The 115,343-nt window shown below is 54.2% G+C and carries 91 protein-coding genes, 1 tRNA gene and 1 pseudogene (2 of these 93 only partly in view); 33 read left to right on the forward strand and 60 right to left on the reverse strand.

The window, feature by feature from the left end; all coding sequences use genetic code 11:
* From ACG1VR_RS15345 to ACG1VR_RS15410, 14 genes are all read right to left on the reverse strand, one after another.
* Positions 1-356 carry the 5' portion of a hypothetical protein gene (locus ACG1VR_RS15345; RefSeq protein ID WP_395489240.1) on the reverse strand. It extends 496 nt beyond the left edge of the window, so 356 of the gene's 852 nt are visible here — the first part of the coding sequence; it begins with the start codon at positions 354-356; the stop codon falls past the left edge of the window.
* A 19-nt stretch (positions 357-375) separates the two neighbouring features.
* Positions 376-3,078 carry a glycoside hydrolase family protein gene (locus ACG1VR_RS15350; protein ID WP_395489241.1) on the reverse strand — a complete coding sequence of 901 codons (2,703 nt, stop codon included), beginning with the start codon at positions 3,076-3,078 and terminating at the stop codon, positions 376-378.
* A gap of 11 nt (positions 3,079-3,089) precedes the next feature.
* A complete protein-coding gene (locus ACG1VR_RS15355) occupies positions 3,090-3,461 on the reverse strand; it encodes a DUF2345 domain-containing protein (protein ID WP_395489242.1) in 372 nt (123 codons plus the stop codon).
* Entirely contained in the window at positions 3,448-3,672 is a 225-nt protein-coding gene (locus tag ACG1VR_RS15360; RefSeq protein ID WP_395489243.1) for a PAAR domain-containing protein, read from the reverse strand. The genes ACG1VR_RS15355 and ACG1VR_RS15360 overlap by 14 nt, the downstream gene beginning before the upstream one ends.
* A gap of 24 nt (positions 3,673-3,696) precedes the next feature.
* Positions 3,697-4,518 carry an XAC2610-related protein gene (locus ACG1VR_RS15365; RefSeq protein ID WP_395489244.1) on the reverse strand — a complete coding sequence of 274 codons (822 nt, stop codon included), beginning with the start codon at positions 4,516-4,518 and terminating at the stop codon, positions 3,697-3,699.
* Positions 4,519-4,523: 5 nt separating this feature from the next.
* Positions 4,524-5,972, reverse strand: a complete 1,449-nt coding sequence (locus ACG1VR_RS15370; RefSeq protein ID WP_395489245.1) for a glycoside hydrolase family 19 protein — start codon at positions 5,970-5,972, stop codon at positions 4,524-4,526.
* Positions 5,973-6,033: 61 nt separating this feature from the next.
* Positions 6,034-6,972, reverse strand: coding sequence for a hypothetical protein (locus ACG1VR_RS15375; RefSeq protein WP_395489246.1), 939 nt, complete (start codon positions 6,970-6,972; stop codon positions 6,034-6,036).
* Between the two features lies 1 nt (position 6,973).
* A complete protein-coding gene (locus tag ACG1VR_RS15380; RefSeq protein ID WP_395489247.1) occupies positions 6,974-9,271 on the reverse strand; it encodes a hypothetical protein in 2,298 nt (765 codons plus the stop codon).
* A gap of 11 nt (positions 9,272-9,282) precedes the next feature.
* Positions 9,283-11,637, reverse strand: a complete 2,355-nt coding sequence (locus tag ACG1VR_RS15385) for a type VI secretion system Vgr family protein (protein WP_395489248.1) — start codon at positions 11,635-11,637, stop codon at positions 9,283-9,285.
* Between the two features lie 35 nt (positions 11,638-11,672).
* Entirely contained in the window at positions 11,673-12,491 is an 819-nt protein-coding gene (locus ACG1VR_RS15390) for a lysozyme inhibitor LprI family protein (RefSeq protein ID WP_395489249.1), read from the reverse strand.
* A gap of 375 nt (positions 12,492-12,866) precedes the next feature.
* Positions 12,867-14,510, reverse strand: a complete 1,644-nt coding sequence (locus ACG1VR_RS15395) for an OmpA family protein (protein ID WP_395489250.1) — start codon at positions 14,508-14,510, stop codon at positions 12,867-12,869.
* Positions 14,510-15,238 carry a type VI secretion system protein TssL, short form gene (tssL, locus tag ACG1VR_RS15400; protein ID WP_395489251.1) on the reverse strand — a complete coding sequence of 243 codons (729 nt, stop codon included), beginning with the start codon at positions 15,236-15,238 and terminating at the stop codon, positions 14,510-14,512. The genes ACG1VR_RS15395 and tssL overlap by 1 nt, the downstream gene beginning before the upstream one ends.
* Positions 15,235-16,584: a type VI secretion system baseplate subunit TssK gene (gene tssK, locus ACG1VR_RS15405; protein ID WP_395489252.1), complete on the reverse strand. Its 1,350-nt coding sequence runs from the start codon at positions 16,582-16,584 to the stop codon at positions 15,235-15,237. The genes tssL and tssK overlap by 4 nt, the downstream gene beginning before the upstream one ends.
* Positions 16,585-16,602: 18 nt before the next feature.
* Entirely contained in the window at positions 16,603-16,782 is a 180-nt protein-coding gene (locus ACG1VR_RS15410) for a hypothetical protein (protein WP_395489253.1), read from the reverse strand.
* Between the two features lie 621 nt (positions 16,783-17,403).
* Between ACG1VR_RS15410 and ACG1VR_RS15415 the strand changes: the two are divergent.
* Positions 17,404-17,610: pseudogene (locus ACG1VR_RS15415) on the forward strand (hypothetical protein); the annotation flags it as partial.
* A 45-nt stretch (positions 17,611-17,655) separates the two neighbouring features.
* Here ACG1VR_RS15415 and ACG1VR_RS15420 read toward each other — a convergent pair.
* Positions 17,656-17,743 (reverse strand) — tRNA-Ser (locus tag ACG1VR_RS15420).
* Between the two features lie 158 nt (positions 17,744-17,901).
* Entirely contained in the window at positions 17,902-19,527 is a 1,626-nt protein-coding gene (locus ACG1VR_RS15425) for an ABC transporter substrate-binding protein (RefSeq protein ID WP_172567913.1), read from the reverse strand.
* A gap of 227 nt (positions 19,528-19,754) precedes the next feature.
* Here ACG1VR_RS15425 and yccA point away from each other — a divergent pair, with 227 nt between their 5' ends.
* Both yccA and tusE read left to right on the forward strand, forming a co-directional pair.
* Positions 19,755-20,414 (forward strand): FtsH protease modulator YccA, encoded by a 660-nt coding sequence (gene yccA, locus ACG1VR_RS15430; protein WP_016535682.1) that lies wholly within the window; start codon positions 19,755-19,757, stop codon positions 20,412-20,414.
* Between the two features lie 129 nt (positions 20,415-20,543).
* Entirely contained in the window at positions 20,544-20,873 is a 330-nt protein-coding gene (gene tusE / locus ACG1VR_RS15435; protein ID WP_279044869.1) for a sulfurtransferase TusE, read from the forward strand.
* Here tusE and yccX read toward each other — a convergent pair.
* The gene (gene yccX / locus ACG1VR_RS15440; RefSeq protein WP_395489254.1) at positions 20,870-21,166 is read right to left on the reverse strand and encodes an acylphosphatase; all 297 of its coding nucleotides are present in this window, start codon (positions 21,164-21,166) and stop codon (positions 20,870-20,872) included. The genes tusE and yccX overlap by 4 nt on opposite strands.
* Positions 21,167-21,272: 106 nt before the next feature.
* The gene (locus ACG1VR_RS15445; RefSeq protein ID WP_395489255.1) at positions 21,273-23,189 is read right to left on the reverse strand and encodes a M14 family metallopeptidase; all 1,917 of its coding nucleotides are present in this window, start codon (positions 23,187-23,189) and stop codon (positions 21,273-21,275) included.
* Between the two features lie 260 nt (positions 23,190-23,449).
* Between ACG1VR_RS15445 and rlmI the strand changes: the two genes are divergently transcribed.
* Both rlmI and hspQ read left to right on the forward strand, forming a co-directional pair.
* Positions 23,450-24,640, forward strand: a complete 1,191-nt coding sequence (gene rlmI, locus ACG1VR_RS15450; RefSeq protein ID WP_016535678.1) for a 23S rRNA (cytosine(1962)-C(5))-methyltransferase RlmI — start codon at positions 23,450-23,452, stop codon at positions 24,638-24,640.
* Positions 24,641-24,701: 61 nt separating this feature from the next.
* Positions 24,702-25,019, forward strand: a complete 318-nt coding sequence (hspQ, locus tag ACG1VR_RS15455; RefSeq protein WP_016535677.1) for a heat shock protein HspQ — start codon at positions 24,702-24,704, stop codon at positions 25,017-25,019.
* Positions 25,020-25,048: 29 nt separating this feature from the next.
* On the opposite strand, the gene ACG1VR_RS15460 is transcribed toward hspQ, so the two are convergent.
* The gene (locus ACG1VR_RS15460) at positions 25,049-25,462 is read right to left on the reverse strand and encodes a CoA-binding protein (protein WP_016535676.1); all 414 of its coding nucleotides are present in this window, start codon (positions 25,460-25,462) and stop codon (positions 25,049-25,051) included.
* A 169-nt stretch (positions 25,463-25,631) separates the two neighbouring features.
* Here ACG1VR_RS15460 and ACG1VR_RS15465 point away from each other — a divergent pair, with 169 nt between their 5' ends.
* Positions 25,632-26,288, forward strand: coding sequence for a DUF2057 family protein (locus tag ACG1VR_RS15465; protein ID WP_016535674.1), 657 nt, complete (start codon positions 25,632-25,634; stop codon positions 26,286-26,288).
* Positions 26,289-26,390: 102 nt separating this feature from the next.
* The gene (gene mgsA, locus ACG1VR_RS15470; RefSeq protein WP_016535673.1) at positions 26,391-26,849 is read left to right on the forward strand and encodes a methylglyoxal synthase; all 459 of its coding nucleotides are present in this window, start codon (positions 26,391-26,393) and stop codon (positions 26,847-26,849) included.
* On the opposite strand, the gene helD is transcribed toward mgsA, so the two are convergent.
* On the reverse strand, positions 26,850-28,904 hold the full coding sequence (helD, locus tag ACG1VR_RS15475; protein ID WP_172567917.1) for a DNA helicase IV: 2,055 nt from the start codon (positions 28,902-28,904) through the stop codon (positions 26,850-26,852). It lies immediately after the preceding gene.
* Between the two features lie 129 nt (positions 28,905-29,033).
* Here helD and ACG1VR_RS15480 point away from each other — a divergent pair, with 129 nt between their 5' ends.
* A complete protein-coding gene (locus ACG1VR_RS15480; RefSeq protein ID WP_016535671.1) occupies positions 29,034-29,480 on the forward strand; it encodes a YccF domain-containing protein in 447 nt (148 codons plus the stop codon).
* Between the two features lie 9 nt (positions 29,481-29,489).
* Entirely contained in the window at positions 29,490-31,631 is a 2,142-nt protein-coding gene (gene yccS / locus ACG1VR_RS15485; protein ID WP_016535670.1) for a YccS family putative transporter, read from the forward strand.
* Here yccS and ACG1VR_RS15490 read toward each other — a convergent pair.
* Entirely contained in the window at positions 31,616-32,245 is a 630-nt protein-coding gene (locus tag ACG1VR_RS15490) for a TfoX/Sxy family DNA transformation protein (protein ID WP_016535669.1), read from the reverse strand. The two genes, yccS and ACG1VR_RS15490, sit on opposite strands and share 16 nt — an antisense overlap.
* 217 nt (positions 32,246-32,462) lie before the next feature.
* Here ACG1VR_RS15490 and sulA point away from each other — a divergent pair, with 217 nt between their 5' ends.
* Both sulA and ompA read left to right on the forward strand, forming a co-directional pair.
* Positions 32,463-32,972: an SOS-induced cell division inhibitor SulA gene (gene sulA / locus ACG1VR_RS15495; RefSeq protein ID WP_039898053.1), complete on the forward strand. Its 510-nt coding sequence runs from the start codon at positions 32,463-32,465 to the stop codon at positions 32,970-32,972.
* A 357-nt stretch (positions 32,973-33,329) separates the two neighbouring features.
* A complete protein-coding gene (ompA, locus tag ACG1VR_RS15500; RefSeq protein WP_039898052.1) occupies positions 33,330-34,385 on the forward strand; it encodes a porin OmpA in 1,056 nt (351 codons plus the stop codon).
* Between the two features lie 90 nt (positions 34,386-34,475).
* Here the strand turns inward: ompA and matP are convergent, their stop codons facing one another.
* Positions 34,476-34,928 (reverse strand): macrodomain Ter protein MatP, encoded by a 453-nt coding sequence (gene matP / locus ACG1VR_RS15505; RefSeq protein ID WP_016535666.1) that lies wholly within the window; start codon positions 34,926-34,928, stop codon positions 34,476-34,478.
* Between the two features lie 176 nt (positions 34,929-35,104).
* On the opposite strand from matP, the gene ACG1VR_RS15510 reads away from it, so the two are divergent.
* The 5 genes from ACG1VR_RS15510 to ACG1VR_RS15530 all read left to right on the forward strand — a co-directional run bounded on the left by ACG1VR_RS15510 (position 35,105) and on the right by ACG1VR_RS15530 (position 41,687).
* Positions 35,105-36,859, forward strand: coding sequence for an AAA family ATPase (locus ACG1VR_RS15510; protein ID WP_395489256.1), 1,755 nt, complete (start codon positions 35,105-35,107; stop codon positions 36,857-36,859).
* 68 nt (positions 36,860-36,927) lie between these two features.
* Complete coding sequence (gene fabA, locus ACG1VR_RS15515) at positions 36,928-37,446, forward strand: bifunctional 3-hydroxydecanoyl-ACP dehydratase/trans-2-decenoyl-ACP isomerase (RefSeq protein WP_016535664.1); 519 nt, start codon at positions 36,928-36,930, stop codon at positions 37,444-37,446.
* A gap of 232 nt (positions 37,447-37,678) precedes the next feature.
* Positions 37,679-38,767: an ABC transporter substrate-binding protein gene (locus ACG1VR_RS15520; RefSeq protein ID WP_395489257.1), complete on the forward strand. Its 1,089-nt coding sequence runs from the start codon at positions 37,679-37,681 to the stop codon at positions 38,765-38,767.
* A gap of 87 nt (positions 38,768-38,854) precedes the next feature.
* Complete coding sequence (locus tag ACG1VR_RS15525) at positions 38,855-40,624, forward strand: ABC transporter permease (protein WP_395489258.1); 1,770 nt, start codon at positions 38,855-38,857, stop codon at positions 40,622-40,624.
* Complete coding sequence (locus ACG1VR_RS15530; protein WP_395489259.1) at positions 40,617-41,687, forward strand: ABC transporter ATP-binding protein; 1,071 nt, start codon at positions 40,617-40,619, stop codon at positions 41,685-41,687. The genes ACG1VR_RS15525 and ACG1VR_RS15530 overlap by 8 nt, the downstream gene beginning before the upstream one ends.
* A 69-nt stretch (positions 41,688-41,756) precedes the next feature.
* On the opposite strand, the gene rmf is transcribed toward ACG1VR_RS15530, so the two are convergent.
* The 6 genes from rmf to rlmKL all read right to left on the reverse strand — a co-directional run bounded on the left by rmf (position 41,757) and on the right by rlmKL (position 49,698).
* Complete coding sequence (gene rmf / locus ACG1VR_RS15535) at positions 41,757-41,924, reverse strand: ribosome modulation factor (protein WP_008461244.1); 168 nt, start codon at positions 41,922-41,924, stop codon at positions 41,757-41,759.
* A 259-nt stretch (positions 41,925-42,183) separates the two neighbouring features.
* Entirely contained in the window at positions 42,184-42,750 is a 567-nt protein-coding gene (gene pqiC / locus ACG1VR_RS15540) for a membrane integrity-associated transporter subunit PqiC (protein WP_016535659.1), read from the reverse strand.
* The gene (pqiB, locus tag ACG1VR_RS15545) at positions 42,747-44,387 is read right to left on the reverse strand and encodes an intermembrane transport protein PqiB (RefSeq protein ID WP_395489260.1); all 1,641 of its coding nucleotides are present in this window, start codon (positions 44,385-44,387) and stop codon (positions 42,747-42,749) included. Before pqiB ends, pqiC begins: the two co-directional genes overlap by 4 nt.
* Positions 44,377-45,645: a membrane integrity-associated transporter subunit PqiA gene (gene pqiA, locus ACG1VR_RS15550; protein ID WP_395489261.1), complete on the reverse strand. Its 1,269-nt coding sequence runs from the start codon at positions 45,643-45,645 to the stop codon at positions 44,377-44,379. The genes pqiB and pqiA overlap by 11 nt, the downstream gene beginning before the upstream one ends.
* 16 nt (positions 45,646-45,661) lie before the next feature.
* Complete coding sequence (locus ACG1VR_RS15555) at positions 45,662-47,569, reverse strand: ABC transporter ATP-binding protein (RefSeq protein WP_395489262.1); 1,908 nt, start codon at positions 47,567-47,569, stop codon at positions 45,662-45,664.
* Positions 47,570-47,574: 5 nt separating this feature from the next.
* Entirely contained in the window at positions 47,575-49,698 is a 2,124-nt protein-coding gene (gene rlmKL / locus ACG1VR_RS15560) for a bifunctional 23S rRNA (guanine(2069)-N(7))-methyltransferase RlmK/23S rRNA (guanine(2445)-N(2))-methyltransferase RlmL (protein ID WP_395489263.1), read from the reverse strand.
* A 103-nt stretch (positions 49,699-49,801) separates the two neighbouring features.
* Here rlmKL and ACG1VR_RS15565 point away from each other — a divergent pair, with 103 nt between their 5' ends.
* Positions 49,802-50,917 carry a YcbX family protein gene (locus ACG1VR_RS15565; RefSeq protein WP_395489264.1) on the forward strand — a complete coding sequence of 372 codons (1,116 nt, stop codon included), beginning with the start codon at positions 49,802-49,804 and terminating at the stop codon, positions 50,915-50,917.
* On the opposite strand, the gene zapC is transcribed toward ACG1VR_RS15565, so the two are convergent.
* The gene (gene zapC, locus ACG1VR_RS15570; protein WP_016535653.1) at positions 50,914-51,456 is read right to left on the reverse strand and encodes a cell division protein ZapC; all 543 of its coding nucleotides are present in this window, start codon (positions 51,454-51,456) and stop codon (positions 50,914-50,916) included. The genes ACG1VR_RS15565 and zapC overlap by 4 nt on opposite strands.
* Before the next feature lie 153 nt (positions 51,457-51,609).
* The gene (gene pyrD, locus ACG1VR_RS15575; protein WP_395489265.1) at positions 51,610-52,620 is read right to left on the reverse strand and encodes a quinone-dependent dihydroorotate dehydrogenase; all 1,011 of its coding nucleotides are present in this window, start codon (positions 52,618-52,620) and stop codon (positions 51,610-51,612) included.
* Positions 52,621-52,867: 247 nt separating this feature from the next.
* Between pyrD and ssuE the strand changes: the two genes are divergently transcribed.
* From ssuE to ssuB, 5 genes are read left to right on the forward strand one after another with little or no spacing between them, the layout of a single operon-like run.
* Entirely contained in the window at positions 52,868-53,443 is a 576-nt protein-coding gene (gene ssuE, locus ACG1VR_RS15580) for an NADPH-dependent FMN reductase (RefSeq protein ID WP_395489266.1), read from the forward strand.
* Positions 53,436-54,413 carry a sulfonate ABC transporter substrate-binding protein gene (locus tag ACG1VR_RS15585; RefSeq protein ID WP_395489267.1) on the forward strand — a complete coding sequence of 326 codons (978 nt, stop codon included), beginning with the start codon at positions 53,436-53,438 and terminating at the stop codon, positions 54,411-54,413. Before ssuE ends, ACG1VR_RS15585 begins: the two co-directional genes overlap by 8 nt.
* Entirely contained in the window at positions 54,410-55,555 is a 1,146-nt protein-coding gene (ssuD, locus tag ACG1VR_RS15590) for an FMNH2-dependent alkanesulfonate monooxygenase (protein ID WP_395489268.1), read from the forward strand. Before ACG1VR_RS15585 ends, ssuD begins: the two co-directional genes overlap by 4 nt.
* An 8-nt stretch (positions 55,556-55,563) precedes the next feature.
* Positions 55,564-56,355, forward strand: a complete 792-nt coding sequence (gene ssuC, locus ACG1VR_RS15595) for an aliphatic sulfonate ABC transporter permease SsuC (RefSeq protein WP_395489269.1) — start codon at positions 55,564-55,566, stop codon at positions 56,353-56,355.
* Positions 56,352-57,122 carry an aliphatic sulfonates ABC transporter ATP-binding protein gene (gene ssuB / locus ACG1VR_RS15600; RefSeq protein ID WP_395489270.1) on the forward strand — a complete coding sequence of 257 codons (771 nt, stop codon included), beginning with the start codon at positions 56,352-56,354 and terminating at the stop codon, positions 57,120-57,122. Before ssuC ends, ssuB begins: the two co-directional genes overlap by 4 nt.
* A 37-nt stretch (positions 57,123-57,159) precedes the next feature.
* Here ssuB and pepN read toward each other — a convergent pair whose 3' ends face one another.
* A complete protein-coding gene (gene pepN / locus ACG1VR_RS15605; RefSeq protein ID WP_016535645.1) occupies positions 57,160-59,772 on the reverse strand; it encodes an aminopeptidase N in 2,613 nt (870 codons plus the stop codon).
* A 379-nt stretch (positions 59,773-60,151) separates the two neighbouring features.
* On the opposite strand from pepN, the gene pncB reads away from it, so the two are divergent.
* From pncB to ACG1VR_RS15625, 4 genes are all read left to right on the forward strand, one after another.
* A complete protein-coding gene (gene pncB / locus ACG1VR_RS15610; RefSeq protein ID WP_395489271.1) occupies positions 60,152-61,354 on the forward strand; it encodes a nicotinate phosphoribosyltransferase in 1,203 nt (400 codons plus the stop codon).
* Positions 61,355-61,531: 177 nt separating this feature from the next.
* A complete protein-coding gene (gene asnS / locus ACG1VR_RS15615; protein ID WP_016535642.1) occupies positions 61,532-62,932 on the forward strand; it encodes an asparagine--tRNA ligase in 1,401 nt (466 codons plus the stop codon).
* 599 nt (positions 62,933-63,531) lie between these two features.
* The gene (locus tag ACG1VR_RS15620; protein WP_016535641.1) at positions 63,532-64,632 is read left to right on the forward strand and encodes a porin; all 1,101 of its coding nucleotides are present in this window, start codon (positions 63,532-63,534) and stop codon (positions 64,630-64,632) included.
* 185 nt (positions 64,633-64,817) lie between these two features.
* On the forward strand, positions 64,818-66,008 hold the full coding sequence (locus tag ACG1VR_RS15625) for an amino acid aminotransferase (RefSeq protein WP_039898046.1): 1,191 nt from the start codon (positions 64,818-64,820) through the stop codon (positions 66,006-66,008).
* Positions 66,009-66,067: 59 nt separating this feature from the next.
* Here ACG1VR_RS15625 and ACG1VR_RS15630 read toward each other — a convergent pair whose 3' ends face one another.
* The 7 genes from ACG1VR_RS15630 to cmoM all read right to left on the reverse strand — a co-directional run bounded on the left by ACG1VR_RS15630 (position 66,068) and on the right by cmoM (position 76,747).
* The gene (locus ACG1VR_RS15630) at positions 66,068-66,715 is read right to left on the reverse strand and encodes an MBL fold metallo-hydrolase (protein WP_016535638.1); all 648 of its coding nucleotides are present in this window, start codon (positions 66,713-66,715) and stop codon (positions 66,068-66,070) included.
* Positions 66,716-66,755: 40 nt separating this feature from the next.
* Positions 66,756-67,304 carry a YcbK family protein gene (locus tag ACG1VR_RS15635; RefSeq protein ID WP_016535637.1) on the reverse strand — a complete coding sequence of 183 codons (549 nt, stop codon included), beginning with the start codon at positions 67,302-67,304 and terminating at the stop codon, positions 66,756-66,758.
* A gap of 184 nt (positions 67,305-67,488) precedes the next feature.
* A complete protein-coding gene (ldtD, locus tag ACG1VR_RS15640) occupies positions 67,489-69,327 on the reverse strand; it encodes a L,D-transpeptidase (protein WP_395489272.1) in 1,839 nt (612 codons plus the stop codon).
* A gap of 160 nt (positions 69,328-69,487) precedes the next feature.
* Positions 69,488-73,951, reverse strand: a complete 4,464-nt coding sequence (gene mukB, locus ACG1VR_RS15645; protein ID WP_395489273.1) for a chromosome partition protein MukB — start codon at positions 73,949-73,951, stop codon at positions 69,488-69,490.
* Entirely contained in the window at positions 73,948-74,664 is a 717-nt protein-coding gene (mukE, locus tag ACG1VR_RS15650) for a chromosome partition protein MukE (RefSeq protein ID WP_039898045.1), read from the reverse strand. Before mukE ends, mukB begins: the two co-directional genes overlap by 4 nt.
* On the reverse strand, positions 74,645-75,967 hold the full coding sequence (gene mukF, locus ACG1VR_RS15655; protein ID WP_016535633.1) for a chromosome partition protein MukF: 1,323 nt from the start codon (positions 75,965-75,967) through the stop codon (positions 74,645-74,647). The genes mukE and mukF overlap by 20 nt, the downstream gene beginning before the upstream one ends.
* A 3-nt stretch (positions 75,968-75,970) precedes the next feature.
* Positions 75,971-76,747, reverse strand: a complete 777-nt coding sequence (gene cmoM, locus ACG1VR_RS15660) for a tRNA uridine 5-oxyacetic acid(34) methyltransferase CmoM (protein WP_016535632.1) — start codon at positions 76,745-76,747, stop codon at positions 75,971-75,973.
* A 132-nt stretch (positions 76,748-76,879) separates the two neighbouring features.
* On the opposite strand from cmoM, the gene elyC reads away from it, so the two are divergent.
* The gene (gene elyC / locus ACG1VR_RS15665) at positions 76,880-77,656 is read left to right on the forward strand and encodes an envelope biogenesis factor ElyC (RefSeq protein ID WP_395489274.1); all 777 of its coding nucleotides are present in this window, start codon (positions 76,880-76,882) and stop codon (positions 77,654-77,656) included.
* Here elyC and ACG1VR_RS15670 read toward each other — a convergent pair.
* The 12 genes from ACG1VR_RS15670 to serC form a co-directional block, all read right to left on the reverse strand.
* On the reverse strand, positions 77,636-78,529 hold the full coding sequence (locus ACG1VR_RS15670; RefSeq protein WP_016535630.1) for a YcbJ family phosphotransferase: 894 nt from the start codon (positions 78,527-78,529) through the stop codon (positions 77,636-77,638). The two genes, elyC and ACG1VR_RS15670, sit on opposite strands and share 21 nt — an antisense overlap.
* A 134-nt stretch (positions 78,530-78,663) precedes the next feature.
* Entirely contained in the window at positions 78,664-79,410 is a 747-nt protein-coding gene (kdsB, locus tag ACG1VR_RS15675; protein ID WP_395489275.1) for a 3-deoxy-manno-octulosonate cytidylyltransferase, read from the reverse strand.
* Positions 79,407-79,589, reverse strand: coding sequence for a protein YcaR (gene ycaR, locus ACG1VR_RS15680; protein ID WP_016535628.1), 183 nt, complete (start codon positions 79,587-79,589; stop codon positions 79,407-79,409). The genes kdsB and ycaR overlap by 4 nt, the downstream gene beginning before the upstream one ends.
* 48 nt (positions 79,590-79,637) lie before the next feature.
* The gene (locus ACG1VR_RS15685) at positions 79,638-80,870 is read right to left on the reverse strand and encodes a winged helix-turn-helix domain-containing protein (RefSeq protein WP_395489276.1); all 1,233 of its coding nucleotides are present in this window, start codon (positions 80,868-80,870) and stop codon (positions 79,638-79,640) included.
* Between the two features lie 43 nt (positions 80,871-80,913).
* Positions 80,914-81,897 carry a tetraacyldisaccharide 4'-kinase gene (gene lpxK / locus ACG1VR_RS15690; protein ID WP_395489277.1) on the reverse strand — a complete coding sequence of 328 codons (984 nt, stop codon included), beginning with the start codon at positions 81,895-81,897 and terminating at the stop codon, positions 80,914-80,916.
* Positions 81,894-83,642: a lipid A ABC transporter ATP-binding protein/permease MsbA gene (msbA, locus tag ACG1VR_RS15695; RefSeq protein ID WP_039898042.1), complete on the reverse strand. Its 1,749-nt coding sequence runs from the start codon at positions 83,640-83,642 to the stop codon at positions 81,894-81,896. The genes lpxK and msbA overlap by 4 nt, the downstream gene beginning before the upstream one ends.
* A gap of 37 nt (positions 83,643-83,679) precedes the next feature.
* Positions 83,680-85,947, reverse strand: coding sequence for a ComEC family protein (locus ACG1VR_RS15700; protein WP_395489278.1), 2,268 nt, complete (start codon positions 85,945-85,947; stop codon positions 83,680-83,682).
* Positions 85,948-86,148: 201 nt separating this feature from the next.
* Positions 86,149-86,433, reverse strand: a complete 285-nt coding sequence (gene ihfB / locus ACG1VR_RS15705) for an integration host factor subunit beta (RefSeq protein ID WP_172567938.1) — start codon at positions 86,431-86,433, stop codon at positions 86,149-86,151.
* A gap of 117 nt (positions 86,434-86,550) precedes the next feature.
* On the reverse strand, positions 86,551-88,224 hold the full coding sequence (rpsA, locus tag ACG1VR_RS15710; RefSeq protein ID WP_016535621.1) for a 30S ribosomal protein S1: 1,674 nt from the start codon (positions 88,222-88,224) through the stop codon (positions 86,551-86,553).
* 118 nt (positions 88,225-88,342) lie between these two features.
* On the reverse strand, positions 88,343-89,026 hold the full coding sequence (gene cmk / locus ACG1VR_RS15715; RefSeq protein WP_395489279.1) for a (d)CMP kinase: 684 nt from the start codon (positions 89,024-89,026) through the stop codon (positions 88,343-88,345).
* Between the two features lie 192 nt (positions 89,027-89,218).
* A complete protein-coding gene (gene aroA, locus ACG1VR_RS15720; RefSeq protein WP_172570299.1) occupies positions 89,219-90,502 on the reverse strand; it encodes a 3-phosphoshikimate 1-carboxyvinyltransferase in 1,284 nt (427 codons plus the stop codon).
* A 77-nt stretch (positions 90,503-90,579) separates the two neighbouring features.
* Positions 90,580-91,665, reverse strand: a complete 1,086-nt coding sequence (gene serC / locus ACG1VR_RS15725) for a 3-phosphoserine/phosphohydroxythreonine transaminase (RefSeq protein ID WP_016535618.1) — start codon at positions 91,663-91,665, stop codon at positions 90,580-90,582.
* A 307-nt stretch (positions 91,666-91,972) separates the two neighbouring features.
* Here serC and ycaO point away from each other — a divergent pair, with 307 nt between their 5' ends.
* The 4 genes from ycaO (at position 91,973) to pflA (ending at position 98,263) form a co-directional block, all read left to right on the forward strand.
* Positions 91,973-93,736 (forward strand): 30S ribosomal protein S12 methylthiotransferase accessory factor YcaO, encoded by a 1,764-nt coding sequence (ycaO, locus tag ACG1VR_RS15730; RefSeq protein WP_016535616.1) that lies wholly within the window; start codon positions 91,973-91,975, stop codon positions 93,734-93,736.
* A 401-nt stretch (positions 93,737-94,137) separates the two neighbouring features.
* Positions 94,138-94,995 (forward strand): formate transporter FocA, encoded by an 858-nt coding sequence (gene focA / locus ACG1VR_RS15735; RefSeq protein ID WP_039898041.1) that lies wholly within the window; start codon positions 94,138-94,140, stop codon positions 94,993-94,995.
* A gap of 51 nt (positions 94,996-95,046) precedes the next feature.
* A complete protein-coding gene (gene pflB / locus ACG1VR_RS15740) occupies positions 95,047-97,329 on the forward strand; it encodes a formate C-acetyltransferase (RefSeq protein ID WP_016535614.1) in 2,283 nt (760 codons plus the stop codon).
* Positions 97,330-97,522: 193 nt separating this feature from the next.
* Positions 97,523-98,263, forward strand: coding sequence for a pyruvate formate lyase 1-activating protein (gene pflA / locus ACG1VR_RS15745; protein WP_016535613.1), 741 nt, complete (start codon positions 97,523-97,525; stop codon positions 98,261-98,263).
* 31 nt (positions 98,264-98,294) lie between these two features.
* Here the strand turns inward: pflA and ACG1VR_RS15750 are convergent, their stop codons facing one another.
* From ACG1VR_RS15750 to lrp, 10 genes are all read right to left on the reverse strand, one after another.
* Positions 98,295-99,176 carry a LysR family transcriptional regulator gene (locus tag ACG1VR_RS15750; protein WP_172567942.1) on the reverse strand — a complete coding sequence of 294 codons (882 nt, stop codon included), beginning with the start codon at positions 99,174-99,176 and terminating at the stop codon, positions 98,295-98,297.
* A 95-nt stretch (positions 99,177-99,271) separates the two neighbouring features.
* Positions 99,272-100,420 (reverse strand): MFS transporter, encoded by a 1,149-nt coding sequence (locus tag ACG1VR_RS15755; RefSeq protein ID WP_172567943.1) that lies wholly within the window; start codon positions 100,418-100,420, stop codon positions 99,272-99,274.
* 296 nt (positions 100,421-100,716) lie between these two features.
* Positions 100,717-101,577, reverse strand: a complete 861-nt coding sequence (locus ACG1VR_RS15760) for a dimethyl sulfoxide reductase anchor subunit family protein (protein ID WP_395489280.1) — start codon at positions 101,575-101,577, stop codon at positions 100,717-100,719.
* A gap of 1 nt (position 101,578) precedes the next feature.
* Positions 101,579-102,196 (reverse strand): DMSO/selenate family reductase complex B subunit, encoded by a 618-nt coding sequence (locus ACG1VR_RS15765; RefSeq protein ID WP_016535609.1) that lies wholly within the window; start codon positions 102,194-102,196, stop codon positions 101,579-101,581.
* 10 nt (positions 102,197-102,206) lie between these two features.
* A complete protein-coding gene (dmsA, locus tag ACG1VR_RS15770) occupies positions 102,207-104,648 on the reverse strand; it encodes a dimethylsulfoxide reductase subunit A (protein WP_395489281.1) in 2,442 nt (813 codons plus the stop codon).
* 347 nt (positions 104,649-104,995) lie between these two features.
* The gene (gene serS / locus ACG1VR_RS15775) at positions 104,996-106,288 is read right to left on the reverse strand and encodes a serine--tRNA ligase (RefSeq protein ID WP_016535607.1); all 1,293 of its coding nucleotides are present in this window, start codon (positions 106,286-106,288) and stop codon (positions 104,996-104,998) included.
* Between the two features lie 94 nt (positions 106,289-106,382).
* Positions 106,383-107,726: a replication-associated recombination protein A gene (locus tag ACG1VR_RS15780; protein ID WP_039898039.1), complete on the reverse strand. Its 1,344-nt coding sequence runs from the start codon at positions 107,724-107,726 to the stop codon at positions 106,383-106,385.
* 8 nt (positions 107,727-107,734) lie between these two features.
* A complete protein-coding gene (gene lolA / locus ACG1VR_RS15785; protein WP_016535605.1) occupies positions 107,735-108,346 on the reverse strand; it encodes an outer membrane lipoprotein chaperone LolA in 612 nt (203 codons plus the stop codon).
* 176 nt (positions 108,347-108,522) lie between these two features.
* Entirely contained in the window at positions 108,523-112,257 is a 3,735-nt protein-coding gene (locus ACG1VR_RS15790; RefSeq protein WP_395489282.1) for a DNA translocase FtsK 4TM domain-containing protein, read from the reverse strand.
* Positions 112,258-112,379: 122 nt separating this feature from the next.
* Positions 112,380-112,874 (reverse strand): leucine-responsive transcriptional regulator Lrp, encoded by a 495-nt coding sequence (gene lrp, locus ACG1VR_RS15795; protein ID WP_000228469.1) that lies wholly within the window; start codon positions 112,872-112,874, stop codon positions 112,380-112,382.
* 492 nt (positions 112,875-113,366) lie between these two features.
* Between lrp and trxB the strand changes: the two genes are divergently transcribed.
* Complete coding sequence (trxB, locus tag ACG1VR_RS15800) at positions 113,367-114,335, forward strand: thioredoxin-disulfide reductase (RefSeq protein ID WP_016535603.1); 969 nt, start codon at positions 113,367-113,369, stop codon at positions 114,333-114,335.
* A gap of 113 nt (positions 114,336-114,448) precedes the next feature.
* Positions 114,449-115,343, forward strand: partial view of a cysteine/glutathione ABC transporter permease/ATP-binding protein CydD gene (gene cydD / locus ACG1VR_RS15805; RefSeq protein ID WP_172567946.1) — the 5' portion only. Its footprint extends 872 nt past the window's final position; only the first 895 of its 1,767 coding nucleotides appear in the window; it begins with the start codon at positions 114,449-114,451; its stop codon lies beyond the right edge, outside the window.

The raw sequence follows: 115,343 nt of genomic DNA on the forward strand, positions 1-115,343 counted from the left end.
TTTGGTAATGGTATATCACTACTTTTATATGCCTGCTTATACATATTGACGGTGTTTTTTGACAAGTAATATGAAAGCGGTGTCTTCTTTACTTCCACATAATCAGTTAGGCATATTTTTTTATTTTCCAGAAAATCACTCTCAATAGCCAGTTTATTATCATCAGTTTTTATGGTGACCTTTTCAAACTCCTCAGTAAGATGAGCAATAGAGTTTGAGTCATGGTGTCCAAAAACATCAATGTTTGATACTTTGTCATATACCCAAATGGAATTATTCAAACCATCCTGAGCGTATGACAATCCAGAAATACAAAAAAAAACAGACAACGCTAACATTAAAAAATGATTATTCATTTCAACCCCTTATTTTTAATCAGTGTGAAGAGTCATAAACGCCTTGTAAAAATAAAGAATGCTCTTTTTGTCGTCTTTTAACAAGACCAGAAACACCACCGTTTGTTATATCTAAAAACTCATCAGCCGCTCCTGCATAATCTGCCTGGTTGAGTTTATATATCAATAATGGAGCTTTTCTCATACTCCTCATGTTAAACAACAAACTAATCAAAGCATCAAATTCATATTGATACAGGTCACTACTCACAGAACTCTTCAGTTCACTAACAAATGTTGGGATTCTAGACTCAAATAAATCATCAGCTTCAGCAACTGTTATTCCAATTTTAAACTCATCAGAAAGGTCTATATCTTCGCATTTAGCTCGCGCGATTAAATGCCCGTACCCAATAGTGCAATACCCTTCAGAGTCGTTATAGGCTGTAGAACTGAAACTCTCCCATCCTTTAATGAAAGCCTTACCTTCATCGGATACATTCAATTCACTAATAGGTATTCTATCTCCTAATTGAGGCTGCCCTTCATCAAACGTACTCCGATACCCTTCACTCAATATTTCAATTGGATCTCGCAAATCACTACGGCGCTTAAATGGCAAAATCGATGTGTTATTTGGCGGAGGTGTACCGTTATTTCCAGGATAGTATTCAAAATGAAGCATATATACAGTCTGCCCTGGTATGATTCTTGGATGCTGACCTGTCGCAGCATTAATCATCAACCCTGTTTTTGCTAAAACAGCCCCTTGCTGCACCTGCTCACCATTACTAACCACAATGCTTGCATGGTCAACTTCGCCATACCTTATATAAAAGTGCCGACCGTCCGATGTTGTGTGTTCGACAGTTATTTGCCACGTCCCCATATAATATGGCGAAATATTTCTCACAACTCCGTTACTTATCGCAACAATTTCTGTCAGTGGTTCACTGTATAAATCGCGTGCTGCATGTTTTCTACTTCCACCAGACCTATTTCTACCAAAGATAGCCTGTGATGCGTTAGAATCAGATAAAGATGCTGCCCAGTAATATCGTTTCCAGCCCCCTTCAATATCGTTTTTGGGTTTCACTTTAAAGGGAAATATAATTTCCTTTTTCTTTGTCTGCGATATTGCATTCAAAAATACTATCGGATGCATATGCCAGACAGGCACACCGCTCCTGAATCCGTCCACCTTGCTCATCCATTCCATATCGTCAAACCACTGTCTGACATAGCTGATACACAGGGGATCCAGCTGTTTTAAAAATGTTCCCCAGCGGGGATGGCTGCTGCCACCAAACCATTCACTGTCGTGTTTGACCACCATTCTCGCCGCGATATCTCTGATATCCAGCTCTGCGTAATTAACCGCGTGACGCAGTTCTGCGCCGGAAAGGTCGCCGCTGTTATCGCTGTCCATTTTTCGCAGCAGGGCTTTGTAGTAGTCAGAGACCTGTTTTTCCCGGATACCGCGCTCAGGCCGTACCCACTCCGCCATTCTGGTGAACCCGTCTTTGATCCACCCTTCATGCAGGGATTTTGTCATATCGGAAGTCGGCGGCTCTTCAAATGTACTGAAACCCAGCTTTGTCAGGTCGTACTGGCAGATATCCGCGTCCACATCAGTACCACTTACCCAGGCCCCCTCCCCGATATCAAACCAGCGTTTACCGCCGCTGTCGGTGAACGGATGGCATTTGTCCTGCGGCATAATTTTGTGAATATCTTTCTTCACCTGCCCTTTGGTTTGGGTGAAGGTATCCCCGGAACGGGCATAAACAAAACTCTCCGGGTGGATATGAACGTATTTCGGGCCGCTCTTAACCTGTGCCTTATTGCTCAGAAAATCGATCATCCGGCTGTCGGTACTGAGTACTTCAATATGCACAAAAGCACTTTTTTCCACACCGTGGATGTCACAAGGGGCAATGTCTTCCGCCAGGTAACCCACCGCATCGCCTGCGGCAACCTCAAGTCTGGTTGCCGGTTTAACGACGGTATCAAATGTCCCCTGGGTAACGGCCTGCTGCATCCAGGCCGGCAGATGCGCCATCTGCTTACCCACGGATGCCAAAGATTGCGGGTCGAGCGACACCCAGAACGCGTTGCCGGTCATTTCGGATTTACTGTTCAGCACCCGGGCAAGCCCAAACGTCTGCGTCTGCCCCTTCAGGTCAAAGGTGATCTCACGCAACACAACGACGCTGTCGCCCGTTTTTAGTTTATTCTTCTCCGCGACCGGAGCCTTATCTCCGGCTTTTTCTTTGCCGGTGTATTCACGCTTATGCAGCCCGTCACCCTTCTCAGTAACCTGATACAGCTTGTGCTCTGGAAAAGCAGACAGCGGAGCAAGCCCGATATAGAGCGAGTAAAAGTCGAGGCTGTTGTCTTTTTTTTCCGGGTCAGGAGTACAGATGGATTTGACCAGCACAAAAGTACTGGAATATTGCAGCGGGTTGTTGATGTATGTGCTGGTCAGATAGTCCTGGTTGATGCGCCAGGCCACCACTTCGCCGCCTGCCATAAACTGAAGCGGTACCGCAGTGTCTGCCGTCTCGCTTGTCAGCACGGAACCCGGGGCGCTCTTACGGGTGATGTGGATCCCTCCGTGCCACATGTTATTTGTTCCGGCCAGCCATGAGCCGTGTGGCTCCTGTAAGAGCGGCTCCATCATGTCATCCACAGTAGCGTAATGCTCGCCATTCGCTTTTCGGGCAGGAAAACAGATTTTCATTCCGGTCATCCTTAACGTGAAGGGATATTACGTGTTTTGGGAGGCGTCACGCTGGCGTTTGTCTGGCTGAACCGAGGCGGCGTAATGTCCATGCTGCCCCCGGCCATCGGTGCGCGGTAATGCGGGGATTTCACCAGGTAATCACCCAGGGTTTCTTCCAGAATGCCGCCGTTGTCCAGTGTGATACTGGAGCCGCCGCCGTTGAGTCGCAGTTTAGGCGCACTGATGAGCAGCTCATCCTTGTTACTGCTGATGGTAAACAGCAACTCTGATGTCATCTCCATTGAGCTCGCCTCTGCGTGAACCTCAACATCCCCCTGACTGGCAATCAGCTTCGCCCCGGACTGATGGGCAAACAGCCCGACAGACTCACTGGCTGCCAAATCCACACTTGTAGCCGAGGAACGCCGCATAAACACCACAAGCCCGATAATTTGGGTTACCTTCGACGATAGTGGTATCGCCATGCTCCGGGCAGGAAACACGGTCACCTTTACGTGCCACACCGATATCGCCAAAGAACATAGTTGTTGAACAGGACAACACTGCTCCGCCGTGAGTAGTTTTATCGCCTGGTCGAATAATTCCTTGCATATACTTCCTTTATATTATTCTAAATCAAAAAGACTCAAACATTTCTTTTGAAACTTCATTACCATTTTCACCGTGACCTTTCTGATTTGAATAATCAAAAGACATATCGTTAACTTTAACTAGCTTGCCATTATTGAATGAATAAATGATTTTGCTATACCTTTCGCAACAATCATCCTTTGAGTCAAAAACTATATTTTCAGCAAATGGCTTGTATGTTAACGTTCCATTTATACCACTTAATTCTTTCTGTTCCACAAAGCCTTTATCAGTTGAAATATACACACTCTGACTTCCATTATTAGGTCTATGATCTGTCCGGACAATTACATCATAGAAACCATCACTATTAACATCTATGAAATCGACAGTTGGGGTGTCAATTGCATCCGATAATGATATATTTTCAACCTTACCTTCAATCTCTATCTTTAATTCGTAACCGCCACTCTCAGAATCAGATAGTTTCACATTATTCAACTGACCATCTTTAAATGAATCATGCTTTAAAAGATTTACAGGAAGGCATTGTTTATTACACCACTGGCCTGTATATCCATCAGTTGTAGGTTTGAGAGTCATCACCGCGGTACTATTGCCTACTATCTCATTCAATACAACCAAATCTGCCGAGGACACTCCCTTAAGGAAGATATTTTTTTTGAATTTATTATATATATAGACGCCAGAAATCGCCCCGCTAGCAGTGGTAAGGTTCATTGTGATATTGCTTTTCCCTATCGTGCCACTATATAAGGAGGTTACAGAATATTCAGCATTCACCGCCTCCGATGCATTACAAAAAAACGGAAACACACAAACAGACAGTAATAGTATTTTCTTCATTTCAATCACTCCAGACCAAATGCATTCTTAGCTATCGATAGTTTTGCCACTCGATCATCCATGTGGTTCGGTTCTTTAGCTTTGCCAGGATAATAAGGTTTCTTTTGTACAGCCCAGCCATTAACATAAACCGAGACCCAGTATATATCATCTTTATCAGCCGAACTATTTAACTTAGGTTTTATGTATCTCCAAAAGTAACCAGATGCCAATGCCGCATACCTTGGATTATTGGAAAGATGACTAGCCTTGGCTGTTGTTGATGTTATATCGAATGAGTTATCATTAAGTTTGTTTCTTAGATACTGCTGACATTTTGTATAATTATCACGCCCTGTGATTTGTAATAATCCCCGCCCTTTAAACAAGGGACCATCTCCAGCTTGGTTGTTACCTAAATCACTACGACCTTCGTAGGCCTTTCCTGATGCAGTTTCTTCAGTATATTTAAAGAAACCAGTTTCATGGAGGATCTGTGCCATAAAATGCGTTTTTCTCAAAGAGGTATTGATTTCAAACAGCTTCATTGTTTCATTTAGAGGTTCAAGATAAATCTGAACATATTTTTCTTTGTCGGCAGGAAGCATTGCCTTTAATTGCTCGTAAGTGATCATTTCCTCGCCATCAGAAAGCGCATCCAAAAACACCACAGGATGCATATGCCAGACAGACGTACCGCTGCTGAATCCGTCCACCTTGCTCATCCATTCCATATCGTCAAACCACTGTTTGACATAGCTGATACAGAGCAGATCCATCTGCTTGAAAAATGTTCTCCAGCGATGATGGCTGCTGCCACCAAACCATTCACTGTCGTGCTTGACCACCATTCTCGCCGCGATATCTCTGATATCCAGCTCTGCGTAATTAACCGCGTGACGCAGTTCTGCGCCGGAAAGATCGCCGCTGTTATCGCTGTCCATTTTTCGCAGCAGGGCTTTGTAGTAGTCAGAGACCTGTTTTTCCCGGATACCGCGCTCAGGCCGTACCCACTCCGCCATTCTGGTGAACCCGTCTTTGATCCACCCTTCATGCAGGGATTTTGTCATATCGGAAGTCGGCGGCTCTTCAAATGTACTGAAACCCAGCTTTGTCAGGTCGTACTGGCAGATATCCGCGTCCACATCAGTACCACTTACCCAGGCCCCCTCCCCGATATCAAACCAGCGTTTACCGCCGCTGTCGGTGAACGGATGGCATTTGTCCTGCGGCATAATTTTGTGAATATCTTTCTTCACCTGCCCTTTGGTTTGGGTGAAGGTATCCCCGGAACGGGCATAAACAAAACTCTCCGGGTGGATATGAACGTATTTCGGGCCGCTCTTAACCTGTGCCTTATTGCTCAGAAAATCGATCATCCGGCTGTCGGTACTGAGTACTTCAATATGCACAAAAGCACTTTTTTCCACACCCTGGATGTCACAAGGGGCAATGTCTTCCGCCAGGTAACCCACCGCATCACCTGCGGCAATCTCTACAAATCAGCAAATTAAAGTATTAGCATCTCAAGACAGATTAGTTAAAAAGGTTCAAGTCCTGACAAGAAATGTACCCATCAATAATTTTATTCTTAGCATTAGTATATTCAATCAAACACCTATCCTCACCTAAGTTTAAGAGGGTTATTTTATCACCCTTAACCAAATATGATTTCACCTTCTTTTCAGTCGATGATTGAAAATAAGCCTTTGATGATTTAACTTCAAACGGTGAATTCCCACCGGCAACCAAACCTACTTTTGTAGCATTAGCTCTCTCAAAAGTAGACTTGCCATTTGAACTCTTCAAGACATCAAAGTCTACTGATGGATTTGGAGCATTATGAATTACCACCCAGGTATCATTCCCATATAGATCACAAGTGTCACTATTATTTTCACAAGAAATTATTTTATACTTTCCATTCTCCAAGTCGATTTTACTTTCATATAATTTATATGCATATAGTTTTTCATTCTGAAACAGGATTATTGGCAAATATTGAACCTTGCCATTTATAAAATATGATGTTTTAACTTTGTTATTGTCATCTATGATTTTATTGATAAAATCATCTCCTTCCACAGCTGAAATAGATGATTTATTATCAATTTTTTTATCTAATCCACAAAGTCCTTCTTTGGACACAACTCCATTGCTACCACTTTTAAAATCTGCATAAATGCAGTTAACTCTAAAATTAATGTCATCCCGTTCAATTACTGAAAACACAGAGTAAGAGTCTAAAGAATCGCTATCATGCACAACAGAGGGCTTCCCTCCGAAGTAATCAAAATAATATGATGCATTCCCTTCCTCCCGCTCTTCAAAATTAAGAAACGATCGACCATCATCTGATCTTATTTGCTTCAAATCTTTATCGTAAGATAATTTAGAACCCGTATCATTGGCTGCAAATGATACACTTGCGCTGCAAATAAAGAAGCCAAAAATAAATGCACTATTTTTTTTCATATCAAAATCCTTTAGATGCTGATGAAGTTTGTTCCAGAATTGCTTCAAATTGTTTCGCATATGATGCAATCAGGGGAGCCTGATCCTGGCCATTAATGATGTACCGCGCTCCAACATAATCAACCTCACCAGCATTAATATAACCATTTAATTTCTTACCACTAAACATGCCTTCCTCCATCCCCCAAACCATAATAGGAACAGCATATTTAAAATCGCCAGCCAAGTCAGGGGAATCAACAAAATTCACACCAAATTTATCTTGGGCTTTCTTATAATTATTTTTCCATGTTAGATGCACGCAACCACGGCCTCGGTATTTAAAACCATCACCTTGTGCTGTATTGCCATTCCTGATCGCTCTTTCTCTTCTTTTTGGTGTATCAGCCAACACGGGATCATATTTATTAAAATATCTCACACCACCTATTTCAGGCTTCTCACTGAAAAACTCAGCAGTTATATAGTGATAAGTCTCATGCCTGATTGTTGCCAGCATATATGCTAACTTATATAAGTTAGGCTTGTACTCCAGTGAAGTAGCATAATAACTATTTAAACTGTTCAAGACCTTATGTAAGTTACTCTTTGATGCAGATGACAACACAGCGGTTCCTGAGCCAAAAGAGGTATGTTCCTTCTCGTATAGAAACATAAAATCATCAACATTAATTAATTCTGCTGAATCAGATAATGCTTCAATAAATACTATCGGATGCATATGCCAGACAGGCGCACCACTACTGAATCCGTCCACCTTGCTCATCCATTCCATATCGTCAAACCACTGTCTGACATAGCTGATACTGAGCAGATCAATCTGCTTGAAAAATGTTCTCCAGCGATGATGGCTGCTGCCACCAAACCATTCACTGTCGTGTTTGACCACCATTCTCGCTGCGATATCTCTGATACCCAGCTCCGCGTAATTAACCGCGTGACGCAGTTCTGCACCCGAAAGGTCGCCGCTGTTATCGCTGTCCATTTTTCGCAGCAGGGCTTTGTAGTAGTCAGAGACCTGTTTTTCCCGGATACCGCGCTCAGGCCGTACCCACTCCGCCATTCTGGTGAACCCGTCTTTGATCCACCCTTCATGCAGGGATTTTGTCATATCGGAAGTCGGCGGCTCTTCAAATGTACTGAAACCCAGCTTTGTCAGGTCGTACTGGCAGATATCCGCGTCCACATCAGTACCACTTACCCAGGCCCCCTCCCCGATATCAAACCAGCGTTTACCGCCGCTGTCGGTGAACGGATGGCATTTGTCCTGCGGCATAATTTTGTGAATATCTTTCTTCACCTGCCCTTTGGTTTGGGTGAAGGTATCCCCGGAACGGGCATAAACAAAACTCTCCGGGTGGATATGAACGTATTTCGGGCCGCTCTTAACCTGTGCCTTATTGCTCAGAAAATCGATCATCCGGCTGTCGGTACTGAGTACTTCAATATGCACAAAAGCACTTTTTTCCACACCCTGGATGTCACAAGGGGCAATGTCTTCCGCCAGGTAACCCACCGCATCGCCTGCGGCAACCTCAAGTCTGGTTACCGGTTTAACGACGGTATCAAATGTCCCCTGGGTAACGGCCTGCTGCATCCAGGCCGGCAGGTGCGCCATCTGCTCACCGGCAGGTGTCACAAATTGTGGGTCAAGCGACACCCAGAACGCGTTGCCGGTCATTTCGGATTTACTGTTCAGCACCCGGGCAAGCCCGAACGTCTGCGTCTGTCCCTTTACGACGAAAGTGATCTCACGCAGCACAATGACGCTGTCGCCCGTTTTTAGTTTATTCTTCTCCGCGACCGGAGCCTTATCTCCGGCTTTTTCTTTGCCGGTGTATTCACGCTTATGCAGCCCGTCACCCTTCTCAGTAACCTGATACAGCTTGTGCTCTGGAAAAGCAGACAGCGGAGCAAGCCCGATATAGAGCGAGTAAAAGTCGAGGCTGTTGTCTTTTTTTTCCGGGTCAGGAGTACAGATGGATTTGACCAGCACAAAAGTACTGGAATATTGCAGCGGGTTGTTGATGTATGTGCTGGTCAGATAGTCCTGGTTGATGCGCCAGGCCACCACTTCGCCGCCTGCCATAAACTGAAGCGGTACCGCAGTGTCTGCCGTCTCGCTTGTCAGCACGGAACCCGGGGCGCTCTTACGGGTGATGTGGATCCCTCCGTGCCACATGTTATTTGTTCCGGCCAGCCATGAGCCGTGTGGCTCCTGTAAGAGCGGCTCCATCATGTCATCCACAGTAGCGTAATGCTCGCCATTCGCTTTTCGGGCAGGAAAACAGATTTTCATTCCGGTCATCCTTAACGTGAAGGGATATTACGTGTTTTGGGAGGCGTCACGCTGGCGTTTGTCTGGCTGAACCGAGGCGGCGTAATGTCCATGCTGCCCCCGGCCATCGGTGCGCGGTAATGCGGGGATTTCACCAGGTAATCGCCCAGGGTTTCTTCCACAATGCCGCCGTTGTCCAGTGTGATACTGGAGCCGCCGCCGTTGAGTCGCAGTTTAGGCGCACTGATGAGCAGCTCATCCTTGTTACTGCTGATGGTAAACAGCAACTCTGATGTCATATCCATTGAGCTCGCCTCTGCGCGAACCTCAACATCCCCCTGACTGGCAATCAGCTTCGCCCCGGACTGATGGGCAAACAGCCCGACAGACTCACTGGCGGCAAGCGTGATGTTCTTCATCGCGCCCATATCCAGATGCAGACCCGCACTCAGGATGGTGTTCTGCTTGCTCGTCATCTGAAGGTGCTCACCCGAAGTGAACGCCACGCCCTGCGGCGCACTCCCCAACAGTGCCGCTGACTGGAGATCTTTCAGGCGGTTTTCCAGCAGGCTGTTCTGGCTTTCCAGGTCGCAGGTGAGTGCCTGAGCCTGCTGTGCGAGAAGATTAAGGCGCTTCATTTCTGCAGCTGACTGCTTCAGGCGCTCAATGGCGGGCGCCATGTCCAGCACTTTTCCCTGCGCCGCTGGTTGTGCATCTGCCGTCAGGAACATCCCGCGCCCGGCACGCAGCGCGCCGAACTCGTCGGTACGCAGTTCAAACCCGGTACCGCGTGGCTCACGCTCACTGTCCACGATGTGGCCGCCGTTGAGCTGAGTCTTGCCAAACGGCGTCGCCAGCTTGAAATGCTCTTCCTGCCGCTTGTCTTCCAGACGGAATTTGTTATCCCCGGCAGTGCGCCAGATATTGCGCGTGTGATTGTCACGCGTGACGTGGTCCGGGTGTTCGGAATCGTGCTGAGCGTGGGAAATGTAAGGACGATCAGGATCACCGCCGTCGAACATCACCGAAACTTCGGTACCATCAAGCAGCGGGGAGTGGAAGCCGTAGGTATCCCCCGCATACGGTTTCGCCATGCGCAGCCAAAGGTAGGCGTAACCCTGTTCGGTGCTGTTGCGGTCAAAATCGAGGCGGACGCGGTAGCGCCCCTGATTGTCGAGGTAAGCATAGGTGTCATGCTTCTCATCGCTTTCCACCCGGGCAGGCAGGGAGCCAGCCATCACCGGGCGGTTCAGCAGCGCCGGACGGAAGCAGACTGTTTCGCTGTATGGAATCCCCGTGAAGCGCAGCTGAAAGCCTTTGTCACGAGCACCTGAGGTGTGAACCCCGGTGATAACAATCCCGTCTTCCAGCGAATCAGGCAGACTATTGCCCTGTGGCTCCAGGACTTCTCCCGGGGTCAGAACCGGGCTGCTCGCACGTCCCGTGACCGTCTGCTGGGTGTTGAGGTAGCGTTCATGACGCAGGCGAGCAAACCAGGCTCCGCCTTCCGGGGTTTCCGTATCCCCTTCGCTCAGGAACGGTTCGGCGTAGTGATACACCTCACCGGTGGTCGCCCCACCTTCCTGGCGGACGGTTACGGAGCTATCCTGTGGGGTCAGCGCGTCGCGGTAGTTATAGTCCCGTGTGGCCACGCCGCCGGTCACCACGCGGTCTGTCGGACGAATATCCCAGACACTCTCCTGACCGTTATCACTGGTGCGTGACGGCGGGATAATGGGTAGCTTCACGCCATACTGATACTGCATCTGGCTGTCCTGAAAAATCACCACATCCTGTTTGATGTTGCCGTCCATTTCAAAGCGCCAAAAGATGCCTACCTCGGCCAGCAGACGCTGGACAAACGCCAGGTCCGTCTCACGCCACTGAGTGATAAGCTCGCGGACCGGGTAGGTCTGCGACAGACGGAATTCAAAATCTGCCCCTTCCATGCCGTGGGAACGCAGGATTTGCTCCACAACTTCCGGCACCGACTGCTTCAGATACACCGCACAGCGCTCGGTGTGCTGCATCAGGGCAATACGCGGCACGAGCCGCAGGGCGTAGGTTCTTTCATCTCCCGACACGGAAATACGGCGAAAATCATCCACTACACCATAGACCGTGCGCACCGGCACCGCCGGTGTGCCGTTATAAAGGGGCGTCTGAAGAGTAAAGGAGGCAGGCTTCAGCATCAGCTCACTGCCGGCAATATTCGCCGCACAGGTGACAGTAACGTCATAGCGCCAGGGCTGGCTCAGGGTTTCACTGGCACGAAAACGCAGAACATCCAGAAAATGCGGACACTCATGCACATCCACGCGATAGCGGGACAGCCCCAGAGCTTCATCGATTTTCTTCTGTGCCAGACTGATAACATCACTGCTCATCCTTTATCTCCTTTTCAGAATGCCCGGACAGTCAATTACTTATCGCCACTAAGGAAAGCAATTCGGTCATTGGTCATTTTCGTCTGGCACTGATAAATTTCGATGCGATGTTTAATATCTACCTTGTTCGATTCTGCATCCGGCAACTTGCCGCATTTAGCAACTTTTTCATTTACCCACACCAGCTGTTCTTTTTTCAGCGCATTTCGCGAAGAGTCCGGGAGCTCTCGCCATACTGAATTAAGGTTATGGTCGGCATATTTATATTCAGCATTAGCAGAACTCAGATTACCCATGGCCAGAGCATTAATAATCTGGCTTTTATTAACGGACAACACACTAATATTGAACAGAGCACCAGACAAATCAGTTCGGTTAAAATGACTAAAAATGACATCTTTACCGTTGTCTGCAAGTTTAGCGCTGTAACTGACATCGCTCCAGACCACGCTTCCATTATTGAGTTTGCCATAGTCCCCTGTAATGGAATGCAAATAGTTTGGGTCACTACTTACCACATCCAGCGTTTCCTGCGGTACTTTCACTGAAATAGTCGCACTACAATTCAGTCCATAGCTGCCATTACCAGATGTTGAGACATTGCTCACGCTAACCACCAGGCTATTAATTTTATTCTGGTAGTCTGCAACGGGCTTATCATAGTTATATTTGTTTTTTGTAATGTAATCACTTTGAAGCAGCCCTGAAACATCACTACGAAAATAATCAGAAAGGGATTTAAGTGCATCTTCCCGACCACATTTGAAATCATCAGAGGAACTGAAAAAACCGGCATGCGCATTTACCGTACAAGTAAGAGCAATAAATGCCGGGATAAACTTTATCAACTTCATTATTTTTTCCTTCTTTAAATTAGATACGGAAACATTCCGTTATCCCAATAATTTCATGAGGCACAAGTATTATGCTGATGTAAATTCCAGCCCAATCCCTTCTTCATCATTCCAGCCGAGCGCCTGGGCGCGGGTCTGACACAGGGAAGCTGCCCCTTCCATCGCACGGGCGAAGTATGGATTGAGCCGTCGTAACAGGACTGCTGAATGATGTTCCATTTCCTTCTCTCTTGTTCAGGCACGCTACCGCCCATAGCCGTCAACCGATGCCCATAGGGTAAATGCCATAAATTGTGAGATTGCTTTGCACAAAGTTCGCCCTACAGGCGCTGTGCAAAGAAAAATGGCGGACAGAGGGGTCTACCCGCCAGCATCTTACGCCGGGCTGTGGCCCGGTATCTGGCAGGCGTTGGCCTCCGGTACAAGGCTGATTTCGACACGACGGTTGAGCGCACGCCCTCCGGGTGTGTCATTGGTTGCGATCGGACGGCTTGCACCATAGCTCTGCACCGCAAAACAGCTTTCCGGCACATCACCGGTATCACGCATCCAGTCACGCACCGCTTCAGCACGTTTCAGGGACAGCATCTGATTGAGCTCCGGGTTACCGGTGTTGTCAGTGTGCCCGCTGACAACAATCAGCCAGCCCGGCTTCGCCCTGATGCCGACCAGCGAATTGACCAGCATTTTGGTGGAGCCTGTTTTCAGCACGGATTTGCCGGAATCGAATAGTGACATGCTGTCGAGACGGACAATTTTCGGCCCCAGCTTCGGTTTCAACGCTGGCGGCGGCGGAGGCGGCACCCAGGTATCTATGGCCAGCTGCACAGCCAGCCACAGGCGGTTGCCCGGATACAGTCCGAATCCGTAGCGATATGGTTCTCCCTGACGCTGCCAGCGCTCCAGCAACAACGCATCCTGCTGCAGGGCGTGCAGGGCTTTCGCTTTCGGGGCATAGTGGTTCATCGGAATAGCCTGCCAGCGCAGAAGGTCGGCGCTGACTCTGCGGATAAGCGACTCGTTATGTCGGACGGACAAGGCAATGGCACCAAGGGCGCATAACAGCAGAACCATCACCACCCGACGCCCGGTTTTCCCACCCTGCAACGGGGTGGTATAGGGGGCCAGTAGAGGAAGTACCGCATCGGCAAAATGCCAGCGCGGTTCATAGAGCGTGACACGACCGGCAGGGGCAACCCGGGTCTGACGGAACAATAACTGTGGCCACAACGCGGCGGCCGACGTGGATACCGACCCGAGACGCAGGGTGACAGCAAACGGCCGCACGGGTGGGCACAGCCTGTCCGCTTTGCCCAGTTCATCCAGCATCACGGAGTGAAGCAGCAATGTCGCCTGGGTCAGGTAAGGCTGAATAAAGGTCGTCTGCGGGGACTGCTGCCATTCGCCGAGGGTGATAGCTGGTTCCTCCTCCGGACACACCAGCGCCGTATTGCCCCTCACCACTATCCAGGGCGTTTCCGGTCCTCTGAATTCGGCTTTCAGGATCACCGGCACACTGTAGCCGGTCAGTTCCCGCAACTGCTTCATCTGCAGACGCAGCGCTTTCAGTGAGGCGCGCAACAACGCCTCATCCTCATGCTGGCCCGACAGACAGCGGTACATCACGGCTAGTTGCCCGGCCATCGTCGGTGTGTGCGCCAGCAGACGCTCTGCAAAAGGCATGAGCCCGGTCAGCTCCGCTATCCGGAGATACCAGCCCTGTGCCGTGCCCCGACTCGCACCGGCCGCAAACATGGCATCATCCACATCCCCACAGACCAGCACCACCGGCCCGGTATGGCTTTCAGGTGGGAAGTGAGCAGCTTCATCGACCTGCAGTACAGGCCGTTTTTGACGGTAATGGCGACGGATAAGGACAGTGGAAACAAGCAGAACGACCAGCGTCAGGACCGATTTGCCGGCGGCAGGCCATGCGAGAAATCCCCAGACCAGCCACAGCACAGCGGCAAGACAAAGCAATACCGGCAGGGCAGCCCGGGCAAGTATTCGTCCACACATCAGAGGTGCCCCGGCAGTTGCTGGTGCAGCAGATCCTGTAACCACAGATGACCACCCAGCCACACCGCGCCGGTCAGGATCACCGCCAGCACAATCCAGAACCAGACGGACCGCAGCAGGTTATAACGACGGCGCCCGGTTTTCTGCACGACCAGTGATGCGCCCGTTTCCAGCGGCGGCACACGCTTATTCAGCGCGGCGATCACCTCATCACGCTGTGACTGTCCGACACCGGAGAGGCTGTACTGCCCCTGAAAACCCAGCGCCAGCACCCGCTGATAGCAGGTCAGCACCACAGGCTCCGGCGCGGGCTGACGCAGCACCTCCGCGATACGATCGTATAAAGCCCCACCCGCTCTCAGAGATCCGAAGTAGACCGCCTGCAGTGGCGCAGAACGCCAGGCGCGTTGCCCGGCATCAAGGGCCATATTCAGCGCATCGAGTGCACTGTCGCCGGATACAGCCGCTTGCGCATTTTCGGCTTGCTGCGCCTCCGGCTTACGGTTCATGACGGTTTCGTCCAGCAGGGCGCACTGGGCATAGGTGATGTGATCAATACTTTCAGCCCCCAGCCCCGCGCGCTCCAGCGCCTCGCGTACGCTTTCTACCTGCGCTTTGCAGGCCGCATACAGCGCAGGGCCGTCAGTCACCTGCCCGCCATGGCGCAGCTGCGCTACGGTAAGCCAGGTCTGCGCCATAAGGGCATCAATATCAATAACCTTATTCATGAGCGCAGCACCGCAAACAGTTCAAGCTCCAGTTCGCCAAGCAGGGATGGAACGTAGAATACGCACACCCCCTGATCCAGCATTTCGCGGGCCGCCGGGCTTTCCATATCCAGCACGAAATACTGGTTTTCCAGACGCACCGGCAGTGCAGCCGGGACACGGCTCAGGGCAATGAGACTAATCCCTTCGACGGCCACGCCGGACACTTCGCCGACATTCGCCGGGGCACCGGCAATACACATCTCTGCGAATCTTTCGGCAATCTGCCACGCGGGCTGATTAGCCCGCACGGAGAGGTAGAAATCCGCTTCATCGCGCAGACGAATATCATGCAGTACCGCTTTCCAGGTCTCCGGATCCAGACGATCCATTCTGACTGCCACCACACGTGACGGCAGGCTTGCTTCCAGCAGCTCACTGATGAGATCAAACAGCGGCGGGAAGGTCTTCTCCGGTGCCCGGTGGTCATACCCCGGAATGGCTTCCAGATCGTGTTCCAGCGAGAAGGTCAGCATACTGCCGGCCAGACGCGCCAGCTCTGCCCAGACCGGTTCAGGGTGCCGGTTCGGAAAACGTTCAAACTCGGAGAGAACCCGGGCATGGGAGTTCAGGGCATTCAGCAGCCAGAACAGCGACACGTCAGCGACGGCAAAATCCGCCATCCGGTCATTACTTTCACGGCGCATGGACATCAGACGCTGGCGACGGGAGCGCAGCTGGCGATTCAGCAGCGCAAGACGCTCACGCAGTCCGCGGCTTGCCGAGAACAGGGCCATCGGCGGGATAAAATTAGGATCCTGACGCCACCCCCCCTGTCCGTCCCGCAGGAGGCGGGCAACCGCACAAGTTTCCCAGGCGCTGTTGTCCTCATAGTCAAAGCGGAAGGCCAGATTAAAACGGGCCACCGCCATTGACTCTTCACCCTGGCCAAACCGGTCGGTGATAGTCTCCCAGGCCTCGACATAGCGCAGCGGACGCTCTGCCGATTGTGTGTCGGTCTGCACGTTGGCGATCCCAGCCTGCATGACCGGCAGCGCGACATACACCGTGACCGGCCCATTCCCCGCGGAGGCCGGAATATCCACTTCACGGGGCTCTGGCGGCAGGTCACTGTTGCGGGTGTCAACCAGCGTGTCATCCGGAAGCCACAGCAGCAGGGACTGTGCCTGGACCCGCCCGGAAGCCAGCATCGCCTCATCCAGTTCTACAAGACCGACGCCCCAGGGGAAGGCACTGCCACGAGTGGCAACACCGGCCCGGGAAAGTGCATCCCATTCAGACTGCTGCTGAAACTGTTGAGGGGCCAGAAGCGCCCCTTCATTCCATAGCGGACGATAAATTTTCATCCCTGATTTCCCCTCGCTTTAAGATTTGGTTTTTGGCCTCAGAGAAACCAATGGCAGGTTGACGTCCATGCCTTCCACCTGGAAGTGCGGGATCGCATACAGATTCACGCGAAAGAAGCCCGGGCTACCCGCATACAGATCGAGTTTTAGATTAATACGCGCCCTGGGAATTTCGGTCTGATAGGAAGAGTTAGACATGGCTGTCCCTGTTCTATGGAATTATAGAAACGGTGAATACCAGTGAGAAATTAATAAGAAAAATTTACCTTGCCAGAACAACTTTCCGATTCACATCATCCGACGAGAATAAAACCCCGGAATTAAAAGCAGGCGCATTCCATTCACCAGCATATCGACACTTTATTTTTGTGTATTTATACGAAATGAAAAAATTTCGGATAAGACTCAATAGCGGGAGTGTAGAAACGTCCACGGTCTGATTGGAAACAAAAAAATGTAACAATGTTTTACACTTCATGCTTTTAACAAAACTCGATCATCTTTCTGATTTATAAGAATTTTCTATAAAAAATCGCTCAAGCCTTGCGGGACAAGGGTGTACACAAAACGATCAATGCAACTTAGTGATTAAATTTGTGCAAAACCCCATCAATCACGTGAAATGTCCGATTTTTTATTTTTATCAAAAATAAGAAGCAGGACGTGACTGGGCATGTGAAAAACTGACGACATTTCCAGGCTTGCATAACTTTTTATTATCTACTTAAACGGGGTTAATTTATTTTCGTCAAAATAAAGTGCTATGTGAAGCTTTCCGACAGCGGGATATTCATCCAGCAAGGTAGAGAAGAAGCAAATCAAGGCGAAGCGATTTCTGATTTTGAGGGAAGCAGCAAAGATAAGCAGTTATTCAGGGGACACAAAACGGAAAGTCAGGTGACGAAGTATGAGCGCCAAGTGAAAATTTCACCCACAGGCGGCACCGGTATTGACCAAAACAGAAGAGAAATGAGGTGGCTGGAGGCAGGAATATACCAGGTGAATATACCAACACTATACCAATAGCCCAAAACAAAAAGGGGCTGCCTTTCGGCAACCCCTTGTAAATGTTGGCGGAAGCGCAGAGATTCGAACTCTGGAACCCTTTCGGGTCGCCGGTTTTCAAGACCGGTGCCTTCAACCGCTCGGCCACACTTCCAACGAGGCGAACTATAAACATAGCCATACTTCATGTAAAGCACGTTTTTGTTCAATCGCCTGAAATTTCATCACATTTGTGTTATTTGACTGAAACATCAGCAATATGATTACTTTCGAACCGCTCTAACTGCCCCCGGGCGGGGGGCAGAGCCAGCATCAGTGCTTTTTAATGTAGAGATCCTGGGTCAGATATTTACCCAACGTGCTTGGCGCATAGCCGCCGACGTAAGGTTTCACCAGTTGAACCTTCACATAATGGTAGATAGGGATAGTCGGGACGTCTTTAGCCAGGATGTCTTCTGCCTGCTGATAGTATTTTGCGCGCTCTTCCAGGGTAGTGGCCTGAGAAGCTTTGGCAATAATCTCGTCATAAGCAGGGTTGCTGTATTTAGAGCTGTTCTGGCTGTCGCCGGTGCGGAAGTTGTTCAGGTAAGTGGCCGCGTCATCGTAGTCGGCAATCCATCCGTAGCGCACCAGGTCGTAGTTGCCGGTACGTTTGGTATCCAGCATGGTTTTCCATTCCTGATTTTGCAGCTTAGCCTCAACGCCAACGTTTTTCTTCCACATCGAACTGGCGGCAATGGCGATGCGCTGGTGAGATTCAGAGGTGTTGTAAAGCAAGTTGAATTGCAGCGGATGTTTCTCGTTAAAGCCCGCCTCTTCCAGCAGTTTTTTCGCTTCCGCCACGCGTTTGTCATGGCTCCAGCTGCCGTAATCCGCAGGTTTAAGCTCTACGCCGCCAATTTTAGGCTGGCTAACCAGCCACGCGGGTTTCTGCCCCTGCCCTAATACTTTCCCGGCTATGATGTCTTTATCCAGCGCCATATTCAGCGCCAGGCGAACACGCGGGTCGTTGAACGGCGCTTTTGTGGTATTGAATTCGTAGTAATAAGTAGACAGGTAAGGCGTAACGCGGACCTGGTCCGGCATGGATTTTTTAAGCGAGGCAAAGAGTGTTTCCGGAACGGTATAAGTGATGTCGATTTCACCCGCTTTATAGCGGTTAACATCCGCCGTACCGGAGGTAACAGGCAAATAAGTCACCTTATTGATAACCGTATGCGCGTCGTCCCAGTACTGCTTATTACGCTCGCCGACTACTTTCTCGTTTACCACCCACTGCGACAGCTTATAAGGGCCGCTGCTCACGAAGTTGGCGGGCTGGGTCCATTTATCCCCAAATTTTTCTACCGCGGCTTCGCTTACCGGCACCATCGAGGTGTGGCCCAACATCAGCAGGAAGGCCGACGTCGGCTGGTTCAGCGTAACCTGCACGGTGCTGGAATCCAGCGCCTTCACGCCCAGGCTATCAACCGGTTTCTTGCCTTCGGCAATATCATTGGCGTTTTCAATTTGCATCGTGCCGGGATAGGTTGCATAAGGCGAACCCGTTTTAGGATCAACCAGGCGTTTCCAGCTCCAGACCACGTCCTGAGCGGTAATCGGCTCGCCGTTGGACCACTTGATGCCGGGGCGCAGGTGGAAAGTCCAGACTTTGTTATCCTGATTCTCCCACTTATCGGCCAGGTGAGGCTCGATAGTCCCGTCATTTTTGACGCGGATCAGCCCGTCAAAGAAATCGCCAATGATATTACCCTCAACGTCACTCTCGACCTTGTGCGGGTCAAGCGACGCCGGTTCGCTGCCGTTATTACGTACCAGCTCCTGTTTAGCTGCAAGCTCGGTTCCCGGCGGAACGTCTGCCGCCCATGCGCCTGAAAAAGCGCTGAGTAAACCCAGAGCAAGCAATGATTTTGTGAATGTGTTGTTGTTTGTTTTCATGACCTACGCCTTATTGATGTTATTTAACGACGGTACGGCTAACACTCTTAGTCGTCTTTTTTCAATAAAGCAATATTTTTCAGCCACCTATAAGCGGTAGTTATGGAAGTAATTTTATACAATGTGATAAACTGCACGAGGTAAAGATGGGTAAAAAGGCTTTTGTGTAATAAAGGCGGGCATTATGCTCATCACCATAAAACACCTGTATAAGAGAGAGTTTAAGAATGGATCGCATTATTACCTCCTCGCGTGACCGTTCGTCACTGCTCAGCACCCACAAAGTGCTTCGTAATACCTATTTCCTGTTGAGTTTGACGCTGGCTTTCTCGGCGTTAACCGCAACCGCCAGCACCGTGCTGATGCTGCCTTCTCCGGGGCTGATTCTGACCCTGGTCGGCATGTACGGCCTGATGTTCCTGACCTATAAAACCGCTGACAAACCGGTGGGCATTCTGTCTGCGTTCGCCTTTACCGGCTTCCTAGGCTATATCCTGGGGCCGATGCTTAACGCCTACCTGTCTGCCGGAATGGGCGACGTCATCGGTATGGCGCTGGGCGGCACCGCGCTGGTGTTCTTCAGCTGTTCAGCGTATGTGCTGACCACCCGCAAAGACATGTCCTTCCTCGGCGGCATGCTGATGGCGGGTGTGGTCGTGGTGCTTATCGGGATGGTGGCAAACATCTTCCTGCAGCTCCCTGCCCTGCATCTGGCAATCAGCGCGGTGTTTATCCTGATCTCTTCCGGCGCAATCCTGTTTGAGACCAGCAACATCATCCGCGGCGGCGAAACCAACTATATTCGCGCCACGGTGAGCCTGTATGTATCTCTTTACAACATCTTCGTTAGCCTGCTAAGCATTCTTGGTTTTGCCAGCCGTGACTAACTGATGCCGTCATCCCCAAAAAGAGAATGCCTGGTGCATTCTCTTTTTTTTTGCCCGTTCCCCGGCTTCTTAAGCTGGCGGAGAATTTTTGCTACACTGCCGCCGGTTTGAATGACACAGCGAATAATTATGTTGACCTTCGAAGGTAGAGAAATAGAGACAGATGCCGACGGCTATCTGAAAAATAGCCACGAGTGGAGCGAACCGCTGGCGGAAATCATTGCCGCCGGGGAAGGCATAACCCTCGCGGTGGAGCACTGGGAAGTGGTGCGCTTTGTGCGCGAATTTTACCTGGAGTTTAATACCTCACCGGCTATCCGCATGTTGGTGAAAGCGATGGCAAATAAATTTGGCGAAGAGAAAGGCAACAGCCGTTATCTCTATCGCCTGTTCCCGAAGGGCCCGGCGAAGCAGGCCACCAAAATCGCGGGATTACCTAAACCGGTGAAGTGCATCTAGTAGCGGATGCCAAAGTTAACCCATTCACGCTCGGGTTGGTGAGGCTCAACGAGGACTTTATCAACCCTGGCGCTACGTGGCCCGCCCGCTTTCAGCCAGGCCAGCAGCTTTTCGACCTGCTCCGCCTCACCGCAGGCCACCACTTCGACGCTGCCGTCGTCAAGGTTGCAGGCGTAGCCGGTTAAGCCAAGTTTCTCGCCTTCCCGCTGCGTGCTGTAGCGAAACCCAACGCCCTGAACCCTTCCGTGAACCCAGCACTTTATGCACTGCTTTTGTGAGTCGTTTGCCATCATTTACTCCCGCACGTAAACCTGACTCAAGTCTAACAGCCCGTGAGGTTTTTTCATCCGTAATGGGATCGGCCGCGCCACCGGCACGGCCGTTTTGCGAGACAGAGAGCTATTTTACCTCGACTCGTCCCACCGGATAGACCCAGGCATTGGCATCGTAAAACGGCGTATGTTTATAAAACCACTCCAGCCGCGCGCTGCCGTCGGCGGCAAACGCCTTATCCAATTTCAGCTTTTGCTCGAATTCGGCTTTCAGTTTCGGGTCCTGCTCCAGCATCCTGCGGGCCATCGGCTCCATAACATACTCTTCCGGCTCTTCGGCAGAAACCAGCGTGGCGTTAAAGAACCCCCAGGCCCAGAAGGAGTCAGGGCTGGCTGGCTCAAGCAGGTCCATAGCCAGAACGCCTAACGGCTGATGGGTAGAGATAACTACCGATCCTGCCGGGAAAGTTTGCAGGCGCTTGAAAGGCTGAGGCTCACCGCTGACTAACAAATGCCCTTCATAACCCGGGATTTGCCCTTTTGCCGCACGATCTGGCTCAAAGCCATCCGCAAGTTTCACGTTATCCATGCGATACAAAGTCACCTCAACCGGCGTGGCCTTCTCCAGAGTTTTCATCTGAATGCCATGAGCCCGAAGCCGCTCTATCACTGTTCTCCATTGGGCAGGAACGATGTACCCGGACGGGCGTGAAAGCGTTAAATCCGGTACGTCATTGGCGGTCACCGGCACGGTAATGGTTTTCGGTTTATTACTCCATTTAATCGTCTTTTGCCCGGTTATCGGAGAGACTTCGTAGTGCCAGTCACCCACAATAAACGGCACCTGCGTTGGCGCTCCAGGTTTCCATGTCAGGATGACGTCTTTGTCGGTCAGCGCTTTTTCCTTGTCTGCTGCGATGGCTTTTTTCAGCGAATCTGCATTATCGCCGATGGACTCAAACATCGCCTTTAGCATGACGTAATTGCCCAACACCTGAGTTTTGTAGGGATGGAGCGCATGCTGCTCAATCAGGATAGAAGGCACACTACGAATATCGCCATATTGGTTAGAAAAACGAGCAAGGTCGGTGCGATACGGGTAATAGCCCTGGGTCGGATCCTGGTTGCTGTTCAGGCTGATGCATTCATGAATGTGATGCCCGTAGCTTTGAACTTGCTGGTAAACATGAGGCTGCATCACGCTGTCCATCCAGCGCGTAGCGGCGGGTGACCAGCCCTGGCCGTTGTTGCAGTATGAACTGTCATAGGGGTACATAGCGCCGTCTGTAGAATGCGTGTCGGCGAAGAAACTCAGGTCATACTGGTTGAAAACCCAGGCGACATTGCGAATTTCGGCGCTGTCGAGTTTGGTAAAATCACGGTTAAGGTTAAGGTTTTGGCCATTAACCCGCCAGCCGGTGATGTCCGGGCCGTTCTGGTTAATTCTGCCGTACGCGCTGGTGCGCATATCGCCATCAATATTCACCGTCGGAATAAACAGAATATTGACCTTGTCGAGCAGCGCTGCCAGAGGTTTGTCGCCGGTGCTCATATCCCGCAGCAGCATGAACATAGCATCTTTGCCGTTAGCTTCGCCGGGGTGAATTTCCGCCTCAATCAGCACCGTTGGCTTTCCTGAGGCCCTTAGACCTGCGGCGCTTTTATCCTGAGAAGTCGAGGCTACCGCCAGCATCATCTGATAGCCTTCCGCGCTTTTTTCCGGCAGCCACTCCAACCTGATGAGGCCGCCAGAAGCGTCCGCAAGCTTGTTCATATACTCCACGGTTTGCTGATAGTTGCTGGTTTTATGAAAATCACTGCTCTCAGCAAGCGTAATTAGCGGGTTTTTAGCGTCCGCGAGGAATTTAGTGCTGGTCAGAGCCTGCTCAAACATCGGGGGCAGAATGCGGGTTTTCGCCGCTGCCGTTGCGCCTGCGTCGTCAATATAACCAGGTGCCTGAGGCAGTGCTGCCAAAACAGGCAGGCTTGTCAGCAGCAGCGAGCCCGCCGTTAATGCCAGGCGACGCGCACAAAAAATAGACATGGTGTCTCTCCTTGAGAAATGAAGGGTTCGAATAATACGCAGAACATTTATACCCACATTTATAAAAACAAAATGCCATGCTCATCAACCAATTAAAAATATCATAATAAATATAAATACCGAAATTAAGCATATATATTCAATTATAATTACAGGATATTCTGTTGCAGCCCGGCAGCACTTTTCGCGTTATTCCATTGCAATTACCCGCCCTAAACCTGAAAATGGCGCCCATTTCTTAGCAAAGCAGCAAAAAAATTATGAGCGTACGTTTAGTGTTAGCCAAAGGGCGCGAGAAATCGTTATTGCGCCGTCATCCATGGGTTTTCTCCGGTGCGGTTGCGCGCCTTGAAGGCAAGGCCAATCTCGGCGAAACGGTTGATGTAGTAGACAGCCAGGGGAAATGGCTGGCTCGCGCTGCGTTTTCACCCGAGTCGCAAATTCGCGCCCGCGTCTGGACCTTTAACCAGGATGAGAGCATCGACATCGCCTTCTTCACCCGTCGCCTGCAGCAGGCGCAGCAGTGGCGTGACTGGCTGGCTAAACGTGACGGTCTGGACAGCTACCGCCTGATTGCCGGTGAGTCCGACGGCCTGCCGGGCGTGACTATCGACCGTTTTGGCAATTTCCTGGTGCTGCAATTGCTGTCGGCTGGTGCCGAATATCAGCGCCCGGCGCTGGTTGCAGCCCTGCAAACCCTGTACCCGGAATGCTCTATTTATGACCGCTCCGACGTTGCGGTGCGCAAAAAAGAAGGGATGGAGCTAACTCAGGGTCCGGTAAGCGGCGAGCTGCCTCCTGCCCTGCTGCCGATTGAAGAGCACGGCATGAAGCTGCTGGTTGATATTCAGGCCGGGCACAAGACCGGCTACTATCTTGACCAGCGCGATAGCCGCTTCGCTACCCGCCGCTACGTAGAAGACAAGCGCGTGCTGAACTGCTTCTCTTATACCGGTGGTTTTGCCGTTTCTGCCCTGATGGGCAACTGCCGCCAGGTGATAAGCGTAGACACCTCTCAGGACGCGCTGGATATTGCGAAGCAGAACGTTGAGCTGAACAAGCTCGACCTCAGCAAAGCCGAATTCCTGCGCGATGACGTATTCAAGCTGCTGCGTAAATACCGTGACCAGGGCGAGAAATTCGACGTCATCGTGATGGATCCGCCAAAGTTCGTTGAGAACAAAAACCAGCTGTCGGGCGCCTGCCGTGGGTATAAAGACATCAACATGCTGGCAATCCAGCTGCTCAACCCGGGCGGCATCCTGATGACCTTCTCCTGCTCCGGCCTGATGACCACGGATTTATTCCAGAAAATCATCGCCGACGCCGCCGTAGATGCCGGGCGTGATGTACAATTTATAGAGCAGTTCCGTCAGGCCGCCGATCACCCGGTGATCGCAACCTACCCGGAAGGGCTGTATCTGAAGGGGTTTGCCTGTCGAGTCATGTAGCTTGAAAAGCGGAAGGTTGCCCGCATATTAGTATGCAGAGTAATGTTCCCGGGAGGTGACTATGATTGCCAGCAAATACGGTATTGGTCAGCAGGTTCGCCATTCTTTGCTGGGCTATTTGGGCGTGGTGGTCGACATCGACCCCGAGTATTCGCTCGATGAGCCTCAGGAAGATGAGCTGGCCGACAATAGCGCACTTCGCGCCGCTCCCTGGTACCACGTTGTGATGGAAGATGATGATGGCCAGGCGATTCATACCTATCTCGCCGAAGCTCAGCTCAGTTCTGAAGACGACGACGAGCACCCCGAGCAGCCTTCAATGGACGAACTGGCCGCCTCGATACGCCAACAGCTCCAGGCTCCGCGCCTGCGTAACTGACAAAAAACCCCGCTCTTGCGGGGTTTTTCTTATTTAGCCAGCCCGAGCCTCGGTATCTCAATTGCCGGACACTTGTCCATCACCACGTTTAATCCAGCATTCTGCGCCAGCACCGCGGCCTGTTCATTGATGACGCCAAGCTGCATCCACAGCGTCTTAGCCCCGATAGCTATTGCTTCCTGAGCAACGCCCCACGCGGCTTCTGAATTACGGAAAACATCAACCATATCGATTTTTTTCGGGATATCGGCGAGCGTCGCGTAGCCCTGCTGCCCCAGTAATGTTTTACCGGCCACTTTTGGCGACACTGGGATCACTTCGTAACCTTGCTTTAACAGATAGTCCATCACCCGATAGCTCGGGCGGTCGGGCTTGTCGCTGGCACCCACCAGCGCAATGGTGCGGGTCGTTTTCAGGATTGTTTCGATTTCGTTTGGTTTCATAGCGCCCCCGTTGGATGTTGTCTGAAGTGTATGCCAATCCACTCCCCCCGGCCATGTTTCTGCCGCGAGCAAAGAGCGCAATTTCTGAAAATATGTCTATATGTTAATAGATGGAGTTTGAGTAAAGATTTGAAACATCCGCCCAGCATGCTCAACCAGGGAGAGTGAAATGAGAGCCGGCTTATCTTTAGTAGCGTTGATTCTGATGATGCCAGCGTTGGCCTGGGGAACGACTCTGCGTCTGTCAGGCGAGATAGATTTGCTGGTACTCGACGGTAAAAGGGTTTCCAGCTCGCTGCTGAAAGGCGCTGACAGTATAGAAATAGATAATGGCCCGCACCAGCTGGTGCTGCGGGTTGAAAAAAACTTTAGCGCTGGCCCGCCCGGTCGATATACCTGGATTTCACCGCCGCTGGTGCTGAGTTTTGATAGCAAAGAGATAGACCAGGTAAACATAGTGCTGCCGCATATTGATACCCGCAAAGAGGGGGAACGGTTTGCGGCAATGCCCCAGATAAAGCTGGTCGATGGCCTCTCAAAACCTATCGCCGCCAGGCTGGATAAGCTTGAAATCCATCCCGATCCTCGCGGAACGGATTACGAAGAAGAAACCCAGCGCTACAACAAAGCGGGGAAAAAGGCTTCAATACCGGCTTTTGCCGATCTTGCGATGGAGAATAAAACGCAGGATCTGGCAGCAAACGGGCTGGATCGCGTACCGTCAGAAACCCTTACCGAACAGCGCCTGAAATATTGGTTTAACCAGGCGGACAAATCCACGCGCGCAAAATTCTTACGCTGGGCGAGAGAAAGCCCTGCGCCGTAGGACGCCGCTCACAAAGCATCATGCTTTTTTATCCCCTTCTCTTGCAGCGCCGGGCGCTTCCAGTAAGCTGTCTGCAGTTAAAAAACAGCCCAGGAAAAAACAATGGAATTAACAACCCGCACCCTCGGGGTAAAGAAACATATCGCGCTGGTGGCTCACGACCACTGTAAAGATGCGCTCCTGAAGTGGGTACAGCGCCACAAAGCAACGCTCGCAAGGCATACGCTGTACGCAACCGGAACCACGGGTAATCTTATTCAGAGGGCCACCGGTCTTGACGTCCATGCGATGCTTAGCGGCCCAATGGGCGGCGACCAGCAGGTAGGCGCCCTGATTTCAGAAGGTAAAATTGACGTCCTGATTTTCTTCTGGGACCCGCTTAACGCCGTGCCGCACGACCCGGATGTTAAAGCGCTGCTGCGCCTGGCGACGGTGTGGAACATTCCGGTCGCCACTAACCTCTCCACGGCTGATTTTATTATCCAGTCGCCGGGCTTTAACGAAAGCGTTGATATTCTTATCCCTGACTACCAGCGCTATCTCAGCGAGCGCCTGAAATAATCAGGGCCGACTGGCAGACGGCACGCCAAGGTGCTTCAGTATCTCAACAAACGAAGAAGGTTCCTGTTTGTTGAACATCAGCCAAACCCGGTGCCGGGCACGAGTCAGCGCGACATAAAGCAAACGGCGCTCCTCGGCGTCCGGGAAGTCCTCCGGCTGCGGCAGAAGCGCCTGCTCCATGATTGACTCGCGAGCCGGAGCCGGGAAACCATCTTTCCCGTCCTGCAGGCCCAGAATAATCACATAATCCGCCTGCTGGCCTTTACTGGCGTGAATAGTCATAAAATCGATATTCAGTTTCGGCCAGCGGGTAGCGGCTTTCTCCAGGCTAGCCGGGCGCAGATGGTGATAGCGCGCCAGTACCAGAATGCGCTGCTCCGGGAGGGCGTAACCGCTGAGCTTGTCTAACAAATCCTCAAGCCTGTCGTCCGCCAGCAGCATCACGGCTTTTTTATCCCCTTTTGAGAGGCTGTTCAGCGGCTTGCGTAGCTGATGCGGGTTTTGCTGTACAAAGCCGTTGGCAATTTCCCCGATGCGGTCATTGAAACGATACGTCGTATCCAGCGCGCAGCTGTCACCCTCGCCAAAATGGTGGCTGAAGGCGGTAGTCAGCGCCATTTCCGCGCCGCTAAAGCGATAAATCGCCTGCCAGTCGTCGCCCACGGCATAGAGCGAGGTGTGGGAATTTTGACGACGCAGAGCGGCTAACAACGCCGCTCGCTGCGGGGAGATATCCTGAAATTCATCCACCAGAATATGCTTCCACGGGCTGATAAACCGCCCCTTCTCGAGCACATTTATCGCCTGATGAATCAGCCCGGAGAAATCAACAGCTTCCTCTGCCTTGAGCGCGCTCTTCCAGCTTTTCAGCAGCGGAGCCATCAGCTTGACGCGTTTAGTAAACAGCTCCCGCACCTCTTCGGGTGCGCTGGCAATCATTTCTGCCTGCGACCCGCCGTGCATGCGCATCAGGCCAAGCCAGCGATCCAGGCGACCCGCAAGCCGTTTTGCCAGGCGCGCGTCCAGCCAGTATTCGCCTTCGGGGACATCCCATTCCAGCTCTTCACTCAGCCACTGACGCCAGCCCTTTGCCATTGCTTTTTTCTCGCGGCACTGCTGCCGCCAGCTCTCAATCAGCAACTGGTGGCGAGCGGCGGTATCACTTTCCAGTTCGCTAACTCGCGGCGCTTTTTTGCTGCCCTGCTGAATAATATGCAGCGCCAGGGAATGGAACGTCCTGGCTGAGATGGCCTCGGTATTCAGGCGGCTGGAGATGCGTTCATCCATTTCCTGAGCGGCCTGGCGGCCAAACGCCAGCAGCAAAATTTGATCTTCCGTGGCTTCGCCGCGCTGCAATAGCCAGCCCGCACGAGCCACCAGCACAGAGGTTTTACCGCTCCCTGCTCCCGCCAAAACCAGCAACGCATCTTCACCGTTGACTACCGCTCTTGCCTGAGATGGGTTCAATGCCGAGCTTTCCACCTGTTCGAAGAATGAGGCATATTTTTCCAGCATGCGCTCGGTATAGGCGGCATTGCGCTGGTGACGCCGCTCTTCGCCCTGCTCAAGCCAGGCCTTGCATATTGCCCAGGCTTCGCGGCAGTTTTCAAATTCAGTCAGGCGGCTTTGCGGCAAAGGCAGAGCCGCTATCGCTCCCCGCAGATTTTGCTGTAACTCGAGCATGTCGCTGCGTTTGAACCATTTTTCCTGGCGAGTTCGCCGGGCAATTTCTTCCCGCTGGGCGGTAAGCACCCCAGCGGCGACTTCGCTCATCTCTTCGCTCCAGCTAAGCCACAGCGTATTGAGATGATGGAAAAATTTTTGCGTCTCCGCCCACTCTGTTCCGTGCAGGCGAACGACTTTGTCATCCGGGAGCACGAACTCCAGTTCTCCCCACACCAGGCCACGCTTGCAGTTGATCGCTATCAACTGGTTGAATGGGATAAGATATTCATGTCGGTCGCCTTTGACCTCAACGCCAGCAGACAGCAGTTTGACCCGATTATACGGATGCTGCGCCAGGTGTTTGCCGAGAGAGGTTGCTTTGAGTTCCATTACATTGCCCAATCCTGGAGATGGTTGTAGCTTAAGTTTAACTGCCGATGGAATGACGCTCCAGAGTAAAAACGCGTTACAATTGTTGTGGTTATCAATTCTGTTACTTTCTGCCAGGGAAGCGTGATTATGCGTACTGTATTAAATGTCCTTAACTTTGTCTTAGGTGGTTTCTTCACTACCCTGTCCTGGCTATTTGCTACGCTGGTTAGCATCGTGCTGATTTTTACCCTGCCGCTGACCCGCTCCTGCTGGGAAATTACCAAACTCTCCTTCTTACCGTACGGCAACGAGGCTATTCACGTTGACGATCTGAACCCACAGTCAAAAAATGCGTTGATGAATACCGGCGGTACGCTGCTGAACGTTCTGTGGTTTATCTTCTTCGGCTGGTGGTTATGCCTTATGCATATCATGGCTGGCGTTACGCAGTGCATCACTATTATCGGTATTCCGGTGGGGATAGCGAACTTCAAGATTGCCGCCATCGCCCTGTGGCCGGTTGGCCGCCGAGTGGTCTCCGTTGAAACCGCACAAGCCGCTCGCGAGGCTAACGCCCGCCGTCGTTTCCAATAAGGAGCGCTTGTGCTGACCCTTAGCCCTCTTGTCCGTCGCTATACCTGGAACAGCGCCTGGCTCTATAACTTACGCATTTTTATTGCGCTTACCGGCACCGTGGCGCTGCCGTGGTGGCTGGGGGAAGTCAAACTGACCATCCCGCTGACGCTGGGCGTAGTCGCCGCGGCGCTGACGGATCTGGACGATCGCCTGAGCGGACGGCTGCGCAATTTACTGATTACTCTGGTGAGTTTTTTTATTGCCTCCGCCTCCGTGGAACTGCTGTTCCCGTGGCCATGGCTGTTTGCCCTGGGGCTCACCATTTCAACCAGCGGCTTTATTTTGCTCGGCGGTCTGGGCCAGCGCTACGCCACGATTGCCTTTGGCGCCCTGCTGATAGCTATCTATACCATGCTCGGAATTTCTTTGTATGAGCACTGGTATCAACAGCCGCTGTTCCTGCTGGCAGGCGCTGTCTGGTATAACCTGCTGACGCTGGCAGGGCATTTAATTTTCCCCATCCGCCCGCTGCAGGATAACCTCGCCCGATGCTACGAAAATCTTGCCAGCTACCTTGAAATTAAAGCCACGCTGTTTGACCCGGATATAGAAGAAGAAAGCCAGGCCCCCATGCTGGAACTGGCAATGGCCAACAGCCAGCTGGTGACCACGCTGAACCAGACCAAAGGTTCGCTACTCACGCGCCTGCGGGGCGATCGCGGGCAAAGAGGAACACGCAGAACGCTGCATTATTATTTTGTTGCCCAGGATATTCATGAGCGCGCCAGCTCCTCGCATATTCAATACCAGGCTCTGCGCGATAAATTCCGCTACAGCGATGTAATGTTTCGCTTCCAGCGGCTGCTAACCATGCAATCTCAGGCCTGCCAGCAGCTTTCTCGCTCTATTCTGCTGCGCGTGCCCTATCAGCACGATCCGCGCTTTGAGCGCGCTTTTAATCACCTCGACTCGGCGCTTGATCGAATTCGGGCGGGGCATGCGTCCGCCTCCGAAATTAAAGCGCTGGGTTTCCTGATTAATAACCTGCGGGCAATAGATGCTCAACTGGCCAATATCGAGTCCGAACAGGCAATAGCCGAGCCGCAGAATGACCCGGATAACCGCCTTGCAGACGACCGGCTGACCGGCTTCGGTGACATCTGGCAGCGCCTGGCTCGTAATCTGACGCCGGAATCCGCCCTGTTCCGCCATGCGGTGCGTATGTCGCTGGTTCTGTGCGTGGGCTACGCGTTTATTCAGATAACCGGCCTTCAGCACGGCTACTGGATCCTGCTCACCAGCCTGTTTGTTTGCCAGCCTAACTACAGCGCTACCCGGCGGCGGCTGGCGTTGCGAATAATCGGAACGTTAATTGGGGTTGCCGTCGGCCTGCCGCTGCTTTGGCTGGTTCCTTCTCTTGAAGGTCAGCTGCTGCTGATAGTGATAACCGGCGTGCTGTTCTTTGCTTTTCGCAATGTGCAATATGCCCACGCCACGATGTTTATCACCCTGCTGGTACTGCTGTGCTTTAACCTGCTGGGCGAAGGTTTTGAGGTGGCGCTGCCGCGTGTTATCGATACGCTGCTCGGCTGCGCAATTGCCTGGGCGGCGGTGAGTTTTGTCTGGCCGGACTGGCGGTTCCGCAGGCTGCCGCTGGTGGTGGAGCGCGCTTTCAACGCCAATTGCCGCTATCTGGATGCCATTCTTGAGCAATACCATCAGGGACGAGATAACCGTGTCGAATACCGCATTGCGCGGCGGGATGCACACAATAAAGATGCGGAACTCGCTTCGGTTGTCTCGAATATGTCATCTGAACCGCGAGTTTCGCCGGAGATGCGTGAAGCGGCTTTCCGGCTGCTGTGCCTTAACCATTCTTTTAACAGCTATATTTCCGCGCTGGGGGCGCACCGCGAAAAACTGAACCACGGTGAAACGCTGCTGCTGCTTGATGACGCCGTTTGCTATGTTGACGACGCACTGCATCATCTGCCGGTCGACGAACTGCGCGTTCAGAGCGCTTTGCAGCAGCTTTCTGCCCGCATCGCGCAGCTTGAGGCCCGCCCGGAAACCAAAGAACCGCTGGTGTTGCAGCAAATTGGGCTACTGATTGCTCTGCTACCTGAGATATCTCGTCTTCAGCAGCAAATCACTCACTGCTCGGAATAACGTTGCTGGCGCTGCTCATAGCGGCGCCACCATTCCGTCAACTCTTCACGAACGGCCAGCGGCAGTACCGCCTCATGCACGCCCTGGATCGCGCCGGCCAGCGCCAGCAGCACTTTAATCCCCACCGGTTTCTTAATCTTGCGCAGCCTGAGCCATGACCGCTTGGCACCAAACACGCGCAGAGTATTAAAATCGCCAATACCCACTTCCCGCAGCATAACTTCTATGTTCATCGAGAGGTTAGGCAGATCCTTCAATCTGTGAGAATTGAACTTACGCTGTACATTTTCCCGCCTCGCACTGCTCAGAGACTGAAAAGAAAGCTGGATAAGCTTGTCATGATTGCTCCAAAGTTCTTCATCAACGCGATAGTAGTTAAGTTCAATCGGTAACCCTCTTTTATAAAACATCAGCGTCGGAGCAGATTTTTGGCTGAAATAGTCAGCACATTGCTCGCAGGCACGAAGATAAAGTTCCCCCTCGGAAACCATAGCAAAGATAATGCCTTCGACTGCCAGACTGTAGCCGCCGAACAGCGGACGAAAGCCAATGTCTCCTAACGGAGAAAGGCATTCTTGAGATTTATGGATCCTGACATACGTGACGTCCTTCATGGTTTGTCCTTATATATCAAACAGTAAATTAATGGCCGTGTTACTCGCCTCCCTAATAACAGAAAATAAGTAACGTTATCTGCTATAGCAACGACAATTTGTTTTACGCCGGATCTGCATAAAGAAATTGCGAGACACTTTCCGAAATTTCGGTTGATCTTTGTCCTGACAGGCATTACTGTATATTCATACAGTAACCCATCAGGCGGGACTCACTATGCACTCACAGAACTTACAAACTCACTTTCGTCATGTTGCAGTAGCCGCGCACTCCCCTGCCCGGCCGTTATCTGATAACAGTACACAGGGGTTAATCAGTGAAATGGTCTACAGTGAAGACTGCCCGTGGGTAACGCAGTTTATTCTGCTACCTTTATTGCAGCAGCTAGGGCAACAATCTCGCTGGCAGTTATGGCTTACCCCGCAGCAAAAGCTCAGCCGTGAATGGCTGCAGGCCGCCGGGCTTCCGCTGGCAAAAGTGATGCAGGCAAGCCAGTTAGATCCGCTCTATACCGTAGAGGCGATGGTAAAGGCGCTGCAAACCGGAAATTACAGCGTAGTGATAGGCTGGTTGCCCGAAGAATTAACAGATGAAGAACATTTGAGACTGACCCTCGCCGCTGAAGCTGGCAACGCAATGGGCTTCATTATGCGTCCAACCAGCAGGGGATCATCCGGTTCCAGACCGCGAAATGGCCTAAAAATTCATTCTAGTTTGTATCATTAAGTAAATTTAGGAGAAATCCTGGTATTTTTTCTCCGTGCCATATAATCCGCTGTCATTACTCAAAATTCCCCGTCATACGGCGGATCCACTGGGTTCTTCCATGGAACCCAGTGTTCAAAAAACAGGCCATTCTGTAATAAAATATGTATGCAAGTCGTTTTTTTTCATATGCCTGACGGACTTCACACTTGTAACTTTTCAACTACGTTGTAGACTTTACCTCGCCAGGGTTGCTCTTCATAACACCGATATATCGGTAGAGTAACAATTGAGCATAAACCCGGGCGAAGGATTTAACCCTGGGCTTTAAATTGGTTTAGAGCTCATGGCCTTTTGGATGATAATGAGGCGCAAAAAATGAAAAAGACAGCTATCGCGATTGCAGTGGCACTGGCTGGCTTCGCTACCGTAGCGCAGGCCGCACCGAAAGATAACACCTGGTATGCAGGTGGCAAACTGGGCTGGTCTCAGTTCCACGATACCGGCTGGTATAACAAGGACCTGCAAAACAACGGCGCAACGCATGAAAGCCAACTGGGCGCTGGTGCCTTCGGTGGTTATCAGGTTAACCCGTACGTTGGTTTTGAAATGGGTTACGACTGGCTTGGCCGTATGCCTTACAAAGGCAGCGAAGTTAGCGGTGCTTTCAAAGCACAGGGCGTACAGCTGACCGCTAAACTGGGTTACCCAATCACTGACGATCTGGACGTTTATACTCGTCTGGGTGGTATGGTTTGGCGTGCAGACTCCAAAAACAGCATCGCTGGTAAAGACCACGACACCGGTGTTTCCCCAGTATTCGCTGGTGGTGTTGAGTGGGCTGTTACCCGTGACATCGCTACCCGTCTGGAATACCAGTGGGTTAACAACATCGGCGACGCACAGACTGTAGGTGTTCGTCCGGACAACGGCATGCTGAGCGTAGGTGTTTCCTACCGTTTCGGTCAGCAGGAAGATGCAGCTCCGGTTGTAGCTCCAGCTCCGGCACCAGCTCCAGAAGTACAGACCAAGCACTTCACTCTGAAGTCTGACGTTCTGTTCAACTTCAACAAAGCTACTCTGAAACCAGAAGGCCAGCAGGCCCTGGATCAGCTGTACACCCAGCTGAGCAACCTGGATCCGAAAGACGGTTCCGTAGTTGTTCTGGGCTACACTGACCGTATCGGTTCTGAGCAGTACAATGCTAAACTGTCTGAAAAACGTGCACAGAGCGTTGTTGATTACCTGATCTCTAAAGGTATCCCGGCAAACAAAATCTCTCCACGTGGCATGGGCAAAGCTAACCCAGTTACTGGCAACACCTGTGACAACGTAGCGCCTAAAGCTAAACTGATCGACTGCCTGGCTCCAGATCGTCGTGTTGAGATCGAAGTTAAAGGTGTTAAAGAAGTTGTAACTCAGCCTGCGGCATAAGTTACCCTTCCTTGACAAAAACCCCGCCATGGCGGGGTTTTTTATTGGTTGTTATTTAGCGAATTTCACGCCACCGCCTTCAGGGGCAAACTACTTTTTGCCCAGCATAGCCTGCAGATCCTGCTTCAACGTCGACATCGTGGTTTCTACTTTCTCTTTACGTTCGGCATCTTCAATCAGCTGAACGATGGTTTCGGAAAGCGTATTACCGCGCCGCTGCGCAAGCCCGGCCAGACGTTGCCAGACCAGGTATTCCAGGTCGATGGATTTTTTACGGGTGTGCTGATGCTCGGCGTTAAAATGCCTCTTACGCCGCGCGCGAATCGTCTGCTTCATGCGGTTATGCAGCGCCGGATTCATATGCTGTTCAATCCAGTTCTGGACCAGAACAGGCACATTTTCCAGCGTCAGAAGCTGCTCCACGGCCTCCTGGGCTGCACTGGCTTCGATGTACCGCGTGATCAACTCTCCTTCGCGATGCTTCTTGACCAGATACTTCCACTTCCAGCCGCTCTCGAGATTTTCCAACTGTTGATATTTCATTGCGATCTCAGTGTGACCGTGTAACTTAGTTCAGAATAACAGTTTTTACGCCATTCGCTGAACTGAAAATCAAAGCTGTGAGGGGGATAAAACTGTGTTGCTGCTTTATCCGTGTGCTACCCGAGCGATTCTTGTATAATCGCGCCTTTGACATCTCATTAAAAAATATAGCGACTTTGACGACTAATCGACTTGACTGGCGTGCCCTGGTGCCTGATACCGAAAGCTATCAGGAAATTTTTGCACAGCCTTATGATACCGACTCTGCCCCTCTCTCCGCCGTTCAGCCCCGTTTAGTTTATGGGATTGAGCAACTCAACCTTTCCGTCTCTTCCTCAGACCTGATGCTAATAAAAGCCCCGGAAGAGCAAGAATATCTGGATCTTATTGCAGCGGCCGTTGAGGAAACGCGCGGTGAAGCCGAAGTGCTTACCGGCGGACATTACCTTATTGAAGGCAGCCGCGTTAGCCTGCGTCCGGCTGAACAAAGCGATGATAACTTCGCCTCCAGCGGAGAAATTATCGCCGCTGACTGGGTTGAGTCTGAGCAGCTTTTCGGCTGCGTGCGTCAATTTGCCGGGGAAGTCACCCTGGAGCCAGGCCTTATCCATCGTGCCAACGGTGGCGTATTAATCCTCTCCCTGCGCAGCGTGCTGGCTCAGCCTCTGCTGTGGCTACGCTTAAAGCAAATGATGATCCAGGGTCGCTTCGACTGGGTCTCGCCGGACGAAACGCGCCCGCTGCCGGTTAAAATCCCTTCGCTGGAGCTTGATTTCAAGCTAATTCTGGTCGGCGAGCGTGACTCGCTGGCGGACTTCCAGGAAATGGAGATGGACCTGGTTTCATCGGCAATCTACAGCGAGTTTGAAGATAACCTGCAAATCGCCTCGGCTGACGAAATGGCGCTGTGGTGCCAGTGGATTTATGCCGTTGCCGACGCTAAATCCTTACCGGCTCCAGCGGCAGATGCCTGGCAGCCTCTGATTCGCGAAGCGGTTCGCTATACCGGCGACCAGGAGATGCTCCCGCTCTGCCCTTCATGGATTTCACGCCAGCTGCGCGAAGTCGCGCCGTTTACCGGGGAAAGCACCTTTACCGCGGAGCAGCTTCAGCAAATGCTCGAGCAACGCGAATGGCGAGAAGGTTTCCTTGCCGAACGCATGCAGGATGAAATCCTGCTCGAGCAAATCCTGATTGAAACCGAAGGCGAGATGATAGGCCAAATCAACGCCCTGTCGGTGATTGAGTTTCCCGGCCACCCTCGCGCGTTTGGCGAGCCGTCCCGCATTAGCTGCGTGGTACACGTGGGCGACGGCGAGTTCACCGACGTTGAGCGTAAAGCCGAGCTTGGCGGTAACATTCATGCCAAAGGCATGATGATCATGCAGGCGTTTCTGATGTCCGAGCTGCAGCTCGATCAGCAGATCCCGTTCTCAGCTTCCATCACCTTCGAGCAGTCCTACAGCGAAGTGGATGGCGATAGCGCCTCGATGGCCGAGCTGTGTGCGCTTATCAGCGCCCTCTCCAATGTGCCGATTTATCAGCACATCGCGATTACCGGATCGGTAGATCAATTTGGTCGCGTGCAGCCGGTGGGCGGGCTGAACGAAAAAATTGAAGGTTTCTTCCGCATCTGCCAGCAGCGTGAATTCAGCGGCCAGCAGGGCGTGATTATTCCTTCGGCCAACGTGCGCCATCTTTCGCTGCATAAAGATGTGCTGGAAGCCGTTGAGCAAAATAAATTTTCCATCTGGGCAATTGACGACATAGCCGATGCATTACCGTTATTGACCAGTCTCCCGTGGGACGGCGAAGGGCAGAATACCCTGATGCGCGCGGTGCAGGAGCGTATTGCTCAGGCGCTGGCACCGGATGTTCGCCATCGTTTCCCCTGGCCGCTACGCTGGCTCAACTGGTTCAACCACAACTGATCGGACTTGTTGAGCGTACACGTGTTAGCTAACCTGCGTGCTTCATTATAAAAAGGCTTACTGTAGACATGGTAGATAAACGCGAATCCTATACGAAAGAAGATCTTCTTGCCTCAGGGCGTGGCGAACTGTTTGGCGCTGAAGGCCCACGGTTACCCGCACCTCCTATGCTGATGATGGACCGCGTGGTCAAGATGACCGAAGACGGCGGTAACTTCGATAAAGGTTACGTTGAAGCAGAATTAGATATCACCCCTGATCTCTGGTTCTTTGCTTGCCACTTTATTGGCGATCCGGTAATGCCTGGCTGTCTGGGCCTGGACGCAATGTGGCAGCTGGTTGGTTTCTACCTGGGCTGGCTCGGCGGCGAAGGCAAAGGCCGTGCGCTGGGCGTGGGCGAGGTCAAACTGGCGGGGCAAATCCTGCCAACGGCAAAAAAAGTCAGCTATCGTATTCATTTTAAGCGCGTTATCAATCGTCGCCTGATTATGGGCATGGCCGATGGCGAAGTACTGGTTGATGGCCGCGTGATTTACACCGCCACCGACATGAAAGTGGGTCTGTTTAAAGACACTACCGCTTTCTAATACGATTTCATTAAGCTTTACCGATAAGGCATCCATTGTTATCAATGGGTGCTTTTTTTGTTTTTGCCGAACGCCAATCCGCGAACTTCCTCCGTGGTTTTTATGGTGTTAATTGCTTAAACAACGTTCGAAATCACAAATCGTAAAGATAAAAAACGCCCCCTCTTGTCTGGCAAAGGTTATACGCTATGTTGATTTTTAGTTTCTCAAATGTAACTAGAGGTTAACAATAATGTCGAATAAGTTACGCATCTCTTTAATCGCTTCTACCGTGCTGCTCTCTACCTCTGCGCTTTCTGCCGTGCCTCAGGGTTACCCGGCCGAATATCAAAAAATCATCGACGCCGCGACCAAAGAAGGCAAAGTGGTGCTCTACTCCACCACCGATACCAAAACCGCCGCACCGCTTATCCAGGGGTTCGAAGCGGCTTACCCGGGCATTAAGGTAGAATATAACGATATGAACAGCACCGAGCTGTACAACCGTTATATCAGCGAGCAGGCGGCGGGCGGTACCAGCGGCGACGTGGTCTGGAGCTCTTCGATGGATACCGCGCTTAAGCTTGCCACCGACTACGCTCAGGAATACAAATCTCCCGAGCAGGGCCAGTTGCCTAAATGGGCGGTGTGGAAAGACAAAGCCTACGGCACGACCTACGAGCCGGTTATCTTTATCTACAACAAACGCCTGATCCCGGCTAATGAAGTGCCGGACAGCCACGCGGCGCTGGCTAAGCTTATCGCCAGCCAGCCGGAAAAGTTCAGCAAAAAAGTCACCACTTACGATATCGAAAAATCTGGCCTCGGTTTTATGCTCTCGGTGCAGGACTATAAGGCCGACCCGAACTACTTCAAGGCCCTGGCAGACGTTGCTAAAGGTGGTCTGGCGGTCCAGTCTTCCACCGGTACGATGATGGAGCGAGTCTCCTCCGGTGAAAACCTTATCGGCTTCAACATCCTCGGCTCCTACGCCGAAGCCCGCGCCAAAACGGACGCCTCGCTGGGTATTGCTTATCCAAAAGACTACACGCTAGTGCTTTCCCGCGTGTCCTTCATCAGCGAACAGGCTAAAAACGGCAACGCCGCCAGGCTGTGGATAGACTATGTGCTGTCTGAGAAAGGGCAGAACATCCTCGCCAACCAGGCGGATATTCCGTCTATCCGCAATGACGTGGAAGGTGACAACGATATTGACGGCTTGACCAAAAAGCTGGGCAACGCGCTGAAACCTATCCCGGTTGATGAAACCCTGCTCGAATACTTGCAGCAGAAAAAACGCCTCGATTACATCAAGCAATGGCGCGAAGCCGCCGCCAAATAACCCCTGCATGAGGCGCTTCTTCGGGAGTGCCTCCTATTACTCCAACGCACTACGTTATTCAGGCTTACTGACCTGAGGGATAGTTACATGGATGCATTTCGCAGAAAGTGGCAGAGCCTGCCGCGCGGCATTGTGGTGCTGATAACTGCGCTGGTTATCTATATTCCGCTGTCGTTTATCGTTATACAAAGCTTCCTCTCAGCGCCGTTTTTCTCGCCGTCAAAAGAGTGGAGTCTTGAGTCCTTTGCTTTCATCTTTACCGACCCTGACTTCTATAAGGCGCTGAAGAGCGGCTTTATTCTGGCATTCGGGCTGGTAGTCATCGCTATTCCGCTGGGTGGGATCCTGGCCTTTTTGATGGTGCGTACCGACCTGCCTGGCAGGCGTATCATTGAGCCGTTGATTCTGGTGCCCATCTTTGTTTCGCCTATGGTTCTCGGCTTTGGCTATGTTGTGGCCGCCGGGCCGGTGGGCTTCTTCTCTCTGTGGGCGCAGTCGCTGATTGGTTTTGTACCGTGGAATATCTACGACATGTCCAGCATCGTGGTGATTGCCGGGCTGACCCACGTTCCGCACGCCTATCTCTATATCTCTTCGGCGCTGCGCAGCGTTGGCTCAGATGTCGAAGAAGCGGCCCGTACCGCCGGAGCCTCCCCTCTTCAGGTGATGACCGCCGTCAGCCTGCCGATGGTGCGCCCGGCGATGCTGTACGCCACGGTGTTGCTGTTCTTCCTCGGCCTGGAAGTGTTTGGCCTGATGCTGGTCCTGGGTGACCCTGAAGGCAACATGGTGCTGGCAACTTATCTCTACCAGCTGACCAATAAACTTGGGACGCCGTCTTATCATCTGATGGCGGCGGTAGCCGTGGTGCTGATTTGCATCACCATCCCGCTGGTAATGCTCCAGCGCCGTCTTATGCGCACCGCCAACCGGTTTGTCACCGTCAAAGGCAAAGCCTCTCAGTCTCGTGCCCTGCCGCTGGGTAAATGGCGCTGGGTTGCCGGAGCGGTTGTCGCCTTCTGGCTGACCGTAACCATCGGCGTGCCGCTAATTGGCGTGGTGCTGCGCGCCTTTATTTCCAACTGGGGCGTCGGCGTTTCGCTGTGGGACGAGCTGTCTCTGAACACCTTCCGCACCATCTGGGAACAGCCGAACCTGCTGCGCGCCATCGTTAACTCAATGGCTATCGGCGTTATCGGCGGCGCGCTGGCGGTAGCGTGTTATCTATTTATCGGCATCGCGATGCACCGCAAGCCGGATAACGTAACCCGCTTCCTCGACTACAGCGTACTGGTGCCGCGCGCCGTACCGGGCCTGCTGGCCGGTCTTGCTTTTCTGTGGGTGTTTTTATTCCTGCCGATGTGGCTCGACAATGCGCTGAAATCCGGCTGGCTTTCCGGCATGCCGTGGTCACAGTGGCTGCGTGACAACCTGATTGTCTGGCTACGTTCGCTGCGCAGCACCATTTTCAGCGTCTGGCTAGCCTATACCGTAGTGTGGATGGCCTACGGGCTGCGGCTTATCTCCTCAACGCTATTACAAGTTGGGCCGGAGCTGGAAGAGGCCGCGCGCAGCACAGGAGCCACGCGCGGGCAAATTACCCGCCACGTCACCATCCCGCTGTCGCGCTACGGCCTGATCGGCTCATGGCTGCTGATGTTCCTGATTTTCGAGCGCGAGTATTCCACCGGCGTATACCTGCTCTCACCGGGCACCGAAACCATCGGTTCCATGCTGGTCTCGCTCTGGGCGGCTGGCGCGATTGATATCGTCGCCGCGCTCTCGTTTATTAATATTCTGCTTGTGGTGTTAGGGCTGGGCATTGCCCTTCGTTTTGGAGTGAAATTACATGATTGAGTTATCGGTCGAGAACCTGCACTTAACCTACGGCGATAATCCGGTGCTGAAAGGCGTTTCTATGGAGCTAAAACGCGGCGAAGTCGTGTCGCTACTTGGCCCTTCGGGAAGCGGTAAAACCACGCTGCTGCGCGCCGTTGCCGGGCTGGAAAAACCGAGCCAGGGCGCTATTGTTATCGGCAAAAATAACGTTTTTGACGGCGCTACTCGCAAAGAGATCCCGGCGGAAGAGCGTAATCTGGGGCTGGTATTTCAGTCCTACGCGCTGTGGCCGCATAAAACGGTGTTTGAGAACGTTGCCTATCCGCTGAAACTGCGCAAAGTGGCGGCGGCGGAAATCAACCAGCGGGTTCAGGCGGTGCTGGACCAGCTGGGCCTGGGTCATCTCGGCAAACGCCACCCTTACCAACTCTCCGGCGGCCAGCAGCAGCGGGTAGCCATCGGGCGGGCATTGGTCTATAACCCCCCTGTTATTCTGCTTGATGAGCCGCTCTCCAACCTTGATGCCAAACTGCGCGAAGAGGCCAGAGTGTTCCTGCGCGAATTGATTATCAAGCTGGGACTGTCGGCGCTGATGGTCACCCACGACCAGAATGAGGCGATGGCGATTTCCGACCGTATCCTGCTGCTGAACAACGGCAAAATAGAGCAGCAGGGTACGCCGCAGGAGATGTACGGCTCGCCAAAAACGCTGTTTACCGCCGAGTTTATGGGCAGTAATAACCGGCTAAACGGCAAAGTGACTGAAGTTCGAGACGGTAAAGCCCGCATCGAAGGCAGCGGCTGGGCTTTGTGGGGGCTGGCAGGTGAAGGCGTCGAAGCCGGGCAGGAAGGCACTGCCGTAATACGAGTCGAGCAGGTGCGTCTGGTGGAACAGCCGGGTGATAACGGCATGACGCTGCCGCTGTTGACCAGCATGTACCTTGGCGACCGCTGGGAGTATCTGTTCCGCACCGCGGGCGATAACTTTGTTGTCCGTGCCTATGGCAACGAGATACGTGAAGCTCGTGAATATGGCTTGTCTCTGCCCGAGCAGCACGTTTGGGTCTTCCCTAAACCCTGATGGTTTACATACCGCTAAAAAGGCGAAACCTCCGCGCTGCGGAGGTTTCTTTTTCTAAAGAGACAGTGATTACGCAGTAACCGCCCTGTCTTCCATGGCTTCTCGCCAGCCTCCCATCCAATAGGACCTCTGATTCAGAGTCTGATATGGACAAATCTCTTTTGAGCGTCCGGCGATGCCTGCTTGATAACCACGTTGATGTGCCCGTTCCAGGCGATCTCGTTTTTGTCTCTTCATGCCTCGTTTCCCTCATTACATTGTCTGGTGGAAAAGAAAACAGTGATTACAAAATGTGCAACCACAGATAAGGGATAACGTGAAATCAGCCGACCGTCAATGCGCAAAATTCACGCCAATGTCATATTCACGCGCTATTCTGATTATCTTTTCGGCAAAAAAAGAGCCTTGTGGTTTGCTAACAGGTTCACAGAAAAAGAAAAGCTGCGACCGCCTTTCGGCGAAAATCGCAGCTTTTTTGTACTATTAATTTTACCTATTAATTAAGGCGTGTGATCTGCGAAGCGATGCTTTGCGCCTCCTGCTGCCAGGCCTGCGCCAGCGTTTTCACCATCGAGTCGTAACCGTCAGCCTGCTGCTTTAGCTCAATATGGAACGGACGCTTAATTATCTCGCCCTGACGTTTCACCAGCCACTCACCGCTAACAATCACCTTCCCGTCATAGCGGCCATGGAAGCCGGTAACGTTGACGCTAAGCGCCTGCTGGTCGTTGCCCAGAGGCTGGGATGCAACCACCCAGCCCGGCAGCGCGCTGCTCAGGTTGCTGACCAGCGTATTGCGCAGCTGCTGGTCAAGCGGGCTGGCCCACAGGTTGTTGGTGGCAATAACGTACTGAACGTCGGTGGTTTGATAAACCACGCCGGTGCCGGCGAGGAAGTCAGGCACCGAGACCTGATCGACCCACAGCAAATGTGTTCCCGGCTGGCTCACCGCCTGCATTGCAGGCTGTGAAGTTTGCGGCAGTTGGTACCAGGTTTTGCCGTTATCGCTGCCGCTACAGGCGGAAAGCGTGATGACGGCTGCCAGCGTTAGCCACTTTTTCATGGTTGTGCCCTCTTCGGCTGCGGATCCTTTTTATCCTTCGCTTCAAATATCAACGAGTTGCTCTTATCGTTCAGCGTGCGTAACACCGGCTGGAGTTCGCGCAGCACCTGATCGAAGCGCTGCATATCCGCCACCATCTTGTTATAAGCCGCTGAACCCGGCTGGAAGCCCTGCATGCTGCGATTCAGCTCGCGCAGCGTTTTTTGCATATCTTCCGGCAGCTGCTGCATCGACTGGCTGGCGGTAATCTTGTTCAGATTATCCAGCGTCTGCTGTAGATGACGCATGGTGCGCTGGCTTTCGCCAAGCGTATTGGTCGCCTGCTCCAGCATCGGCGTAATCGGCAGATTGTTGATTTTATCCAGCGTTTCCAGCAGTTTTTGCTGAATTTGCGCCAGGCCACCGCTCATCGTCGGGATCACCGGATAACCGCTGACGCTCAGTATTTCACTCACCTTCTTCTCGTTCGGATAGAAGTCGAGATCGATATACAGCGCGCCGGTCACCAGGTTGCCGGTTTTCATTGAGGCACGAAGCCCGCGCTGAATCAGCGCCTTCAGGTTAGACGGGATATCCGCCTCGTTGCCCACCATATTTTTCAGGCGTTCGGGTTCAATGCGGATAAGCACCGGAATGCGGAAGTCGTCGTTCAGCTTCTGGCGCATGCTCTCGTTAAAGAACGGCACCTGAGCCACCGTGCCAAGACGAATACCGCGGAACTCAACGGGCGCGCCCGGCTGCAGGCCGCGAATCGAATCTTTAAAGAACATCAGGTAATCGATGTGGTCGGTATACAGCGAATCCTGAATACTTTTCTGATCGTCAAACAGCTTAAAGTCGGTACCCGGCTCAACCGGCTTGCCCCACTCCCAGCCTTCCGGCACGTCAAAGCTCACGCCGCCGCTGAACAGCGTAGTGAGGGAGCCCATTTCAACCCGCATCCCCTGGGAAGACATGTCCACGGCAATGCCGCTGTCTTTCCAGAACCGCACGTTGCTGGTAATAAGCTTGTCGTTGGGCGCGCCGATAAACAGCTGATAGGTAATGGCGCGTTTATTGGTGTCAAAGGTGCTGGTTTCTACCGACCCCACGCGATAACCCCGGAACAGTACCGGGTCTCCCGGCGTGAGCTGGCCGGCTTTTTTGCTGTCCAGCGTGATGCGTATGCCTTTGGCATCAGGCGGAGCCAGCGGCGGCGCATCAAGCAAGTCATAGCGCTCCGGCTGGTCGCCTTTACTGCCCGGCTGTAGCTCGATGTATGCCCCCGACAGCAGCGTCCCCAGCCCGGAGATACCTTCGCGGCCAACCTGCGGCTTCACTACCCAAAACACGGAATCGTTATGCAGCAGCTTTTCCATGCCGGAATTGAGACGCGCCTTAATTTCAACATGATGCAGGTCATCGGTCAGCTGCGCGCTTTCCACCACGCCAACATCAACGCTTCGGCTCTTGATGGTAGTCTTACCGCCTTCAATACCTTCTGCATTAGCGGTTATCAGGGTCACTTCCGGCCCCTGATGGCTATAGTGATAAAACAAGATCCAGGCGCCGATCAGCGCCGTTACGATGGGAAAGATCCAAACCGGCGACCAGTTTTTTACCTTCTGTACCTTCGCCTCGCCGCTTTTATTTTCCATGCTCGGAAGACTCCTCATCAGTTACATCGTCTGCTCGATCCCAGGACAAGCGAGGGTCAAAGGTCATCGCCGCAAACATCGTCAAAATAACCACCAAAGCAAACATTAACGCCCCTAAAGCCGGGTAGATATTCATCAGCCCGCCCATCCGCACCAGGGCGGAAAGCACGGCAATCACGAATACGTCAATCATCGACCAGCGGCCAACAAATTCCACTACTTCATAAATCAGGTGCATACGCTCGCTGTCGCGTTTTCCATGCCCCTTTGCGTCCCAGCATAACCAGGCGATGGCGATCATTTTCAGCGTCGGCACCATGATACTGGCGATAAAAATCACCAGCGCTACCGGGTAAGACCCTTCACTCCAGAGCAGGATAACCCCCGCCAGAATAGTGGACGGATATTTGCTGCCCAGCATCTCCGTTATCATTATCGGCAGTATATTCGCCGGTAGATAGAGCATGATCGAGGTTATCAGCAGCGCCAGGGTCCACTGCAGGCTGTGCCTGCGGCGCACGTGGCCGTGAGTACCGCAGCGGGGGCAAACCAGCGTGTCTGCGTCAACAATCGCCGTACAACAAGAGCAGGAGCGAAGCCCCTGCCGTATGCCCGCCACGCCCACTTTTAGCGGCTTATGCACCGGCGGCATGGGGGCAATGTCGTCCCACAGCCAGCGCCTGTCCACGCACTGAAAAGCCCGCAACTGCAAAATACAAAACAGGCACCAGGGAATAAAGCTGCTGCCAACGCCAATATCGCCGTAGGCCATCAGCTTCACGAAGCTGACCAGCACGCCCGCGAGGAATATTTCAGCCATGCCCCAGCTTTTCAGCTGGAACAGCACTCTGGCGAGGCCGCGTTTTACCCCGGAAGGCAGCTTCGCCCGGTTGACCAACAGCAGAATGGTCACCAGGCAAAAAGCCGGTACCGCCTGAACAAAGAGAAGAAAGAAGGTGCCGAGGCTGGCGTAATCTTCAGAAAACATAACGCCGGGGATTTGCATCAGCGTCACTTCGCTGCTGATGCCAGCGACCTTCATATTAATGAAGGGGAACAGGTTGGCCAGCAGCAGCATAAACAGCCCGGCCAGGGCATACGCCGTTGGCCGCTGACGCGGTAAATACCACTGCGTGACCAAGGGTGTGCCGCAGCGCGGGCAGGAGGCCTTATGACCATCCTGCAGCTCCGGCAACGCCACCAGCAAATCACATTGTCGACACAAAATATGCGAGCGATGGTGGTGTGTGGCACACATCGTAACTCTCCTTAGATTACGAACCGTTTTTCAGCGCTTCGAGATACTCCCAGCGTTCAAAGGCTTCTTCAAGCGCCTGCTCCGCTGCGGCCATGTCGGCCAGCACTTTTTGCGTGGCGTCGTGCGGCTGGTTAAAGAAATCGGCATCACCGACCTGGGCCTGCAACACGCCCAGCGCGGCCTCAAGCTCCTCAAGCCGTTGAGGCAGCTGCTCTAATTCACGCTGCAGGTTATAGCTTAGTTTGCTATTGGCACGTTTAACAGGTTCTGCTTTTTGCTGCTCGCCCTTCTCGGCTTTTGCCGCAGCCGCCTGGCGCAGCGGTTGAGCAGAGCCCTGCTGGCCCTTCGCGTCATGGTAGCCGCCAACGTAGCGCCCCACTCTGCCCTGGCCTTCAAAAATCCAGCACTCGGTGACCGTGTTATCAACAAACTGACGGTCGTGGCTAACCAGCATGACCGTGCCCTGGTAGCCGTCGATAAGCTCTTCCAGCAGTTCCAGAGTTTCGACATCCAGGTCGTTGGTCGGTTCATCGAGGATAAGCAGGTTGCTTGGTTTTAAGAACAAGCGCGCCAGCAGCAGGCGGTTACGCTCCCCGCCGGAAAGCGCACGCACCGGCGTCATGGCGCGTTTAGGGTGGAACAGGAAGTCCTGCAGGTAGCCCAGCACGTGGCGTGGCTTACCGTTAACCATCACTTCCTGCTTGCCTTCCGCCAGGTTATCCATCACGGTGCGGTCAGGATCAAGCTCGGCACGGTGCTGGTCGAAGTAGGCCACTTCCAGCTTGGTGCCGCAGTGTACTCGGCCGCTGTCGGCCTGCAGCTGGCTGAGCATCAGTTTCAGCAGGGTTGTTTTACCGCAGCCGTTTGGCCCCACCAGCGCGATTTTGTCGCCGCGCTGAACCTGGGCGGAGAAATCACGAACCAGCGTTTTACCGGCAACCTGGTAGTTAACGTCTTCCATCTCGAAGACGATTTTGCCCGAGCGGCTCGCCTCTTCAACCTGCATTTTCGCGCTGCCCAGCACTTCACGCCGTTCACCGCGTTCACGGCGCATCGCCTTCAGCGCGCGAACGCGGCCTTCGTTACGGGTACGACGGGCTTTAATACCCTGGCGGATCCACACTTCTTCCTGCGCCAGCTTGCGGTCAAACTCGGCGTTTTGTAACTCTTCCACGCGCAGCGCTTCTTCCTTCGCCAGCAGATACTGATCGTAATCGCCAGGGTAAGAGACCAGCTTGCCGCGATCCAAATCGACAATACGGGTCGCCATATTGCGGATAAAGGAACGGTCGTGGGAGATAAAGATAATGCTGCCCTGGAACTCTTTCAGGAAGCCTTCCAGCCAGTCGATAGTTTCGATATCGAGGTGGTTAGTTGGTTCGTCGAGCAGCAGCACGCGCGGAGAGCTAACCAGCGCGCGGCCCAGCGCCGCTTTACGCAGCCAGCCGCCGGAAAGCGCGGACAGTTCGGTATCCGCTTCCAGGCCAAGCTGTTCGAGCACTTCGTTAATCCGGCTGTCGAGCTGCCAGAGCCCCTGATGATCCAGGATCTCCTGAATGCGAGCCATCTCGTTAAGATTTTTGTCGCTCGGATCGGTCATCACTTTATGTGAGATGTCGTGGTAGGCCTTCAGATATTCAGCCTGCTCTTCTACACCTTCGGCCACAAAGTCATACACCGTGCCCGCAACATTACGCGGCGGGTCTTGTTGCAGACGAGCGACAATAAGATCCTGCTCGTAAACCATGCGGCCATCGTCCAGCGGCAGCTCGCGGTTGAGGATCTTCATCAGCGTTGATTTGCCCGCGCCGTTACGGCCAACCAGACAGACGCGTTCGTTTTCTTCGATGTGTAATTCTGTGTTATCTAACAGCGGCGCGTCGCTAAACGACAGCCATGCACCGTGCATACTAATTAATGACATAACTATTAATCCCGGGATTCGTGAGTAACTAACCAGCAGTTGTGGATCTGACGGTTGCGTGCAAAGTCCTGCGACTGGGTTTTTTGAGTAATTTCCTGCGCAACCATGCCAAGCTCTGCCAGCCCGGCGAAGTCCATTTTGAAGCCACGTTTGTTATTGGAGAACATGATAGTACCGCCGCGACGCAGCAGGCGCTTCAGATCTTTCATCAGCGCAATATGGTCACGCTGCACGTCGAAAGAATCTTCCATACGCTTGGAGTTCGAGAAGGTCGGCGGGTCGATAAAGATCAGATCAAACTGTTCGTCGCTATCGCGCAGCCAGCCCAGGCAATCCGCCTGAACCAGGCGATGTGCGCGGCCCGTTAAACCGTTAAGGCGCAGGTTACGCTCCGCCCATTCCAGATAGGTGCGGGACATATCAACGGTCGTTGTGCTGCGTGCGCCGCCAAGCCCGGCGTGTACCGTTGCGCTGCCGGTGTAGGCGAACAGGTTCAGGAAGTCTTTCCCTTTGCTCATCTGGCCCAGCATACGGCGGGCGATACGGTGGTCGAGGAACAGGCCGGTATCGAGGTAGTCGGTGAGGTTAACCCACAGGCGTGCGTCATATTCGCTCACCTCCATGAAATCGCCTTTCTCGTCCATTTTCTGGTACTGATTTTTCCCCTTCTGGCGTTCACGGGTTTTCAGCACCAGCCGGTTGGTTGGCAATTCCAGCACCGCGAGAGTCGCGGCAATAACGTCGAACAGGCGCTGGCGCGCTTTGTTCGGATCGATAGTTTTTGGCGGAGCATACTCCTGGACCACAACCCAGTCGCCGTATCGATCCACGGCAACGTTGTAGTCCGGCAAATCACCGTCGTACAGGCGGTAGCACTCAATCCCTTCCTGACGCGCCCACTTGTCCAGCTTCTTAACGTTCTTGCGCAGGCGGTTGGCGTAGTCTTCGGCAATCTGGCCGCCGCCCGCCGCCGTACCCGCCGGGTTAGCCGCCAGCTGATAGTTTTTCTGTACGCAATCCAGCGGGCCGTTTTTCGCTTTGAACTGGCGGTCAGCACGCAGCTGAAGGCAGCTTAACAGCTCCGGCGAGGCGCTAAACAGGGACAGGTTCCAGCCGCCAAACTGGGTTTTCATATGGCGACCAAGCAGGCTGTGCAGCGCAATCAGAGCCGGTTCACTTTCCAGACGCTCGCCGTAAGGAGGGTTACTGACAACCGTACCCACCGGGCCTTCCGGCAGCGGGTTGCTGAGCTTCGCCACGTCTTTTACGTCAAAAGTAATAATATCGGCAAGGCCTGCACGACGGGCGTTAGCCCTGGCACGTTCAATCACGCGGCTGTCGTTATCCGAACCATAGAAGCGGGACTGATATTCGCTCAGGCCGCGGCGAGCGCGAACCTGCGCTTCGGTCACCACCTCTTTCCACACGTCCACTTCATGTTTTGCCCAGCCGAGGAAACCCCAGCGTTTGCGGTGCAGGCCCGGGGCGCGATCGGTGGCGATCATAGCGCCTTCGATCAGCAGCGTGCCGGAGCCGCACATCGGATCGAGCAGTGGAGTACCCGGCTGCCAGCCGGAGCGCATCACGATGGCCGACGCGAGGGTTTCTTTGATTGGCGCAGCGCCGGTAGCGTCACGGTAGCCGCGCTGGTGCAGACCTTCGCCGCTGAGATCCAGCGCAATACTGGCGGTTTCTTTATTAAGCCAGACGTTAATACGCAGGTCTGGCTGCTCGCGGTCAACATCAGGGCGCGGCAGATTTTTGCGGGTAAAGGAGTCAACAATTGCATCCTTAACCTTGAGCGCGCCGTACTGGCTGTTGCGAATGGTGTCGTTCAGGCCGCTAAAGTGAACGGCAAAGGTCGCGTTTGGCCCAAACAGCGCCGGCCAGTCAATCGCCATTACGCCGAGGTAAAGGTCGAGATCGCTGTAGACTTTGCACTCGCTAAGCGGCAGCAGAATACGCGAAGCCAGACGGCTCCACATCAGGCTTTGATAGAGTAGACGAGTATCCCCCTGGTAATGTACGCCGCCCTGAACCACCTGGCAGCCCTGGGCGCCAAGATTTTCCAGTTCAGTTTTTAACAGCTCTTCAAGCCCACGCGCCGTACTGGCAAACAGAGAATTCATATCGTCACTTATCAGGTAAAAAGAAAATTGTGGCGCATTATAGCTAATCCGGCACGCATGTCATAAAGTTGCCCCTCTTAATTTACTTCCCACGGAGGGCGCCGTGATTACTTTGTCTCAACTCTTTATTCATCCGGTAAAATCAATGCGCGGAATGGCGCTCTCCCACGCGAATGCAACCGCCACCGGCCTGGCATTCGACCGCATTTTTATGCTTACCGAACTTGATGGCACCTTTATTACAGCCCGCCAGCATCCGCAGATGGTGCTGTTCACTCCCGCGTTTACCCACGACGGCCTTTATCTGTCAGCGCCGGACGGCAGCTCGGCCAGTATACGCTTCGCCGATTTCTCTGCGGAGCCTGCGGCAACCGAAGTTTGGGGAACTCATTTTACCGCGCTTATCGCCCCCGATGAGATTAACCAGTGGCTGAGCGGCTTTTTCTCGCGCCAGGTTCAGCTGCGCTGGGTTGGGGAGTCGCCAACTCGCCGGGTCAAACGCCATGAAGAGGTTCCGCTGTCGTTTGCCGACGGTTTTCCGTATCTGCTGACCAACGAAGCTTCGCTGCGGGATTTGCAAAACCGCTGCCCTGCCAGCGTACAAATGATCCAGTTCCGCCCTAACCTGGTAGTGACCGGCGCACCGGCATGGGCCGAGGATACCTGGAAAGTGGTGCGCATCGGCGGCGTCACCTTCGACGTTATCAGGCCCTGCAGCCGCTGTATCTTTACCACCGTTAGCCCGGAGCGTGGCCGCAAACACCCAAGCGGCGAACCGCTGAAAACCCTGCAAAACTTCCGCACCGCGCAGGATAACAGCGGCGCGGTAGATTTTGGCCAGAATTTAATTGCCCGCAATAGCGGTATCGTGCGCGTGGGCGACGAGCTGGAAGTACTCGCCAATAAACCTGCTAACGTTTATGGTCCGGGCGAAGTTGTCGAAAACCTTGAGCCGGTGAGCCAGCCAGAAAGCAGCGTCACCATTGACTGGGCCGGGCAAAGCTTCCAGGGGAATAATCAGCAAATCCTGCTGGAACAGCTCGAAGGCCAGGGTATTCGCGTGCCTTATTCCTGCCGGGCCGGGATCTGCGGCAGCTGCCGCATTCGTCTGGTGGACGGCGAAGTAAAAGCTTTAAAGAAAGGATCGATCGGCACAGACGGTACGATCCTGTGCTGTAGCTGCGTACCTGCGGGGAATGTTAGCGTAGCGCCGCGTTAAACGGCCTGATCGAGGCTGAGGTTACCTGAGATCGGCTGCGGCCTGAGCCGATCGTTCATCACTTTGATCGCATCGCCCAACTGCATCGTACGCCCCGCCAGTATTAATCCTGGCTGCGCAAGCAGGCAAAGCGCGGCGTTATCGCCGGTTTCAACCACCAGCAGATTCACCTGCTGCATATCTTCGCTAATCCAGACGCAGGCGCCGTCGCCCGTCATCGGCTGCCAGCATTCGCCGTGGGAGACAAAGTGCCAGCTTTTTGGCATTTGCGGTTTCAGGAAACGGATCGCTACCAGCGCGTTCAGCACCAGTTCGGCGCGTTGTTCATTCTCCAGCGCTAAATCACGACATTTTTCTTCAAACGAGAAATAAAGCGCCGCATCGTCAACACAAAACCCTGTGTTTTCAAAGGCATCGGGAGTCAACATTTTACGAGGGAAACGCGAACGGAACAGCATTCCATTGGCCAAATCGAGCATCATTCGATCGTGCTCTTCATCGAAATACCAACGCCAATTATCGTCCGGTTTTATCCGCATATTGCTTACCCTTCATTTATCCCGCATCTGAATTGCCACTCAAATTCTCACCATATTAATAAAAGACCAATATGTTTAAATTAGCAACAGTAGCGGAATATAAAACAACCAGAGCCGAAAATAAAGCCCTGGTTGTTTGCAAAAGGTAAATGCTTAGAGGTGGGTAACGATTTCTTTAATCAGCGGTGGGCCTTTAAAAATGAACCCGGAGTATATTTGCACCAGCGTCGCACCGGCGGCAATCTTCTCACGAGCGGCAATCACTGAATCAATACCGCCGACGCCGATAATAGGTAACCGGCCATTTAATTCCTGCGCCAGCATACGAATAATTTCGGTACTTTTTAACTGTACCGGACGCCCGCTTAAACCACCGGTTTCGTCGCAATGTTTCATGCCCTGAACAAGGCTACGATCCAAAGTAGTATTGGTCGCAATGACCCCATCAATATTATGGCGAACTAAACTATCTGCCACCTGGATCAATTCTTCTACAGAAAGATCCGGGGCGATCTTCACCGCCACTGGAACATATTTATGATGGATCGCTTGCAGCTCCTGCTGCTTATTTTTGATGGCGCTTAAAAGACTGTCCAGCGCTTCACCATATTGCAGAGTGCGTAATCCTGGAGTGTTCGGCGAAGAAATATTAATCGCTATATAACCCGCATACGGATAAATCTTATCCATACAGGTCAGATAATCATCTGCTCCCTGCTCAACCGGCGTGTCTTTATTCTTGCCAATATTAATCCCGAGGATGCCGTCGAAATGCGCTTTTTTTACATTTTCGACCAGGTTATCCACCCCGAGATTATTAAAGCCCATGCGGTTAATCAGCCCTTCTGCCTCTACCAGGCGGAAAATACGCGGCTTGTCATTCCCCGGCTGAGGGCGCGGCGTTACGGTGCCTATCTCGATAGAGCCAAAGCCCATGGCGCCAAAAGCGTCGATGCATTCGCCATTTTTGTCCAGACCTGCGGCCAGACCCAGCGGGTTCTTAAAGGTTAACCCCATGCAGCTGACGGGTTTTGACGGCACGTTCTGGCGAACCAGATGTTCGAAGGGCGTGCCGGATACGCGACGTAATTGCTGAAAAGTGAACTCATGGGCGCGCTCTGGATCGAGCTGAAAAAGGGCTTTACGAACGAAGGGGTAGTACATGAACTCTCCTGGATTCCCGGTGTGCAGACCGGGGCGCTATTATTCACCATCCGGGCAGGGATTGGAATTGACCTGCGGCAAAAAAGCCTGAATAGAGGCAAACGTTTTCTTTCCTCCCTTGCGATATGCGCTTTTTTGCAAATCTATCCCGGAAAAATCACTTAGTGGAATAAAACGGCTCTGCGACTATCAAGCTAATTGTTATCAATGTTAGATAAAAACGAACAATTAGTTATAAGGAGTCGTGATGCGTGTAATTACCCTGGCCGGCAGCCCCCGCTATCCGTCCCGTTCCAGCTCGCTGCTGGAATATGCTCGGGAGAAACTGAGCGCCCTCGATGTCGAGGTTTACCACTGGCATCTGCAAAACTTCTCCCCCGAGGACCTGCTCTACGCCCGGTTTGATAGCCCGGCCCTGCTGGCGCTTATCGAACAGCTCAGCACCGCCGACGGACTGATCATTGCCACTCCCGTCTATAAAGCTTCATTTTCCGGCGCCCTGAAAACGCTGCTCGACCTGCTACCGGAGCGCGCGCTCGAGAAAAAAGTCGTGCTTCCTTTGGCTACGGGCGGCACCGTCGCCCATATGCTGGCGGTGGACTACGCCCTCAAGCCGGTGCTTAACGCGCTCAAAGCCCAGGAAATTCTGCACGGCGTGTTTGCCGACGACGGCCAGGTAACCGACTACCAGCATAAGCCGCAGTTTACGGCGAACCTGCAAAAACGCCTCGACGATTCGCTGGAGACCTTCTGGCAGGCGCTTCATCGCCGCGATATTGCCGTCCCTTCCCCTTTCAGCCGCCTGGGGGTGACCCATGTTTAATTCACTGAAACGCCGCTCCCCGTGGCTGCTCTTTGCAGGCATGATCGCGTTTTCCGCCTATAGCAACGCGGCAGAGAGCGGCCCGGAGCAACTGCGCATCGGCTATCAGAAAGGCTCGGTCAGCATGGTGCTGGCAAAAAGCCACCAGCTGCTGGAGCAACGTTACCCTAATACAAAAGTCTCCTGGGTCGAGTTTCCCGCCGGGCCGCAAATGCTTGAGGCGCTTAACGTCGGCAGCATTGATCTAGGCAGCACCGGCGATATTCCGCCGATCTTCGCCCAGGCCGCCGGAGCGGATCTGGTTTATGTCGGTTCCGAGCCGCCAAAGCCTCAAGCCGAGGTCATTCTGGTGCCGGAAAACAGCCCGCTAAAAAGCGTTGCCGACCTGAAGGGGCACAAGGTTGCCTTCCAGAAAGGCTCCAGCTCTCATAACCTGGTGCTGCGGGCGTTGCAGCAGGCAGGGTTGAAATTTTCAGATATCCAGCCCGCTTACCTCACCCCCGCCGATGCCAGAGCCGCGTTTCAGCAGGGTAATGTAGACGCCTGGGCCATCTGGGACCCGTATTACTCGGCCGCGCTGCTGAACGGCGGCGTTCGCGTGCTGGCGGACGGCAGTAAGCTTAATCAAACCGGATCTTTCTACCTTGCAGCCCGCCCCTATGCCGAAGCGAACGGCGCCTTCCTTCAACAGGTACTGAAAGCCTTTAGCGATGCCGACGAGCTGACCCGTACTCGGCGCGCCGAAAGCGTCACGCTGCTGGCAAAAACCATGGGGCTGCCGGAAGCGGTCATTAGCAGTTATTTAGATCACCGCCCTCCTTCAGCCATTACCCCGGTAAATGAAGACACCGCTGCAAAACAGCAAAATACCGCCGACCTGTTTTACGACAACCGCCTGGTGCCAAAGAAAGTCGATATCCGCACCCGAGTCTGGCAGCCCGCCGCGACGACACAAGGAGCTAAATCATGAGTCTTAATCTGTTCTGGTTTCTGCCGACCCACGGCGACGGTCACTATTTGGGCAGTAATGAAGGCGCACGCCCGGTGGATCACGCTTATTTGCAGCAAATCGCCCAGGCCGCCGACAGGCTTGGCTTTACCGGCGTTTTGATCCCCACAGGGCGTTCCTGTGAGGATGCCTGGCTGGTCGCGGCTTCGATGATCCCGGTTACCCAGCGCCTCAAGTTTCTGGTGGCGCTGCGCCCGAGCGTAGTCTCTCCCACCCTTGCAGCCCGCCAGGCGGCTACGCTGGATCGCCTTTCTAACGGGCGAGCGCTGTTTAACCTGGTCACGGGCGGCGATGCCGAAGAGCTGGAAGGCGAAGGTGTGTTCCTCAATCATGAAGAGCGCTATGAAGCTTCGGCGGAATTTACCCGCATCTGGCGTCGCGTGCTGGAAGGTGAAACCGTCGACTACGAAGGAAAACATATCAAGGTTAAGGGCGCGAAGCTGCTCTACCCTCCGGTGCAGCAGCCCCGCCCGCCGCTTTATTTTGGCGGCTCTTCGGACGCGGCTCAGGATCTGGCCGCCGAGCAGGTTGATCTCTATTTGACCTGGGGCGAACCGCCGCATCTGGTGAAAGAAAAAATTGAACAGGTACGCGCTAAAGCGGCCGCACAGGGCCGACAGGTACGTTTCGGCATTCGTCTGCATGTTATTGTCCGCGAAACAACACAAGAGGCATGGCAGGCGGCCAATCGCCTGATTTCCCATCTCGATGACCTGACGATTGCCAAAGCCCAGGCCGCATTTGCCCGCAGCGATTCGGTAGGCCAGCACCGCATGGCTGCCCTGCACGGAGGCAAACGTGACAGGCTGGAAATAAGCCCAAATCTTTGGGCTGGAGTCGGGCTGGTTCGCGGCGGTGCCGGTACGGCGCTGGTTGGCGACGGGCCAACGGTTGCCGCCCGTATTAATGAATATGCAGAGCTGGGCATCGACAGCTTTATCCTCTCCGGCTACCCGCATCTGGAAGAAGTCTACCGGGCCGGAGAGCTGCTGTTTCCGCATCTCGATGTTGCTATCCCTGAAATCCCACAGCCCCGCCAGGTGCTGGAAAAAGGCGAAGTCGTCGCTAACGATTTTATTCCGCGTAAAGTGGCGCAAAGCTAGGGGGAAAGATGAAAGCATCTACTCGCAAACTGCTGCTGCGCCTCGCACCGTGGGGCTTGCCGATAACCATAGTCGTCCTCTGGCAGTTAGCCTCTTCCGTCGGCTGGCTTTCTACCCGCATTTTGCCCTCCCCGGAGGGCGTGGTGCAGGCGTTCTGGAGCCTCTCAGCCAGCGGCGAGCTGTGGCAACATCTGGCGATCAGCTCCTGGCGTGCGCTGGTAGGCTTTAGCATCGGCGGTTCGCTGGGGCTGGCTCTCGGCCTGATAAGCGGGCTTTCGCGCTGGGGCGAGCGCCTGCTGGATAGCTCGATTCAGATGCTGCGTAACGTCCCTCATCTGGCGCTGATCCCGCTGGTTATCCTCTGGTTCGGCATCGATGAGAGCGCAAAGATTTTCCTCGTGGCGCTGGGTACGCTGTTCCCGATTTATATCAACACCTGGCACGGCATCCGTAATATTGACCGCGGGCTGCTGGAAATGGCGCGCAGCTATGGCCTGTCGGGCTTTAGCCTGTTTATTCACGTCATCCTGCCCGGCGCTTTGCCGTCGATTATGGTGGGCGTGCGTTTTGCGCTCGGGCTGATGTGGCTGACGCTGATTGTCGCAGAAACTATCTCCGCTAACTCAGGGATTGGCTATCTGGCGATGAACGCCCGGGAATTCCTGCAAACCGACGTTGTTGTCGTCGCCATTATTCTTTACGCCCTGCTCGGCAAGCTCGCCGATATTAGCGCCCAGCTGCTGGAACGTGCCTGGCTGCGCTGGCATCCGGCTTATCAATTAAAGGAGGAAACGGCATGAGTACTGCTCGTTTAAACCAGGGTACGCCGCTGCTGCTTAGCAATGTGAGTAAAAGTTACGGCGATAAAACCATACTCAACCAGCTGGAACTGCGAATACCGGCCGGGCAGTTCGTGGCGGTAGTCGGGCGCAGCGGCGGGGGGAAAAGCACCCTCCTGCGCCTGCTTGCCGGGCTGGAGAAGCCCGGCGGCGGTTCGCTGCTGGCCGGTAACGCGCCGCTGCGCGACAGCCAGGACGATACGCGCCTGATGTTTCAGGACGACAGGCTGCTGCCGTGGAAAACGGTTATCGATAATGTCGGGCTCGGGCTTAAAGGCAGCTGGCGTGACGCAGCGCTTGATGCTCTGGCCGCAGTGGGCCTTGAAAACCGAGCCTCCGAGTGGCCCGCAGCGCTTTCAGGCGGGCAAAAACAGCGCGTCGCCCTGGCACGCGCGCTAATCCACCGCCCCCGCCTGCTGCTGCTCGATGAGCCGCTCGGCGCGCTGGATGCGTTAACCCGCATTGAAATGCAGGAGCTGATCGTCTCCCTTTGGCAAGAGCACGGCTTTACCGTTCTGCTGGTTACCCACGATGTTAGCGAGGCGGTGGCAATGGCAGACCGGGTGCTGCTGATAGAAGAAGGCAAGATTGGTTTAGATTTGACGGTAGATTTACCGCGCCCACGACGGCTGGGGTCGGTGAAGCTTGCCGAACTTGAGGCCGAGGTACTGGCAAGAGTGATGAAGCGAAGTACGGAAGAACCGGTACGCGCGGTGCGCACCGGCTAAGTTTATACCCTCACCCGGGAAGGGTGAGGGGCAAAGATTAAGCCAGCGCTTTAGCTATCTTCTCGAACAGATCCCCGGAGAGGTTCTCCAGCCCTTTCAGATGTTCCAGCGCCGCACGCATCTTGCTCTGACGTTCGGCATCGTAACGCTTCAGGCGAATCAACGGCTCAACCAGGCGCGAGGCAATTTGCGGGTTACGGCTGTTCAGCTCGGTGAGCATTTCCACCATAAACTGATAACCGCTGCCGTCTTTGGCGTGGAACGCCGCCGGATTGCTGGCCGCAAAGGCACCAATCAGGGAGCGCACGCGGTTTGGGTTGCCCAGGCTGAACGAGCGATGATTCAGCAGCTCGCGAACCTTGCTCAACGTATTGCTCGCCGGGCTGGTCGCCTGCAACACAAACCATTTGTCCATCACCAGGCCATCTTTGTGCCACTTCTCATCATAGTGAGCCAGAAGCTCGTCGCGGCACGGCAGCTGAGCGGCCACGGCGGCGGACAGCGCGGCGATGGAATCGGTCATGTTATCCGCCTGCTGGTACTGCTCACGCACCAGCTGTTCTGCCAGTTCAGCATCACCAAATGCCAGGTAGCGCAGGCAGGTATTACGCAGCGCGCGCTTGCCGATATCGCCGTGATCAACGCGATAGCTCTCCAGCTTGTTGGCGTTGTAAATGGCGAGGAATTCGTCCGCCAGCTCCGACGCCAGCGTGCGGGTCAGCGCGCCGTGAACTTCCGCAATCGCCAGCGGGTCGATGGTCTGGAACAGCTCGGCAATTTCGTTCTGCGAAGGCAGAGTCAGGATCTCAGCGGCCAGCGCCGGGTCGATTTTCTCATCCAGCAGAATGGCGCGGAAGGCGTCCGCTACATGCAGCGGCAGCGAAAGCGGCTGGCCCTGCTGGCTGCGGTTAACGTTAATCTTGATATAGGTCGCGAGCAGGCTCTGCGCCGCATCCCAACGAGAAAAATCGTTACGCGCGTGGCGCATCAGGAATGTCAGCTGCTGGTCGCTCCATTTGTACTCAAGCTTCACCGGCGCAGAGAATTCGCGCAGCAGAGAAGGTACAGGCTGGAAGTAAACGTTATCGAAGACGAAGGTCTGCTCGGCCTGGGTCACGTTCAGCACATGATGTACCGGGTGGCCATCCTTTTGTAGCGGAATAACCTTGCCTTCGTTGTCGTACAGCTCGATATCAAACGGAATGTGCAGCGGATGTTTTTCCTGCTGTTCCGCGGTCGGCGGCGTCATCTGGCTGATGGTAAGCGTGTACTGCTCGGTTTCCGGATTGTAGTCGTCGCGAACCGTTACCACCGGCGTACCCGCCTGGCTATACCAGAGGCGGAAGTGCGACAGGTCAACGTTGGAAGCATCTTCCATCGCCTGCACGAAGTCATCGCAAGTTGCTGCGCTGCCGTCGTGGCGTTCGAAGTAGAGCTGCATCCCTTTCTGGAAGTTCTCTTCGCCGAGCAGAGTGTGGAGCATACGAATCACTTCGGAACCTTTTTCATACACCGTCAGGGTGTAGAAGTTATTCATCTCAATAACTTTGTCCGGGCGAATCGGGTGCGCCATCGGGCTGGCGTCTTCGGCGAACTGCATCGCGCGCATGGTGCGCACGTTCTGGATGCGGTTTACCGCACGGGAGCCGAGGTCAGAGCTGAACTCCTGGTCACGGAATACCGTCAGGCCTTCTTTCAGGCTGAGCTGGAACCAGTCGCGGCAGGTCACGCGGTTGCCGGTCCAGTTATGGAAATATTCATGGCCGATAACGCGCTCGATATCGAGGTAATCTTTATCGGTTGCGGTTTCAGCGCGGGCCAGGACGTATTTAGAGTTGAAAATATTCAGCCCTTTATTTTCCATTGCGCCCATATTAAAGAAGTCGACGGCGACAATCATATAGATGTCGAGGTCGTATTCGAGGCCAAAACGGGTTTCATCCCATTTCATCGAGGCTTTCAGGGAGGTCATCGCCCAGTCGGCACGATCGAGATTGCCGCGGTCCACGAACAGCTCCAGCGCAACATCACGGCCTGAACGGGTTTTAAAGCTATCGCGCAGCACGTCGAAATCGCCTGCGACCAGGGCAAACAGATAGCAAGGTTTTGGGAACGGATCCTGCCACTGCACCCAGTGACGGCCATTCTCCAGTTCGCCTTCGGCAATGCGGTTGCCGTTGGCCAGCAGATAAGGGTATTTGCTCTTATCGGCAATCACTTTCGTGGTAAAGCGCGCCAGCACGTCCGGGCGGTCGAGATACCAGGTAATATGGTGGAAACCTTCGGCTTCACACTGGGTACACAGCGCCTCGCCGGACTGATACAGCCCTTCCAGCGCGGTATTGCTCGCCGGGCTAATTTCGTTAACGATGGTCAGCGTAAAGCTGTCCGGCAGCTGTTCCAGAATCAGGGCGCCCTCTTCCTGACGATAATGCTGCCAGGCGGTGCCGTTTACGTCGATAGAAATAAGGGTAAGGTCTTCCCCGTCCAGATGAAGCGGCGCATCGGCAGCGCCCTGGCGGGTAATTTTACTGATGGCGGTGACCCGAGTTTTTTCGGCATCCAGGTCAAAGGTCAAATCGATATCGGTTATCGTATAATCCGCTGCACGGTAGTCGTGGCGGTATTTGGCTTGTGGCTGTTGTGTCATAAAAAACCTTATACATCGTCCGTAAGATAACGAGCTTCAGTCTATTCCTGTTGCCGGAATGTTGCCACGCAGAATCTTCATCTTTCGCATGTGATGCAAAAAAATATTAGCGGCGCAAGGACTGTCTCCTCCGGCTTAATGGCGCAGGTAAAGACGGCGCTGATCCTGTTGCCGCACATTTTGTTTAGTACCCTAAACATCAGGTGATTCAAGGCATTGTACCCGGCTTTTGGCCTATGCGGCACAAATTGCCATCCCCCCTTCCCCTGCCATATGTTGTGATCCTGCTTCAATAAACAGATAATCAGGGTATACTCCCGCGTCTTTATTTGCCCGGACCTGATGGAAACGCTCCTGTGAGAGGATGCTGAAACGCGCCATGACACGACACGCTTCCCCGATTTTGCAAACGCTGCTGGATACTGATGCCTATAAGCTTCATATGCAGCAAGCTGTTTTTCACCGCTATTACGACGTTGACGTCGCGGCGGAATTCCGCTGCCGCGGTGACGATCTGCTGGGCATTCATGCTGACGCTATTCGTGACCAGGTGGCTGCTATGCAGCATCTGCGCCTCAGTGACGAAGAGTTTCACTGGCTAAAAAGCCTGCCCTTTTTTAAGGCCGACTATCTCGACTGGCTGCGCAACTTCCGTTACGACCCTTCCCAGGTTCAGGTGACCAATAATAATGGCCACTTAGATATCCGCCTGAGCGGGCCGTGGCGAGAAGTGATTATGTGGGAGGTTCCGCTGCTGGCGGTGATTAGCGAAGTTGTTCATCAACATCGCGCGCCCGGCGTCACGCCGCAAATGGCGCTCGATCATCTTGAGAGCAAGCTCAGCGAATTCAATACTCTGACTTCCGGGCTGGATCTTTCCCGCTTCCGCCTGATGGACTTCGGCACTCGCCGCCGCTTCTCCCGTGAAGTGCAGCAGGCCATCGTCGAACGCCTGAAGCAGGAGCCGTGGTTTATCGGCACCAGCAATTACGATCTTGCCCGCCGTCTGGATCTCACACCGATGGGCACTCAGGCCCACGAATGGTTCCAGGCCCATCAGCAAATTAGCCCGGTGCTGGCCAATAGCCAGCGGGCGGCGCTGCAGGCGTGGCTTGATGAATATCCGGACCAACTGGGCATCGCGCTTACCGACTGCATCACCATGGATGCCTTCCTGCGCGATTTCGGTCACGAGTTTGCCACCCGCTATCAGGGACTGCGCCACGACTCCGGCGACCCGGTAGAATGGGGCGAGAAAGCTATCGCTCACTATATGAAGCTGGGGATCGACCCGCTCAGCAAAGTGCTGGTGTTTTCCGACAACCTGGATTTAAACAAGGCGGTGGAGCTGTATCGCCACTTCTCCGCACGGGTTAATCTGAGCTTCGGCATCGGCACCCGCCTTACCTGCGATATTCCTCAGGTTAAGCCGCTGAACATCGTGATTAAGCTGGTGGAGTGCAACGGCAAACCGGTTGCCAAGCTTTCCGACAGCCCAGGCAAAACCATCTGCCATGATAAAGCCTTCGTGCGCGCCCTGCGCAAAGCGTTTGATTTGCCGCTGGTCAAAAAAGCCAGCTGATTCAGAGATAACAGGCGAAGAGTGAACCGACTCTTCGCCGCTTTCCTTCCTTTCCTTTATTTCTTCGTAAGCAACGCGAATTCTGCTTGTCTGATGGCGCGTGACAGGTAACATAGATAACCCCCCTATATGGGTTACTATTTTTTTTGTCATTGACCATTTAATAGAGAGAAAACTATGAGCGTTGTGCCTGTAGCCGACGTACTCCAGGGCCGTGCCGCCGTTGACAGCGAAGTCACCGTGCGCGGATGGGTGCGTACTCGAAGAGATTCAAAAGCTGGTATCTCCTTCCTCGCCGTCTATGACGGTTCCTGCTTCTCTCCAGTACAGGCCGTCATTAATAATTCTCTGCCCAATTACAATGAAGACGTTCTGCGCCTGACCACCGGCTGCTCGGTCGTTGTCACCGGTAAAGTGGTTGAGTCTCAGGGCCAGGGCCAGGCGTTTGAAATACAGGCCAGCAAAGTTGAAGTGACCGGCTGGGTTGACGATCCGGATACTTATCCGATGGCGGCAAAACGCCACAGCATCGAATACCTGCGCGAAGTGGCTCACCTGCGCCCGCGCACCAATATGATCGGCGCGGTTGCTCGCGTTCGCCACACTCTGGCTCAGGCGCTGCACCGTTTCTTCCATGAAAACGGCTACTTCTGGGTGTCTACTCCGCTGATCACCGCTTCCGACACCGAAGGCGCGGGCGAAATGTTCCGCGTTTCTACGCTGGATCTGGAAAACCTGCCGCGCACCGCCGAAGGCAAAGTGGACTTCGATAAAGACTTCTTCGGTAAAGAAGCGTTCCTGACCGTATCCGGCCAGCTGAACGGCGAAACCTACGCCTGTGCGTTATCCAAAATTTACACCTTTGGCCCAACTTTCCGTGCGGAAAACTCCAACACCAGCCGCCACCTGGCTGAGTTCTGGATGCTGGAACCGGAAGTTGCATTTGCCGATTTGAATGACGTAGCGGGCCTGGCGGAAGCCATGCTGAAGTATGTCTTCAAAGCGGTGCTGGAAGAGCGTATGGACGACATGCAGTTCTTCGCCGAGCGCGTAGATAAGGAAGCGATTGAACGCCTGGAGCGTTTCATTTCCGCAGACTTCGCACAGGTGGATTACACCGACGCGGTTGAAATCCTGCTGAACTGCGGCCAGAAGTTCGAAAATCCGGTTTACTGGGGCGTCGATCTCTCGTCCGAGCATGAGCGTTACCTGGCCGAACAGCACTTCAAGGCACCGGTAGTTGTGAAAAACTATCCGAAGGACATCAAGGCCTTCTATATGCGCCTTAACGAAGACGGGAAAACCGTCGCCGCGATGGACGTTCTGGCACCTGGCATCGGTGAAATCATCGGTGGCTCCCAGCGTGAAGAACGCCTGGACGTGCTGGACGCGCGCATGGCTGAAATGGGCCTGAACAAAGAAGATTATTCGTGGTACCGCGATCTGCGCCGCTACGGCACCGTACCGCACTCCGGCTTCGGCCTCGGCTTCGAACGCCTGATTGCCTACGTTACCGGCGTGCAGAACGTAAGAGACGTGATTCCATTCCCACGTACTCCACGTAACGCAAGCTTCTAAGTTCTGACTGTTACTAAAGGCCAGCAGCAGCTGGCCTTTTTTGTGCCCCACCACAAAGAGTATTTTTTCTTCAACGATTCTTAAACAAACGTCAATTTCAACCCCATCCTCTCGCCAGCAAGTTACCAACTGTTTCCACATCACAATTATTCACAAAATTGTTGCTCCAATGCTCTGGATATGCTTGCCATCTGGATGGCTTAGCACAATTGTCTATTTTATGCTCAGACATCTGGATGTCCAAAAATAAGTCAAAAAACGTACAGTTATAAATCGATTTTTGCGCTTATTTTGCTTTATGCGGATTAAACATAAGTAATTCATATATATATGTTTAGAAAACCCGCATTGCCGGGTTGCAAACAGCGAAATTTGAAATGGTTCACAAAGTTCCCTCAAATACACAAAATGTTACACATATTTTCTTTTTGAAACTCAATGTGCGCATTTGTAGCACTTTCAGGCTAGCGAAACGGTTTCATGGATGGAAAGATGCCAGACAGATACAGAAAGACACCAAACTATCATCAATAGTTCCGTAAAGAATTATTGACGGCAGTGGCAGGTGTCCATAAAAACCACAATGAGGGTAATAAATAATGATGAAGCGCAATATTCTGGCAGTGGTAATCCCTGCTCTGCTGGTAGCCGGTGCAGCTAACGCTGCAGAAATCTACAACAAAAACGGCAACAAACTGGACTTTTACGGTAAAGCTGTAGGCCGTACTTCCTGGACAACTTCAGGTAATGGCGATAACAGCAGCAAAGACGCATCTTATGGCCAGATTGGCTTCAAAGGTGAAACTCAGATCAACAGCGATCTGACCGGTTATGGCCAGTGGGAATATCGCGTTGCCGCTAACAAAGCAGAAGGCGAGCAGAGCGCAGGCAACACTCGTGTTGCCTTTGCAGGCCTGAAAGTCACTGACGTTGGTTCTCTGGACTACGGCCGTAACTACGGTGTGGTATACGATGTGGAATCCTATACCGATATGGCACCGTACTTCTCAGGTGAAACCTGGGGTGGCGCATACACCGATAACTACATGACCAGCCGTGCGGGTGGCCTGCTGACTTACCGTAACACCAATTTCTTTGGTCTGGTTGATGGCCTGGCTTTTGCTGTTCAGTACCAGGGTAAAAACCAGGATAACCATAGCGTCAACGCGCAGAACGGTGATGGCGTAGCTTACTCAACGTCCTATGACTTCGCTGGCGGCTTCGGCGTGTCTGCTGCCTACAGCAACTCAGACCGTACTAATGCTCAAGAGAACCGTGACGGTAACGGCAAGCATGCTGAATCCTGGGCTATCGGTGCCAAATATGATGCGAACAACATCTACCTGGCAACTGTTTATGCTGAAACGCGTAACATGACCATCGTTGACAGTGCAACCACCGGCACTGAAATGGCGAACAAAACTCAGAACTTTGAAGCCGTTGCACAGTACCAATTCGACTTCGGTCTGCGTCCAGCACTCTCTTACGTACAAAGCAAAGGTAAGAGCCTGAATGGTGCACAAAGTTCAGCAGATCTGGCTAAATACATTCAGTTGGGCGCAACCTACTACTTCAACAAAAACATGAACGTGTATGTTGATTACCGCTTCAACCTGCTGGATGAAAACGACTACAGTGCGAAAACCTACGGTATCGGTACTGACGACCAGGCAGCTGTTGGTCTGGCCTACCAGTTCTAATTTCAGCAACTTGTTTGTCTGAAACGTTTAAAAACAGGGCTTCGGCCCTGTTTTTTTATGGCAAAAAAGTAGAATAAACCCGATGTTAGCGTTAAGCGTTTCTTTTTGTCGCAAACGGTTGGCAATTCGTAAAACAGCAGTTAACCTGAAAGCGATTTCCCCCGATATCACTAATGGAACCCGTCATGTTTGAGAACATTACCGCCGCCCCTGCCGATCCTATTCTTGGTCTGGCCGACCTGTTTCGCGCCGACGACCGTCCAACTAAAATCAACCTCGGCATCGGGGTATATAAGGACGAGACCGGCAAAACGCCGGTGCTGACAAGCGTGAAAAAAGCAGAGCTGTATCTGCTGGAAAACGAGACCACCAAAAACTATCTGGGTATTGATGGCATTCCCGAATTTGGCACTTGCACTCAGGCGCTGCTGTTCGGGAAAGGCAATGCGCTGAGCGCTGAGAAACGCGCCCGTACTGCACAAACCCCTGGCGGCACCGGTGCGCTGCGCGTAGCGGCCGACTTCCTGGCTAAAAACACCTCCGCCAAACGCGTGTGGGTGAGCAACCCAAGCTGGCCAAACCATAAGAGCGTGTTTAACTCAGCCGGTCTGGAAGTGAAAGAGTACGCGTACTATGACGCGGAAAACCACAGCCTGGACTTTGACGGCCTGGTTGCCAGCCTGCAGGCGGCTGAAGCCGGTGACGTAGTGCTTTTCCACGGCTGCTGCCATAACCCAACCGGTATCGACCCGACCTTCGAGCAGTGGAAAACGCTGGCCGAAATGTCGCTGGCTAAAGGCTGGTTGCCGCTGTTTGACTTCGCCTACCAGGGCTTTGCCCGCGGTCTGGAAGAAGACGCCGAAGGCCTGCGTATTTTTGCCGCCAGCCACAAAGAACTGTTGGTTGCCAGCTCCTACTCTAAGAACTTCGGCCTGTACAACGAGCGCGTTGGTGCCTTCACTCTGGTAGCCGCCGAGGCAGACGCAGCGGATCGTGCGTTCAGCCAGGTTAAATCCGTGATCCGCGCCAACTACTCTAACCCGCCGGCACACGGCGCATCCGTGGTAGCTACTATTCTGAGCAACGACGCGCTGCGTACCATGTGGGAGCAAGAGCTGACCGATATGCGCCAGCGTATCCACCGCATGCGCCAGCTGTTTGTGAATACCCTGCAGGAGAAAGGCGCTAACCGCGACTTCAGCTTTATCATCAACCAGAACGGGATGTTCTCGTTCAGCGGCTTGACCAAAGAGCAGGTGCTGCGCCTGCGCGAAGAGTTTGGCGTTTACGCCGTCGCTTCCGGCCGCGTTAACGTTGCCGGTATGACGCCGGACAACATGGCGCCGCTGTGTGAAGCCATCGTTGCCGTGCTGTAAGAGCAGCAGATAGCAAAAGAGCCGCAATCGCGGCTCTTTTTGTTTTACAGAGAAACGAATTACCAGACCGGCATTTCGTCCTGTAAGAACGGGTTATTCAGACGCTCGTAGCCCAGAGTAGACATTGGGCCATGGCCGGGGATAAAGGTCACATCATCACCCAGCGGCAGCAGTTTGCGCTTGATTGAGTCAATCAGCGCCGCATGGTCGCCACGCGGGAAGTCGCTGCGCCCTACTCCGCCTTTAAAAATGACATCGCCGGAAACCAGTAGGCGGGAAGCCTCATCGAAGAATACGATATGGCCTGGCGTATGCCCCGGGCAATGCAGCACCTGCAAGGTGACATTCCCCACGGACACGCTCTCACCTTCGCTTAGCCAACGGTCAGGCGTCAGAGGCTGGCACTCGTCGAGGCCAAACATCCGGCTTTGCTGCGGCAGTCCCTGCAGCCAGAACTCATCTTCTTTTTCCGGGCCAATAACCGGCACGCCGTAGTCCGCAGCCAGCTCTGCCGCCGCGCCTACGTGGTCAAGGTGGCCGTGGGTCAGTAATATCTGGCTGACCTTTACGCCTTTTTGCGCCACTTCCTGCTTGATGCGTGCCGCATCGCCACCCGGGTCCACCAGCGCGGCCTGCTGCGTTTCTTCGCACCAAATTAAAGAACAGTTCTGGGCAAAAGCCGTAACCGGAATAATGTGATAGTTCATGCTGCTCCATTACCGGCAACAAAAGCCGGATTCCGTTGTTTTACCAGTGCCTTACCGGCCCGGTATCAATATGCACAAAGTCGCTGCTGGGGTAGTATCCTACACCACCTGCGCGCATAGATAATGCTGCTTTGCGAATATTACTTAACGAAACCCCTTCAATATGGAAGTCCATCGCCTGGCCTTTAGTGTGGTAGCTTTTCTTCGCCACACCGCGGCTGTGGGCGCGCAGTTCATTATTGGTATCAACAGAGCGGTAGCCGGAAATCAGCTGCACCGGCTTGTTGGTGCCCAGCAGCCCCTGCAGGCGGTAAAGCTGGTCAAACAGCGAGGGATCGATGGATTTTATCTTGTTCGCCCGGTAATCCCGGAAGAAATGGTTAAGTCTTGCTAATTCATCCTGAATATAGCCTCTGCCGTCAAAAAACTCGGCTTTCAGTGACTCTCCGGTATGCAGATTATTGAGAGTCAAAATACGCGGGCGTGGCGTCGAGAGGGTGGCAAACGACGGCAAAGGCATGAGAGCGGCACCGAAAGCCACGCCTCCCAAAGCCAGTAGCTTGCGGCGATTAGCGTCAAATTTGTCCATGATATCCAGGTCTACAAGTAATAAATTGATGGTTTAATATGCACTTTTTGCGCACTGCCACGCACCATAACTGCCCGCATCCGGTGAGTCAAGGCGCGATAAAACCCAGCAATAGCGGGCTCTGTAGCGAGCCCGGCTGGGTTTTACACTTTATACGACCACTAATTCATTGGAAATGTTGCGCTTAGCGGATTAATAAACCGGCTTTTGCGAGGTTTTGTGCGCCAGATCGCGCGGTGAGATCATAATTGTAAATATCTGTACGAAACTCGGTGCGGCCATCTTTTCCGACGAACGCCGTCAGGTAATAAAGGTTAACCGGGATGTTATGGCGGATGTTCACGTATTTGGTGTTGCCTTCCTGAAGCGTGCTTGAAATGCGCGAGTCATTCCAGCCTGCATCCTGCAGCAGCATATTAGCCAGTTCAGACGCTTTATTCACCCGCACACAGCCGGAGCTTAGCGCCCTGGCATCTTTCTGGAACAGGTTATGGTTTGGCGTGTCGTGCAGGTAGATGGCATCCGAGCTTGGCATGTTGAACTTATAGCGGCCAAGCGAGTTTTGCGTCCCCGGCTTTTGCTGGAAACGGAACGGCAGATTACTTTCGGTAATCGTCGCCCAGTCCACGCGCCACGGGTCGATGGTTTCGGCATTATTGCTCCAGCCACGAATCACGCTATAGCCATGTCGCTCCAGATAAGCCGGGTCCTGCCGCACCTTCGGCAGGAGATCCTTGCGCGCCAGAGTCGGCGGCACGTTCCACGGCGGGTTGACCACTACGTTATTCAGCGCGCTGCTCATCATCGGAGTTTTGCGATCCGGACGGCCAACGATAACGCGTGAAGCCAGGGCTTCATTGCCGTTCAGATAGTAAACCAGCGAATAATTGGGGATGTTCACCATAATGCCGGTATCAAGCTTATCCGGCAGCAGGCGCAAGCGTTGAATGTTCAGCGCCACCAGCGAGGCACGCTGCTGTGGCGTCACGTTCAGCCAGTCGCGGGTGAGCTGCCCAATGGCCCCGTCAGACCCGAGCCCCTGCCACTGCTGGAAGCGTTTAACCCCTTCCACAAGGCTACGATCGTAAACACCGCGGGCGGCCTGCGGTTTTTTCTTACCGGCCGCTGCGGCTGGCTCATCCACATTTATCGCAGAGGGGCTTACCGTCACTTCGGCCAGCGTGCCCGCGTTCCCCGAAGACTGAGCCTGCAGCATGCCGGTGCGGGCCAGAATCTCCCGCAGCGCGCCAACATCATTACTCCACTGCCCCGGCCTCAGAGTCTCTTTGCCGGTCATTTGCGGCCACGGACGGGTATCGGCCAGCAGGTGGATTAAAGACTGATGCAGCTGCGCATATTGAGGGTGTTGAGGTGCAAGAGTGCCGATAAAGTTGACCAGCGTGCCCTGGTCGATAGCGACCTGCCACTGATTAATCACCGACAGCGGAGGCGTTTTTAATTTGTACGGCGTGGTGCTGTAAAGCCAGCGATTGCCGTCAACCGGGATCCCGGAGACGAATTGCAGGTAGCCCATCATGGCGTCGGAAAGCACCACGTCGCGCGCCATGCCGCTAACGGCAGGATCGGTCAGCAACTCTACCCACTGGTTAAACTGCGGCTGGATACCCGCGATTGCCACTTCCGCCAGCTGCTGCTGGAAGGCTTTAACCGCATCGCGATTTTCCCACATGGGTTTCATGTCCCGGGCGGCATAAAAAGCCGAGAGCGCGTTGAGGTAAACCGGCGTGTAGCCCGCAGGCAGCCCGGCGCTAAGCTGCGAACGGCTTTGCGCGGCAGACATGCCAGGAGTATTGGTTGGCAGCGTGCCGGCCATTGTCGCCGTTGCCGTAGACTGCGCTAAAGGCTGATTCAGCTCCGTTGGCCGGTCGGTTTGAAAAGCCGAGCTATCGGACGGAACCACGGCAGGCTCGTCGGCCTGCGCCGTAAACAGCGGAGCGAAACTGAGTGCCAGGCAGTAAGCCACCGCCGACAATCGAAAACGTTTTACTTTTTCCAGCAACATCCCTTGCCCCCTGTTTATCACTGTGCTCACCGTCAAAGGCGGGAAGTATTTACCACTAGTATATAAACAGTAAAAACCATTTGCCTGACAAAATGTAAAGAATATTAAAGATTAAGACTCTTCGGCCCAATAAAAAAGCGGGCCTTAGCCCGCTTCGTTTTTATGATGCATCCGCCGTTCCGGACTCAGACTCCGGCACCGGTTCAGGCAGGACCGGTGCCGCGAAACCGCGCAGGCCCACAACGTGAACATGCTCGCTGTTCTGGAACACCTTACGCACCAGCTTGTAGGTCGTCCCTTTTTCAGGGCTGATGTTCTCCGGTGCGGCAATGATTAATTGCATTTCCAGACGCTCGCACAGCTCGAACAGCGTGGCGATGGACTTGGCATCCAGACGCGCAGCTTCGTCGAGGAACAGCAGGCGGCAAGGCGAAATATCTTTCCCGCGCAGGCGGTGAGATTCGTCTTCCCAGCTTTGCACAACCATCACCAGGATGGACATCCCGGTACCGATAGCTTCCCCGGTAGAAAGCGCCCCGCTCTCCGCACGCAGCCAGCCGTCGGAGCCGCGGTTAACCTCAACTTCCATTTCCAGATAGTTGCGGTAGTCCAGCAGCTCTTCGCCGACGGTTTGCGGCGTGCGCTGCCCCATATCAATTTGCGGGTTCAGGCGCTGGTACAGCTTCGCCAGCGCTTCGGAGAAGGTCAGGCGATTGCTGTTAAACAAGTCCTGATGCTGCTCATGCTGTTCGGAAAGTACGTTCAGCAGCGTAGCGTGAGCCTCGCGCACGTTGACGTTAAGACGAACGCTTTTAACCTGGCCGAAGGAAACGCTTTGCAGGCCCTGGTTGAGCATGCGAATACGGTTCTGCTCGCGCTGAATGGTTTTACGAATGATGTTCGCCACGCTTCGGGAGCTGATAGCCAGCTTCTGCTCACGCGAGGTCAGCTCTTCCGTCAGGCGGCTCAGCTCGATTTCCATCTGCTCGATGGCTTCAACCGGGTCGTCCGTGCGGATGATATCCTGGCGGATACGCTCGCGCAGGTGCTGGTAGACGGCGACAAAGAACTGGATCTTACGTTCAGGTCGCTTCGGATCTTCCGACATACGCAGCACGTCGCGCAGGTGTTCGTTATCCGCAACCGCGAGGCGCAGGGCGCCCAGTGCCTTATCCGACATGGAACGCAGTTCGTCGCCGGAAAGATAGGCCAGCTCGCGGCGGTGCAGGCGGCGCTCAACGCCGTTATCTTTCACCATACGCATCACCGCGCACCATCCGGCTTTCGCCGTCACAACCTGCTCGCGCATTTCAAAGTAATTGCGCTCAAGCTGCTTCAGTTTGCGGGTCAGGTTGTTCATTTCCGCTTCGCAGTAGGTCAGCTGTTTCTCAAGCTGGTTGCGGCGTGAACGGTTGGTGCTCAGAGCGGTATGCAGCTCATCGCGGCGCGCACGCGCCCTTTCCTCTGCTCCGGCATCTGCGCGAACGCCGATATCCTGTAGCTCTTTATGCAGGTCGGTAAGCAGCTCTTTTTTAGTATCAAACGAGCTTTTTAACGACGCCATCAGCTGGCTGTACTGGCCCAGCTGTTGAGCATGCTGACGCAGGGCTTCGCGTGAACGGGTACGCTCCGCTTCAGCCTGTTCCAGGCGCTGGCGCAGCTTCTCGTTAAGATCGCTGTTGCCGTCCAGCATGGCGGCAGAGTCGCTGTAGCTGAAGTGGGCGCGGCGCTGCACCACTTCGGTAAGGGCGAAGGCACGCTGGCGGGCATCACGCTGCATCTGCTGGGCGTGGGCATAATCATCTTTAAGCTGATCGAACTGCTCAGGGTCGCTCTGCAATACGCTGGCGATAGCCTCCAGCTTGATAAGCTGGTTGCCGTGCTGCTGGATAAAGCGGGCAGATTCTTCGGCCTCGTCCAGATGTTCGCGGATCTCGTCGCAGCGGTCGGCCAGCGTTTCGTCATTCAGCAGGCTAATGCGCGGCAGCAGGCGGTTAAGCTGGGCCACGCCCTCTTTCGCCAGATCGAACTGCTGGCGCTGCTGCTGGTTGTCGTTCTCGTGGTTGCTGATAGCACGCTCAATTTCGCCGCGGCGGCTGTTGAGCTGGCGAATTTCAGCTTCCGGGTCAGCTTCAAACGCTACGCCAAGATGCTGGCCGATAAAGCGGCTGAATGACTGATGCAGGCGCTGGTTTTTCTGCACGTCGAAGGAGAGCGTAGCAAAGCGTTCGGAAAGTGATTCACGCTCGCTGTGCAGCGACTCCAGGCGGTTTTCACGCGCGGCGCGGCCAAACAGCGGCAGCTCCGGCAGGCGAGAATAACGCCACTGGCGTTCGGCGGTTTTCACCAGAACGGCCGCGCCCATATCTTCCACGGTAAACACGCTGTCATCGAACGAAGACGGGTCACCTTCAATCAGGTAAAGGTCTTCCGGGCAATCTTCAAGATTTTCCAGCTGTTCGCGCACCAGCGACAGGTCAGGCACCACGATAGCGTGACGCGACGGACCATAAAGCGCCGAGAAGTACGGCGCATCTTCGAGGCCGATATCATCGTAAATTTCGGACAGCAGTACCCCGCCGAAACGTTCTGCCAGAGCATTCAGGCGCGGGTCTTCTGCCCCGCCCGGCTGGCTCAGGCGCTCAATTTCTTCGTCGATGGCTCGTTTACGCGCCCCGACTTCGTCACGCTCAACGGTAGACTCGCGTTCGCGCTCCAGCAGTTGCTGCATGTATTCAGTAACTTGCTGGCTGGTTTCAAACTGTTCGTTGCTCTGCTCGCACAGCTGAGTCAGGCTGGTTTGCGCCGCAATCCATCTTGGGGCGCGCAGGTTCAGCGTTTTAATGCTCGCCTGCAGCTGTTCCAGCTCCTGGCGCAGGGCCATACGCTGTTCACTGGCATCGGCAACGGTTTGCTGTAGCGCACCGATGCGCTCTTCCAGCTCGTCGTGCAGCGTTTCCAGATCTTCAGGATCAAACTGTTTGCCCTGGCGCTTACAGAAATCAGCCAGCAGGCGTTCAGCTTCCTGCTGTTCGCGCAGGCGCTGCTCAAGTTCGTTCAGACGCATGCGCAGCGGCTGTACTTGCTCGGCGAGATGGCGCTGGTTATTGCTGTCGCGAATCAGCTCGCGGGCGGTTTCCCAGGCTTCGCTGCGGCTAACTTCACCGCCTATGGCCGTAACAAGTTGGTAAGCCTGCTCGAACTGGCTGTGGGCCGCCTGGGCGACGCTCATTTTCTGTTCGAGGGAGAGCAGCTTGTCGGTCGCTTCAATTTCTTTGGCTTTGAAGGTGTCGAGCCACTCGTCCGCGCTGTCGGCGGTTAAGTCCGGCAGATGGCAAATTTCGCGAGCACGTTCAAGCGCTTTTAGCGCCTGCTGGTACTGAATCGCGCGGGTTTGCTGTACGTCCAGCGCCTGCTGGTAATCGGCCAGCTGGCTTTTCAGCTCATCCACTTCCAGCTCGGCGGCTTCGGCGCGGGCTTCGTTCTCTTCCTGCTGCTCGTGGGCCTCGGCAACGATTTCGTTTTGCTCTTCGAGGCGAATTTGCAGCTCGTCGAGGTCGGCTTCGTAGCGCTCGATTTTCTCCTGCTGGCGGATAGCAGTTTGCACCAGATTCAGGTGGTCACTCGCCGCCTGGTAATCGGTTTCCAGGTCGCCTTCCGCGCCGCTGTGCTCGCCAAGCTCGCGCGCCATATCGACGTGCTTGTACTGCTCGGCGGCCAGCTGTTGACGGCTGGTCAGCAGCTCACGGCGGAATTCCAGCGCTTTATCGAGGTGGATGCGTCGCTCGTTGGCATGGCGCATATAGTCCGCCGCCACATAGTTTGTGGCCTCGGAAATCAAATGCTTAAACAGATCGCGGTCGGACTGGGTAACGCGAATCGCTTCCAGCGTCATGCGGTTTTCACGCAGCGCCGCTTCCATATCCTGGAAGGCTTTACGCACGCCGCCGTTTTCCGGCAGCAGGTAGTCGCGCAGGGAGCGGGTAATGGCGCTGGAAATACCGCCGTACAGCGAAGCCTCAATCAGACGGTAATACTTGCTGCGGTCCGCAGCGCTGCGCAGACGACGGGCAACGATACCCAGGTCAAACATCAGCGAGTGGTAGTCGGTGATGGAGTTAAACTGCTTGAACTGCACCCCTTCGATAGCTTCAACTTTATCTTTCAGCTCTTGCAGGCTGAGCACGCGCGCCTGGCGCTCGTTGAGGGTTTCGGTCAGCAACTGAGTCGGCTGAATAGAAGAAGGCAAACCCTGAATAGCGAACGGTTTGATATCAACTTTACGGTCACGACCTGCGACCTGTTGCAGGCGCACGCCCACCACAACTCGCTGGTGGCGAGAGTTGATAACATCCAGCGTTGAGTAACACACCCCGGCCTTCAGCTTGCCGTGCAGGCCTTTGTCGCGAGAGCCGGAAGTGGCCCCTGCTTCGGTGGTGTTACGGAAGTGCAGCAGGGTTAAATCTGGGATCAGCGCCGTGACGAATGCCGCCATGGTGGTTGATTTACCCGCGCCGTTACCGCCGGAAAGCGTGGTGACCAGCTCATCAAGGTCAAAAGTACGGGCGAAGAAGCCGTTCCAGTTAACCAGCGTCAGCGAGCGAAATTTTCCGCGTTCAATCATTCCTGTTCATCCTCCGCGTTATCCAGGCCGGGCTGCGGCTCATCGCTCTCATCATTGAGTTGCAGACGAGCTTCCAGCGCCATCGCTTCGCCGTCGCGAATCATTCGTAGCTGAGCTTCACGCGGATCGTCACCGCTGCGCACATCGGCACCGAAGCGGAACACCGACTCGGTAATGCGGAATTTGCTGCTGTCGTGGCCCATAAACCAGATCATGCCGAGGCGGCGCAGGCGGGTTAATGACGCGCGCACCTTCTCCTGAAGCTTCTGGCGGTCGAGGTCAGAGCCGGTGGAGCGGTTGTTGACCAGCTTCAGCAGTTTGCTCTCGTCCGCCAGCGTCAGCAGTTCATCGTAAAGTTCCTGCTGGGTAAAGATCCCCTCATTGGCCAGACGTTCCGGGCTGAGATAGAGGTAGCAGAGAATTTTGCCAACCATCATATCCAGCTCGGAGAGAACCGAGCGCGGAATAAGCGTGGTAGACCGCGGGCGAAGGTAGAAAAAGCCTTCCGGGGCGCGAATCAACTCAACGTTATAGCGAGCGTAGAACTCTTCCAGATACTCCTGGAAGTCCATCAAAAAGGCATGATTATCCAGCTCTTCGAGGCCAATATGACGCCCGGCGCGCAGCTGGCTGTCAAGCGCCGGAAAGAGTGGGTTGGCCAGCGCCTGTGCCAGCTTAACCGGCATCACTTGTTCAATATTTGTTGATGACATGCGCCTGTACCTTGGCTCCGTAATCGTTAATTGTTTGCCACTTCGCAGGCAATCCTGTGAAATCCGCTTCCGCTACGCCCAGGCGCACCGCCTGGTCCACGACAATACGCGCAACGTCGAAATGCCGCGCACGCGGGTACTGCGCAAGATAATCACGCACCACAATGCCCAAATCGAGGGGAACCTGTTTGGTTCTGTAAACCTGCAGCGCCGCTTCAATCAGCGCCGCCAGCTGTTCGCGGATTTCGTTAAATTCTTCGAACTCAAGTTCGTTCGGGAGTTCACCGGTGACCTCTTCGTCACGCAGGGCCATCTCTTCGTCACGCATGTCCAGCAGGCGATCGGCGCTGGAATGGGTTAGCGCCCACGGCGCATCGAAATAGCTCTGCACCGACTGGCGCAGGCGTTGCGCAAAGACGCGGTTTTTATCCATGTCGATAGCGGTACGGATAAACTTGTGAACGTGGCGGTCATAGCCAATCCACAGGTCGATGGCCTGCTGGCCCCAGCTGATAATGCGGTCGAGCTTGCTTTGCAGGTCGAACACCAGGCGGTCGACAAAATGGAGATCGTTGCGCCCCATCGTTGAGTCCTGCACCCGCAGCAGGTTGGCCTGCAGCTTGTCGCCAGCCGCTTCAAGCGTATCCTGAAGTTCGCGCAGCGTACCGGAAGTTTCCGAGAGCAGCAGTTCACAGCTGGAGATGGCGGCCCGCCAGTCTTTATTCAGCAACTGGGCAATATCATCCTTCACCTGCTGCTGCTGCTCGTCCATGATGCGCTGCGTAAGGTCGATGCTGTCGAAAATCTCCGCCACCGAATATTTCAGCGGCGCATAGACGTTACGGTGCCAGTGGAACTCATCGCCGTCCTCATCCGCCGCATCGGCGGCGCGCTTAAGCTCGCCGGCTACGATAGAGAGCTGCATAGAGAGGCGCAGCGTTGAAAACTCGCGCTGGCGAATGTAGTAGTCGGTAATCCCGATGCCCAGCGGCGTCAGGCGGTAAATGGCATTCCCTTCGGAAACCTCGCTGACAAAGCGGTTAAGCAAGCGCTGGCGCACCATATCATTGATGGCGTTGTTGGCGCGCACGTTGATTGTTTCGCTGGTTTGCTCGAAACCGTCGCTGACGTGGCGAAACGCATCAATAAGTTCACCCTCGCTAAGCTCACCGTCGAGGCGTTCGCCGTTTAAGGTGGCAACCGCCAGCAAAAACGTCAGGCGCTCGGTAGGCAGCGAGATTGAAAAATCATTTTTCCTGGCCCAGGCAACCAGTTCAGGCACTGTCTGGGAAAAATCACTCATAATTTATCCTTGGCTCTGCGGCTTAAACGCGGTTACGTGAATATAGCGGCCGAGACTGATAAACGGCTCCTGCCGGCAATAACGCGTCTCCAGCGTCAGCAAATCGTCAAAACCATCTCGTTGTTTGTTTTTGTCTCGCAGGTAGTCATGGAACACCCGCACGCCGGTTTTACCGGTAATTTGCCAGCCAATTTGCTCCAGCCAGTGGTAAACCTGTTCTGGCTGCAGCGGATTGTCGGGCGAAAGGGTTTTACGCTTATTTTTCTTCATGCCCTGCAGCACATATTCAAAGTTACCCACGAACATGTTTCGCATCAGCAGGCCGTTTGCATTGTAGAACATTAGCGACAAAGTGCCGCCCGGGCGCAAACAGTCCCAAAGCGCTTTTAACGCGGCCTGGGGATCGGTTACCCATTCCAGCACCGCATGAAACAATATCAGATCAACCGGGCTTTCCAAATGTTGGGCGATGTCCTGAGCGGAGGATTGTACAAAATGCATGTTGTCGCTCACACCTTTCTCCTGAGCGAGCATTTTTGCACGTTCAATCATTCCGGCGGAGACATCGCAAAGCAGCACCTGGTGGCCTAATTCAGCAAACCGGGTTGCCGTCTGGCCTTCCCCGCCGCCCGCGTCGAGCACCCGCAGTTTTTCAGGCTGGGTTGCCAGAAAAGCCTCTAAGTCCTGCCACAAAATCTCCTGCCGCAACTGGCCTTTTGTTGTGCCATAGATATTGTGCGAGAACTTCTCGGCAATATCGTCAAAATTGCGGTCACCCATGGGTACAGCTCCGTGGCAAAAGAGGTCGTCTGACAAAACCGCTATTTTGGCACAGCCGGGGCGAGAATGAACCCATCTGGTGTAATATCACAGGCGTTTCGCTGCCGGATGGTTAAAAAGGACCCGAATTTCATGCTTTTTATACTGAAAAAATTCATCGGCGGGCTGCTGTTGCCCCTGCCTTTCCTGCTGCTTGCCATGGGCCTTGCCCTTGCGCTGCTGTGGTTTACCCGCTGGCAGAGAACCGCAAAGGGCTTACTCACGGCGAGCTGGCTGGTTCTGTTCCTGATTAGCCTGCAACCCGTTGCGGACTGGATGCTTAAGCCGCTGGAAGATACCTACTCCACGCGCCAGCAGGGCGATAATGTTAAATACATCGTAGTGCTGGGCGGCGGCTATACGTGGAATCCGCAATGGGCACCCAGCTCCAACCTTATCAACAACAGTTTACCGCGCCTGACGGAAGCGATTCGCCTGAAAAATCTGAATCCTGGGGCAAAGCTTATCTTCACCGGGGCCAGAGCGATGACCAATAACGTCAGTACGGCGGAAGTTGGGGCACGAGTCGCAGAAAGTCTGGGAATTTCACGAGATGAGATAATCACCCTGGACTCGCCAAAAGATACGGAAGAAGAGGCACAGGCGGTTGCGCAGCTGATTGGCCAGCAGCCGTTTATCCTGGTGACCTCGGCCTCCCACCTGCCGCGCGCGATGACCTTCTTTACCCGCGCAGGGCTGCACCCGCTTCCCGCTCCGGCTAACCAGCTGGCGATAACCTCCCCGCTTAATCCGTGGGAGAGAATTATCCCGTCCCCGGTCTGGCTGTTGCACAGTGACCGGGTGGGTTATGAAACGTTGGGGCGCGCCTGGCAGTGGCTGAAAGGCTCCTCAGGAGAGCCAGGGGAGTAGTTCCTTCGAGGCTTTATCAAACGCAGGCCGGTTAAGACGGCCGGTCTGCAACAGCTGAGCAATTTCATCCCACAACACGTACAGCCAGCGCCGCCAGAGGAAAGACTCCGCCACCGGGGCACGCTGTAAATAGCGCCACAGCAGGCTCTCCGACTGGCCCGGTTCTGAAAGCCGGAACAGCTCGTACTCCCGGGGCGCCCACAGCATCATGCCGGGGTTAACCATCGCCAGCAGCTGGTCGCTGCGTGAGTCCTTGAGCATGCTTCTGAGGGAAAAATTGCCGTGGATGAGCACGCAGTTATCGTTAAAGTTTTCAAACATGCGCGGCAGGCACTCGCGGGTGCGGAACAGAATGCGCCTGTCCTGCATTGTCAGCCCGGTATTTTGGTATTGATTGAGCGTGCTCCACAGAACCTCAACCCGCTGGCGATACCAGTGCGGCCAGATGTTTTCCTGGGTGCTGTCAACGTTGCCGACGCAGCCTCCGCTGTCTACCCGGTGCCAGGAAAGCAGCCCCTCGACTATCTGATCTTTAAGCTGCTCCCAGCGGTTGGGCGTGCGCGTCGGCGCTTCACCCGGCACCCCGCGCAGCCGCTCCATTAGCAGAACATCCGGCCCGGGAATGTCGTCGTGAGTGATAACCCCGTAAACCACCGGCATCCTCACCGTACCCGAGCGCGCGAGCAGCGACATTTTCCACGCCAGCTGGGCGGCCAGCCCGGGCGAGGTAAAGCTTTTTGCCAGCAGCGGCATAGCGTGACCTTCGCTGTCATACAGCGACCACAGCGACGTTTCCGTATGTTCGCTGATGCACTCAATGCGGCTGAGTTTCTCACCCAGCAGGTGACTTAGCTCCTTACGCAGCAATTCCATACCGATTTCCCCTGGTAATACTGTTGATTTAATAATGAGCGCAGCAGGGGAAGTTGTCACCACTTCAGATCAATCTGGATTCAGAAAAAGAAAAACCGGCGCAAAGGGCCGGTTTGTTTGCACAGAAGGAAGGCTTAGCGCATCGCGAGGCGGACGCGCTCCAGATCTTCCGGCGTATCAACGCCAATACTCGGGATAGCCTTAGCGACGGCAACGTGGATTTTTTCCCCGTTCCACAGCACCCGCAGCTGCTCCAGCATTTCGATCTGCTCAAGCTGGCTTGGCTCCCAGCTAACATAGCGGCGGATAAAACCGGCGCGGTAGCCGTAAATGCCGATATGGCGCAGGAAGGTATCGCCAATCTGTTCGCGGGACTTAGCAAAACGCTCGCGATCCCACGGAATGGTTGCGCGTGAGAAATAGAGCGCGTAGCCCTGAGCGTCCATCACCACTTTCACGGCGTTGGGATTAAAGGCTTCTTCCGCTGAGTCAATCGGCACAGCAAGCGTCGCCATTCCGGCCTGGCTGTTAGCAACGTTGTTAGCCACCTGCTGGATAATGACCGGCGGGATCATCGGCTCATCGCCCTGCACATTAACGATAACCGTCTCATCGCTAAAACCGCATTTTTCAATCACTTCAGCCAGGCGTTCGGTGCCGGACTGATGGTCGGGGCTGGTCAGGCAAACTTCGCCTCCGGCGGCTTCAACCACGCTTGCAACCTCAGGGTGATCGGTAGCGACGATGATACGCTCGGCACCGGACTCACGCGCCCTGTCCAGCACGTGGAGGATCATCGCTTTACCGTTGATATCTTTCAGAGGTTTACCCGGCAGGCGCGTGGAGGCATAGCGTGCGGGAATAATAGCCACAAAACTCATGGATTGGTCTCGTCCGAATTCAGGGTACGCGCTTCGGTTTCCAGCAGAACCGGGATGCCGTCGCGCAGCGGGAACGCCAGGCCATCGGGCTTACAGATAAGCTCTTGCTTTTCCTGGTTATAATAGAGCTTGCCGTTACAAACCGGGCAGGCAATGATTTCAAGTAAACGACTTTCCATAATTACTCCAGATGAGTGCCATCGACGGCACCAGAATAGCATAAATGACTAGCCCGCCGGGGCCATTTCCCAGCCCGGCCCCCATGTTTCTCTTAGCGCTTCCGGCAACATGCCAAAGGAGATATTCGTTGCCGACTGCCAAAGGGCGAACTCATTCAACGCGCCCCGTAACCCTTCTACCAACGAGCGGGTCACTTTGACACTCTCCTCCAGGTAAAGGCTTATCACTTCCAGCTCTCCCTGCTTGCGGTGCATTTTGGCGTCCATTCGGCCAACCAGAGCCCCATTGTGCAGCAGCGGCAGAACGAAGTAGCCGTAGCGGCGTTTTTCAGCGGGCGTGTAGCACTCGAGCCGGTAGGAGAAATCAAACAGCGCTTCCGCCCTTCTGCGATCCCAGACTACGGGATCAAAAGGCGACAGCACGGCGCTGTGGGTAGCTTTTAGCTGGTTTTGCTGAGCTTTATCCAGCAGCGGCAACAGCGAGTGATGCAGCAGCATTTCGCCCAGTTTCTCGACTTCAACCCGGATGACGCTGCCGGAAGAAATCCAGTTCTCAAGTAGCGGTTTTAACGCGAGGTTTTTCAGGCGGTAGTAGTCCGCCAGCCATTCGGGGCGAAACACGCCGAGGCTGCGGGCGCTGTTCTCCAGCATTTTCAGCTCGGCCTGCTGCTGGTCAATAAGATGGACGGCGTCGTCCCAGTGCGGCATCACCCGGTGAGTCAAATCATACACACGCTGGAAATTACGCCGCTCGGTAACCATAACCTTCCCGGCGGTAAACAGGCCTTCGAGGTGTTTTTTCTGCGGCTTCCACTCCCACCAGCCGCTGGCTCCCTTGCGGGGATGTTCAAAGTCGGCAGAGCGCACCGGGCCGTTTTGCTCGATAAACGCCAGCAGCTGCTTTATATCCTCTGCATGTTCCGCCATCCACTCAGGGCGGTATTTCCAGCCCATATTTTCCGGGCTGAGCATGCGGTGGCGGATCAGGGAAAAATCCTGCTTTGGCAGGAAGCAGGCTTCATGCGCCCAATACTCAATCAGCTCGCCGTTCGCAAGCGCGTTATCCAGCCAGCTTTGCTCAAAACGGCCAAGGCGGCTGAACAGGACCAGGTAAGGGCTGCGGGCAACAATATTGATGGTATCAATTTGCAGAAGCGACATGCGGGATACCGCCTCGCTAATGTCCGAAGGACGAGCGCGGCGGCGAGGTTTTTGTAAAAGCCCCTGAGCGGCAAGGTGCAGACTCCGGGCTGCGCGGAGTGAAAGATGCGGAACGGTCATGGCACACCTGTTATCAACGAACACAAAACCGGTGCCGGTAACGCTACCGCACCAGAGCCAGTAACTCCCTGAGTAAAGCATCGGCCAACGGCGAAGTTAGCTGCGCATCTACCGGCAAATACCACCAGTCGGGATGCCCCTGCACAAAAGCGCGGCATTTAACCGCATCTTTCTCCGTCATCAACACCGTTTGTCCGGGTGCCGCGATGTTGAGCATATCCTGTTCGGTAATGGCTTGGTGGTCGGCAAGCGCAACGGTTTTAACCGGCTTCACGCCACACTGTTCGAGCGTGGCAAAAAAGCGCGGAGGATGCCCGATACCGGCCATAGCAACCACGTTGCTCAACGCATTTACCGGGCGACGCTCGCCGGTCAGAATATTAATGGCCAGCCCCGGCTCCAGGCGCATGGCTATTTCCCCGGACTGCGCCACGCCGCCGTTAACAATTACCGCATCCACGCTGCGTAGACGCCCTGCCCTCTCACGCATCGGCCCGGCGGGTAACCACCAGCCGTTGCCAAAGCGGCGAGCGCCGTCAATCACCACAATTTCTTTATCGCGGACCAGAGCGTAATGCTGCAACCCGTCATCGGTAATAATAATTTGCGGGTCTGATGACTGAATAAGCGCTTTAACGGCCTCGCTGCGTTTTGGCGCTACCGCTACCGGCGCACCGGTACGCTGAAAAATCAGCACCGGCTCATCGCCTGCTTCAGAGGGAGTCGTTTGAGAGTCAAGCAGCAGAGGGTAAGCGGCAGCCTTGCCGCCGTAGCCGCGGGAAACTACGCCGACGCGAATCCCGCGCCGCTGTAGCTGCTCAACCAGCCAGATAACGACCGGCGTTTTCCCGTTGCCACCTGCGGTCAAATTGCCTACCACAACGACGGGAACCGGAGCACGCCAGGCTTTGCGCAGGCCAAGGCGATAAGAGAGGCGGATTATGCCGCTCACCAGGCCATACAGCCAGGAAAGCGGCAATAGCAGCAGGTAGAGCGGAGATTTACCCGACCAGATGCGCTCTATCATTCGCCAAATTGCATCTTATGAAGCTGGGCATACACGCCGCGGTGAGCCAGCAGCTCCTGGTGCGGCCCGCGCTCAACGATGCGGCCATCTTCCACTACCACGATTTCGTCAGCCTGCTCAATGGTTGACAGTCGGTGGGCGATAACCAGCGAGGTACGGTTTTTTTGCAGCTCATCAAGCGCCGCCTGAATAGCACGCTCTGACTCGGTATCAAGCGCCGAGGTGGCCTCATCGAGGATCAGAATCGGGCTATCACGCAGCAGCGCACGAGCAATCGCAATACGCTGGCGCTGGCCGCCTGAAAGCAGCACGCCGTTTTCACCGATCATGGTATCAAGCCCGTTCTCCATCTTGCTGATGAAGTCCATGGCATAGGCCATACGCGCGGCCTTTTCGATATCCTCACGCGAATACTGCTCGGTGCGGGCATAAGCGATGTTATTGGCGATGGTATCGTTGAACAAATGCACATTCTGAGAAACCAGAGCAACCTGGTTACGCAGCGAAGCAAGGGTATATTCACGAATATCCAGGCCATCAATCAGAACCTCACCCTCTTCCTGCTCGTAGAAACGAGTGATCAGACTGGCGATGGTTGATTTACCGGAGCCGGAGCGGCCTACCAGGGCAACGGTTTTACCTGCCGGGATGGTCAGGTTGATATTGCGCAGGGCAGGAACATCGCGCCCCGGATAGGTAAAGGTAACATTGCGGAATTCAACGTCGCCTTTAGAGCGCTCGATAACCTGTTTGCCGTTGTCTTTTTCCTGTTCAGAATCGAGGATGGAGAACAGCGTCTGGCAGGCGGCCATACCGCGCTGGAACTGGGCGTTAACGTTGGTCAGTGATTTCAACGGGCGCATCAGCGCAATCATCGACGAGAAGACGACGGTAATAGTCCCGGCGGTGAGGGTCTCCATTACGCTCGGGAAGCTTGCGGCATAAAGCACGAAGGCCAAAGCGAAAGAGGCAATCAGCTGAATGATCGGGTCAGAAATAGAAGACGCAGAAACCAGCTTCATCCCCTGGTTACGCATGCGGTTGCTAACCTTGTCGAAACGGCTGGTTTCCACCTGCTGGCCGCCGAAGATCAACACTTCTTTATGGCCCTTCAGCATCTGCTCGGCGCTGGTTGTTACCTGCCCCATGGTGTTCTGCATGTTTTTGCTGATATTACGAAAACGCTTGGACACGAAGCGAATAGCAAACGAAACGATAGGCGCCAGTACGATCAAAATAACCGACAGCTGCCAGCTGTACCAAAACATCAGCACAAACAGACCGATAATCGAGGCACCTTCGCGCACTACGGTAATCAGCGCGCTGGAAGATGAAGAAGCAACCTGCTCAGAATCGTAGGTAATACGTGAAAGCAACGTACCCGTCGACTGCTGGTCGAAGAAAGCGACCGGCATGCCCATCATGTGGCTGAACAAGCGGCGACGCATATTCATCACCACCATTCCCGAAACCCATGAAATGCAGTAGCTGGAGACATAGCTTGTGATACCGCGCAGCAGCATCAGGGCGATAACGGCCAGCGGCATCCACAGCAGCACCGATGAGTCCGTTTTGCCGAAACCATCATCCAGCAGCGGTTTCAGCAGCGAAAGCATATAGGTGTCGCTCGCAGCATTAAGGATTAACGCTATCCCAGCCACAATCAGACCCGTTCTAAATGGGGTTATCATCGGCCAGAGCCGGCGGAAAGTCTGCCACGTGGAGAGATCTTTATCGTTCTGCATTAAGTCGAACCAGCCTTTTATGAAATAGCCGCATATTCTACCCATTATCGCGGGTGACGCCAAACCACTGATGATACCAACGGGGCAATATTTGCTCTCTGAAGCCAGAGATTTGCCATTTATCACTGTTTATTGTGATTGTCAGCTGCCCCGACAGCGCCGTGTCGTACCAGCGGTAACCATATTTGTGGTAGCGTTCAATAATATTCAGGGAAGGTAAGCGCCATGCGTTATAACGCGATGTGGAAGCCAGCGCCACGCTGCCGGATACCGCCCGCAGCAGCGGCCCGCTTGAAGATGTGCGGCTCCCGTGATGAGGAACCTGAATAATATCTGCTTTTAATTCCTGCCACCGCTTCCTTAGCATAGCCAGTTCAGCCCCGGCTTCCAGATCTCCGGTAAGCAAGAGTCTGAATTTTCCATCGCTCACCATCACCACGCAGGAGCGATTATTGCCCGTGTTCTGAGTGTCCTGCGGCGGCCACAAAGCGCTAAATTGCAGCCCCTGCCAGCGCCATTGCTGGCCACGAAAACAGGGTTGATGCCCTTTATCCGGCAGCGGGCTTCGGACTTTCAGACCGGGCCACTCCTCCTCTAAGCTGCCAAGTCCGCCGATGTGGTCCAGATGCTCATGGCTAATGATCGCGTTTTCGGGTTCAAGATTGTGCCATTTCAGCCACGGAATTATCACTTGCCTTGCCGCATCGCCACCGGGCCACGCATTGCCCGTATCATACAGCAAGGCCTTCCCTTCTTTTTCAATAACCACGGCAAGCCCGTGCCCGACATCCAGCATATGTATCGCCCAGCCTTCAGGAATAGGTTTACGCCAGAAAGGAGATGACATGCACAGCAGAATAGCGATGACAGCCGCGGGAGAGCTGCGCCAAAGGCAAAATCGCCAGATAACAATCCCCCACCAGGCAAAAAACGCCAGCCAGATAAAGCGCCGGTCCAGCGCCACCCAACCGGCGGGAAGGCCCGCAAGTAGAGCAAACACCACGGCCAGAGATTTATCGGCCAGATACCATAGCGCCGCACCGGCCCCCGGCAGCGAGACCATAGCCATGCCAAACAATATTAGCGGCACGCTGATAAACGTAATTGCCGGGACCGCAAACAGGTTTGCAACCAGTGAGGTAAAGCTCACGCCATGAAACAGTAGAAGCTGAAGCGGCACCAGCAGAAGAGTTACGCCAAGCTGAAGATAGAGCAGATCGATTAGCGGCTTCAAATATCGGGGCAAATTCAGGCGCGGCTGCGGCACCCACTGATACCAGAATATCAGCCCACCTACCGCCAGCGCCGATAGCCAAAGGCTGTCCGCAAGGATAGCCAGCGGTTCGCAGAAAACGATGCCCGCTGCACAGCAAAGCAATACGTGCCACGATGGCCACTGGCGGCCGCTCAGCCGGAGTGCCGCCCAGACGCCCATCCCCACCATGGTGCGAACGGCCGGCGGGCTCATGCCCGAAAGCCACGTATAGAACAACGCCACGCCAAAACTCGCCAGCAGCGGCAGGCGATAGCCAATCCAGGACGCCGGCAGGCTAAACTGGAATACCCTGGCAAACAACCAGCCAATGCCTCCCGCAAGCGCTATATGTAACCCGGATATCGCCATAAGATGGGCGGTGCCGGTATCACGCATAATTTTTTTTACTTCGCCGCTCACATCTATCCGTTCCCCAAAGCCGAGTGCGATTATCACACCTTGCCAGGGTAGGTGCTGCGTGGCCGCTTTTGCCCTGCGAAGCCATTCGCCACGTAAATTACAGCTTTCTGATAGCAGCGTAGCGCTCAGAACCCGGCCAGTGAACGGGAGAAGCTGTGAAAGCGCGTAGCGCTGGCCGTCAAATATGCCTTCGTTTAGCTGCCCGTGAACCGGGCGAAGCCGTAGCTTCATCTGCCATACCTGCCCCTCGCATACCGGCTGCGCAAAGACGCTATTTTTGAGCGCCACGCCGGGAGCAGGAAACAGATAACGTCCGTTGACTCTCACTATGCGTAATTCATGGCGGCGCTCGCCGTCGCTGCGGGTTATTTTTACCTGCGCTGAAACCGGCTGTTGCCCTAACTCATCAAACATATCCAGCGTTTGTCGGGCGGCCAGCAGGCTCCAGCTCAGCATCAGCACAAACAAAGCCAGATAACGAGCAAAGCGATAACGGCCAAAACAGCCGCAGAGTAGCAGTGCCGCTACGGGCAGCAGCAGAATAGAGTACGTCGCCGGGATAACCGGGAGCCAAAGCAGCGGCAATGAAGCCAATATAACAACGCAGGCAACCGCCGGAATTGAAAACATGCACACCTCCTTGTCAGGAGCAGTGTGCGCTGAGCGGGTATCAGTATCAGAAGGTTAGCGGGGAAATGAGCGCGGAGTAATGCATTAAGCGGCTAAGCCAGCAACATTACATCTCCCGCAGGGAGCTGGTTCGCAAACCCGTTGGTAAAGCCAAAAAAAAGGCACCTCGGGCGAGGTGCCTTTTTCGTCAATTCCGAAGAATTAACCATAAATATTGGCGCGGTCACGTAGCTCTTTACCTGGTTTAAAGTGCGGAACGTATTTACCTTCCAGATCCACTTTATCGCCGGTTTTTGGATTACGTCCGGTGCGAGGAGCGCGATAGTGTAAGGAGAAACTGCCGAAACCCCGGATTTCAATACGTTCACCCTGGGCGAGCGTAGAGGCCATATGCTCCAGCATCTCTTTAACCGCATCTTCCACCGCTTTCGCCGGGACATGGGATTGCTGGGTTGCAAGTCTTTCTATCAATTCTGACTTGGTCATGTGATTCCTCCGGTTTCCATTCAGGAAAATTAGCTTACAGCTCTCAATCGAACAAGGGCGGCCGAAGCCGCCCTGATTTTATACCCCAGCAACAGCCAGGATACAACGCTCGGACGATTACTCGCCTTTAGCTGCTTTGAATGCTTCAGCCATTGCGTTAGAGAAGTTGCTTTCTTCCTGTTTGTTGTTAACAGTAGCGATTGCATCTTTCTCGTCAGCTTCGTCTTTAGCACGAACAGACAGGCTTACAACACGGTTTTTACGATCAACGCCGGTGAACTTAGCTTCAACATCGTCGCCAACGCTCAGAACCAGAGTTGCATCTTCAACGCGGTCACGGGAAGCTTCAGAAGCACGCAGGTAGCCTTCAACGCCGTCTGCCAATTCAACTGTAGCACCTTTCGCGTCAACTGCCGTTACTTTACCAGTAACGATAGTGCCTTTCTTGTTCAGCGCAACGTAGTTGTTGAACGGATCTTCTGCCAGCTGCTTAACGCCCAGGGAGATACGCTCACGCTCTGCGTCAACCTGCAGAACAACTGCAGCGATTTCGTCGCCTTTTTTGTATTCACGAACTGCTTCTTCGCCTGCAACGTTCCAGGAGATGTCAGACAGGTGAACCAGGCCGTCGATGCCGCCGTCCAGGCCGATGAAGATACCGAAGTCAGTGATAGACTTGATTTTACCTTCAACGCGATCGCCTTTGTTGTGGGTCTCAGCGAACTGCTGCCATGGGTTGTTTTTGCACTGCTTCAGACCCAGGGAGATACGACGACGTTCTTCGTCGATATCCAGAACCATAACTTCCACTACATCACCAACGTTAACAACTTTGGATGGGTGGATGTTTTTGTTGGTCCAATCCATTTCGGATACGTGAACCAGGCCTTCAACGCCTTCTTCGATTTCAACGAAGCAGCCGTAGTCGGTCAGGTTGGTCACGCGGCCAGTCAGTTTGGTACCTTCTGGATAACGCTTAGCGATAGCTACCCATGGATCTTCGCCCAGCTGTTTCAGGCCGAGGGATACACGAGTACGTTCGCGGTCGAACTTCAGCACTTTAACAGTGATTTCGTCGCCAACATTCACGATTTCGCTTGGATGCTTAACGCGTTTCCATGCCATATCGGTGATGTGCAGCAGGCCGTCAACGCCGCCCAGATCAACGAATGCGCCGTAGTCAGTGAGGTTCTTAACGATACCTTTAACTTCCATGCCTTCTTGCAGGTTTTCAAGCAGCTGATCGCGCTCTGCGCTGTTCTCAGACTCGATAACCGCACGGCGAGAAACAACAACGTTGTTGCGTTTCTGATCAAGCTTGATAACTTTGAACTCAAGCTCTTTGCCTTCGAGGTGCAGGGTGTCGCGAACTGGACGAACGTCTACCAGAGAACCTGGCAGGAACGCACGAATACCGTTCAGCTCAACAGTGAAGCCACCTTTAACTTTGCCGTTGATAACACCAACCACAGTTTCAGCTTCTTCGTAAGCTTTTTCCAGCGTGATCCAAGCTTCGTGACGTTTAGCTTTTTCACGGGACAGCAGGGTTTCACCGAAGCCGTCTTCCACTGCATCCAGAGCAACGTCAACTTCGTCACCAACCTGGATTTCCAGCTCGCCCTGGGCGTTCTTGAACTGCTCTGCCGGAATGGCGGACTCAGATTTCAGACCGGCGTCAACCAGTACTACGTCTTTGTCGATAGCAACAACAACACCACGAACGATGGAACCCGGACGGGTTTCGATTGTTTTCAGGGATTCTTCAAATAGTTGAGCAAAAGATTCAGTCATATTGATAATCTTCAGGATTCTTCAATTTAACGTCCATCTGACTTCATGTCGGATGGGGTTGTTTCACATGCCTGCTCACAATCCATTGCAGCAGGTACATCGGAATAGGGTCGCTATCTCAAGCGAGCGCCAGCTTTTCGCGGGCGTATTGTAGCGCTTTTTCAATCACTTGCTCAATACTCATACTGGTTGAGTCCAGCACTAAAGCATCGGCAGCGGGTACCAGCGGCGCTACAGGCCGATTCCGGTCGCGATCGTCGCGTTCTTTGATCTCGGCCAAAAGGCGCTCAAAGTTAACACTAAAGCCCTTCCCCTGCAACTGTAGCATACGTCTGTGGGCGCGCTCTTCTGAGGAAGCATCGAGGAAAATTTTCACCGGGGCATCGGGGAAAACGACGGTGCCCATATCGCGACCGTCGGCGATAAGGCCCGGCGCCTCGCGAAATGCTCGCTGGCGGCGCAGCAGCGCTTCACGTACCCGAGGGAAAGCGGCGACCTGCGATGCGGCGTTGGCCACTTCCTGAGTACGGATTTCGCCGCTCACATCTTCCCCTTCGAGGATAACTTCGAGGTTACCTTCCGTAGAGACAAAACGGACGTCCAGATGCGCGGCAAGCGGCACCAGCGCGTCTTCAGAGGCGACATCAACATGGTGATGCAGCGCAGCGAGCGCAAGTACGCGATAAATCGCACCAGAGTCCAGCAGATGCCACTGCAGCGCTTCGGCCATGGCCTTGCAGAGCGTGCCTTTACCGGCGCCGCTTGGGCCATCAATCGTTATTACCGGGGCGGGTGCCGTCATCGTTTTCTCCTCATTCGCTGGATTCGCGGTTGATAAACGCCGCGCATTATACGCCGCAACGGCCAGGACTGTTATCTTTCCGGGGAAATATCGTCTGGAATCAGGCTGAGTGTAGAAGAATTGCGCAACGACGGTTGTAAGGAATCGTAGGGGAATAAAAAAACCGCATCATATGATGCGGTTAGAGTGACCTCAGGCCAGGGTGCTGATGCGGGCGAGCTGGTCGAAATAGTCCGGGAAGGTTTTTGCGGTGCAGCCCGGGTCAAGAATGGTCACCGGCGTATCGGACAGCGCCACCAGCGAGAAGCACATTGCCATTCGGTGATCGTTGTAGGTGCCAATTTCGGCAAACTGCAGCTTTGCAGGCGGCGTGACGGTGATGTAATCCTCGCCCTCTTCCACCTCGGCACCAACTTTACGCAGCTCGGTCGCCATCGCGCTCAGGCGGTCGGTCTCTTTTACGCGCCAGTTGTAGATGTTACGCATCGTAGTGGTGCCTTTGGCGAACAGCGCGGCGGTTGCGATAGTCATCGCCGCATCCGGGATATGGTTCATGTCCATATCGATAGCGTTCAATTCCCCACGCTCACAGCTGATGAAATCATCGCCCCAGGTCACTTTCGCGCCCATTTTCTCCAGCACGTCGGCGAAGCGAATATCGCCCTGAACGCTGTTGCGGCCAATCCCGGTCACTTTCACCGTACCGCCTTTAATCGCCCCGGCGGCGAGGAAGTAAGAGGCAGAAGAGGCATCGCCTTCCACCAGATAGGCCCCCGGAGACTGGTACTGCTGCGCGCCACGAATAATAAAGCTGCGGTAGTCGCGGTTTTCCACCTCAACGCCGAAGGTTTTCATTAAATGAAGGGTGATATCGATATAGGGTTTGGAAACCAGCTCGCCTTTGATGGTGATTTCGGTGTCATTTGCCGCCAGCGGCGCGGTCATCAGCAGCGCGGTCAGGAACTGGCTGGAAACGCTGCCGTCCACTTCAACCTTGCCGCCGCTGAAGCCGCCGCGCAGGCGCAGAGGCGGGTAGTTTTCCTGCTCCAGATAATCAATCTGCGCCCCGCCCTGGCGCAGAGCGTCAACCAGGTGACCAATCGGGCGCTCTTTCATGCGCGGCTCGCCGGTGAGCACAATGTTGTTGCTCCCGAGGCACAACGCGGCCGCCAGCGGGCGCATAGCCGTTCCGGCATTGCCTAAAAACAGTTCAAGCTCGCCCTTCGCATGCAGCGGCCCGGCCACGCCGGTGACTTCACAACGAGTACGATCCGCAGAAAGCGTATAGCTTACGCCCAGCGCTTTCAGGGCATTAAGCATATGGCGGACATCATCGCTATCCAGCAGGTTGCTCAGAACCGTGGTGCCTTTCGCCAGCGCGGCAAGCAGCAGCGCACGGTTAGACACGCTTTTGGAGCCGGGCAGATTGATGGTGCCGTCGACCAGCGCGATGGGTTGTAACGTCAGGGATTCCAGCATGGGGAAAATACTCTCAACTCAAACAGAATAAAAACCCCGCAGGCAAGCTGCGGGGCAAAGTGCTATGGCAACAATTAACCGTGACGGCGCTCGAAGTCCACCATAAAGTCGGTCAGCGCTTTCACGCCGTCGAGCGGCATCGCGTTATAGATGGAGGCACGCATGCCGCCCACTACGCGGTGGCCTTTCAGGGAGTGCAGGCCTGCGGCAAATGACTCTTCGAGGAACACTTTATCCAGCGCGCTATCCGCCAGCTGGAATGGAATGTTCATGCGGGAGCGGTTAGAGGCCGCCACGTCATTGCGGTAGAAATCGCTGTTATCAATCACGCCGTACAGCAGCTCGGCTTTCGCCTGATTGATACGGTCCATGGCCGCAACGCCGCCCTGCTCTTTGAGCCACTTAAAGACCAGGCCAGCAAGATACCATGCGAAGGTCGGCGGCGTGTTGAACATCGAATCGTTATCGTTAAGGACGGTGTAGTCCAGAATCGATGGGCAAGCTTTGTGTGCTTTGCCCAGTAAATCTTCACGCACCACAACCAGCGTAAGGCCAGCCGGGCCGATGTTTTTCTGCGCACCGGCATAAATCACGCCAAAGCGGCTAACGTCCAGAGGACGAGAAAGAATGGTGGAAGAGAAGTCCGCCGCCACTACGGTATCGCCAAAGTCAGGCGTTTCATCAATTGAGATGCCGTCGATGGTTTCGTTCGGGCAGTAATGCAGGAAAGCGCTGTTGTCGGAAACCTGCCATTCGCTCATCGGTTTGATGGCACGTTTGCCATCGACGGTAATTTTCACGTCGTGGGCAATTGGCTGGCAGTATTTCTTCGCTTCTTTAATCGCGCTGTTAGCCCAGTAGCCGCCGTCGATATAGTCAGCGCTGGTTTTATCGCCGAGGATATTCAGCGGCACGCCAGCAAACTGACCGCGGCCGCCGCCGTGGCAGAATAAAACTTTATAGTTGGAGGGGATTTGCAGCAGATCGCGAAAATCTTTTTCTGCCTCTTCGGCAACCTGAATAAACTCTTTACCACGGTGGCTAATTTCCATTACGGAAGTGCCAAGCCCGTGCCAGTCGCACAGTTCCTGTTGTGCACGACGAAGAACCTCAGCCGGTAGCATCGCCGGACCAGAACTAAAATTGTATACCTGTGTCATTTCCCCTCACCACGCCTCGAGCAATAAGTTTTTATTACATTATCGGTTTTATCATTCAGCGGCGCAGTGTTGCAACGGTTAATCCGGTGCCGGGGGCTAATGTGCGCAAAATCACACAACACAATCTTCCGGCGGCAGAAAAAATTGCCCGATATCCGGCGGTCAGGCCAAAAAACTCTAAGCTCACCGGGTTACAGCAATGCCGCAGAGCCTGTTATGCTAGCGTCGCCTGCACCGGGCGGATGATAGCGTCCCTCCGGTAAAACCCGTATCATTGCGCGTTTTGCGTACCATTAAAGTGAACCCCATGACCCAGACTTTTATCCCCGGCAAAGATGCCGCCCTGGAAGACTCCATCGCTCGCTTCCAGACCAAGCTGACCGACCTCGGCTTTAATATCGAAGAAGCCTCCTGGCTTAACCCGGTGCCGAACGTGTGGTCGGTGCATATTCGCGATAAAGACAGCGCGCTTTGCTTCACCAATGGCAAGGGCGCAACAAAAAAAGCGGCGCTGGCTTCCGCGTTGGGTGAATATTTTGAACGTCTGTCCACTAACTACTTCTTTGCCGACTTCTGGCTGGGCGACACTATCGCGAATGGCCCGTTTGTTCATTATCCAAATGAGAAGTGGTTCCCAATCCCGGAAGATGAACAATTGCCGGAAGGGATCCTCGATGCCCGCCTGCGCGCCTTCTACGATCCGGAAAACGAATTAACCGCCGGGATGCTTATTGATCTACAGTCAGGAAACGAAGAGCGCGGTATCTGCGCCCTGCCGTTTACCCGTCAGTCCGACCAGCAGACCGTTTATATTCCGATGAACATCATCGGCAACCTGTACGTTTCTAACGGCATGTCCGCCGGGAACACCGCCAACGAAGCGCGCGTTCAGGGCCTGTCCGAAGTGTTCGAACGCCATATTAAAAACCGCATTATTGCCGAGAGCATCAGCCTGCCGGAGATCCCGCAGGAAGTGCTGGCTCGCTACCCTGGCGTAGTTGAGTCGATTAAAACGCTCGAAGCGGAAGGTTTCCCAATCTTCGCCTACGACGGTTCTCTGGGCGGCAAATATCCGGTTATCTGCGTGGTGCTGTTCAACCCGGCGAACGGCACCTGCTTCGCCTCGTTTGGCGCACACCCGGACTTCGGCGTCGCGCTTGAGCGTACCGTAACCGAGCTGCTGCAGGGCCGTGGTCTGAAAGACCTGGACGTTTTCACCCCGCCAACCTTCGACGACGAAGAAGTGGCCGAGCACGCTAACCTGGAAACTCACTTCATCGACTCCAGCGGCCTGATCTCCTGGGATATGTTCAAGCAGGATGCCGATTATCCGTTTGCCGACTGGAGCTTCTCCGGCACCACGGAAGAAGAGTTCGCCACCCTGATGGCTATCTTTAAATCAGAAGACCAGGAAGTGTATATCGCTGACTACGAGCATCTGGACGTGTACGCCTGCCGTATTATCGTTCCGGGCATGTCCGACATCTACCCTGCGGACGACCTGCTGCTGGCCAACAACAGCATGGGCAGCCACCTGCGCGAAACGATCCTGGCGCTGCCGGACAGCGAGTGGGAACAGCAGGATTACCTGGACCTTATCTCCCAGCTTGATGACGAAGGCCATGACGACTTCACCCGCGTACGCGAGCTGCTGGGCCTGGCGACCGGGAAAGATAACGGCTGGTACACGCTGCGCATCGGCGAGCTGAAAGCGATGCTGGCGCTGGCGGGCGGCGACCTGGAGCAGGCGCTTATCTGGACCGAATGGACCATGGAGTTTAACGCTTCGCTGTTCAGCCCGGCGCGCGCCAACTACTACCGCTGCCTGCAAACCCTGCTGCTGCTGTCTCAGGAAGAAGAGCGCGAGCCGCTGCAATACCTGAACGCTTTCGTACGCATGTACGGTGCGGACGCGGTAGACGCGGCAAGCGCGGCGCTGAGCGGAGAAGCAGCCTTCTACGGCCTCCAGCCGGTGGATAAAGACCTGAAAGCCTTCCCGGCTCACCAGGCCTTGCTGGCCGCTTACGAAAAATTGCAGCGTGCCAAAGCCAAATATTGGCAGGTAAAGTGATTTATTAACAACTTAGGGGTGCGAACCGCACCGGGTCTGAGCTATATTACGGGGCGCTTTTTGGCCCCGTTTTTATTATTGCAACAATAATAATTTATTATGTAATTTTTTGGTTAATTTCGGGTAAATCATTATTTGCCGACAGAGAAAATAATGTTGCTTAAATATTGAAATACTCCATTTTAATTAACCGATTTCAGAAGGAGTTGTGGCTAAATTCAATTTTATCTATAAACATTAAAATTTATTTTTTCAGGGATAATCAAATAGTTATGCTGAAAATCTGGTATAGACCTGCTTTTTCAGTGCCTATTAGCTTGGCGAGATATGATCCACATCAAATTTTACTCTATAATGCTTTGTTAGTATCTCCTCGCCGAATTAAATAAGAGAGAGTTAGTGTGAAAGCTGACAACCCTTTTGATCTAGTGCTTCCACCAGCGATGGCAAAAATTGCCGAAGACGCTGGCGTTTATAAAGCAACAAAACAACCGCTAACGACCTTTTACTTAGCGATTACTGCAGGCGTCTTCATTTCGATTGCCTTCGTGTTCTACATTACCGCCACAACCGGCACTTCCACTATCCCGTTTGGGATTGCCAAACTGATTGGCGGCACCTGTTTCTCGCTGGGCTTGATTCTTTGCGTTATCTGCGGTGCTGACCTGTTTACTTCTACCGTCCTGATAGTCGTTGCCAAAGCCAGCGGCAGAATCACCTGGTGCCAGCTACTGCGTAACTGGGTCAACGTCTATATTGGTAACCTTATCGGCGCGCTGCTGTTTGTCCTGCTGATTTGGCTGTCCGGAATGTATATGACGGCTAACGGCGCATGGGGGCTGAACGTCCTGCAAACCGCCGACCATAAAATGCACCACACGTTTGTCGAAGCGGTCTGCCTCGGCATTCTCGCAAACCTGATGGTTTGTCTGGCGGTTTGGATGAGCTACTCCGGCCGCAGTCTGATGGACAAAATGTTTGCTATGATCCTTCCGGTTGCCATGTTTGTTGCCAGCGGCTTTGAGCACAGTATCGCAAACATGTTTATGATCCCGATGGGTATCGTAGTACGCAATTTTGCCAGCCCGGAATTCTGGACCGCAGTAGGGTCTTCTCCGGAAAGTTTCTCGCATCTGACCGTGTTGAACTTCATCACCGATAATCTGATTCCGGTTACCATCGGAAACATCATCGGCGGGGGTTTACTGGTTGGGTTGACATACTGGGTAATTTATCTGCGCGGTGGCGATAAGCACTAAGCTTAGCCAACACGTAGGATTAAGAACTCCACATTAGAAGGTAGGTGTTACATGTCCGAGCTTAATGAAAAGTTAGCCACAGCCTGGGAAGGTTTTGCTAAAGGCGACTGGCAGAATGAAGTCAACGTACGTGACTTTATTCAGAAAAACTACACCCCGTACGAGGGTGATGAGTCCTTCCTGGCAGGTGCTACCGACGCAACTACCAAACTGTGGGACAGCGTGATGGAAGGCGTCAAACTGGAAAACCGCACTCATGCGCCAGTTGATTTTGACACCGACCTTGCTTCTACCATCACTTCTCATGATGCTGGTTACATCAACAAGTCCCTCGAAACCATCGTGGGCCTGCAGACTGATGCTCCTCTGAAACGTGCAATTATTCCGTTCGGCGGCATCAAAATGGTTGAAGGTTCTTGCAAAGTGTACGGTCGTGAACTCGACCCAATGCTGAAAAAAATCTTCACCGAATACCGTAAGACTCACAACCAGGGCGTGTTTGACGTTTACACCAAAGACATCCTGAACTGCCGTAAATCCGGCGTCATCACTGGTCTGCCAGATGCGTATGGCCGTGGCCGTATCATCGGTGACTACCGTCGCGTAGCGCTGTACGGTATTGACTACCTGATGAAAGACAAGTTCGCTCAGTTCAACTCACTGCAGACCAAACTGGAAAACGGTGAAGACCTGGAAGCGACTATCCGTCTGCGTGAAGAGATTTCCGAACAGCACCGTGCGCTGGGTCAGATCAAAGAAATGGCTGCTAAATATGGCTGCGATATCTCTGGTCCTGCTACCAACGCTCAGGAAGCTATTCAGTGGACTTACTTCGGCTACCTGGCCGCGGTTAAATCTCAGAACGGCGCTGCAATGTCCTTCGGCCGCGTATCCACCTTCCTGGATGCTTACATCGAACGCGACATCAAAGCAGGCAAAATCAACGAGCAAGACGCTCAGGAAATGATTGACCACCTGGTCATGAAACTGCGTATGGTTCGCTTCCTGCGTACCCCAGAATACGATGAGCTGTTCTCCGGTGACCCAATCTGGGCAACCGAATCTATCGGCGGTATGGGCGTTGACGGCCGTACTCTGGTGACTAAAAACAGCTTCCGCTTCCTGAACACCCTGTACACCATGGGGCCGTCTCCGGAGCCGAACATCACCATTCTGTGGTCTGAAAAACTGCCACTGAACTTCAAAAAATACGCGGCTAAAGTCTCCATCGACACCTCTTCTCTGCAATATGAGAATGATGACCTGATGCGTCCTGACTTCAACAACGACGACTACGCGATTGCTTGCTGCGTAAGCCCAATGATTGTTGGTAAGCAAATGCAGTTCTTCGGTGCTCGTGCAAACCTGGCGAAAACCATGCTGTACGCTATCAACGGCGGCGTTGATGAAAAACTGAAAATGCAGGTTGGCCCTAAAGAAGCGCCAATCACTGCTGAAGTGCTGGACTACGACAACGTTCTGGATCGTCTGGACCACTTCATGGACTGGCTGGCTAAGCAGTACGTGACCGCGCTGAACATCATCCATTACATGCATGACAAGTACAGCTACGAAGCGTCTCTGATGGCTCTGCACGACCGTGACGTTGTTCGCACCATGGCTTGCGGTATCGCCGGTCTGTCCGTTGCCGCTGACTCCCTGTCTGCAATCAAATACGCCAAAGTTAAACCGATTCGCGACGAAGATGGCCTGGCTATCGACTTCGAAATCGAAGGCGAATACCCGCAGTTCGGTAACAACGACCCGCGTGTTGATGACATCGCCGTTGACCTGGTAGAACGTTTCATGAAGAAAATTCAGAAACTGAATACCTACCGTGGCGCTATCGCGACTCAGTCCGTTCTGACCATCACCTCTAACGTGGTTTATGGTAAGAAAACCGGTAACACTCCAGACGGTCGCCGCGCAGGTACTCCATTCGGTCCAGGCGCTAACCCAATGCACGGCCGTGACCAGAAAGGTGCTGTTGCCTCTCTGACCTCCGTTGCAAAACTGCCGTTTGCCTACGCTAAAGATGGTATCTCTTACACCTTCTCTATCGTGCCGAACGCTCTGGGTAAAGACGACGACGTGCGTAAAACCAACCTTGCAGGCCTGATGGATGGTTACTTCCACCACGAAGCGAACATCGAAGGTGGTCAGCACCTGAACGTGAACGTGATGAACCGTGAAATGCTGCTGGACGCCATGGAAAACCCTGAGAAATACCCTCAGCTGACCATCCGCGTATCCGGTTATGCAGTACGTTTTAACTCCCTGACTAAAGAACAGCAGCAGGACGTTATTACCCGTACCTTCACTCAGTCCATCTAATTCCCTGTTAGACTGAAGAAGCGTAATATATAAAGGCTCCACACCCGTGGGGCCTTTTTACTAACCTCTCTGCTATCAGCCTGCTTTGCCAGCTATCTATACTCTGGGTAACTGCCAAAACAGACTTAACACAGCCGGCTTGAGCTGTGCACCCACAGGCCCCGGATGGGCCACACCTGGAGAAATCACCGCAATGTCAGCAATCGGACGAATTCACTCTTTTGAATCCTGCGGAACCGTGGATGGCCCCGGTATTCGCTTCATTACCTTCTTCCAGGGCTGCCTGATGCGCTGCCTCTACTGCCACAACCGCGACACCTGGGATACCCACGGTGGCAAAGAGGTAACGGTAGATGACCTGATGAAGGAGGTGGTGACCTATCGCCACTTTATGAACGCATCCGGCGGCGGCGTGACCGCATCCGGCGGCGAAGCTATTCTGCAGGCCGAATTTGTGCGCGACTGGTTCCGCGCCTGCCGCAAAGAAGGCATTCATACCTGCCTGGACACCAACGGCTTTGTGCGTCGCTACGATCCGGTCATTGACGAGCTTCTTGAAGTTACCGACCTGGTCATGCTTGACCTGAAGCAGATGAATGACGAGATCCATCAAAACCTGGTTGGCGTGTCAAACCACCGCACGCTGGAGTTCGCGCAGTATCTGTCGAAAAAAGAGATCAAAGTGTGGATCCGCTACGTGGTTGTCCCGGGCTGGTCTGACGATGATGATTCTGCGCATCGCCTCGGTGAGTTCACGCGTGATATGGGCAACGTCGAGAAAATTGAGCTGCTGCCGTACCACGAGCTGGGCAAACACAAATGGGTTGCGATGGGCGAAGAATACAAACTGGACGGCGTTCACCCGCCGAAAAAAGAGACCATGGAGCGGGTGAAAGGCATCCTGGAGCAGTACGGCCATAAGGTCATGTACTAATTCAGACCGGGCGCTCTCGTTTACGGGAGCGCTATTGTGTCTGCCAGGCGGATTCAACTGCCGCTATCACCTTCTCCAGCTGGCTTTGGGCTATGTGCCCCGGCTTCCAGAGCGCCACCACAGGATGCATCAGCCCGCGATCCCCAATTTCCGTTTCCAGCCGTTCGATTCCCGGCCAGTTTTCTACCCCAAAATGCAGCGGCAGAAAGGCCCACCCTTCCCCGGCGCACAGCCGCTTCTCCAGCAGGGTCAGCTCATTCACCCGTATTACCCGGTCGGCAATCTGGATGCGCTGTGCCAGCGAGTCCGGCATCTCGCGGAAGGGAACCAGCTGCGTACCGGCTGCGAGGTGTAAAAGAGAGACAGGTTTGCCCGGGAAAAGCCCTCTCTTCGCCCAGACCGCAAGCTCCAGGCTGCCCACGGCGCGCCACTGCAGATGAGTATTAACCGAACGATTGAGCGCCTGAAAAATACCAATATGCGCTTTACCTTCGTCGAGCCATCGCTCGGCATCGGCGCGCTCGCACAGTAATAAATCGAGGGTGATTTGCTCTTGAGCCAGCCGCTCAACCAGGCGGAGTAAAAATTCACGAGGAGTCAAAGGGTCGTAACACAGGGTCAGGCGGGTCTCAATTTGCCCCGGCATCTGGCGTGCGACTTCGGAAAACGCCCGTGCTTCATGGAGAAACAGCCGAGCCTGGCGATAAAGTAACTTTCCAGGTTCAGTTAAGGTCAGAGGGCGGGTTGCGCGATCGAACAGCGTGTAGCCGAGATCGATTTCGAGGTAGTCCAGAAGCTGGCTGACCGTTGTCCGGTCTTTTTTCAGCTTTTTAGCGGCCTTCGTCAAGGTGCCACATTCGCAGACGCAGGCAAAAGCTTCTATTTGCGCCAGCGTAAAGTTTACCGAATCCATCGCTTCCCCTTTTTATGTACCGGGGTATCTTCCCATAGATCGCTACGTATTCCGATAAAGGAATACGCAGCGGGAAAAGCGACGGGAGCTCAGACTCAGGCGTGAGCCACCGGAGTCGGGTGCTGACCTGCCTTGCGCAGGAGCATCATCAGGTAAACAAACGATACGGCGGCCATCATGATAAACAGCACGTTATCGGAGTAGTTTTGCATCAGCAGGGCGGTCACCGTTGGCCCAATCAGGCTGCCGATGGTGTAGCTAAGCAGCAGCGCCTGGTTCATCGCCACCAGCTGATGGCGCTCAACTCGCTCGCAGGCCCAGGCCATCGCAACCGGGTAAAGCGTAAAGCCGAAAGCGCCCAGCACAAACAGCGCTGGCCCCATTGCCGCATTGCTTAACATGGCGAGGCAGCCGAGGATAACGACAAAGACCTGCACGCGCAGCACCAGCAGGCGGCCATATTTATCCGCCAGGCGCCCCATCGGCCACTGGCCGACAATACCGGCACTAATCATCACCGCCATCCAGAAACCAATTCCGGAGTCGCTAACGCCCTGGTGATTGAGGTACAGCGGCATCAGGCCATACAGTGAGCCCAGGACAATGCCGGACATAATGCAGCCGTTGATACCAAGCCGGGCCTGTCGCAGGCGCAGCATCGGCCACACCGGAGTATTTTCACGGTGCTCATCGCCGTCGCTCACGATATGAGTAAACAGCAGCGGCAGAATGGCCGCCAGCACCAGAGCGGTTGCCCACGGCAGGACGCTCATCAGCTCGGTAGACAGCTTGCTGACCATCAATTGCCCAACGACCATGCCGATATAATAAACCGTCATGTAAGCGGCCAGCAGGCGGCCACGGTTGCGGGAGGTGCCGCTGCACATCAGCGCGCTCTCAACCACGACCCAAATCATTGCGCAGCCAACCCCGGCGATAAAACGCCAGATCATCCAGCTCCAGAATCCCACCATCAGCCCGAGGCCAACGCAGCCGACGGCAAAGATAAACGAAGCCATGTAGTAGCTGCGATTGAAGCCGTGGCGCTTAATCACCCATCCCGTAATCAACGTCCCGACCAGGTTACCGGAGAAGTAGGCCGAGCCGACCATGCCGACCTGCCAGGTAGGAAGATTATCGTGAGCCAGCCAAAGCGGGACGAGCGTGTTTAAAACCGCCATCGCCAGAGTCAGCAGCAGTAACCCGCAAAGCAGCAGCAATACGGGACGGGTATAGATGGTCATGGGTGTAAAACCGTGAGGGAATAAGGAAATTTGTGCGCATCATGCCACCGGCAAATTGATTGTCAATCCAGCAATAATGGGGGGTACAGCAGTTTTTGGGCCCGACGATTTGAAAAACTTATCCTGCTATTAAGTGACAGAGGTCACGTAAAATGTATCTCTCTGTTTTTGATGCGATATAGCGAAAATTCACCTCCTGCGAACAAAGAAAAATTTCATGGATCTTCAGGTGAAATTTTCTTATGCGAAAGGGATAAAAAACGCGCCCTGAGGCGCGTTTATAACCGGATGAAATGTTAACTCGCGATAGCCATACCAACGGTCATATGCAGCCCGTAGAATACGCCGCGACCGATAAGCTCACCGGCCAGCACTAACAGCATCGCCAGCGTTAAAAGCGCCACGCCCGGCTGACGCCCCTTTAACTGCGGGGCAACCCAGCAGACCAGAGCGACAACCAGCAGCCCCATGCGCCAGGCCATCAACGACCCATACTGCGGCACCAGCGCCGAAGCCTGCTGAATAGAGCTGTGCAGCGTTGCCAGCTCCATCCCCTGCATCAGCACCACAACCATGCTCACCAGCAGCGCAATTAGCGTGACTACCGGCAGGACTCGCATCGCCCAGCCGTTAACACCCGCCGCACGCAGCAGCAGGTAGCCGAGCAGCGGGCCGCCAATAAACATCGTCAGGAAGAAGCTCAGCGGCGTCCAGATGCTGAACCAGGTTGGTACCGTGTCAATCAGGTAGACGCGGCTCATCATCCAGACAAAAACTACGCCGAGAATCATCGTGACCAGCGCCCAGGCTTTTCCCAGCGCCTGCGGCATCTTCCCCAGCACCGTTAGCAGCCACCAAAAACCGCCCACGGCAAAGAACACCGAGCCGCTCGCAATCTCATTACTGAGCGAAGAACTGCCTATGCGGTTAAGCGAATTGAAAGCACGCAGCGGCGAGCCAAGGTGCAGCACCGAAGCCACAAAGCCGATGCCCATCAGCACCCAAAGCACCACCATCGCCAGTTCCGCACGTTTACGGGTTGCTTTGTCGTCCACGCCGTACAGCAGAGCCAGTGCCATAACGATAAAACCACCCGCGACGCACTGCCCCAGCACGGTAAAGATCATTAGCGGCCATTCATGCCATCCGTTTCCCATCTCACACCTCCTTCGGGTTGGCCAGATAACCGCTGGTATCCCCACTTGGGCGGCTGTTGGCGTTAGGTTTGATAACGATATTCGGCTTCGTGAAGTGCGAAGCAGGCAGCGGCGCAATGGCCGCCTGAGTGCCGTATTTCTTACGCAGTTCGTCAATCGGAGCCAGGTCCAGCGCGCGCAGCGGGCAGGATTCAACACAGACCGGTTTTTTACCCTCCGCAACCCGCTCGTAGCAGCCGTCACACTTGGTCATGTGACCTTTCTCTTCGTTGTACTGCGGTGCCCCGTATGGGCAGGCCATATGGCAGTAGCGGCAGCCAATGCACACCTCTTCGTTGACCACCACAAAACCGTCTTCACGCTTGTGCATCGCACCGCTCGGGCAAACTTTAGTGCAGGCCGGATCCTCGCAGTGGTTACACGAGATGGAGAGGTAGTAAGCGAAGACATCCTGATGGTAGACGCCGTTATCTTCCTGCCAGTTACCGCCCGCGTATTCATAAATGCGCCGGAAGCTGACTTCCGGCGTTAAGTTCTTGTAATCCTTACAGGCCAGCTCACAGGTTTTGCACCCGGTGCAGCGGCTGGAGTCGATATAAAATCCGTATTGGGTTGTCATTTACTGCTCCTTACGCCTTCTCAACCTGAACCAGGTTACTGTGGGATGGGTTGCCTTTTGCCAGCGGTGACGGGCGCTGAGTGGTCAGCACGTTGATGCTGCCTGCCCTGTCCACGCCGTTCGCGTCCGGGCTATACCAGGCCCCTTCTCCAAGGGCGACCACGCCCGGAATGATGCGCGGGGTTACTTTGGCATTAATACGCACTTCGCCGCGGCCGTTAAAGATACGCACCATGTCGCCGTTGGCGATGCCGCGCTGTTTTGCATCCAGCGGGTTAATCCACATCTCCTGGCGGCAGGCGGCTTTAAGCACGTCAACGTTGCCATAAGTGGAGTGTGCGCGGGCCTTATAGTGGAAGCCGGTCATTTGCAGCGGCCACTTTTCGGCCAGAGGATCGCCAACGTTTTCAAAACCGGGGCTGTAAACGGGCAGCGGATCGATAACGTCACCTTCCGGCAGCTCCCAGGTGGCGGCAATTTGTGCCAGCTCGGCCGAATAGATCTCAATTTTCCCCGAAGGCGTGCTTAACGGATTGGCGTGCGGATCTTCACGGAACGCCTTATAGGCGACGTGGTGACCTTCCGGATCGCGTTTTTTGAACATACCCAGCTGGCGGAATTCATCAAACTCAGGCAGCTCAGGAATAGCCTGACGGGATTGAGCATACAGATGGCGCATCCAGCCTTCCTGGGTGCGGCCTTCGGTAAATTGCTGTTCAACTCCCATGCGCTTCGCCAGCTCGCTGGTCATTTCATAGATGGTTTTGCATTCAAAGCGTGGTTTGATCGCCTGTTCGGCAAAAATAACGTACGCCATGTTGCCGCAGGAGGCGTCGAGGCAAAAATCCATCTGCTCGGAGGCTGTACAGTCCGGCAGCAGAATATCCGCATACTTCGCCGAAGAGGTCATGTGGTTGTCGATGACCACAATCATTTCGCACTTCTTGTCGTCCTGCAGAATGTCGTGGGTACGGTTGATCTGGGAGTGTTGGTTAATCAGGCAGTTGCCGGCATAGTTCCAGATCATTTTGATCGGCACATCCAGCTTGTCTTTGCCGCGCACGCCGTCCCGGGTCGCCGTCATCTCCGCGCCGCGCTCGATTGCGTCGGTCCACATAAACATCGAGATGCTGGTTTGTACCGGGTTTTCCAGCGTTGGCATTCTGACAAATGGCAGACTGTAAGAGCCTTCACGCGCCCCGCTGTTGCCGCCGTGAATACCGACGTTGCCGGTGAGAATAGAAAGCATGGCTATAGCGCGGGAAACCAGCTCCCCGTTGGAATGGCGCTGCGGCCCCCAGCCCTGGCTAATAAAAGCGGGTTTCGCGCTGCCGATTTCCCTGGCCAGCTTCACAATGCGATCGACAGGGATGCCGGTAATCTGCGAGGCCCACTGCGGCGTTTTGGCGATGCCGTCCGCACCCTGCCCCAAAATATAGGCTTTATAGTGGCCATTGCGCGGCGCACCGGCGGGCAGCGTTTTTTCGTCGTAGCCTACGCAGTATTTGTCGAGAAACGCCTGGTCAACCAGGTTCTCATCGATCATGACCCACGCCAGGGCAGAGATCAGCGCCGCATCGGTACCCGGACGGATCGGGATCCACTCATCTTCACGCCCCGCGCCGGTGTCGGTGTAGCGCGGATCGATAATAATCATGCGCGCGTTGGATTTCTGGCGAGCCTCTTCAAGGTAGTAAGTGACGCCGCCGCCGCTCATGCGCGTTTCGCCCGGGTTATTGCCGAACAGCACCACCAGCTTGCTGTTTTCAATATCGGACGGGCTGTTGCCGTCCGCCCAGCCGCCATAGGTGTAATTCAGCCCGGCGGCTATCTGTGCCGTAGAATAATCACCATAGTGGTTCAGGTAGCCGCCGCAGCAGTTCATCATGCGGGCAATCAGCGTTGAACCGGGTGGCCACGAGCGCGTCATCGTGCCGCCCAGCGTACCCGTGCCGTAGTTCAGGTATATGGCTTCGTTGCCGTACTCTTTAATGATGCCTTTCATGCTGTCGGCAATCGTGTTGAATGCTTCATCCCAGCTTATACGCTCGAATTTCCCTTCACCGCGCGCGCCCACGCGCTTCATCGGATACTTCAGGCGGTCGGCATTGTAGACGCGGCGGCGCATCGAGCGACCGCGCAGGCAGGCACGAACCTGATGCAGCCCTTCATAGTCGTCATTGCCGGTGTTATCGGTTTCCACATATTTGATTTCGCCATCCACAACGTGCATACGCAGCGGGCAGCGGCTGCCGCAGTTGACCGTACAGGCGCTCCAGACAACTTTCTCAGCGCCAGCGGAATTTGCGGGCTGAGCCGCAAATGCAAGCCGGGAAAAGGGAAGCGAAAAGGCGCTACTTGCAGCAGCTAAACCACCGATTGCCGTGGTTTTGACCAGCTTACGACGGCTGACCTCTGCCGCGAGGATCGCGTTAGGGGTTTTATCAGTCATAGGGACCTACTTGTTTTGCTCACAGTTGGAATAAGCCAGCAGCGGTCACGCGGGGCTGAATGCCCGCATTCCGTTGCGCAGCCAAAACGTGAAAGGGATGTCCGATTAGAGTGTTATGTTGTGGATTGGCCTGGCCGCGTTACGCCTTGTAAAGCACGGCCGCCAAATGATGATTAGGTTAAAGTTTTAATTGAACTACCATCACCCGCTTTCGGGGAGCCATATTACTTCTTTGGGAGTAGGGGTTATTGTCTGGTATCAAGAAAGGCAGGAATGGCGCGGAGCGTGGGGATTATTCAGCAATAAAAAAGCGCCCGCAGGCGCTTTTAAAGCAGGGAAAACGGCGATTAACCGATGAATTCCAGGCCTTTCATATACGGACGCAGCACTTCCGGCACTTCAATACGGCCATCAGCCTGCTGGTAGTTTTCCAGCACCGCAACCAGGGTACGCCCCACCGCCAGGCCGGAGCCGTTCAGGGTGTGCACCAGACGGGTTTTCTTATCCGTTTTATTACGGCAGCGAGCCTGTAAGCGACGCGCCTGGAAATCCCACATGTTTGAACAAGATGAGATTTCACGATAGGTATTCTGCGCCGGCAGCCAGACTTCCAGATCGTAGGTTTTAGCTGAACCAAAACCAATGTCGCCGCTGCACAGCAGCACCTTGCGATACGGCAGATTCAACAGTTGAAGAACTTTTTCCGCATGTGCGGTCAGCTCTTCTAACGCATCCATCGAGTCTTCCGGGCGAACGATCTGCACCATTTCAACTTTATCGAACTGGTGCTGACGGATCAGACCACGCGTATCGCGGCCGTAGGAACCCGCTTCTGAGCGGAAACACGGCGTATGCGCGGTCATTTTCAGCGGCAGAGAATCTTCGTCGAGGATCTCATCGCGCACCAGGTTAGTCAGCGGCACTTCTGCGGTTGGGATCAGCGCGTAGTTGCTGCTGTCAGCTTCTTCGTCCAGCGGGCGAGTATGGAACAGGTCACCGCCGAACTTCGGCAGCTGGCCGGTGCCGTACAGCGTATCCTGGTTAACCAGGTACGGGACGTAGTTTTCGCTGTAACCGTGCTGCTCGGTATGCAGATCCAGCATAAACTGGCTAAGAGCGCGGTGCAGGCGAGCAATCTGACCCTGCATCACGACAAAGCGTGAGCCGGTCAATTTTACCGCAGCGGCAAAGTCCAGGCCTTTAGCCATTTCGCCCAGCGTAACGTGGTCGCGCACTTCAAAATCAAACTTGCGCGGCTCGCCCCAGCGGCTAATTTCAACGTTTTCGCTGTCGTCTTTGCCCAAAGGCACGCAGTCGTCAGGAATGTTTGGCAGGGTCAGCGCGATATCGCGGATTTCAGCCAGCAGAGCATCAAGCTCGTTTTTCGCTGCATCCAGCTCTTCGCCCAGCTGGTTAACCTGCAAACGCAGCGGCTCAATGTCTTCTCCGCGCGCTTTCGCCTGGCCGATGGATTTCGATCGCGAGTTACGTTCAGCCTGCAGATTTTCCGTTTTGACCTGCAATACTTTACGACGCTCTTCCAGAGAGCGCAGCGTTTCTACATCCAGCTTAAAGCCCCGGCGTGCCAGTTTTTCAGCGACTGCGTCTGGCTCTGTACGCAGCAGATTGGGATCGAGCATGCTTATCCTGTGCTTATCGAATTGAATTTATAGGGAGTGCGGCCACAGCCTGCGGCCGCTATGTAGTCTTGCTAACCTTACCGCAACGCCTGCATTAGCGGTAGCGTTTTGTGGGGCTTTTCTGATCCTGCTCGGTAAGCCAGGCTAGCTTTTCGCCAATCTTGCCTTCAAGACCTCTGTTGGTCGGCCGATAATAGCGAGTTTGTGCCATTTCAGGCGGGAAATACTCTTCCCCGGCGGCGTAGGCGTTGGGTTCGTCGTGTGCGTAACGATACTCCTGGCCGTAACCCATTTCCTTCATCAGCCTGGTTGGCGCATTACGCAAATGAACCGGCACGTCGAAGTCCGGGCGTTCGCGGGCATCGCTCATCGCCGCCTTGAACGCGGTGTAAACGGCATTACTTTTCGGCGCGCAGGCCAGATAAACAATCGCCTGGGCAATGGCTCTCTCGCCTTCCGCCGGGCCTACACGGGTAAAGCAATCCCAGGCGGCGATGGCAACCTGCATGCCGCGTGGGTCGGCATTCCCAACGTCTTCCGAAGCTATCGCCAGCAGCCGACGCGCAACGTAGAGCGGATCGCCCCCGGCGGTAATAATGCGGGCGTACCAGTAAAGCGCCGCATCCGGCGAAGAGCCACGAATGGATTTATGTACGGCGGAGATCAGGTCGTAAAAACGGTCGCCTTTATTGTCAAAACGAGCGCTACGTTCCCCGGCGATTTCCGTCAGCAGTTCAGGCTGTAACACCCGCTGGCCGCCGCCATCAATTTCGGCCATATCGGCCATCATTTCCAGGGTGTTAAGCGCCCGACGCGCGTCGCCGTTAACCAGTTCGGCAATGGCTTTTCGGGTTTCGTCAGGCAGCACGATATTTTGCCCGCCGTAGCCGCGTTCTTTGTCGCTCATCGCCTGAGTGAGCACTTGCTCAATGTCTTCGACGGTCAGCGACTTGAGTAAATAAACTCGGGCGCGGGACAGCAGAGCCGAATTAAGCTCAAACGACGGGTTTTCAGTCGTCGCCCCGATAAACGTAATAGTGCCGTCTTCGATATGCGGCAGGAACGCGTCCTGCTGGCTTTTGTTGAAGCGATGGACTTCATCGACAAACAGGATGGTGCGGCGACCGGCATTGCGGTTCTGACGTGCGCGCTCGATGGCTTCGCGGATCTCTTTCACGCCGGAGGTGACCGCCGAAATACGTTCGACGTCGGCATTTGCATAGCGAGCAATCACTTCGGCAAGGGTGGTTTTGCCGGTGCCGGGCGGCCCCCAGAGGATCATCGAATGCAGGTGGCCTGCTTCAATGGCCCGGGGCAGCGGTTTACCGGCGGCCAGCAGGTGCTGCTGGCCAATATACTGCTCCAGATTTTCTGGCCGCATACGGGCGGCCAGAGGCTGGAAGGTATTATCAGAAAAATCGAGCGACAGATTGCTCACTCAGGCCTCTACTTACGTTGGTCGTCCACCGTTACGCCTTTAGGCGGGGTGAAAGTAAACTTACCGGCATCCACTGAGCCGTTCTGCTGCGCTTTCAGCGTATAGCTGCTGCGCTGGTCATCCTGCTCAACCGCGCTGAACTGATGGATGGTGCCATCGCTGCCAACGTTGATGGTGAACTGCTTCAGGTTGCCGGAACTGCTTTTCGGGGTCAGCACAAAATCATCCCCGCTCTGCTTGATATTGTATTGCTTCCAGTCGCTGGACTGGTTGCGCGCAATCAGCATAAACGGCGTGTTGCTGGTCGCATCTTTCAGCCAGGTTGCCGTAACTTGCTCAACGAACGGATTATAGAACCACAGGGTTTTGCCGTCGGAAACCAGAATACTTTCATCCGGCTGGGTCATATGCCAGTTGAACAGGTTCGGGCGTTTAACCCATAAATCGCCCTGGCCTTCCTGCACCGCAGCGCCGCTGCCGTCGGTCACTTTCTGCGTGAAGCTGGCGTGGAAGCTGCCCACTTTACCGAGGCGGCCCTGCAAATCCCCGGCGGCATCAGCCCAGGCTCCGGTTGTAGTCATCGCGGTTAACAGCGCACAGGCAATTACGATTTTTTTCATTATGTTCCCTCTGGATTCATTGACCACCTGACGATGGCGCTTCTGCTGCTCACTGTAGTGAAGTCTTTGGCTACCGCAACAGAAGAATAAGCTGATTTTCCGGTAATTTACCCATCTTTGCAAAAAGAGCCGCGTGTGCGGCTCTTTATCACTCGGTGGATTCGCGCTCGCCCGGATTACTCAAACTGAGGCGGCGCAAGAACCTCGCGGTTACCGTTATGCCCCTGCGGACTAACGATGCCCTGGTTCTCCATCTGCTCGACAATTCTTGCAGCACGGTTATAGCCGATGCGGAACTGACGCTGAACGCCGGAGATGGAAGCTTTACGCTTCTCAACCACAAATGCCACAGCCTGGTCGAACAGCGGATCCAGCTCTTCGTCGCCGTCTAAGCCACCGCCGCTGCCGTCGCCGCTGCCCTCATCGTCCGTAATGCCGGTGATGTACTGCGGACGACCGCGCGCTTTCCAGTCCTGAACCACAGCATGAACTTCTTCATCCCGGACAAAGGCACCGTGCACGCGCACAGGCGTAGTGGAGTTTGGCGCAGAATAAAGCATATCCCCCATACCAAGCAGCGACTCAGCGCCGCCCTGGTCAAGGATGGTACGCGAGTCAATTTTACTCGATACCGTAAACGCGATGCGCGTCGGGATGTTGGCTTTTATCAGGCCGGTAATAACGTCGACCGACGGACGCTGGGTTGCCAGCACCAGGTGAATACCGGCCGCACGCGCTTTCTGCGCCAGGCGGGCAATCAGCTCTTCAACTTTTTTACCTACCGTCATCATCAGGTCGGCAAATTCATCCACCAGCACCACGATATAAGGAAGTTTCTCGAGCATCGGGTGCGCGACTTCCATGCTGTCGCCCGGTTTCCAGAACGGGTCCGGAATTGGGCGGCCCATGCGTTCGGCTTCCATCACTCGTTCGTTGTACCCCGCAAGGTTACGCACGCCGAGGGCTGACATCAGCTTATAGCGACGCTCCATCTCGTTAACGCTCCAGCGCAGCGCATTAGCGGCATCCTTCATATCCGTGACCACTTCGGTCAGCAGATGCGGGATACCTTCATACACCGACAGCTCAAGCATTTTCGGGTCGATCATGATGAAGCGAACTTCTTCCGGCGTCGCCTTATACAACATGCTGATGATCATAGCGTTTACGCCAACCGATTTACCGGAACCGGTTGTACCTGCCACCAGCAGATGCGGCATTTTTGCCAAATCGGCAACCACCGGCTCACCGCCGATGTCTTTGCCCAGCACGACCGTGAGCGGCGAGCTGTTATCGCGGAATTTCGCGCAATCGAGCACTTCACGTAGGTACACGGTCTGGCGCTTTTTATTCGGCAGCTCAAGGCCCACGTAAGGTTTGCCCGGAATTACCTCAACCACGCGCACCGCCACGGTTGACAGGGAACGAGCGAGATCGCGGGACAGGTTAGAAATACGTGCGGCTTTTACGCCCGGAGCCAGGTCGAGTTCAAAACGGGTGATAACCGGGCCTGGAGAGTAATCCACAACGTCGGCTTTGATGCGGTAATCCGCCAGACGAGCTTCAACCAGGCGCGCCATTTGCTCCATTGCGAAGGTGTCTACCGGCTCAACCTCGGTCGGAGGCGAAGTCAGCAGATCCAGCGACGGCAGCGGCGTTGTTGGCTTTTGCAGCGGACGATCGTCGCCGTTACGCATCAGGAACGGATGGATCAGGCTCTCTTTTGGCTGCTGCGGTGCAGCCTGCTGTACCGCTGGCTGATGCTGCGCGGCCTGAGCATATTGCTCCTGCTGCGGTGCAGTTTGATAACTCTGAGGCTGTTGCTGCGGGGCGGGCTCCACGCTCGGCATAAACAACGGCTCGCTCGGGGTATCGTCCACCAGCTCTTTCAGCGATGACTGGAAATCAAAATCATCGAGCGAGAACGGAGATGCATTCTGCTGCTGCGGCTCGGAATAACGCTGCTGTTGCTGGGCGGCGAACTGACGTGCCAGCTCGGCTTGTTCCGCCGCGGCCTGGTCTTCTTCAGACCAGCTTTCTTCTTCGTACTCTTCGCCATAGCGCTGATGCTGCTGAGCGGCAAACTGGCGGGCCAGTTCGTGTTGCTGGAGCGCATCATTTTCATCGCCATACTCATCTTCAGGCTGCTGAAGTTCCGCCTGGCGAGCCTGTTCCTCGGCCATACGCTGCGAAGGCAGCTTGATGCCGTAGGAGGCCAGTTCACGACGAGTTGGCACCCGCACGCGGTTAGGGCGCGGCAGCTGCGGGCCGATGCCCTCTTTAACCTGAGGACGCGGAGCATCTCCGGCAATACTGAATATCGGCGTAAACGCGGCGGCAGTTGCGGCAGCTTTGACGCCCTGCTGAATGCCAGAAGCGATTTGTGTGACGTCCACCGCCGGGATCTCTGGCGCCGTAAATGGAGCAGAAACCGGAGAGGTAAACGGTTCTGGTGCCGGAGTAGAAACCGGCGGCTCAGCCGGGGCAACTTTGGCTGGTTGAGCCGGAGCATAGTTATACGGGTCGGGCTTCGGATCGTTAACCGGTTGATACCACGCCGCCAGCTGCTCGCGTTCGCGGGCGCGCTTCTCTTCCACTTCTTCGAAGTGGTACATCGGCGGACGAACGTATTTTACCTCTTCCGGCGGTTCCGGCTGAGGCTCAACAACCGCAGGCTCAACGGGCTCTGACCAGCTCTGGGTGCTCTCATGCGGCACCTGCTGCTGGACATTGGCCGGGCGCGGAGAGAGATAACCTTCCGGCGCGGGGGCAATCACAGGCTCCGGCGTGACCGGAGTAGGCGCAGGCTCCCATGCAATAGCCGGTGCGGCAGGTTCCGATTCGGCTACCGGAGCCGGGGTCGATACCGGCGGCATAGGGGCAACGGGCGGAACCGGTGCGGCCCAGGCCTGGCTGGCAACCGTCATCGCAGCAGCGGCTGCAACGGGCTCAACCGCAGAATGCCCGCTAAACAGCGGATCGTACTCTTGCTCCTGCTCTAATGTTGCTTTATTGCCGGAGAACAGAACATCGCCAGGATCGGCTTCAACACCACGGGCGCTGAACAACACATCATCTTCTTCGTCATCCATTCGCTTACCGGAGAACAGCGCCGCATCAGTTTTACGGCCGTTAGGGTTAGCAAATTTCTGCGACAGACGCTGTTTACGCGCCAGCGCACCGCGAAGAATACGCGCGCGGCGTGATTCACGTTTTTCTGGTGATGCGTGAGGCTGTTGATCGTATTGCTCTTCTTCTTCGTACTCATCCTCATCCTGCCAGGTGTTATCCCGACGGGTGCGGTTGCTGGCGAAGGTCAGAACAGTGAGTACCGCACCGCCAAGCTTCTCGGCAATACCTACCCACGACCAGCCGGTGAACAGCGTCAGCCCGGCAGCCCAAACGCAAAGCAGCGCAATAGTTCCGCCGCTGCTGTTAAGCAGCGGCATCATTGCGGTACTGAGCAAGCTACCCAGCACGCCGCCTGAGGCAAAGTACCAGATATCGTCCGCGTTAATCGCCGCCAGCCCGCATGAGGTCAGCACCATAGCAAGCACGCCGATGAGGCGCAGCGACACGGCAAAATAGTCGATGAACTCTTCACTGTCGCGTTGACGCCAGGTAAACCAGCAGGCACCGATGATAATCACCGGAATGGTGTAGGCCATTACGCCAAAAATGAAGAACAGCGTATCCGCTAACCACGCTCCCGGCGCGCCACCCAAATTATGGATAGGTTCGTGCCACGCGGTTTGGGACCAGCTTGGATCTGATGGGTTGAAACTCAACAAGGCTACCATCAAGTAGATGGCAAATAAGGCAACAAGAATCAGCAACGCCTCCAGTAAACGGCGCCCGCTGCTGAGTTTCCTCAATGTTACTTCTTTATCTTCGGTATATTCCTGGCTCAAGAAAGGCTCTCCAGGTGTCCTTAAACGCAATGGAGACAACAGCACCGGCGCTAACCGGAACTGTTGCTGTATGGATTCCCAGGAGTGTAACCAAAATACGCCAATTTTGCACCTGGCCCGTATTAACGGGTCTTAATGACCAAACGATTACTCTGTTTGACCTCTTCCATGACCACATAAGTACGGGTGTCGTTAACGCCCGGCAGACGCAGCAGGGTCTCGCCTAAGAGTTTACGGTACGCCGACATATCCGGTACGCGTGTTTTCAACAGGTAGTCGAAATCACCGGATACGAGGTGACACTCTTGAATTTCTTCAAGTTTTTGCACTGCGGCGTTAAATTGCTCAAACACATCTGGTGCGCCACGATTCAGAGTAATCTCAACAAATACCAGTAATGAGGCATCCAGATAATGCGGGTTCAACAGCGCCGTATAGCCCTGAATAAAACCCTGACGTTCCAGACGACGTACGCGCTCAAGGCACGGCGTCGGCGAAAGCCCAACACGCTTGGAAAGCTCAACGTTAGAAATGCGCCCATCCTTTTGCAATTCGTTGAGAATGTTGCGATCGATACGGTCGAGATCTTTGCCCGGGCGCTTCTTGCTATCTACCATTATTATAGTCTCTCTCTATTCCTTCCTTCACCTGCCATAACCCTGATGACGTCACTGTTCAGGGTGTACGTGAGAAGACCGATGCCTTACGGCCGCTATCGACATCACGTATAACGTCTGTCCACGTTATGCGTAAATTTCAATAACTCGGTAAATTTGCATCAGGTTGTGCAAAAGCATGAGGCTTGCTCAACACTAAATGTTTTTCTTCCTCGAATGTTTTCGCAAATGCTTAGGGGATTGTCAAAGCAAAACATCTATTTTTAGTGGAACGTGCCAGATATTCCTTCTGGCTGATGATTATTCATCATTTTCGCCCCGTGATTATCCCTCCATTACAATGATTTTTTATGCAGTCTGTGGGTCATATTCATTACGCTTATAGGCAACGACGATGACACACATCGTTAACAACATCGCTGCACTCTTTTTTTAACGCAGCGAATTCCCTACAATCAGCCTCATTGTCAGTAAACGTTCAATGAGGATCTCATGGGCACAGCTAAACACAGTAAGCTGCTTATTCTTGGCTCCGGCCCTGCGGGCTATACCGCGGCGGTCTACGCTGCACGCGCCAACTTAAAACCGGTTCTGATTACCGGAATGGAAAAAGGCGGTCAGCTGACCACCACCACCGAAGTCGAAAACTGGCCTGGCGATCCTAACGACCTGACCGGTCCGCTGCTGATGGAACGTATGCACGAGCACGCGGCCAAGTTTGAAACCGAAATTCTCTTCGACCACATCACCAGCGTTGATTTGCAGAACCGTCCGTTCCGCCTGGTAGGCGACAGCGGGGAATACACCTGCGACGCGCTGATCGTTGCCACCGGAGCTTCCGCTCGCTATCTGGGGCTGCCGTCCGAAGAGGCGTTCAAAGGCCGCGGCGTTTCCGCCTGCGCAACCTGCGACGGTTTCTTCTACCGCAACCAGAAAGTCGCGGTTATCGGCGGCGGCAACACGGCGGTTGAAGAAGCGCTGTACCTGGCCAACATTGCCTCCGAAGTCCACCTGATTCACCGTCGCGATAGCTTCCGTGCCGAGAAAATCCTGATCAAACGTCTGATGGATAAAGTGGAAAACGGCAATATCGTGCTGCACACCCACCGCACGCTGGAAGAAGTAACAGGCGATCAGATGGGCGTGAGCGGCCTGCGCCTGCGCGACACGCAAAACACCGATATTGTTGAAGAGCTGGAAGTGGCCGGCCTGTTTGTGGCTATCGGCCACAGCCCAAACACCGCTATCTTCAACGGCCAGCTGGAACTGGAAAACGGCTATATTAAAGTTCAGTCCGGCATCCACGGTAACGCGACCCAAACCAGCATCCCTGGCGTATTCGCCGCCGGTGACGTTATGGACCATATTTACCGCCAGGCTATCACCTCCGCCGGCACCGGCTGTATGGCCGCGCTGGACGCAGAACGCTACCTCGACGGTTTAGCCGAACAGAGTAAATAGTTTAAAGATGTTAAAAAAGGCGGCCTGACTGGTCGCCTTTCTTCTTCCTGCCATGTAACATTGCCAGTCAAAATTGCCTGAGAATTCCTCCTTCTACCAGCATCTGGCGCGCAATGAATAAAACCCGTGAACAAGAACTTAGCCTCTGGCTAAAGCAGCAAAGCTTTATCTCTCGCCGCTGGCTTGGGCTCTCACGCCTGCTTGGCCTGATAAGCGGCTTATTGATTGTCGCCCAGGCCTGGGTGCTTGCCCGCATTTTGCAGCATATGATCATGGAGAATATTCCGCGTGAAGCGCTGCTGATACCGTTTATTCTGCTGGTGCTGGTGTTCATTCTGCGCGCCTGGATAGTCTGGCTGCGGGAAAAGGTGGGGTTCCATGCCGGGCTGCATATTCGCCAGGAAATCCGTCGCCAGGTCCTCGACCGGCTCCATCAGGCCGGGCCTGCGTGGATTCAGGGTAAACCCGTCGGCAGCTGGGCTACGCTGGTGCTCGAGCAAATCGAAGATATGCACGACTACTACGCGCGCTATCTCCCACAAATGTCGCTCGCGGTGATGGTCCCGCTGCTGATTATCATTGCCATCTTCCCGATAAACTGGGCGGCGGCGCTGATTTTGCTCGTCACTGCTCCGCTGATCCCGCTGTTTATGGCGCTGGTTGGTATGGGCGCTGCGGATGCCAACCGCCGCAATTTCCAGGCACTGGCGCGTCTTAGCGGCCACTTTCTCGATCGCCTTCGCGGTATGGAAACGCTGCGCGTATTTAACCGCGGCGCGGCGGAAACTGAAAACATTAGGGCAGCAAGCCAGGACTTCCGCCAGCGTACGATGGAAGTTTTGCGCATGGCTTTCCTCTCCTCCGGCGTGCTGGAATTCTTTGCTTCACTCTCTATCGCCGTGGTCGCGGTTTACTTCGGCTTCTCTTATCTTGGCGAACTCAATTTCGGCCATTATGGCACCGGCGTTACGCTGTTTGCCGGTTTCCTGGCGCTGATTCTTGCTCCAG

Origin of the sequence: Cedecea davisae, from assembly GCF_044095835.1 — a bacterium.
Classification (GTDB): domain Bacteria; phylum Pseudomonadota; class Gammaproteobacteria; order Enterobacterales; family Enterobacteriaceae; genus Cedecea; species Cedecea davisae.

What these genes read in the sequence shown, in the direction of transcription:
- ACG1VR_RS15670 (WP_016535630.1), bottom strand. Translation starts at nt 78,529, where the DNA reads ATGGAATTGCTGCGTAAGGAGCTAAGTCACCTGCTGGGTGAGAAACTC.
- ACG1VR_RS15750 (WP_172567942.1), bottom strand. Translation starts at nt 99,176, where the DNA reads ATGGATTCGGTAAACTTTACGCTGGCGCAAATAGAAGCTTTTGCCTGC.
- ldtD (WP_395489272.1), bottom strand. Translation starts at nt 69,327, where the DNA reads ATGTTGCTGGAAAAAGTAAAACGTTTTCGATTGTCGGCGGTGGCTTAC.
- matP (WP_016535666.1), bottom strand. Translation starts at nt 34,928, where the DNA reads ATGAAATATCAACAGTTGGAAAATCTCGAGAGCGGCTGGAAGTGGAAG.
- ompA (WP_039898052.1), top strand. Translation starts at nt 33,330, where the DNA reads ATGAAAAAGACAGCTATCGCGATTGCAGTGGCACTGGCTGGCTTCGCT.
- tssK (WP_395489252.1), bottom strand. Translation starts at nt 16,584, where the DNA reads ATGAAAATTTATCGTCCGCTATGGAATGAAGGGGCGCTTCTGGCCCCT.
- rpsA (WP_016535621.1), bottom strand. Translation starts at nt 88,224, where the DNA reads ATGACTGAATCTTTTGCTCAACTATTTGAAGAATCCCTGAAAACAATC.
- ACG1VR_RS15520 (WP_395489257.1), top strand. Translation starts at nt 37,679, where the DNA reads ATGTCGAATAAGTTACGCATCTCTTTAATCGCTTCTACCGTGCTGCTC.
- ACG1VR_RS15630 (WP_016535638.1), bottom strand. Translation starts at nt 66,715, where the DNA reads ATGAACTATCACATTATTCCGGTTACGGCTTTTGCCCAGAACTGTTCT.
- ycaO (WP_016535616.1), top strand. Translation starts at nt 91,973, where the DNA reads ATGACCCAGACTTTTATCCCCGGCAAAGATGCCGCCCTGGAAGACTCC.
- pflB (WP_016535614.1), top strand. Translation starts at nt 95,047, where the DNA reads ATGTCCGAGCTTAATGAAAAGTTAGCCACAGCCTGGGAAGGTTTTGCT.
- lpxK (WP_395489277.1), bottom strand. Translation starts at nt 81,897, where the DNA reads ATGATAGAGCGCATCTGGTCGGGTAAATCTCCGCTCTACCTGCTGCTA.
- lrp (WP_000228469.1), bottom strand. Translation starts at nt 112,874, where the DNA reads ATGGTAGATAGCAAGAAGCGCCCGGGCAAAGATCTCGACCGTATCGAT.
- pyrD (WP_395489265.1), bottom strand. Translation starts at nt 52,620, where the DNA reads ATGTACTACCCCTTCGTTCGTAAAGCCCTTTTTCAGCTCGATCCAGAG.
- rmf (WP_008461244.1), bottom strand. Translation starts at nt 41,924, where the DNA reads ATGAAGAGACAAAAACGAGATCGCCTGGAACGGGCACATCAACGTGGT.
- ACG1VR_RS15755 (WP_172567943.1), bottom strand. Translation starts at nt 100,420, where the DNA reads ATGACCATCTATACCCGTCCCGTATTGCTGCTGCTTTGCGGGTTACTG.
- asnS (WP_016535642.1), top strand. Translation starts at nt 61,532, where the DNA reads ATGAGCGTTGTGCCTGTAGCCGACGTACTCCAGGGCCGTGCCGCCGTT.
- ssuD (WP_395489268.1), top strand. Translation starts at nt 54,410, where the DNA reads ATGAGTCTTAATCTGTTCTGGTTTCTGCCGACCCACGGCGACGGTCAC.
- ACG1VR_RS15375 (WP_395489246.1), bottom strand. Translation starts at nt 6,972, where the DNA reads ATGAAAAAAAATAGTGCATTTATTTTTGGCTTCTTTATTTGCAGCGCA.
- cmk (WP_395489279.1), bottom strand. Translation starts at nt 89,026, where the DNA reads ATGACGGCACCCGCCCCGGTAATAACGATTGATGGCCCAAGCGGCGCC.
- ACG1VR_RS15410 (WP_395489253.1), bottom strand. Translation starts at nt 16,782, where the DNA reads ATGTCTAACTCTTCCTATCAGACCGAAATTCCCAGGGCGCGTATTAAT.
- pncB (WP_395489271.1), top strand. Translation starts at nt 60,152, where the DNA reads ATGACACGACACGCTTCCCCGATTTTGCAAACGCTGCTGGATACTGAT.
- elyC (WP_395489274.1), top strand. Translation starts at nt 76,880, where the DNA reads ATGCTTTTTATACTGAAAAAATTCATCGGCGGGCTGCTGTTGCCCCTG.
- ACG1VR_RS15525 (WP_395489258.1), top strand. Translation starts at nt 38,855, where the DNA reads ATGGATGCATTTCGCAGAAAGTGGCAGAGCCTGCCGCGCGGCATTGTG.
- ACG1VR_RS15380 (WP_395489247.1), bottom strand. Translation starts at nt 9,271, where the DNA reads ATGAAAATCTGTTTTCCTGCCCGAAAAGCGAATGGCGAGCATTACGCT.
- yccA (WP_016535682.1), top strand. Translation starts at nt 19,755, where the DNA reads ATGGATCGCATTATTACCTCCTCGCGTGACCGTTCGTCACTGCTCAGC.
- rlmKL (WP_395489263.1), bottom strand. Translation starts at nt 49,698, where the DNA reads ATGAATTCTCTGTTTGCCAGTACGGCGCGTGGGCTTGAAGAGCTGTTA.
- ACG1VR_RS15445 (WP_395489255.1), bottom strand. Translation starts at nt 23,189, where the DNA reads ATGTCTATTTTTTGTGCGCGTCGCCTGGCATTAACGGCGGGCTCGCTG.
- ACG1VR_RS15700 (WP_395489278.1), bottom strand. Translation starts at nt 85,947, where the DNA reads ATGTTTTCAATTCCGGCGGTTGCCTGCGTTGTTATATTGGCTTCATTG.
- ACG1VR_RS15465 (WP_016535674.1), top strand. Translation starts at nt 25,632, where the DNA reads ATGAGAGCCGGCTTATCTTTAGTAGCGTTGATTCTGATGATGCCAGCG.
- ACG1VR_RS15625 (WP_039898046.1), top strand. Translation starts at nt 64,818, where the DNA reads ATGTTTGAGAACATTACCGCCGCCCCTGCCGATCCTATTCTTGGTCTG.
- sulA (WP_039898053.1), top strand. Translation starts at nt 32,463, where the DNA reads ATGCACTCACAGAACTTACAAACTCACTTTCGTCATGTTGCAGTAGCC.
- trxB (WP_016535603.1), top strand. Translation starts at nt 113,367, where the DNA reads ATGGGCACAGCTAAACACAGTAAGCTGCTTATTCTTGGCTCCGGCCCT.
- ACG1VR_RS15385 (WP_395489248.1), bottom strand. Translation starts at nt 11,637, where the DNA reads ATGAGCAGTGATGTTATCAGTCTGGCACAGAAGAAAATCGATGAAGCT.
- serS (WP_016535607.1), bottom strand. Translation starts at nt 106,288, where the DNA reads ATGCTCGATCCCAATCTGCTGCGTACAGAGCCAGACGCAGTCGCTGAA.
- pqiC (WP_016535659.1), bottom strand. Translation starts at nt 42,750, where the DNA reads ATGAAAAAGTGGCTAACGCTGGCAGCCGTCATCACGCTTTCCGCCTGT.
- ACG1VR_RS15425 (WP_172567913.1), bottom strand. Translation starts at nt 19,527, where the DNA reads ATGAAAACAAACAACAACACATTCACAAAATCATTGCTTGCTCTGGGT.
- ssuB (WP_395489270.1), top strand. Translation starts at nt 56,352, where the DNA reads ATGAGTACTGCTCGTTTAAACCAGGGTACGCCGCTGCTGCTTAGCAAT.
- ACG1VR_RS15620 (WP_016535641.1), top strand. Translation starts at nt 63,532, where the DNA reads ATGATGAAGCGCAATATTCTGGCAGTGGTAATCCCTGCTCTGCTGGTA.
- helD (WP_172567917.1), bottom strand. Translation starts at nt 28,904, where the DNA reads ATGGAACTCAAAGCAACCTCTCTCGGCAAACACCTGGCGCAGCATCCG.
- pqiB (WP_395489260.1), bottom strand. Translation starts at nt 44,387, where the DNA reads ATGGAAAATAAAAGCGGCGAGGCGAAGGTACAGAAGGTAAAAAACTGG.
- serC (WP_016535618.1), bottom strand. Translation starts at nt 91,665, where the DNA reads ATGACACAGGTATACAATTTTAGTTCTGGTCCGGCGATGCTACCGGCT.
- ACG1VR_RS15490 (WP_016535669.1), bottom strand. Translation starts at nt 32,245, where the DNA reads ATGAAGGACGTCACGTATGTCAGGATCCATAAATCTCAAGAATGCCTT.
- ACG1VR_RS15460 (WP_016535676.1), bottom strand. Translation starts at nt 25,462, where the DNA reads ATGAAACCAAACGAAATCGAAACAATCCTGAAAACGACCCGCACCATT.
- ACG1VR_RS15480 (WP_016535671.1), top strand. Translation starts at nt 29,034, where the DNA reads ATGCGTACTGTATTAAATGTCCTTAACTTTGTCTTAGGTGGTTTCTTC.
- zapC (WP_016535653.1), bottom strand. Translation starts at nt 51,456, where the DNA reads ATGCGGATAAAACCGGACGATAATTGGCGTTGGTATTTCGATGAAGAG.
- ACG1VR_RS15760 (WP_395489280.1), bottom strand. Translation starts at nt 101,577, where the DNA reads ATGGGAAACGGATGGCATGAATGGCCGCTAATGATCTTTACCGTGCTG.
- hspQ (WP_016535677.1), top strand. Translation starts at nt 24,702, where the DNA reads ATGATTGCCAGCAAATACGGTATTGGTCAGCAGGTTCGCCATTCTTTG.
- mukE (WP_039898045.1), bottom strand. Translation starts at nt 74,664, where the DNA reads ATGTCATCAACAAATATTGAACAAGTGATGCCGGTTAAGCTGGCACAG.
- pflA (WP_016535613.1), top strand. Translation starts at nt 97,523, where the DNA reads ATGTCAGCAATCGGACGAATTCACTCTTTTGAATCCTGCGGAACCGTG.
- ycaR (WP_016535628.1), bottom strand. Translation starts at nt 79,589, where the DNA reads ATGGAAAGTCGTTTACTTGAAATCATTGCCTGCCCGGTTTGTAACGGC.
- yccX (WP_395489254.1), bottom strand. Translation starts at nt 21,166, where the DNA reads ATGATGGCAAACGACTCACAAAAGCAGTGCATAAAGTGCTGGGTTCAC.
- mukB (WP_395489273.1), bottom strand. Translation starts at nt 73,951, where the DNA reads ATGATTGAACGCGGAAAATTTCGCTCGCTGACGCTGGTTAACTGGAAC.
- ACG1VR_RS15685 (WP_395489276.1), bottom strand. Translation starts at nt 80,870, where the DNA reads ATGACCGTTCCGCATCTTTCACTCCGCGCAGCCCGGAGTCTGCACCTT.
- ihfB (WP_172567938.1), bottom strand. Translation starts at nt 86,433, where the DNA reads ATGACCAAGTCAGAATTGATAGAAAGACTTGCAACCCAGCAATCCCAT.
- mgsA (WP_016535673.1), top strand. Translation starts at nt 26,391, where the DNA reads ATGGAATTAACAACCCGCACCCTCGGGGTAAAGAAACATATCGCGCTG.
- ssuE (WP_395489266.1), top strand. Translation starts at nt 52,868, where the DNA reads ATGCGTGTAATTACCCTGGCCGGCAGCCCCCGCTATCCGTCCCGTTCC.
- lolA (WP_016535605.1), bottom strand. Translation starts at nt 108,346, where the DNA reads ATGAAAAAAATCGTAATTGCCTGTGCGCTGTTAACCGCGATGACTACA.
- ACG1VR_RS15765 (WP_016535609.1), bottom strand. Translation starts at nt 102,196, where the DNA reads ATGACAACCCAATACGGATTTTATATCGACTCCAGCCGCTGCACCGGG.
- fabA (WP_016535664.1), top strand. Translation starts at nt 36,928, where the DNA reads ATGGTAGATAAACGCGAATCCTATACGAAAGAAGATCTTCTTGCCTCA.
- kdsB (WP_395489275.1), bottom strand. Translation starts at nt 79,410, where the DNA reads ATGAGTTTTGTGGCTATTATTCCCGCACGCTATGCCTCCACGCGCCTG.
- dmsA (WP_395489281.1), bottom strand. Translation starts at nt 104,648, where the DNA reads ATGACTGATAAAACCCCTAACGCGATCCTCGCGGCAGAGGTCAGCCGT.
- pepN (WP_016535645.1), bottom strand. Translation starts at nt 59,772, where the DNA reads ATGACACAACAGCCACAAGCCAAATACCGCCACGACTACCGTGCAGCG.
- mukF (WP_016535633.1), bottom strand. Translation starts at nt 75,967, where the DNA reads ATGAGTGATTTTTCCCAGACAGTGCCTGAACTGGTTGCCTGGGCCAGG.
- tusE (WP_279044869.1), top strand. Translation starts at nt 20,544, where the DNA reads ATGTTGACCTTCGAAGGTAGAGAAATAGAGACAGATGCCGACGGCTAT.
- msbA (WP_039898042.1), bottom strand. Translation starts at nt 83,642, where the DNA reads ATGCAGAACGATAAAGATCTCTCCACGTGGCAGACTTTCCGCCGGCTC.
- ssuC (WP_395489269.1), top strand. Translation starts at nt 55,564, where the DNA reads ATGAAAGCATCTACTCGCAAACTGCTGCTGCGCCTCGCACCGTGGGGC.
- pqiA (WP_395489261.1), bottom strand. Translation starts at nt 45,645, where the DNA reads ATGTGTGCCACACACCACCATCGCTCGCATATTTTGTGTCGACAATGT.
- ACG1VR_RS15585 (WP_395489267.1), top strand. Translation starts at nt 53,436, where the DNA reads ATGTTTAATTCACTGAAACGCCGCTCCCCGTGGCTGCTCTTTGCAGGC.
- cmoM (WP_016535632.1), bottom strand. Translation starts at nt 76,747, where the DNA reads ATGGGTGACCGCAATTTTGACGATATTGCCGAGAAGTTCTCGCACAAT.
- ACG1VR_RS15350 (WP_395489241.1), bottom strand. Translation starts at nt 3,078, where the DNA reads ATGAAAATCTGTTTTCCTGCCCGAAAAGCGAATGGCGAGCATTACGCT.
- ACG1VR_RS15365 (WP_395489244.1), bottom strand. Translation starts at nt 4,518, where the DNA reads ATGAAGAAAATACTATTACTGTCTGTTTGTGTGTTTCCGTTTTTTTGT.
- ACG1VR_RS15395 (WP_395489250.1), bottom strand. Translation starts at nt 14,510, where the DNA reads ATGTGTGGACGAATACTTGCCCGGGCTGCCCTGCCGGTATTGCTTTGT.
- ACG1VR_RS15390 (WP_395489249.1), bottom strand. Translation starts at nt 12,491, where the DNA reads ATGAAGTTGATAAAGTTTATCCCGGCATTTATTGCTCTTACTTGTACG.
- ACG1VR_RS15530 (WP_395489259.1), top strand. Translation starts at nt 40,617, where the DNA reads ATGATTGAGTTATCGGTCGAGAACCTGCACTTAACCTACGGCGATAAT.
- tssL (WP_395489251.1), bottom strand. Translation starts at nt 15,238, where the DNA reads ATGAATAAGGTTATTGATATTGATGCCCTTATGGCGCAGACCTGGCTT.
- ACG1VR_RS15360 (WP_395489243.1), bottom strand. Translation starts at nt 3,672, where the DNA reads ATGCAAGGAATTATTCGACCAGGCGATAAAACTACTCACGGCGGAGCA.
- ACG1VR_RS15635 (WP_016535637.1), bottom strand. Translation starts at nt 67,304, where the DNA reads ATGGACAAATTTGACGCTAATCGCCGCAAGCTACTGGCTTTGGGAGGC.
- ACG1VR_RS15555 (WP_395489262.1), bottom strand. Translation starts at nt 47,569, where the DNA reads ATGTCATTAATTAGTATGCACGGTGCATGGCTGTCGTTTAGCGACGCG.
- rlmI (WP_016535678.1), top strand. Translation starts at nt 23,450, where the DNA reads ATGAGCGTACGTTTAGTGTTAGCCAAAGGGCGCGAGAAATCGTTATTG.